105 protein-coding genes, 2 tRNA genes and 1 pseudogene are annotated in these 112406 nt (G+C 67.0%); 83 read left to right on the plus strand and 25 right to left on the minus strand.

All coding sequences use genetic code 11. The features are described 5' to 3' along the window. The first annotated feature begins 109 nt into the window (after window positions 1-109). From VX037_RS15820 to VX037_RS15845, 6 genes are all read left to right on the plus strand, one after another. Window positions 110-565 carry a single-stranded DNA-binding protein gene (locus VX037_RS15820; protein WP_328714897.1) on the plus strand — a complete coding sequence of 152 codons (456 nt, stop codon included), beginning with the start codon at window positions 110-112 and terminating at the stop codon, window positions 563-565. Between the two features lie 181 nt (window positions 566-746). Continuing rightward, window positions 747-2420: an energy-dependent translational throttle protein EttA gene (gene ettA / locus VX037_RS15825; RefSeq protein ID WP_266061255.1), complete on the plus strand. Its 1674-nt coding sequence runs from the start codon at window positions 747-749 to the stop codon at window positions 2418-2420. A gap of 152 nt (window positions 2421-2572) precedes the next feature. Further along, window positions 2573-7402 carry an NAD-glutamate dehydrogenase gene (locus VX037_RS15830; RefSeq protein ID WP_328714898.1) on the plus strand — a complete coding sequence of 1610 codons (4830 nt, stop codon included), beginning with the start codon at window positions 2573-2575 and terminating at the stop codon, window positions 7400-7402. Window positions 7403-7469: 67 nt separating this feature from the next. Beyond that, a complete protein-coding gene (locus VX037_RS15835) occupies window positions 7470-9698 on the plus strand; it encodes a molybdopterin-dependent oxidoreductase (RefSeq protein WP_328714899.1) in 2229 nt (742 codons plus the stop codon). A gap of 131 nt (window positions 9699-9829) precedes the next feature. Beyond that, window positions 9830-10291 (plus strand): acyl-CoA thioesterase, encoded by a 462-nt coding sequence (locus VX037_RS15840; RefSeq protein WP_235722339.1) that lies wholly within the window; start codon window positions 9830-9832, stop codon window positions 10289-10291. Next, the gene (locus tag VX037_RS15845) at window positions 10288-10983 is read left to right on the plus strand and encodes a hypothetical protein (protein WP_328714900.1); all 696 of its coding nucleotides are present in this window, start codon (window positions 10288-10290) and stop codon (window positions 10981-10983) included. Before VX037_RS15840 ends, VX037_RS15845 begins: the two co-directional genes overlap by 4 nt. A gap of 9 nt (window positions 10984-10992) precedes the next feature. On the opposite strand, the gene VX037_RS15850 is transcribed toward VX037_RS15845, so the two are convergent. Further along, window positions 10993-12711, minus strand: a complete 1719-nt coding sequence (locus tag VX037_RS15850) for a glycoside hydrolase family 13 protein (protein WP_442903688.1) — start codon at window positions 12709-12711, stop codon at window positions 10993-10995. A gap of 512 nt (window positions 12712-13223) precedes the next feature. Beyond that, the gene (locus VX037_RS15855; protein ID WP_266061262.1) at window positions 13224-13664 is read right to left on the minus strand and encodes a globin; all 441 of its coding nucleotides are present in this window, start codon (window positions 13662-13664) and stop codon (window positions 13224-13226) included. A 160-nt stretch (window positions 13665-13824) separates the two neighbouring features. Between VX037_RS15855 and VX037_RS15860 the strand changes: the two genes are divergently transcribed. The 3 genes from VX037_RS15860 to VX037_RS15870 all read left to right on the plus strand — a co-directional run bounded on the left by VX037_RS15860 (window position 13825) and on the right by VX037_RS15870 (window position 15363). Continuing rightward, on the plus strand, window positions 13825-14490 hold the full coding sequence (locus VX037_RS15860; RefSeq protein ID WP_442903685.1) for an HNH endonuclease: 666 nt from the start codon (window positions 13825-13827) through the stop codon (window positions 14488-14490). A 140-nt stretch (window positions 14491-14630) separates the two neighbouring features. Further along, window positions 14631-14879: an aa3-type cytochrome oxidase subunit CtaJ gene (ctaJ, locus tag VX037_RS15865; RefSeq protein WP_235722334.1), complete on the plus strand. Its 249-nt coding sequence runs from the start codon at window positions 14631-14633 to the stop codon at window positions 14877-14879. After that, complete coding sequence (locus VX037_RS15870; protein ID WP_266061264.1) at window positions 14866-15363, plus strand: DUF5130 family protein; 498 nt, start codon at window positions 14866-14868, stop codon at window positions 15361-15363. Before ctaJ ends, VX037_RS15870 begins: the two co-directional genes overlap by 14 nt. Before the next feature lie 133 nt (window positions 15364-15496). Here the strand turns inward: VX037_RS15870 and VX037_RS15875 are convergent, their stop codons facing one another. Further along, window positions 15497-16900 (minus strand): cation:dicarboxylate symporter family transporter, encoded by a 1404-nt coding sequence (locus VX037_RS15875; protein WP_328714905.1) that lies wholly within the window; start codon window positions 16898-16900, stop codon window positions 15497-15499. Window positions 16901-17033: 133 nt separating this feature from the next. Between VX037_RS15875 and VX037_RS15880 the strand changes: the two genes are divergently transcribed. Beyond that, a complete protein-coding gene (locus tag VX037_RS15880) occupies window positions 17034-18623 on the plus strand; it encodes a sensor histidine kinase (protein ID WP_442903686.1) in 1590 nt (529 codons plus the stop codon). After that, window positions 18620-19318, plus strand: coding sequence for a response regulator (locus VX037_RS15885; protein WP_328714909.1), 699 nt, complete (start codon window positions 18620-18622; stop codon window positions 19316-19318). Before VX037_RS15880 ends, VX037_RS15885 begins: the two co-directional genes overlap by 4 nt. 36 nt (window positions 19319-19354) lie before the next feature. Here the strand turns inward: VX037_RS15885 and pepN are convergent, their stop codons facing one another. Beyond that, complete coding sequence (pepN, locus tag VX037_RS15890; protein WP_328714911.1) at window positions 19355-21961, minus strand: aminopeptidase N; 2607 nt, start codon at window positions 21959-21961, stop codon at window positions 19355-19357. 120 nt (window positions 21962-22081) lie between these two features. Here pepN and VX037_RS15895 point away from each other — a divergent pair, with 120 nt between their 5' ends. Then, window positions 22082-22714 carry a mycothiol-dependent nitroreductase Rv2466c family protein gene (locus VX037_RS15895; protein ID WP_328714912.1) on the plus strand — a complete coding sequence of 211 codons (633 nt, stop codon included), beginning with the start codon at window positions 22082-22084 and terminating at the stop codon, window positions 22712-22714. A gap of 22 nt (window positions 22715-22736) precedes the next feature. Here the strand turns inward: VX037_RS15895 and VX037_RS15900 are convergent, their stop codons facing one another. Next, window positions 22737-23780, minus strand: a complete 1044-nt coding sequence (locus VX037_RS15900; protein ID WP_328714913.1) for a M48 family metallopeptidase — start codon at window positions 23778-23780, stop codon at window positions 22737-22739. Between the two features lie 22 nt (window positions 23781-23802). On the opposite strand from VX037_RS15900, the gene VX037_RS15905 reads away from it, so the two are divergent. Beyond that, window positions 23803-24279, plus strand: a complete 477-nt coding sequence (locus tag VX037_RS15905; protein ID WP_328714915.1) for a ribose-5-phosphate isomerase — start codon at window positions 23803-23805, stop codon at window positions 24277-24279. Between the two features lie 27 nt (window positions 24280-24306). After that, a complete protein-coding gene (locus VX037_RS15910; RefSeq protein WP_328714916.1) occupies window positions 24307-25125 on the plus strand; it encodes an Fpg/Nei family DNA glycosylase in 819 nt (272 codons plus the stop codon). Between the two features lie 30 nt (window positions 25126-25155). Here the strand turns inward: VX037_RS15910 and VX037_RS15915 are convergent, their stop codons facing one another. Next, on the minus strand, window positions 25156-25290 hold the full coding sequence (locus tag VX037_RS15915; protein ID WP_266061267.1) for a hypothetical protein: 135 nt from the start codon (window positions 25288-25290) through the stop codon (window positions 25156-25158). Between the two features lie 168 nt (window positions 25291-25458). Here VX037_RS15915 and VX037_RS15920 point away from each other — a divergent pair, with 168 nt between their 5' ends. Together VX037_RS15920 and sthA are read left to right on the plus strand one after the other, a co-directional pair. After that, window positions 25459-26394, plus strand: coding sequence for a PE-PPE domain-containing protein (locus tag VX037_RS15920; RefSeq protein ID WP_328714918.1), 936 nt, complete (start codon window positions 25459-25461; stop codon window positions 26392-26394). A gap of 173 nt (window positions 26395-26567) precedes the next feature. Next, window positions 26568-28019 carry a Si-specific NAD(P)(+) transhydrogenase gene (sthA, locus tag VX037_RS15925; protein ID WP_328714920.1) on the plus strand — a complete coding sequence of 484 codons (1452 nt, stop codon included), beginning with the start codon at window positions 26568-26570 and terminating at the stop codon, window positions 28017-28019. A gap of 83 nt (window positions 28020-28102) precedes the next feature. Here sthA and VX037_RS15930 read toward each other — a convergent pair whose 3' ends face one another. From VX037_RS15930 to VX037_RS15945, 4 genes are all read right to left on the minus strand, one after another. Then, entirely contained in the window at window positions 28103-28810 is a 708-nt protein-coding gene (locus VX037_RS15930; protein WP_266061269.1) for a L,D-transpeptidase, read from the minus strand. Between the two features lie 245 nt (window positions 28811-29055). Continuing rightward, the gene (locus tag VX037_RS15935; protein ID WP_328714922.1) at window positions 29056-30324 is read right to left on the minus strand and encodes a lipase family protein; all 1269 of its coding nucleotides are present in this window, start codon (window positions 30322-30324) and stop codon (window positions 29056-29058) included. A gap of 168 nt (window positions 30325-30492) precedes the next feature. Beyond that, window positions 30493-30678 carry a hypothetical protein gene (locus tag VX037_RS15940; protein ID WP_328714924.1) on the minus strand — a complete coding sequence of 62 codons (186 nt, stop codon included), beginning with the start codon at window positions 30676-30678 and terminating at the stop codon, window positions 30493-30495. A gap of 104 nt (window positions 30679-30782) precedes the next feature. After that, window positions 30783-30856: transfer RNA gene (locus tag VX037_RS15945), tRNA-Gly, on the minus strand. Between the two features lie 227 nt (window positions 30857-31083). On the opposite strand from VX037_RS15945, the gene VX037_RS15950 reads away from it, so the two are divergent. The 5 genes from VX037_RS15950 (at window position 31084) to clpX (ending at window position 35886) form a co-directional block, all read left to right on the plus strand. Next, window positions 31084-31157, plus strand: a tRNA-Pro gene (locus VX037_RS15950). A gap of 81 nt (window positions 31158-31238) precedes the next feature. Continuing rightward, entirely contained in the window at window positions 31239-32636 is a 1398-nt protein-coding gene (tig, locus tag VX037_RS15955) for a trigger factor (protein ID WP_328714926.1), read from the plus strand. 266 nt (window positions 32637-32902) lie between these two features. Beyond that, window positions 32903-33514 carry an ATP-dependent Clp protease proteolytic subunit gene (locus tag VX037_RS15960; protein WP_235722324.1) on the plus strand — a complete coding sequence of 204 codons (612 nt, stop codon included), beginning with the start codon at window positions 32903-32905 and terminating at the stop codon, window positions 33512-33514. Window positions 33515-33567: 53 nt separating this feature from the next. Continuing rightward, the gene (locus VX037_RS15965) at window positions 33568-34266 is read left to right on the plus strand and encodes an ATP-dependent Clp protease proteolytic subunit (RefSeq protein WP_235722323.1); all 699 of its coding nucleotides are present in this window, start codon (window positions 33568-33570) and stop codon (window positions 34264-34266) included. A gap of 339 nt (window positions 34267-34605) precedes the next feature. After that, the gene (clpX, locus tag VX037_RS15970) at window positions 34606-35886 is read left to right on the plus strand and encodes an ATP-dependent Clp protease ATP-binding subunit ClpX (RefSeq protein WP_235722322.1); all 1281 of its coding nucleotides are present in this window, start codon (window positions 34606-34608) and stop codon (window positions 35884-35886) included. An 82-nt stretch (window positions 35887-35968) separates the two neighbouring features. Here clpX and VX037_RS15975 read toward each other — a convergent pair whose 3' ends face one another. Continuing rightward, window positions 35969-38290 (minus strand): FdhF/YdeP family oxidoreductase, encoded by a 2322-nt coding sequence (locus tag VX037_RS15975; RefSeq protein ID WP_328714927.1) that lies wholly within the window; start codon window positions 38288-38290, stop codon window positions 35969-35971. Window positions 38291-38337: 47 nt separating this feature from the next. On the opposite strand from VX037_RS15975, the gene mobA reads away from it, so the two are divergent. The 11 genes from mobA to proB all read left to right on the plus strand — a co-directional run bounded on the left by mobA (window position 38338) and on the right by proB (window position 52111). Further along, window positions 38338-38943, plus strand: coding sequence for a molybdenum cofactor guanylyltransferase (mobA, locus tag VX037_RS15980; protein ID WP_235722320.1), 606 nt, complete (start codon window positions 38338-38340; stop codon window positions 38941-38943). A gap of 26 nt (window positions 38944-38969) precedes the next feature. After that, window positions 38970-41618 carry a valine--tRNA ligase gene (locus VX037_RS15985; protein ID WP_235722319.1) on the plus strand — a complete coding sequence of 883 codons (2649 nt, stop codon included), beginning with the start codon at window positions 38970-38972 and terminating at the stop codon, window positions 41616-41618. A gap of 242 nt (window positions 41619-41860) precedes the next feature. Then, the gene (folC, locus tag VX037_RS15990) at window positions 41861-43255 is read left to right on the plus strand and encodes a bifunctional tetrahydrofolate synthase/dihydrofolate synthase (protein ID WP_328714968.1); all 1395 of its coding nucleotides are present in this window, start codon (window positions 41861-41863) and stop codon (window positions 43253-43255) included. Beyond that, window positions 43252-43653 carry a DUF4233 domain-containing protein gene (locus VX037_RS15995; protein ID WP_235722318.1) on the plus strand — a complete coding sequence of 134 codons (402 nt, stop codon included), beginning with the start codon at window positions 43252-43254 and terminating at the stop codon, window positions 43651-43653. Before folC ends, VX037_RS15995 begins: the two co-directional genes overlap by 4 nt. Before the next feature lie 181 nt (window positions 43654-43834). Further along, window positions 43835-44251 (plus strand): hypothetical protein, encoded by a 417-nt coding sequence (locus VX037_RS16000; protein WP_308191656.1) that lies wholly within the window; start codon window positions 43835-43837, stop codon window positions 44249-44251. Between the two features lie 48 nt (window positions 44252-44299). Further along, window positions 44300-44716, plus strand: coding sequence for a nucleoside-diphosphate kinase (gene ndk / locus VX037_RS16005; protein WP_235722317.1), 417 nt, complete (start codon window positions 44300-44302; stop codon window positions 44714-44716). Between the two features lie 379 nt (window positions 44717-45095). Then, a complete protein-coding gene (locus VX037_RS16010; protein WP_328714928.1) occupies window positions 45096-48506 on the plus strand; it encodes a translation initiation factor IF-2 N-terminal domain-containing protein in 3411 nt (1136 codons plus the stop codon). 307 nt (window positions 48507-48813) lie between these two features. Further along, a complete protein-coding gene (rplU, locus tag VX037_RS16015; RefSeq protein WP_235722315.1) occupies window positions 48814-49125 on the plus strand; it encodes a 50S ribosomal protein L21 in 312 nt (103 codons plus the stop codon). 36 nt (window positions 49126-49161) lie between these two features. Then, entirely contained in the window at window positions 49162-49425 is a 264-nt protein-coding gene (gene rpmA, locus VX037_RS16020) for a 50S ribosomal protein L27 (protein WP_235722314.1), read from the plus strand. Window positions 49426-49526: 101 nt separating this feature from the next. Then, window positions 49527-50999 (plus strand): GTPase ObgE, encoded by a 1473-nt coding sequence (gene obgE, locus VX037_RS16025; RefSeq protein WP_328714929.1) that lies wholly within the window; start codon window positions 49527-49529, stop codon window positions 50997-50999. Further along, window positions 50996-52111: a glutamate 5-kinase gene (proB, locus tag VX037_RS16030; RefSeq protein ID WP_328714931.1), complete on the plus strand. Its 1116-nt coding sequence runs from the start codon at window positions 50996-50998 to the stop codon at window positions 52109-52111. The genes obgE and proB overlap by 4 nt, the downstream gene beginning before the upstream one ends. Before the next feature lie 13 nt (window positions 52112-52124). Here proB and VX037_RS16035 read toward each other — a convergent pair whose 3' ends face one another. From VX037_RS16035 to ectA, 4 genes are all read right to left on the minus strand, one after another. Beyond that, entirely contained in the window at window positions 52125-53000 is an 876-nt protein-coding gene (locus VX037_RS16035) for a Sir2 family NAD-dependent protein deacetylase (protein WP_328714933.1), read from the minus strand. 90 nt (window positions 53001-53090) lie between these two features. After that, a complete protein-coding gene (locus VX037_RS16040) occupies window positions 53091-53528 on the minus strand; it encodes an ectoine synthase (protein WP_328714935.1) in 438 nt (145 codons plus the stop codon). After that, window positions 53525-54796 carry a diaminobutyrate--2-oxoglutarate transaminase gene (ectB, locus tag VX037_RS16045; protein ID WP_328714936.1) on the minus strand — a complete coding sequence of 424 codons (1272 nt, stop codon included), beginning with the start codon at window positions 54794-54796 and terminating at the stop codon, window positions 53525-53527. Before ectB ends, VX037_RS16040 begins: the two co-directional genes overlap by 4 nt. Window positions 54797-54955: 159 nt before the next feature. Continuing rightward, the gene (gene ectA, locus VX037_RS16050) at window positions 54956-55483 is read right to left on the minus strand and encodes a diaminobutyrate acetyltransferase (protein WP_235722308.1); all 528 of its coding nucleotides are present in this window, start codon (window positions 55481-55483) and stop codon (window positions 54956-54958) included. 187 nt (window positions 55484-55670) lie between these two features. Between ectA and rsmD the strand changes: the two genes are divergently transcribed. The 29 genes from rsmD to VX037_RS16195 all read left to right on the plus strand — a co-directional run bounded on the left by rsmD (window position 55671) and on the right by VX037_RS16195 (window position 82846). After that, window positions 55671-56297, plus strand: coding sequence for a 16S rRNA (guanine(966)-N(2))-methyltransferase RsmD (gene rsmD / locus VX037_RS16055; protein ID WP_328714938.1), 627 nt, complete (start codon window positions 55671-55673; stop codon window positions 56295-56297). Then, window positions 56278-57387: an NAD(P)H-dependent flavin oxidoreductase gene (locus VX037_RS16060; protein WP_328714939.1), complete on the plus strand. Its 1110-nt coding sequence runs from the start codon at window positions 56278-56280 to the stop codon at window positions 57385-57387. Before rsmD ends, VX037_RS16060 begins: the two co-directional genes overlap by 20 nt. A 44-nt stretch (window positions 57388-57431) precedes the next feature. Further along, window positions 57432-57920 carry a pantetheine-phosphate adenylyltransferase gene (coaD, locus tag VX037_RS16065; protein WP_287015637.1) on the plus strand — a complete coding sequence of 163 codons (489 nt, stop codon included), beginning with the start codon at window positions 57432-57434 and terminating at the stop codon, window positions 57918-57920. A 117-nt stretch (window positions 57921-58037) separates the two neighbouring features. Continuing rightward, window positions 58038-58862: a DivIVA domain-containing protein gene (locus VX037_RS16070; RefSeq protein WP_235722304.1), complete on the plus strand. Its 825-nt coding sequence runs from the start codon at window positions 58038-58040 to the stop codon at window positions 58860-58862. A gap of 68 nt (window positions 58863-58930) precedes the next feature. Then, window positions 58931-59557 carry a YceD family protein gene (locus tag VX037_RS16075; protein WP_287015660.1) on the plus strand — a complete coding sequence of 209 codons (627 nt, stop codon included), beginning with the start codon at window positions 58931-58933 and terminating at the stop codon, window positions 59555-59557. 85 nt (window positions 59558-59642) lie between these two features. Beyond that, window positions 59643-60326 carry a ribonuclease III gene (gene rnc / locus VX037_RS16080; protein WP_235722389.1) on the plus strand — a complete coding sequence of 228 codons (684 nt, stop codon included), beginning with the start codon at window positions 59643-59645 and terminating at the stop codon, window positions 60324-60326. Window positions 60327-60338: 12 nt separating this feature from the next. Further along, on the plus strand, window positions 60339-61205 hold the full coding sequence (gene mutM / locus VX037_RS16085) for a bifunctional DNA-formamidopyrimidine glycosylase/DNA-(apurinic or apyrimidinic site) lyase (protein WP_287015636.1): 867 nt from the start codon (window positions 60339-60341) through the stop codon (window positions 61203-61205). A 102-nt stretch (window positions 61206-61307) separates the two neighbouring features. Then, window positions 61308-61766 (plus strand): OsmC family protein, encoded by a 459-nt coding sequence (locus tag VX037_RS16090; protein ID WP_235722302.1) that lies wholly within the window; start codon window positions 61308-61310, stop codon window positions 61764-61766. Window positions 61767-61771: 5 nt separating this feature from the next. Continuing rightward, on the plus strand, window positions 61772-62062 hold the full coding sequence (locus VX037_RS16095) for an acylphosphatase (protein ID WP_287015635.1): 291 nt from the start codon (window positions 61772-61774) through the stop codon (window positions 62060-62062). Between the two features lie 75 nt (window positions 62063-62137). Beyond that, window positions 62138-65746 carry a chromosome segregation protein SMC gene (gene smc / locus VX037_RS16100; protein ID WP_328714941.1) on the plus strand — a complete coding sequence of 1203 codons (3609 nt, stop codon included), beginning with the start codon at window positions 62138-62140 and terminating at the stop codon, window positions 65744-65746. Between the two features lie 45 nt (window positions 65747-65791). After that, window positions 65792-67399, plus strand: a complete 1608-nt coding sequence (gene ftsY / locus VX037_RS16105) for a signal recognition particle-docking protein FtsY (RefSeq protein WP_328714942.1) — start codon at window positions 65792-65794, stop codon at window positions 67397-67399. Window positions 67400-67617: 218 nt separating this feature from the next. Further along, window positions 67618-68964, plus strand: a complete 1347-nt coding sequence (locus tag VX037_RS16110) for an ammonium transporter (RefSeq protein ID WP_235722298.1) — start codon at window positions 67618-67620, stop codon at window positions 68962-68964. 49 nt (window positions 68965-69013) lie between these two features. Next, window positions 69014-69352 (plus strand): P-II family nitrogen regulator, encoded by a 339-nt coding sequence (locus VX037_RS16115; RefSeq protein WP_004572306.1) that lies wholly within the window; start codon window positions 69014-69016, stop codon window positions 69350-69352. Window positions 69353-69371: 19 nt separating this feature from the next. Continuing rightward, a complete protein-coding gene (locus tag VX037_RS16120; protein ID WP_396572496.1) occupies window positions 69372-71996 on the plus strand; it encodes a [protein-PII] uridylyltransferase in 2625 nt (874 codons plus the stop codon). Window positions 71997-72067: 71 nt separating this feature from the next. Further along, window positions 72068-73645, plus strand: a complete 1578-nt coding sequence (gene ffh / locus VX037_RS16125; RefSeq protein ID WP_287015630.1) for a signal recognition particle protein — start codon at window positions 72068-72070, stop codon at window positions 73643-73645. Window positions 73646-73658: 13 nt separating this feature from the next. After that, window positions 73659-74753 carry an amidohydrolase family protein gene (locus VX037_RS16130; RefSeq protein ID WP_235722295.1) on the plus strand — a complete coding sequence of 365 codons (1095 nt, stop codon included), beginning with the start codon at window positions 73659-73661 and terminating at the stop codon, window positions 74751-74753. 492 nt (window positions 74754-75245) lie between these two features. Beyond that, a complete protein-coding gene (rpsP, locus tag VX037_RS16135) occupies window positions 75246-75737 on the plus strand; it encodes a 30S ribosomal protein S16 (RefSeq protein WP_235722294.1) in 492 nt (163 codons plus the stop codon). Continuing rightward, window positions 75734-75976 carry an RNA-binding protein gene (locus VX037_RS16140; protein WP_235722293.1) on the plus strand — a complete coding sequence of 81 codons (243 nt, stop codon included), beginning with the start codon at window positions 75734-75736 and terminating at the stop codon, window positions 75974-75976. The genes rpsP and VX037_RS16140 overlap by 4 nt, the downstream gene beginning before the upstream one ends. Before the next feature lie 16 nt (window positions 75977-75992). After that, window positions 75993-76514, plus strand: a complete 522-nt coding sequence (gene rimM, locus VX037_RS16145) for a ribosome maturation factor RimM (RefSeq protein WP_235722292.1) — start codon at window positions 75993-75995, stop codon at window positions 76512-76514. 2 nt (window positions 76515-76516) lie between these two features. Beyond that, entirely contained in the window at window positions 76517-77218 is a 702-nt protein-coding gene (trmD, locus tag VX037_RS16150; RefSeq protein ID WP_235722291.1) for a tRNA (guanosine(37)-N1)-methyltransferase TrmD, read from the plus strand. A gap of 94 nt (window positions 77219-77312) precedes the next feature. Then, window positions 77313-77645 (plus strand): YbaB/EbfC family nucleoid-associated protein, encoded by a 333-nt coding sequence (locus VX037_RS16155; protein ID WP_235722290.1) that lies wholly within the window; start codon window positions 77313-77315, stop codon window positions 77643-77645. A gap of 23 nt (window positions 77646-77668) precedes the next feature. Continuing rightward, window positions 77669-78013, plus strand: a complete 345-nt coding sequence (locus VX037_RS16160; RefSeq protein WP_328714943.1) for a hypothetical protein — start codon at window positions 77669-77671, stop codon at window positions 78011-78013. After that, a complete protein-coding gene (locus VX037_RS16165; RefSeq protein WP_328714944.1) occupies window positions 78010-79059 on the plus strand; it encodes a hypothetical protein in 1050 nt (349 codons plus the stop codon). The genes VX037_RS16160 and VX037_RS16165 overlap by 4 nt, the downstream gene beginning before the upstream one ends. After that, window positions 79056-79499 (plus strand): hypothetical protein, encoded by a 444-nt coding sequence (locus tag VX037_RS16170; RefSeq protein ID WP_328714946.1) that lies wholly within the window; start codon window positions 79056-79058, stop codon window positions 79497-79499. The genes VX037_RS16165 and VX037_RS16170 overlap by 4 nt, the downstream gene beginning before the upstream one ends. A gap of 9 nt (window positions 79500-79508) precedes the next feature. Further along, a complete protein-coding gene (locus VX037_RS16175; RefSeq protein ID WP_266063030.1) occupies window positions 79509-80498 on the plus strand; it encodes a hypothetical protein in 990 nt (329 codons plus the stop codon). Window positions 80499-80577: 79 nt separating this feature from the next. Continuing rightward, window positions 80578-80919 carry a 50S ribosomal protein L19 gene (rplS, locus tag VX037_RS16180; protein ID WP_235722285.1) on the plus strand — a complete coding sequence of 114 codons (342 nt, stop codon included), beginning with the start codon at window positions 80578-80580 and terminating at the stop codon, window positions 80917-80919. An 18-nt stretch (window positions 80920-80937) separates the two neighbouring features. Further along, the gene (gene lepB, locus VX037_RS16185) at window positions 80938-81822 is read left to right on the plus strand and encodes a signal peptidase I (RefSeq protein WP_266063029.1); all 885 of its coding nucleotides are present in this window, start codon (window positions 80938-80940) and stop codon (window positions 81820-81822) included. Between the two features lie 30 nt (window positions 81823-81852). After that, on the plus strand, window positions 81853-82545 hold the full coding sequence (locus VX037_RS16190) for a ribonuclease HII (RefSeq protein WP_235722283.1): 693 nt from the start codon (window positions 81853-81855) through the stop codon (window positions 82543-82545). After that, window positions 82535-82846 carry a DUF2469 domain-containing protein gene (locus VX037_RS16195; protein WP_235722282.1) on the plus strand — a complete coding sequence of 104 codons (312 nt, stop codon included), beginning with the start codon at window positions 82535-82537 and terminating at the stop codon, window positions 82844-82846. The genes VX037_RS16190 and VX037_RS16195 overlap by 11 nt, the downstream gene beginning before the upstream one ends. A gap of 61 nt (window positions 82847-82907) precedes the next feature. On the opposite strand, the gene VX037_RS23730 is transcribed toward VX037_RS16195, so the two are convergent. Further along, window positions 82908-83537, minus strand: coding sequence for a DUF3558 family protein (locus VX037_RS23730; protein ID WP_442903687.1), 630 nt, complete (start codon window positions 83535-83537; stop codon window positions 82908-82910). 10 nt (window positions 83538-83547) lie between these two features. After that, window positions 83548-83970 (minus strand): hypothetical protein, encoded by a 423-nt coding sequence (locus VX037_RS16200; RefSeq protein ID WP_328714948.1) that lies wholly within the window; start codon window positions 83968-83970, stop codon window positions 83548-83550. Between the two features lie 160 nt (window positions 83971-84130). Between VX037_RS16200 and VX037_RS16205 the strand changes: the two genes are divergently transcribed. From VX037_RS16205 to dprA, 4 genes are all read left to right on the plus strand, one after another. Beyond that, window positions 84131-85402, plus strand: coding sequence for a hypothetical protein (locus tag VX037_RS16205; RefSeq protein WP_328714950.1), 1272 nt, complete (start codon window positions 84131-84133; stop codon window positions 85400-85402). A gap of 108 nt (window positions 85403-85510) precedes the next feature. Next, a complete protein-coding gene (locus tag VX037_RS16210; protein WP_287015621.1) occupies window positions 85511-85948 on the plus strand; it encodes a YraN family protein in 438 nt (145 codons plus the stop codon). Next, window positions 85945-87480 (plus strand): YifB family Mg chelatase-like AAA ATPase, encoded by a 1536-nt coding sequence (locus tag VX037_RS16215; protein WP_235722278.1) that lies wholly within the window; start codon window positions 85945-85947, stop codon window positions 87478-87480. Before VX037_RS16210 ends, VX037_RS16215 begins: the two co-directional genes overlap by 4 nt. Continuing rightward, window positions 87480-88604: a DNA-processing protein DprA gene (gene dprA, locus VX037_RS16220; RefSeq protein ID WP_328714952.1), complete on the plus strand. Its 1125-nt coding sequence runs from the start codon at window positions 87480-87482 to the stop codon at window positions 88602-88604. The genes VX037_RS16215 and dprA overlap by 1 nt, the downstream gene beginning before the upstream one ends. 31 nt (window positions 88605-88635) lie before the next feature. Here the strand turns inward: dprA and VX037_RS16225 are convergent, their stop codons facing one another. Continuing rightward, a complete protein-coding gene (locus VX037_RS16225; protein ID WP_287015619.1) occupies window positions 88636-89160 on the minus strand; it encodes a TetR/AcrR family transcriptional regulator in 525 nt (174 codons plus the stop codon). Between the two features lie 231 nt (window positions 89161-89391). On the opposite strand from VX037_RS16225, the gene VX037_RS16230 reads away from it, so the two are divergent. Beyond that, window positions 89392-90255, plus strand: a complete 864-nt coding sequence (locus tag VX037_RS16230) for a siderophore-interacting protein (RefSeq protein ID WP_287015618.1) — start codon at window positions 89392-89394, stop codon at window positions 90253-90255. 91 nt (window positions 90256-90346) lie between these two features. Continuing rightward, window positions 90347-91315, plus strand: coding sequence for a tyrosine recombinase XerC (locus VX037_RS16235; protein ID WP_287015617.1), 969 nt, complete (start codon window positions 90347-90349; stop codon window positions 91313-91315). On the opposite strand, the gene VX037_RS16240 is transcribed toward VX037_RS16235, so the two are convergent. Then, window positions 91263-91817, minus strand: coding sequence for a murein hydrolase activator EnvC family protein (locus tag VX037_RS16240; RefSeq protein ID WP_287015616.1), 555 nt, complete (start codon window positions 91815-91817; stop codon window positions 91263-91265). The two genes, VX037_RS16235 and VX037_RS16240, sit on opposite strands and share 53 nt — an antisense overlap. 366 nt (window positions 91818-92183) lie before the next feature. On the opposite strand from VX037_RS16240, the gene rpsB reads away from it, so the two are divergent. Both rpsB and tsf read left to right on the plus strand, forming a co-directional pair. Beyond that, on the plus strand, window positions 92184-93002 hold the full coding sequence (gene rpsB / locus VX037_RS16245) for a 30S ribosomal protein S2 (RefSeq protein ID WP_235722272.1): 819 nt from the start codon (window positions 92184-92186) through the stop codon (window positions 93000-93002). Window positions 93003-93091: 89 nt separating this feature from the next. Further along, window positions 93092-93916: a translation elongation factor Ts gene (gene tsf, locus VX037_RS16250; RefSeq protein ID WP_287015615.1), complete on the plus strand. Its 825-nt coding sequence runs from the start codon at window positions 93092-93094 to the stop codon at window positions 93914-93916. A gap of 27 nt (window positions 93917-93943) precedes the next feature. Here the strand turns inward: tsf and VX037_RS16255 are convergent, their stop codons facing one another. Then, complete coding sequence (locus VX037_RS16255; RefSeq protein ID WP_328714954.1) at window positions 93944-94276, minus strand: hypothetical protein; 333 nt, start codon at window positions 94274-94276, stop codon at window positions 93944-93946. Window positions 94277-94389: 113 nt separating this feature from the next. Between VX037_RS16255 and VX037_RS16260 the strand changes: the two are divergent. From VX037_RS16260 to VX037_RS16280, 5 genes and pseudogenes are all read left to right on the plus strand, one after another. Continuing rightward, a pseudogene (locus VX037_RS16260) lies at window positions 94390-94632 on the plus strand (alpha/beta hydrolase-fold protein); the annotation flags it as partial. Next, a complete protein-coding gene (locus VX037_RS16265; RefSeq protein ID WP_328714955.1) occupies window positions 94629-95573 on the plus strand; it encodes a glucosyl-3-phosphoglycerate synthase in 945 nt (314 codons plus the stop codon). The pseudogene VX037_RS16260 and the gene VX037_RS16265, both read left to right, overlap by 4 nt. 150 nt (window positions 95574-95723) lie before the next feature. Next, window positions 95724-96464, plus strand: coding sequence for a UMP kinase (pyrH, locus tag VX037_RS16270; protein WP_235722268.1), 741 nt, complete (start codon window positions 95724-95726; stop codon window positions 96462-96464). A gap of 54 nt (window positions 96465-96518) precedes the next feature. Then, window positions 96519-97076 carry a ribosome recycling factor gene (gene frr / locus VX037_RS16275; RefSeq protein ID WP_235722267.1) on the plus strand — a complete coding sequence of 186 codons (558 nt, stop codon included), beginning with the start codon at window positions 96519-96521 and terminating at the stop codon, window positions 97074-97076. A gap of 35 nt (window positions 97077-97111) precedes the next feature. Next, a complete protein-coding gene (locus VX037_RS16280) occupies window positions 97112-97984 on the plus strand; it encodes a phosphatidate cytidylyltransferase (RefSeq protein WP_266063046.1) in 873 nt (290 codons plus the stop codon). Between the two features lie 12 nt (window positions 97985-97996). Here VX037_RS16280 and VX037_RS16285 read toward each other — a convergent pair whose 3' ends face one another. Beyond that, a complete protein-coding gene (locus tag VX037_RS16285) occupies window positions 97997-98383 on the minus strand; it encodes a LapA family protein (RefSeq protein WP_235722265.1) in 387 nt (128 codons plus the stop codon). Window positions 98384-98413: 30 nt separating this feature from the next. Here VX037_RS16285 and rlmN point away from each other — a divergent pair, with 30 nt between their 5' ends. After that, entirely contained in the window at window positions 98414-99520 is a 1107-nt protein-coding gene (rlmN, locus tag VX037_RS16290) for a 23S rRNA (adenine(2503)-C(2))-methyltransferase RlmN (RefSeq protein WP_328714956.1), read from the plus strand. A gap of 6 nt (window positions 99521-99526) precedes the next feature. On the opposite strand, the gene VX037_RS16295 is transcribed toward rlmN, so the two are convergent. Further along, window positions 99527-99790 carry a DUF2631 domain-containing protein gene (locus VX037_RS16295; RefSeq protein ID WP_235722263.1) on the minus strand — a complete coding sequence of 88 codons (264 nt, stop codon included), beginning with the start codon at window positions 99788-99790 and terminating at the stop codon, window positions 99527-99529. 150 nt (window positions 99791-99940) lie between these two features. Between VX037_RS16295 and puuE the strand changes: the two genes are divergently transcribed. The 6 genes from puuE to VX037_RS16325 all read left to right on the plus strand — a co-directional run bounded on the left by puuE (window position 99941) and on the right by VX037_RS16325 (window position 107429). After that, a complete protein-coding gene (puuE, locus tag VX037_RS16300) occupies window positions 99941-100897 on the plus strand; it encodes an allantoinase PuuE (RefSeq protein WP_235722262.1) in 957 nt (318 codons plus the stop codon). 64 nt (window positions 100898-100961) lie between these two features. Further along, the gene (dxr, locus tag VX037_RS16305; RefSeq protein WP_287015610.1) at window positions 100962-102137 is read left to right on the plus strand and encodes a 1-deoxy-D-xylulose-5-phosphate reductoisomerase; all 1176 of its coding nucleotides are present in this window, start codon (window positions 100962-100964) and stop codon (window positions 102135-102137) included. After that, the gene (locus tag VX037_RS16310; protein ID WP_287015609.1) at window positions 102134-103363 is read left to right on the plus strand and encodes a M50 family metallopeptidase; all 1230 of its coding nucleotides are present in this window, start codon (window positions 102134-102136) and stop codon (window positions 103361-103363) included. The genes dxr and VX037_RS16310 overlap by 4 nt, the downstream gene beginning before the upstream one ends. A gap of 63 nt (window positions 103364-103426) precedes the next feature. After that, window positions 103427-104611: a flavodoxin-dependent (E)-4-hydroxy-3-methylbut-2-enyl-diphosphate synthase gene (ispG, locus tag VX037_RS16315; RefSeq protein ID WP_235722259.1), complete on the plus strand. Its 1185-nt coding sequence runs from the start codon at window positions 103427-103429 to the stop codon at window positions 104609-104611. 69 nt (window positions 104612-104680) lie between these two features. Further along, on the plus strand, window positions 104681-105517 hold the full coding sequence (locus VX037_RS16320) for a GNAT family N-acetyltransferase (protein WP_328714957.1): 837 nt from the start codon (window positions 104681-104683) through the stop codon (window positions 105515-105517). A 76-nt stretch (window positions 105518-105593) separates the two neighbouring features. Continuing rightward, a complete protein-coding gene (locus tag VX037_RS16325; protein WP_328714958.1) occupies window positions 105594-107429 on the plus strand; it encodes a penicillin-binding transpeptidase domain-containing protein in 1836 nt (611 codons plus the stop codon). A gap of 21 nt (window positions 107430-107450) precedes the next feature. Here VX037_RS16325 and VX037_RS16330 read toward each other — a convergent pair whose 3' ends face one another. From VX037_RS16330 to VX037_RS16340, 3 genes are read right to left on the minus strand one after another with little or no spacing between them, the layout of a single operon-like run. Then, window positions 107451-108230 (minus strand): heme ABC transporter ATP-binding protein, encoded by a 780-nt coding sequence (locus VX037_RS16330; protein WP_328714960.1) that lies wholly within the window; start codon window positions 108228-108230, stop codon window positions 107451-107453. Further along, window positions 108227-109315 carry a FecCD family ABC transporter permease gene (locus VX037_RS16335; RefSeq protein ID WP_328714962.1) on the minus strand — a complete coding sequence of 363 codons (1089 nt, stop codon included), beginning with the start codon at window positions 109313-109315 and terminating at the stop codon, window positions 108227-108229. Before VX037_RS16335 ends, VX037_RS16330 begins: the two co-directional genes overlap by 4 nt. After that, window positions 109312-110340, minus strand: a complete 1029-nt coding sequence (locus VX037_RS16340; RefSeq protein WP_328714969.1) for a heme/hemin ABC transporter substrate-binding protein — start codon at window positions 110338-110340, stop codon at window positions 109312-109314. Before VX037_RS16340 ends, VX037_RS16335 begins: the two co-directional genes overlap by 4 nt. A 146-nt stretch (window positions 110341-110486) precedes the next feature. On the opposite strand from VX037_RS16340, the gene map reads away from it, so the two are divergent. After that, entirely contained in the window at window positions 110487-111350 is an 864-nt protein-coding gene (map, locus tag VX037_RS16345) for a type I methionyl aminopeptidase (RefSeq protein WP_287015603.1), read from the plus strand. Between the two features lie 93 nt (window positions 111351-111443). After that, window positions 111444-112268: an alpha/beta fold hydrolase gene (locus VX037_RS16350; RefSeq protein WP_328714964.1), complete on the plus strand. Its 825-nt coding sequence runs from the start codon at window positions 111444-111446 to the stop codon at window positions 112266-112268. Window positions 112269-112406: the final 138 nt, after the last annotated feature.

Raw genomic sequence — 112406 nt, forward strand, 5'->3', positions numbered from 1 at the left:
AGTAGTTGTCCACAGATGTTGTCGCGGCCCGTTGCGGGGCCACCTCTGGAGAGATGCTGACTGCAGTCACGCGAAGACGTGGCGAGCACCGAACGGAGGAGTCGAGAGCATGTACGAGACCTACACGACTGTCATCGGGACCGTGGTGTCCGATCCACGTCATCGACAGACCACGACAGGGGAGGCGGTGATCTCGTTTCGCGTCGCCTGCAACTCCCGCCGGATCGACAAACGCACCCAGGAATGGATCGACGGGCCGACGCTGTATCTCACGGTGAGCTGCTGGCGGCGACTGCTGACCGGTGTGTCGCAGGCGGTGGCCAAGGGGCGCCCGGTGATCGCGCACGGTCAAATCAAGACCAACGAGTACGTCACCGCGGACGGCGAGCGGCGCGCCGACCTGGAAATGACCGCCACCGCCGTCGGGTTGGACCTGAGCAGGTGTGTGGTGAGTTTCCACGGCGCTCCGGGGCAGGAGCCGACCACCGCCGACACCGCACCACGGCCGGTCGCGACGACCGCCGACGGTGCGATACCCGACGCGGAGACACGCAGAGCGGCCTGACCTGTGACACCGCGGACGCCTCGCGCCCCATGCGTCGCGGGGTGTCCGCGACCGGGGGTCGTCGGCCCACTAGGCTGGGGACAAGTTGTGCCATCCCGCCGACACGGCCGGATCGACCCCGGAGAGTTCTCACCGTGACCGGTTGCGGGACCGATATCTAGGTCTGAAGGAGACGCTGTAAGTGGCTGAGTTCATCTACACCATGAAGAAGGTGCGCAAGGCGCACGGCGACAAGGTCATCCTCGACGACGTCACCATGTCCTTCTACCCGGGCGCCAAGATCGGTGTCGTCGGCCCCAACGGTGCGGGTAAGTCGTCGATCCTCAAGATCATGGCTGGGCTCGATCAGCCGTCGAACGGCGAGGCCTTCCTCGATCCCGACGCGACCGTCGGCATCCTGCTGCAGGAGCCGCCCCTCAACGAGGACAAGACGGTCAAGGAGAACGTCGAGGAGGGGATGGGCGAGATCAAGGTCAAGCTCGACCGCTTCAACGAGATCGCGGAGAAGCTCGCCACTGACTACTCCGACGAGCTCATGGAAGAGATGGGCAAGCTCCAGGAGGACCTTGACAACAACGACGCCTGGGACCTCGATTCGCAGCTCGAGCAGGCGATGGACGCCCTTCGTTGCCCGCCCGGTGACTCGCCGGTCACCCACCTGTCCGGCGGCGAGCGACGCCGCGTGGCGCTGTGCAAGTTGCTGCTGCAGAAGCCTGACCTGCTGCTCCTCGATGAGCCGACCAACCATCTCGACGCCGAGAGTGTGCTGTGGCTCGAGCAGTTCCTCGCGTCCTACCCCGGCGCCGTTCTCGCCGTCACCCACGACCGGTACTTCCTCGACCATGTCGCCGGCTGGATCTGTGAGGTCGACCGCGGCAAGTTGCACCCGTATGAGGGCAACTACTCCACCTACCTCGAGAAGAAGGCCGAGCGCCTCGAGGTGCAGGGCAAGAAGGATCAGAAGCTGCAGCGCCGACTCAAGGAGGAGTTGGCTTGGGTGCGGTCGGGCGCGAAGGCCCGCCAGACCAAGAACAAGGCGCGTCTGGCCCGCTACGAGGAGATGGCCGCCGAGGCGGAGAAGACCCGCAAGCTCGATTTCGAGGAGATCCAGATCCCTACCCCGCCGCGCTTGGGCGACGTGGTGGTGGAGGTCTCCCACCTCGACAAGGGTTTCGACGGGCGGGTACTGATCAAAGACCTGTCGTTCACCCTGCCGCGCAACGGCATCGTCGGCGTGATCGGTCCGAACGGTGTCGGTAAGACCACGCTGTTCAAGACCATCGTCGGACTCGAGGAGCCCGACTCCGGCAACGTCAAGGTCGGCGAGACGGTCAAGCTCAGTTACGTCGACCAGGGTCGCGCCAACATCGATCCGAAGAAGACGGTGTGGGAGGTGGTCTCCGACGGCAACGACTTCATCGAGGTCGGCCAGAACGAGATGCCCTCACGCGCGTACGTGAGTGCGTTCGGCTTCAAGGGGCCCGACCAGCAGAAGCGTTCGGAGGTGCTCTCCGGTGGTGAGCGCAACCGCCTGAACCTGGCACTGACCCTCAAAGAGGGCGGCAACCTGATCCTGCTCGACGAGCCCACCAACGACCTCGACGTGGAAACCCTCGGCTCGCTGGAGAACGCACTCGAACAGTTCCCCGGATGCGCCGTGGTCATCAGCCACGACCGGTGGTTCCTGGACCGCACCTGTACCCACATCCTGGCGTGGGAGGGCAACGTCGAGGAAGGCCAGTGGTTCTGGTTCGAGGGCAACTTCGAGGCCTACGAGGCCAACAAGATCGAACGTCTCGGTGCCGACGCCGCCCGCCCGCACCGGGTCACCCACCGTCGCCTGACCCGCGACTGACCGCTGTGGCCGCGTGTCCGTCCCGGCGGACACGCGGCGGTCCAACGCGGACCCAGACGGCGTCTTGATCACTACGATCGCAGGTGAGGGACACCCCCGGAGATTCCGGGGTTCCTGCCTCTGCAGCGACGGGGTGAGCGCCGGTGACGAACATGACATCGCTTCTACCGCAAGCGATTGCACGCTACTTCAGTTCGTCGTCGGTGCTCGACGACGCGCAGTTGCCCGACCCGGACACCTTTGACGATGACGATGTGGCGCGCGTGCGGCGGCACCTCGAGATCGCCGAACGGCGAGGCGACCGCGAACGACTGGTCGAGGTCGCCGGCACCGAATCCGGCGGAATCGAGATCGTCGTCGTCAACGACGACATGCCGTTGTTGGTGGAGGCCGTGCTGGCCACGGTCGAGGCGCACGACCTGGTGGTCAGTCGGATCGATCATCCGGTGATCCCGGTGGTGCGGTCATCGGACGGAGTGCTCTCGGACTTCGTCGCCGACAATCCCACCGCGGTGGAGTCGTGGATCTTCGTCGTCGCGTTGTCGCGTCAGCCGGATTTCGATGCCGAGGCCCTCCGCGCCGATCTCGTCGAGGTGATCGGCCGCGTCGCCGATGTGGACCGTGACGCGGCCACGATGCGGGCCACCCTCACCCGGTTGGCCGCCGAGTGCGCGACTGCGCCCATCGCCGGTCAGGGTGGCCTGCTCGCCGGGGACCGTCAGGAGTACGCCCGCCTGTTGGAATGGTTCGCCGGAAATCACTTCTTGCCGCTCGGCTATGCGCAGGTACACAGGGACGGAACCGACGTGGGCCCACGGCTCGGTATCTGGCGTACCGACACCGTCGCCGCCGACTTCCCGGTGGCCACGCGTCCGCCGCTGCTCCCGGTCGTCTCCCGGGTGTACCTCGAGACCGGCATCCAACGGTCCGATTTCCCCACCCTGTTGCAGATCCCGGCATTTGGCGACGACGGTGCGCAGGTCGGCGAACATCGTTTCGTCGGCACGTTCACGTCCTCGGGTCTGCATCAGACGGTTCTCGACGTCCCCGTGCTGCGGGCCAAGGTGCAGGGTGTGCTCAGCCGCGCTCAGGTCGACGATGATTCCTATGCCGGCCAGGCGATGCTCGAACTGCTGCAGAACTACCCGATCGTGGAGATGTTCGCGTCCACGGACGCCGAACTCAGCCGACGCATCCACGAGATGCTCGACGCCGGTGCCACCCGTTCGCTTCGGCTGTTCGTCCGTACGGACCCGGGCGGCGGGATGGCGTCGGCGCTGGTGTATCTGCCCCGCGACCGCTACAACACCCAGACCCGACTGACCTTGCAGGCAGAACTGCTGCGGGCGCTCGGCGGCACCGCCATCGAGTACACCGCCCGGGTCAGCGAGATGCCGCTGGCCCTGCTGCAGGTACTCGTGCGCGTGGACGCCGACGTCGTCCGATCGATCGGTTCGGTGGACACCGGCAGCGAGCAGCACCTGCGCATGCAGGCACGCCTGGCCGACATCATCCGGAGCTGGGACGAACGGGTACGCGAACTCGGGCGCAACGCCGCAGAGTCGAATGAGGCGTCGTGGCCGATCGGCGGTGTCGATGCGGTGTTGCGCATGTTGCCGTCGCTCACCGACGACTACAAGGAACAGCGGAATCCGCGCGAGGCCCTGGCCGACCTCGTTCACGTGACGCAGTTGGCGCCGGGTGATGTCACCGTGACCTTGGGGCGGGTCCTCGACGACCTCGACGCCGACGTCGACGTCGACCCGGCAGAGTTGACGTTGGCGGGCGGGGCGGCCGACGGTCGGGATCTGCGGACCAAACGGTGGACCTTCACGCTGTACCTGTGCGATGAGACCGCCACCCTCACCGATGTCCTCCCGGTCCTGCACAGCCTGGGCCTCGACGTCCTCGACGAGCATCCGTATCACCTGATCCGCGGCGACGGATCCTCGTGCTGGGCGTACGAGTTCGGGGTGCGCCTCACCGAGGGCATGACCATCGACATGGGTTCGCTGGCGGACCTGCAGAGTCGGTTCACCGACGCCTTCGAGCAGCTCTGGCGCCGCAACGCCGAGGTCGACGCGATCAACGAGTTGGTCATCCGATGCGGTCTGGACTGGCGCTCGGCGGCGATGCTGCGGGCATACGGCCGCTATCTCCGGCAGTGCGGGTTCTCCTACACCACCACGCATGTCGCCGCGGTTCTCGGTGACCACCCGGCGGTCGCACGCGGGCTCGTCGAGCTGTTCGCCGCATCCTTCGACCCGGATTCGGCCAACGACGATCGCCGCGAGGATGCCCTCGCCACGTTGCGTCGTGAGGTCGGATCCGTGATCAGCCTCGACGCCGACCGGATTCTGTCGGCGTTCGCGGCCGTGGTGACGGCGACCTCACGTACCAACTTCTACGTCTCCGGTGACGACGGCGGACATCAGCCGGTGATGTCGTTCAAACTGCGGCCACGTGACATTCCCCAGGCCCCGCAACCACGGCCCATGCACGAAATCTTCGTCTACTCACCGCGCGTGGAAGGTGTGCACCTACGATTCGGCATGGTGGCGCGTGGCGGGCTGCGTTGGTCGGATCGCCGCGAGGACTTCCGCACCGAGATCCTCGGTCTGGTCAAGGCGCAGGCGGTGAAGAACGCCGTGATCGTGCCGGTCGGCGCCAAGGGCGGTTTCGTGGTGAAACGTCCTCCGGCGGCGACCGACAACCCCACGGCCGACCGGGATGCGTTCCGCGCCGAGGGCATCGCGTGCTATCGCGCGTTCATTGCCGGGTTGCTCGACGTCACCGACAACATCGACCGACAGAGCGGGACGGTTCTGCCCGCCCGATCGGTGGTGCGCCGTGACGGCGACGATCCATACCTGGTGGTGGCCGCCGACAAGGGGACCGCGTCGTTCTCCGACATCGCCAATGATGTGGCCGCCGACTACCGGTTCTGGCTCGGCGACGGCTTCGCATCGGGCGGATCGGCCGGCTACGACCACAAGGAGATGGGGATCACCGCCCGCGGAGCGTGGGAGTCGGTGAAACGCCATTTCCGGGAGATGGGTGTGGACACCCAGTCGCAGGAATTCACCGTCGTCGGTGTGGGCGACATGAGCGGTGATGTCTTCGGCAACGGGATGTTGCTGTCCGAACACATCCGGCTCGTCGCCGCGTTCGACCACCGGCATGTGTTCGTCGACCCCACGCCCGACGCGGCCGTGTCGTTCGGGGAGCGGGCACGACTGTTCGACCTACCGCGCTCCTCGTGGGACGACTACGACCCTGAACTCATCAGTCCGGGAGGCGGAGTATGGTCGCGGCACCAGAAATCCATTCCGGTCAGCGGCGAGATGCGCGAGGCGCTGGGACTCGACGGCGACATCACCGAATTGTCGCCGCCCGAACTCATCCGCACGGTGCTGCTCGCACCGGTCGACCTGTTGTGGAACGGCGGGATCGGCACCTACATCAAGGCGTCGACGGAGTCGGACGCCGAGGTCGGGGACAAGGCGAACGATTCCATCCGGGTGAACGGCGACGAGCTGCGGGTCAAGGTGATCGGGGAGGGCGGCAACCTCGGGGCCACCGAGCGCGGCCGTATCGAGTTCGATCTGTGCGGCGGCCGGGTGAACACCGACGCGATGGACAACTCCGCCGGTGTCGACTGCTCCGACCACGAGGTGAACATCAAGATCCTGCTCGACACCGCGGTGTCGTCGGGCGACCTCGACGCCGGACACCGCAACGAGCTGCTCGACTCGATGACCGGCGAGGTCGCCGATCTGGTTCTCGCCGACAACATCTCGCAGAATTCCGAACTCGGCTTCTGCCGCACCTTCGCGCAGGAACGCGTGGACGTCCACGTCCGCCAACTGGCCGACCTCGCCGACACGCACGACGTCGATCTGCACCTGGAGGCGCTACCCGAACCGGGGGAGCTGCGTAAACGGTTCGCCGGTGAGACCCGGCGCGGGTTGACCTCGCCCGAGCTCGCCACGCTGATGGCGCATGTCAAGCTGGCCACCAAGGCGGATCTGCTCGACACCGACCTGCCCGACAACGACGTGTTCGACCAGCGGCTGGCCCGATACTTCCCGGTGCCGTTGCGTACCGGATTCAGCGGTGGCATCCGCTCCCATCGCCTGCGGCGCGAGATCGTGACGACGACGCTGGTCAACGACGTCGTGGACAAGGCGGGCACCACTCACCTGTTCCGCCTTCGGGAGGGTGCCGGCGCGTCCACCGAGGAAGGGGTGCGTGCCTACGTCGTGGCCAGTGCGGTGTTCGGACTCGACGAGCTGTTCGATCGGGTGCTGCACGCCGCCGCGCCGGTCACCATGATCGACGAGATGACGCTCTACGCGCGGCGCCTGCTGTTCCGGGCGTCGCGCTGGTTGCTCGCCTTCCGGCCGCAGCCGCTGGCGATGGCCGCCGAGATCACCCGCTACCGAGACCGGGTCATCGAGTTGTCGGCGTTGCTGGACAGTTGGATGGGGTCGAGCTCGGCACTCGACGTCGACCGACGGGTGCAGCGCTATCAGGCGTCCGGGGTGGCGCAGGATCTCGCCCACGACGTCGCCATCGGTCTGCACCGCTTCTGTCTGCTCGACATCATCGACGCCGCCGAGATCGCCGACCGTGACCCGGTGGAAGTCGGTGAGGTCTACTTCGGCGTGATGGAACACTTCGGCATCGAGGAACTGTTGACCTCGGTCTCCGATCTCGAATATGGCGACCGCTGGCATGCGTTGGCGCGCTTGGCGCTTCGTGACGATATGCATGGTGCATTGCGTGCCATCACCTTGAAGATCCTGGAGATCGGCGAGCCCGACGAGTCGGCCGGCGAGATGATCGCCGAATGGGAGTCGTCGCAGTCGTCGCGGTTGTCCCGGATGCGCACGATGCTGACCGACATCAATGAGCTCGCCGATCCCGACCTCGCGACGTTGTCGGTCGCCGCTCGTCAGCTGCGCAGCGTGATCCGCTGAGCGCGTTTGCGGAGTGCATTTCGCGCAGGCGAGGCCACGCGACCCGCCGGGCGGTTTATCGTGAGGCATGGGTCGGACCGCGCTGAGAATCTGTCCGTTGTGTGAGGCAACCTGTGGCCTCACGGTGACCGTCGACGACGACGGCCGACTGCGCTCGGCGCGAGGTGACGCCGACGATGTGTTCAGCCACGGCTACATCTGCCCGAAGGGCGCCAGTCTGCCGGAACTCGACAACGACGCCGACCGTCTCAGCCGGCCACTCATCCGCCGCGACGGCGCACTCGTCGAGACGGACTGGGCGCAGGCCCTGCAGGCCGTCGTGGACCGGGTCGGCACGATCCGCGCTGCCCACGGTGCGACGGCGGTGGGTGTGTATCTGGGCAACCCCACCGCGCACACCGTCGCCGGCGCATTGCACGCGCCGATGTTGGCGCGCACGTTGGGCACCACCAATATCTTCAGTGCCAGCACGCTCGATCAGATGCCCAAACAGATCGCGCTGGGATATCTGTTCGGCAATCCGTTCGCGTTCTGTGTGCCCGATCTCGACCGCACCGATCACCTCGTCATCATCGGCGCCAATCCCGTGGTCTCCAACGGAAGTGTCACCACCGCAGCCGATTTCCCCGGGAAACTGACCGCCCTGCGCAAACGCGGTGGGCACCTGACGGTGATCGACCCGGCGCGGACCCGCACGGCGAAACTCGCCGACACCCACATCGCGCCGCGGCCGGGCACCGACGCCGCGCTCCTGTTCGCGGTGGTGCACACACTGTTCGACGAGGACCTCGTCGCCGCCGACCTCGGCGGGATCGCCCAGTACGTCAGCGGTGTGGAGACGCTCGGTGAGCAGGCGCGTGACTTCGCTCCGGAACGGGTCGCCGACCACTGCGGCGTGTCGGCGACCGAGATCCGCGATCTTGCGCGCGGGATCGCCGCGGCTCCCTCGGCGGCCGTCTACGGGCGGATGGGCACCACCACCGTCGAGTTCGGCACCATCACCAGTTGGCTCATCGACGCCGTCAACATTCTCACCGGCAACCTCGACCGGCCGGGAGGCGTGATGTTCCCGACCCCGCCTACCGCCCCGGCCCCCCGCCCGCCCAGACCGGGACGCCCGTTCCGGACGGGGCGTTGGCGCAGCCGGGTGTCGGGCCATCCCGAGGTCGCCGGCGAACTGCCCGCGGCGGCGTTGGCCGAAGAACTCGACTCACCGGGGGACGGTCGCATCCGAGCACTGATCACCATCGGCGGCAACCCGGTGTTGTCTGCGCCGGACGGTGATCGGCTGTCGCGAGCACTCGAGGCCGCCGACCTGGTTGTGTGTGTCGACCCCTACCTCAACGAGACCACTCGGCACGCCGACGTGATCCTCCCGCCGCCACCGCCCTCACGCAGCCCGCACTTCGACTTCCTTCTGAACAACCTCGCGGTGCATGCGACCGCGCGGTACTCACCGCCGGTCTTGCCTACCGACGACGGCCGGCCAGGGGAATCGGAGATCCTGTGCCGGCTGATCCTCGGGTTCAGCGGCGCATCGACCGACGCCGATCCGGCGATGATCGACGAGCAGGTCATCGCGGCCACCCTCGGCAAAGAGGTGACCGATCCGCACTCACCGGTCGCGGGCCGTGACGTCGCCGAGTTGGTCGCCATGCTGCCGGACGCTCCCGGCCACGAACGCCGCTTGGACATGATGTTGCGGCTGGGTGCCTACGGGGACGCGTTCGGTGCCCGCGACGATGGCATCACCCTCGCCGACGTGCTGGCCGCGCCGCACGGGATCGACCTGGGCCCGATGCGCCCGCGACTACCCGGGGTGTTGCGCACCGAATCGGGGACCGTCGAGCTCGCCGCCGACGACCTCGTCGCCGATGTCGAACGGCTGCGCACCGCGCTCGACCGCTCGCCGCAGGGACTGGTGCTGATCGGCCGCCGCAACCTGCGATCCAACAACAGCTGGATGCACAACCTGACCGCGCTGTCCGGCGGCAGCAATCGCTGCACCCTGCACGTACATCCCGACGACGCGAACCGGCTCGGCCTCGACGACATCGCCGTCGTCCGCGGCCCGGGCGGCGAAGTGACGGTGCCCGTGGAACTGAGCGCCGACATCCTGCCGGGAGTCGTGTCCCTGCCGCACGGCTGGGGCCACGACCTCGCCGGTACCCGTTTGTCGGTGGCCGCCGCCGCACCCGGGGCCAACGTGAACCAACTCAACGACGGCAGTCGGATGGACCCGTTGTCGGGGACGGTGACCCTGAACGGGCTGCCCGTGGAGATCGCCCCGGTCTGAACGCTCTCGCTGGGACCTCGCACGAGCGCTGTCGGGGGCGAGGATGCCGGGTGCGTAGGGTTGGGACGCAACCGACCAGGGACTGTCGAGGTCGTCGGAACGCGGTCGGATCACCGTCAGGGAGGAGTCGAGTGCGCTACGAAGACGAAGGAACCACAACCGAGGCCGGCTACGTGGTGCGGGTGCCCGTCCGCTGGTCGGACATGGATGTCTTCGCACACATCAACCACGCACGGATGGTGACGCTGATCGAGGAGGCGCGCATCCCGTGGTTGTTTTACGACGAGCGGCCGACCGCGGCCCTTCGCCACGGATGTGTCGTGTCCGATCTGCATGTTCGCTACCGCGAGCAGGTGCGCCACGACGAGGGGCCGATCGTGGTCACGATGTTCGTCGAGCAACTGCGGGCCGTCGACTTCACCGTCGGCTACGAAGTCCGCCGCGCTACCGATCCGCCCGGCGCCAAGCCCGCGGTCACCGCCACCACCCAATTGGTCGCCTTCGACGTCGATGCACAACGACTGCGTCGCCTGACCGCACCGGAGAAGGACTACTTGGCGTCGTTCCGACGTGATCAGCAGGCGAACCGATGACGGACCACGAGCGTCACATCACGCTCACCGGCGCCGACGACCGGGCCGACGCCATTGCGTTTCTGGGGCGCGCGCTGCGGCTCGACGACGCCGCCGTGGTTCGGATCGCCGCCCGGCCAGACGGGCTGATCGGTCTCTGGGTCACCACGGGTTTCGACGTACTCGCGGGCAGATCGGTGTTCGGTCGGCAACGACCCGACGACCTCGTCTGCGACGCAGCGGCTCTGCGTGACTCGCTGACCACTGCCGCGCCCGGCGAGCATATAGACCCCGGTTTCGGGATGGAGAGCGCGTGGCGTGGGTCGTTGCCGGCGGCCGGCGGGTTCGCCCAACTCGACGATGTCCCCGCCCGAACCGTCGTCGAGTTGTCGCGCGGTGGTGCGCATCTGGCCCGCAACGAAGGCAGCGCCCACGGGCCGGCCACCGGTCTGCTGGACCAGGACGTCCTCGAGGTCTCCGGGTCGGGCACCGAGGGTCGCGCCGCGGTCTCGATGCGCTCGCTGTTCGCGCTGACCGCAATGGGCTTCGTCCGGGACGCCGAGGGCCGCGAGGTGACCGAGACGTCACCGATCGAGCTCATCGATCCAGCTGAACCAGTACGAATTCGCCTGTCGGGCGCATGGATTCGGATCGATGCGCGATACGGGTCGGTCTTCCAGCGTCGCGAACGTCTGTCCATGACGCCCCGGTGAGGCGTCGATTCAGACCAGCCAGGCCGCCGAGTTCGGGGCCAGCTGCCCGTCGATGAGCGGGTAGCTGGTCAACAGGACCTCGCCCGGGGGCAGCCCGACCGGCACGTCGGAGGTGTTGAGTGCACACACCAGGTGACCCACCGAACGCCGGAAGGCCAGACAACCCTCGGGTGCGCCATACCATTCGACCGTGTCGCCGTCGAATTCCGGTCGCTGATACCGCATCTCGATGGCCTGCCGGTACAGCGACAGGGTCGAGCCGACGTCCTCCAACTGCGCTTCGACGGTGAATCGCGTCCACGAGTCGGGGATCGGCAGCCAGGTGTCCGGGTTGCTGCTGAAGCCATAGGGCGGCTCGAAGCCCTCCCACGGCAACGGAACCCGACATGCGTCGCGGCCCCGTTCGGTGTGTCCGGACCGCTCCCACACCGGGTCCTGCAGCGCGTCGTCGGGCAGGTCGGCGTTCGGCAATCCCAACTCGGCCCCGTTGTAGATGAACACCGTGCCCGGCAGTGCCAGTTCCACCAGCAGCATCGCCCGCGCGCGGAGGATGCCCAGATCGACATCCACCGTGGGCGAGTCTGTGTCGCTCGCACCGTCGGGATCGGTGTCGGAGCCGACGGGGGAGAGCCGTCCGTAGCGGGTGACCTCGCGGTCCACATCGTGATTGGACAGGGTCCAGGTGGGTGTTCCGTCCACCGACAGCACCGATTCCAGCGAGTTCTCGATCGCATCGCGGATCGAGGTCGGATCGAACGTCGCCTTGGCGAGACGGAAGTTGAATCCCAGATGCAGCTCGTCCGGTCGTAGATACTCGGCGAAACGCTCGTTGTCGTCCACCCAGATCTCGCCGACATTGGCCGCACCGGGGTAGTCGTCGAGAACGGTCCGGATCTTGCGGTGGATGTCGTGTACCGCATAGTTGTTGAAGCGCGGGTCGTCGTCGGAATTCTGCAGCAGGCCGGCCGACTCGACATCCATGTCCGGCAGATCGGCGGGCTTGGCCATGCCGTGGGCGACGTCGATGCGGAATCCGTCCACGCCCCGATCCAGCCAGAACCGCAACGTCTTCTCCAGGTCGGCGAAGACTTCCGGGTTCTCCCAGTTCAGGTCAGGCTGCTCGGCGGCGAAGATGTGCAGGTACCACTGGCCCGGACTGCCGTCGGGATCTGGCACCCGGGTCCAGGCCGGACCGCCGAACACGCTGTGCCAATTGTTCGGTGGTTCCTCGCCGTCGTCTCCCCGCCCATCGCGGAAGATGTAGCGGGCGCGGGCAGCGCTGCCGCGCTCGGCGGCCAACGCCTCGACAAACCACTCGTGCTGATCGCTGGTGTGATTGGGGACGAGGTCCATCGTCACGCGGATGTCGCGGTCGTGCGCTTCGGTGATCAACTCGTCGAAGAGCGCGATGTCGCCGAAGAGCGGATCGATGTCTCGGGGATCGGACACGTCGTAGCCGTGGTCGGCCATGGGGGAGCGCATGATGGGACTCAGCCAGATCGCATCGATGCCGAGAAGTTCGAGGTAGCCGAGTTTGTCGATGACGCCGGCGAGATCGCCGACGCCGTCGCCGTTCAGATCTGAGAACGACCGCGGGTAGATCTGGTAGAAGATCGCCGACTTCCACCAGGTCGTGTCGGCGGGATCGAGCTGCGTGGCCGCGGACGCGGGTGGCGCGACAACGGCTTCGGTGTCCGGCGCCTCGGGAGCTTCGGTGTCCAGGGACACAGGCTCGTCGTCGGTCGCGGCGTCGTCGACGCCGTCTGACTCCGCCGCGCCGACGGTCGAGTCGGTGTGGTCCTCGTCTGTTGGTGGCTCGTCGGTGTCGGCCACCGCGCTCGACTCCACGGTGGCATGGCCGGTCTCCGCAGCTTCGGATTCGGCCGCTGCGGTGTCGTCTGCCGCCTCGTTCGGTCCCGCAGTGTCGTCGTCGACTTCGGCGGCATCAGCGGTTATCTCATCTGCTGCGGTCTCGTCTGCTGCTGCGGAGGAGTCGAGATCGGAGGCATCGAGATCGGGGCCATCGGAATCCGAAAGCTCGGGGTCCGGGGCTTCGGGATCTGTCGGAGTCGCGGCGGCGGCGTCGGTCTCGCCCTGCGATGCCTGGTCCGCACCGTCTGATTCCGGTGCGGCGGGGCCATCCTTCGATGTCTCGTCGCTCACCGTCGTCATTGTGCCTTACCTGTGTTTTCGGTGAGTCCCCCAGGTGGCGTCGGCGCGTCGTGCCCGCATCCGGCGTGTCACACAGGCGAGTTCATCATGGAATTCGCCGCCATCTCCATGTAATCGACCAGCGCCCGCCGGTGCGCGTCGTCGAGTGTCTCGGCATCGATCGACGCGATTGCGATGTGCATACAACGCAACCACGCATCCCGCTCGATCGGCCCGACCCGGAACGGGTGGTGACGCATACGCAGGCGCGGGTGCCCGCGCTCGTCGGAGTAGGTGCGCGGGCCACCCCAGTACTGCTCGAGGAACATGCGCAGGCGTCGTTCGGCGGGACCGAGGTCCTCCTCGGGGTAGAGCGGCCGCAACACCTCGTCGGCGGCGACCTCTTCGTAGAACCTGGCGGTGAGCTTTCGGAACGTCTCCGCGCCTCCCACCTCCTCATAGAAGGTGCGCTGCGTCGCGGGGGTGCTGGGCTGGATGCCACCGGGGACCTGACTGCTCACGATCCCCATTGTCCTGACCACCCGCGCACTCATCAACACCGATTCGGGTCGGGGAGGTGCGTCATCGGTTGTTCACGTTGCCGACCTGCATGGACACGCAGAATTGTCGTGCAAACGGGTCTGTTCCGTGGTCAACTTGACCTCGTCGGTGTTCAGGTGGGAGACGCGTATGAAGTCCAGGAACGCAACGTCGGTGACCTCGGTAGAAGGCGCCCGGCCGCGTGTCCGCGCTCTCGCGACTGTGCCAGGCGGTCGCGATCTGGATTCCCTTACGCAGGTGGGCTCGCCGATCGCCTCGTCCTCGGCGGGCGCATCGCTGTGGGGTCGGCGCCGTGTGCTGCTGCTCAATGCCACCTACGAGCCGCTCACGGCGGTCTCCTTGCGTCGGGCGATCGTGCTGGTGCTCCGGGAACGTGCCGACGTGGTGCACGCCGACGACAACGGCCTGCTGGTCCATTCGGCCGACCTGTCGGTGCCGGTGCCCTCGGTGATCCGGCTGCGCTCGTTCGTCAAGGTTCCCTACCGGGCCGTCATCCCGATGACCCGCGCCGCACTGATGCATCGGGACCGGTTCCGGTGCGGCTACTGCGCAGCCAAGGCGACGACCATCGACCACGTGGTGCCGCGCAGCCGAGGTGGAGCACATTCGTGGGACAACTGTGTGGCCTGTTGTGCGAGCTGCAACCACCGCAAGGCCGACCATTTGCTCAGCGAATTGGGCTGGAAGCTGCGCACGACGCCATCGGCCCCGAAGGGACGTCACTGGCGGCTGCTCGCCACGATCAAGGACATCGACCCGGTGTGGACGCAGTACATCGACGCCGGCGCCGCCTGATCGGCTCACCCATCTACGACGCGCTGTAGGGGTCGATGCCCGCGGCGTCACCTGGTGGGCTAGATTGATCACACGACCTGCGCCGCAGTGGCTGCAGGCACCGGCAACAGCCCTCAGCATCAACTGATCGAAAGGGTGGCATGGACAACCTGATCGTCGCCATCGGAGTGCCCGTCACGGTCATCTGTGTTCTGTTCGTGATCGGCTGCGTCGTCGCGATGGCCGTCCCGAACGACGTGAAGTATCCGAAGGTGCAGAACTACACCCTCGACCAGCAGTGGGAGCACGAGCCGCTGCTGTTCAGTGCCACCGACATCGAGCCGATGACGTTGGCGCATCATGCAGAAGCGACCGACGCGGACGGAGGTTCGGCCAGTGGCAAGTGGTGAGGTGGTATCCGGACAGCATGGTGACGTCGCCGTCGCCTCGGCAGCGGCGAGTGCGCTGCCGATCGGCACGGTCGTCACCAACGGCGGACGGGTATCGGGCACCCGATACCCGGGACAGGCTCCCACGACGCCGCCGTTCACCCGCGAGGAACTCATCGGGCTAGACGAGGCCCTGAAGGCGGCGAGCGAGAAGGCCTACGTGCGGTTCTCGGTGTTCATCGGCGAGCTGGGCACCGACGCGGTTGCCGACGCCCGGGCCGTCCTGCTGCGCGCGCCGGAACCGGCCAACGGAGCCTTGATCGCGGTCTCGCCCAACAGCCATGATGTGGTAGTCGTGTCGGGCGTCGACGTTGCCGACCGCGTCAACGACCGCGTCGCCCAGCTGGGTGTGACCGCGGCGGTCACCAGCTTCCGACAGGGAGACCTGATCGACGGTCTGATCGCAGCGCTGCGCGTGATGTCCACCGCAGCCGCGGCCTCCTGACCCATCCCGTCAACGGCGGCCCGCTCACCTCGGTGAGCGGGCCGCCGTTGCTATGAGACGGTGCTGGCCGCACCTGCAGGCTCTGGCCGCAGTTTCGGGTCCAAGCCGGAACCGGAAACTGCGGCCGAACTCGTCAGTGCGTAGCGAGGGTGGGGGTGCGTGGGGCGGGCTCGTGGGCCGGCTCGTCATCGACCATGTCGGCTTCATTGAACGGCGCGCGCCCGCTCAGGACGTCCTCGACCCGCACTCGATCAATCGTCGACGTCCAGGAGCCGACGAGGAGTGTGCCCACTGCGTTGCCGGAGAAGTTGGTCACCGCGCGTGCCTCGGACATGAACCGGTCGATGCCGACGATGAGTCCCACACCGTCGAGCATCTCCGGTCGGTGCGCCTGCAGGCCGCCGGCGAGGGTGGCCAGTCCCGCGCCGCTGACCCCGGCCGCGCCCTTCGAAGCGATGATCATGAACGCCAGCAGACCGATCTGTTCGCTCAGTGACAGCGGAGCGCCCATGGCATCGGCGATGAAGATCGACGCCATGGTCAGGTAGATCGCCGTACCGTCGAGGTTGAATGAGTAGCCGGTGGGTACCACGACCCCGACCGTGGTCTTCTCGACGCCCAGGTGCTCCATCTTCGCGATGAGCCGCGGCAGCGCCGACTCCGACGACGAGGTCGCGAAGATCAACAGATATTCGCGGGCCAGGTAGCGGACGAGACGGAAGATGGACACCCCGGCTACGGTCCGCAACATGACGCCGAGCACGCCGAATACGAACACCACGCACGTCAGGTAGAACGCCAACATCAGGATCAGCAGCTGTTGGACTGCCGCCCAGCCGGTCTGGCCGACGACGTTGGCAATTGCCCCGAAGGCACCGACCGGCGCGATCCACAGGATCATCGACAGCACCTTGAACACCAGCTTCTGGAAGTAGGAGACCGCCGTGAGGATGGGTTCGCCGGTGCGCCCCATGGCTTGGATGGCGAAGCCCACCAACAGTGCCACGAACAGCGCCTGCAACACGTTACCCTCGGTGAGCGAGGACAGCATCGAGGTGGGGATGATGCCTTCGATGAAGGTCATCGTGCCCCCCGACTCATGCGCCTTTGCCGCCTGTTCGGCACCCACGCCGGCCGCCGCGGTGATGTCGAGGCCTTCGCCTGGCTGGATCAGGTTGCCGACCCCGAGCCCGATGGCAAGAGCGATCGTCGACATCGCGAGGAAGTAGACGAAGGCCAGGCCGCCGACTTTGCCGACAGTTGCCGCTTTGCGCACCGAACCGATGCCGAGGACGATCGTGCAGAAGATGACCGGTGCGATCATCATCTTGATCAAGCTGACGAACATTGTCCCCAGCACGCCGAGATCTTGGCCCACCTCGGGCCACACCATTCCGACGATCACTCCCGCAACGACGGCGGCGATCACCGCGATATAGAGCCAGTGGGTGCGATCTCGCTTCTTCGGGATCACCGGAAGGTCAGCGGTGTTCGGCTGATCCTCGGGCGCCGGACCCGACCGCGTGCGGAGGTTCATCGGCTGTTCCTTTCGTCGTGCGCGGACGAGCGCGTGGGGAGTGTGGTGTAGAGATTGTTTCCACGACTCGTGACCTGGGTCACGATTGAGTTCATTACGTTCAGCGATGCCGTGTTCGGCCGGAGGACTGCCAGTGAGACGCCTGATACCCCGCACGCTCGCCGGCCAGGCTGTGGCGTGGCTGTTGGCGCTGGTCGCGGTGATCGTGGCCGCGGGTAGTGTGCTGGCCGCCGTCGACGCGCGGATCGACGGGGATCGCGCCGCGCGGCAGGAAGTGACAGCGGTGGCGGTGAGCCTCGCCGACGCACCGTCGACAGCCGCGGCGTTGAACTCCGATGACCCGGCAGCCGTACTGCAGCCTGTCGCCGAACAGGTCCGCGCCGCGACCGGCGTCGCGTTCATCACGATCATGGCGCCCGACGGCACCCGCTATACCCACACCGACCCGCGAATGATCGGCGGCACGTACCTGGGCACGCGTGCCGAGGCACTGCGCGGCGATGTTTTCACCGAAACCTATACGGGCACCCTGGGGCCTTCGATCCGGACGATCGCGCCGGTCCGAGACGCTTCGGCGAACATCGTCGGGCTGGTCGCGGCGGGAATCACCCAGCAGTCGCTGTCGGCGGGGTGGCGGGCGCAGCTGCCTTTGATCATCTCGATCGCGCTGAGCGCCTTGATGACCGCAGGGGTGGGACTGTGGCTGATCCGACGTCGGTTGCTGCGTCAGACCGGCGGGCTGGCACCCGACGAACTGCGTGTGATGTACGAACACCACGACGCCGTGCTGCACGCGATGAGGGAGGGGCTGGTGGTGACCGAGGGCGGACGGCTGGTGCTGGTCAATGACGAGGCGCGGCGGCTGCTCAATCTAGCCGACGGACCGGGCGGGGACCTGACCGCGATGTCCGATCGGCCGGCGTTCCTCGATGGGGCCGTTTCGCCGATGGTCGACGTCTCGTATGTACAGGGAGGCCGGACGCTCGTGGTCAGCCGCTCAGCGGTCCCTGGCGGGCGTGGCTCGTCGGTGGTGACCGTGCGCGACCGGACCGAACTGTCGGAGGCTCTCGGCGAACTGGACTCGATGACGCGCTTCGCCGAAGCCCTGCGATCACAGGCGCACGAGACTGCGAATCGGCTGCACACCATCGTGGCGATGATCGAGATGGGCCGCGCCGACGAGGCGGCGCATCTGGCGACGTCGGAACTGCAGCTGTCCCAACGACTCGTCGACGAGATGACCGACGCAGTCGGCGAACCGGCCCTGGCCGCCCTGCTGCTGGGTAAGACCGCGCAGGCATCCGAGCGCGCGATCTCGCTGGCGCTGACCGAGGATTCCCAATTGCACGACGATGCAACGCAGTTGCTCACTGTCGCCGAGATGATCACCGTGGTCGGCAACCTGATCGACAACGCCCTCGACGCCGTGGACCCGGACGATCCGTGGGTGGAGGTGACGGTACTCGGCGATGCGTCGTCGTTGCGTGTGGTGGTCGCAGACAGCGGGCCGGGTATGGACCCGCAACTGTTCCGGACCGCGCGGGCGCGGGGATACTCGACCAAGGCCGGCGGCGACGCGGCCGGCCGGGGTCTGGGGCTGGCGTTGGTGGCACAGGTCGTGGCTCGGCACGGTGGGTCGCTGACGGCGCAGAACACCTACGGCTCGGTGGTCGAGGTGACGATCGGCGAAGCCGACGAGCGGGCGAACAGGAGGTTGGAATGATCCGGGTGCTCATCGTTGAGGACGAACCACTGATCGCCGACGCTCACCGCGAATATCTCAGCCGCATGGGCGGATTCGAGGTCGTGGCAACCGTCCCGACCGCTCAGGAGGCCCTGCGGTCGGCGCGGTCGGCCGCCGACGACGGCGATCCGGTGCAACTGGTGCTGTTGGACCTGGGCTTGCCCGATGCACAAGGAGTCGATCTGGCGTCGGCGTTGTCGGGAATCCGGCCCGATCCCGACATCATCGCGATCACCGCTGCGCGTGACCTTGCGACGGTGCGCAGTGCGATGGCGCGCGGCGTCCTCCTGTATCTGCTCAAACCGTTCACCTTCGCGGCGTTCCGTGCGAAAGTGCAGCAGTACCTCGACTACCGCGAGGCGTTGGGGGCCGGCGGAGATGCAGTCAGCCAGCGGGAGGTCGACCGAGCGGTGGCCGCATTGCGCACCGCAGATGTACGGGCGACTGCGGCCAAGGGCGCCGCTCCGGGCACCTTCGACGCGATCGGGCGTGCGGTCCGGGACAGCGAGTCCGGTTTGACCGCGTCCGAAGCCGCTGCCGCGCTGGGTAGTTCGCGGGTCACCGCGTGGCGGTATCTGGAGCGGTTGGCCGACGACGGCACAGTGGAACGAATCACCGAGTATGGCAACACCGGCCGCCCTCAGGTGCGCTACCGCTGGCGGTCGCGCACCTGAGGCGGTCGAGTTGACCGGCCCGGTCGGTCACCGGCGTCAGGACGCCGATTCGGCGTCGAATCGGCGCGCCCGAAGCGATCGCGCGACGGTGTCGCGGCCTTCGGAGATCAGCCGTTTGAGGGCGGGAGGATGATCGGCGGCCAGGAACTCGTCGGCGGCCGACAGCGCGGCCTCGTCGATGGCCCAGTGCGGATAGAGCCCGATGACCGCGGTCTGCGCGACCTCGCTGGATCGACGCGCCCAGATGTCGGGGACGGCGGCGAAGTACTTGGCCACGTAATCGGTGAGCAGCTCACCCTGCCCAGGCCGAGCGAAGCCCTCGATCATGGTGCGCGTGTAGATGTTCGACAACGAGTCGTCCTCGGTGGCCTGACGCCATGCCTGCGCCTTGGCCTCGGCGAGCGGGCGCGACGAACGGGCGGCGGCCGCCTGCCGTTGCCCGGTGGCGGTGTTGTCGCGGGCTGCCTCGGCGTCGATCACCGGGGATGACGCCGCGTCGGTGTCGATCGCACCGACGGTCGCCAATGCGCGCACCAACTTCCACCGCATGTCGGTGTCCACCACCAGACCGGCCAGGCCGTGGTCGGCGGGATCGGTCCCGTCGAGGAGGGCGCGCACGACAGGGACCTGATCGTCGTTCAACCGGCCCGCGAGCAGGGTGTTGACGAACGCGAGCTGATGATCGGAGCCATCGCCGGCGCCGCGCGCCAGTTCCAGCAGGCGGGCGCTGAACGCGGGTCGACCCTCCTGCGCGACCCAGCCCGGGTCGGCGTAGGCCTCCAGGGCGCTGGTCGCCTGCATGAGCACGCGCTGCACCACACCGATCTCGGATTCGGCGGCGATGCCGCGCGAGACGAGTTCGATGAAATCGCGCGCGGCCATCTCGGCCTGACGGGTCATCTCCCAGGTGGCCGACCAGACCAGCGTCCGCGGCATGGGGTCGGCGATGTCACCGATCCGCGCGGTGGCCGTGGCCAACGATTCGGGGTCGAGACGGACCGATGCGTAGGTGAGGTCGTCGTCGTTGAGCAACACCAAAGCCCCACGACCGACCCCGATGAGATCGGCGACGTCGGTACGTTCACCCTCGACGTCGAGCTCCGCGCTGGCGGTGCGGGTGAGGGTCCCCGAGCCGTCGTCGTCGTAGACGCCCACCCGCAGACGATGTACGCGGGTTTCGCCGGCCCCGGGTGCGGCCCCGTCCTGGACAATGGTGAAGCGGGTGAACTTCCCGTCGCTGTCGACCTCGAAGTCCGGTCGCATCACGTTGATGCCGGTCGTCTTGAGCCACTGGGTGCCCCAATCGGACAGGTCGCGTCCGGACGACTTCTCCAGCGCGGACAGCAGATCTGCGAAGGTGGCGTTGCCGAACTGGTGCGCGGAGAAGTAGTCACGTAGACCGGCGAGGAAGTCCTCCAGTCCCACATAGGCGACGAGCTGCTTGAGCACCGACGCGCCCTTGGCGTAGGTGATCCCGTCGAAGTTCACCTCGACGGCCGCGATGTCGGGGATATCGGCGGCCACGGGATGTGTCGAGGGCAGCTGGTCCTGCCGGTAGGCCCACGACTTCTCGACGTTGGCGAAGGTGGTCCAGGCGTTGGTGTACTCGGTGGCCTCCGACTGGCATAACACCGACGCGAAGGTGGCGAAGGACTCGTTGAGCCAGAGGTCGTCCCACCAGTCCATGGTGACCAGATCACCGAACCACATGTGCGCCATCTCGTGCAGAACGGTCTCGGCGCGGCGCTCGTAGAGATACTTGGTCACCCGGGAACGGAAGACGTAGTCCTCGAGGAAGGTCACCGCGCCCGCGTTCTCCATGGCGCCCGCGTTGAACTCCGGGACGAACAGCTGATCGTACTTGCCGAACGCATACGGGATGCCGAAGTTCTTGTGGTAGAAGCCGAATCCCTGTTTGGTCTCGGTAAACAGGCGGTCGGCGTCCATGTGCTCGGCGAGCGAGGCGCGGCAGTAGATGCCCAGCGGGATGGTGCCGTGGTCGTCGCTGTAGGTGTCGGTCCATTCCGCGTACGGACCGGCGATCAACGCGACCAGGTAGGTGCTCATCAACGGTGTCTCACGGAACCGATGGATGCGCTCGCCGTTCGGCCCGGTTTCGGCCTGCAGCGTGTTCACCAGTGCCGCATTGGAAATCACCTTCCAGTCCGCCGGCGCGGTGACGGTGATGGTGTAGGTGGCCTTCAGGTCCGGCTGGTCGAAGCAGGCGAACATGCGTTTGGCGTCGGCTGTTTCGAACTGTGAGTACAAGTAGACCGATTCGTCGGTGGGATCGACGAACCGGTGCAGGCCCTCGCCGGTGTTCGAGTACGCGCATTCGGCCACCACGGTCAGGGTGTTCTCGGCCGCCAGCGACGGCAGCCTGATGCCCTCGGATTCATCGAAGTCGGAGACGTCGAGATCGGTGCCGTTGAGGGTCGCCGAGACCAGCTTCGGGGCGACGAGATCGATGAAGCTGTCGGACCCGGCGGTCGCGGTGAACGTCACCGTCGTCACCGATCGGAAGGTCGTCACACCGGGTTTGCCCTGACCATCGGTCAGGTCGAGTTCGATCGCGTAATTGCCGACGTCGACCGTCGCGGCACGATCGCGTGCTTGGTCTCTGGTCAGGTTCGGAGCAGTCACAGTCGGGTTCATCCACCTCTCGAATCGCGGTCCGCTGGCCAGCTTAACGGGAATGATCCGCGAGTCACGTGGTTGCAGTTGGGGAAGTGGTTTGACCTCGGATACCGGAAGGGGAGCTCCATGACGGCAGCGACGCACACAGCAGGAGATAAGCGGGATCGGGTGGACTTCTGGTTCGACCCGTTGTGCCCATGGTGCTGGATCACGTCTCGGTGGATTCTGGAGGCCGAGCAGGTCCGGCCTATTGATGTGAACTTCCATCTCATGAGCCTCGCGGTCCTCAACGAGAACAAGGACATCCCGGACGAGTACCGGGAGAAACTGCAGTCGGCGTGGCGCCCGGTTCGGGTGATCGCGGCAGCGGTCGCGCAGCGGGGGGAGGAGGTCCTCGCCCCGATCTACACGGCGATGGGGACCCGCATCCACAACAAGGGCATCGACGATCTCGATCAGGTGATCGCCGAATCGCTGGCCGAGGTGGGGCTGGACCCGGCGCTGGCCTCGGCGGTGGAGTCCGAGGAGTTCGACGATTACATCCGCACGAGCCATCACGAGGGCATGGACAAGGTCGGCGACGATGTCGGCACGCCCACCATCCACGTCAACGGCACCGCCTTCTTCGGGCCGGTGCTCTCGCGGATTCCGCGTGGCGAGACCGCGGGCACGGTGTGGGACGGCGCGGTTGCGCTCGCCTCGTACCCGCACTTCTTCGAACTCAAGCGCTCCCGCGACGAGTCGCCGCAGTTCGACTGATCGAGGCTTCCGCCCGGGGAGGTCAGAGCTTGGGCGGCATCTGTAGACCGTTCGGCAGCGATCCCGCGGCGACCGCGGCCGGGTGGGGCGGCGGCGCGACGGCGACGACATTGCCGCTGCCCACCCCGCGCACGATGGTGCGCGGGCGGAACAGCATCGCACCCGCCCGGGTGCGGTCACGCAGTGCGGCCGCACGCCAGGTGAGCACCGGGTGGGTCGCCAACGCATTGGTCGCCCAGGTGAAGAAGCCACGTTCCTGTGTGGCGCGATCGGCGAACTGGTCGAAATCCACCGCTGACAGCATGTACTTGCCTGCGGAGAGGACGCCGATGACGCCGGGCGCACCGGCCGGTCGGGTGTAGTAGCCGTAGTTGTCGGCGGTGTACTCCTGCGCCCGGGACAGCGCCGAGCCGACCAACGGGATGTTCATGCCGACGCTGGTGGCGAGTTGGCGCCAATACGACGTGTGTCCGGCGGCGATGTGGCCCACCTCGTGGCCGATGATGAACTCGAGGGCTTGCGGGTCGCGGGCGCGCCCACCCACCTCGAACAGGTCGGAGTACACCACCACGAACCGGCGGAAGCCGTGGCCGGAGGCGAAGGCGTTGATCATGCCGTTGCCCAGCACCACATACGCGTCGGGTACATACTCCAGGCCGTAGCGCGCGGCCGCCTCGACCACCATCCGGTGGCCGTCGGCGAACTGGGTGGGTGTCATCTGCACGCCGTTGACCCGTGGCTGTGCGTAGGTCAGACCGCGGATGAGCAGCAGGACCAACGGAAGCGCCAGCAGGAACAGGAAATAGTCACTGAACGTGCCGAGGACCACCAGCCAGACGATGGCGAGATATCCCACCAGGGTCACGGTGATGACGGCGATCAGCATCGGGATCTCCCACGGATGCAGCCGCGGACGTCCCGCGTAGTGGGCCGGCGGCAGCCAGAATCCGTCACGAGGCGTCTCGCCCGCCGGGATCGGCCGCTGGTCGCCGCCGGACCTGTTGATCTGGCCGGCGGAGGGATCGGCGACGCCGGGAACATTGGGTATCGGCGATTGTGCGTCCACGCGACCAATCTATAGTGACGCCATGCGTGTCTACCTCGGTGCCGACCATGCCGGATTCGAACTGAAGAACCTCATCGCCGACCACCTCCGGTCGGCCGGCCACGAGGTCGTGGACTGCGGGGCGCACGTCTACGACGCGCTCGACGACTATCCGGCCTTCTGCATCGATGCGGCCCGCCGGACCGTCGCCGATCCCTGCAGCCTGGGAATCGTGTTGGGCGGCAGCGGTAACGGCGAGCAGATCGCGGCGAACAAGGTGCCGGGGGCGCGTTGCGCGCTGGCCTGGAGCGTGGAAACCGCGCAACTGGCCCGACAGCACAACAACGCCCAGCTCATCGGCATCGGTGGGCGGATGCACAGCACCGACGAGGCGTTCGCGATCGTGGACGCGTTCGTCGCGACGGCCTGGTCGGAAGAACCTCGCCACCAGCGCCGCATCGACATCCTCGCCGAGTACGAGCGCACCGGCGAGGCGCCTGCGGTGCCCGGCGCCAACTGATTCACCGGCCGCAGCGGAGCAGCCGACATGCCCGAGGGTCATACCCTGCATCGTCTGGCGCGTCGTCAGCAACGAGTGTTCGGCGGTGAGCCGGTGCGGGTGTCCAGTCCTCAAGGCCGATTCGCCGACGGCGCCGCTGTCGTCGACGGCATGGTCTTCGCAAAGGCCGAGGCATGGGGTAAGCATCTGATCCAGCACTATCGCCCGGTCGGCACGACTGGGCGGGCGGGCCGGCGGATGATCCACGTGCACCTGGGGCTGTATGGAAGTTTCACCGAAGCGCCGGCACCTCTGGCTGCTCCGGTGGGGCAGGTGCGGCTGCGCATCGAGGGTCCGCAGGTCGGCACCGATCTGCGTGGCCCGACGGCGTGTGAGTTGTTCACGCCGGCCGACCTCGACGAGTTGATCGCCCGGTTGGGGCCCGATCCGCTCCGCCGAAACGCCGATCCGACACCGATGCTCGCCGCCATCGCACGATCACGCCGGTCCATCGGAGCGCTGCTGATGGACCAGAAGGTGGTCGCCGGAATCGGCAACGTCTACCGCGCGGAGGTGCTGTTCCGGGCCCGGATAAATCCCTACCGCGAGGGGCGGTCGGTACCGGGCGCCGATGTCGCAGCGGTCTGGGACGATCTGGTCGGACTCATGCGAATCGGGGTGCGACGCGGCCGCATCCATGTGGTCCGACGTGAGGACGATCGCGGACCCGGGTCGTATGCACCGGACCGGCCGCGAACCTACGTGTATCGGCGCGCGGGCGAACCGTGTCGGATCTGCGCGACGACCGTGCGGACCGCGGAGTTGGAGGGCCGCAACCTCTACTGGTGTCCGACCTGTCAGATCTGAGGTCTTCCCGAGCGGGAGAAGTGTTGTGGGTCAGCGTAGCTCGGCGCGTTGGGCCATGATCAGCAGCTCATCGCGCTGGGTGCTGCTGCCGACGGCGTGGATGCGGTCATACAGCTTGCGATTGCTGGTGTGAACGAAACGGGCACGAAGACGTGCGATGGACATGCCGGTACAACTTCCTGAATTGACTGTGCTCTCGTGTACCCATTCTCCGTATTACGAATAGGTTAATCAACCTGACCAGGCGTGATGTGCCTTACGGTGTCCCGAGCTCACAGGGGCTCCTCAGTGTCGCTCATGCACTTTCACATCGATGCGCGCCATGATGGGGTCATGAATGGGTTGACCGAATCGATCGACCAGGCCGATCGACATGTGACCCTGTTGGTGGTCGGCGGAACGGGCGAGTCGTTCGCGGGTGACACCCGTACGGAGGTGAGCGGCCTGCTGGCCGGCGTCACCCTCGGGCTCGATGCGCGGTTCCGGTGTCGCTGGGTCGGTTACCCGGCCAGCTACGGTCCGGCCCCCGATCTCGCCGGCATCAGCTATCTGCGCAGTGTCGAGATCGGCGTCGACAATCTGCGCACGGCCCTCATTCGCACGGAGGGCCCCGTTGCCCTCATCGGGTATTCGCAAGGGGCAGTGGTCATTCGACACGCGCTGCGGCAACTCGCCGATGCTGACCACCCGGCGATCGCACGTGTGATCGCGGTGGGCTTCGTGGCCGACCCCCACCAGCCGCCGGGTGCGGTTCCCGGTTGTGCGGGGTGGGGAGTGGCCGGCGGTGGGCCGGAACTTCCGAGCGGGATCGACTACTTCTGGGTCGGCGCGGTCGAGGACATGATCTGTAACGCATCCTCGGACTCTTTCGTTCGCGACATCGCTGACATCACGCCGTCCCTCGCGGTGGGGTACTGGGGTGAATGGTTGTCGCACGTGTGGACAGTCCTGCGACACAACACATTCCAGAACGCCGGCCGCACCTCCCTGGGGCTTCGGCAGATGGTCCGGGACGGGGCGCGGTTGGTCGCGGCTGCACGCGAGGTGCTCGGTTACCTGCCGAACACCCTGCGCTGGGGCACGATCGAGGTGCGCAACCGACGAGGTGGGCGACACACCTCGTATGCACGCGAACCCTATCGTCGGCACTCGCTGACCGATCCGTACACCACCGGATGCGAGGCGCTCGCCGCGTGGTTGCAGGTCTGCGCCACCTTCTCCGAGGTCGGTGAGGCCCACGAGGCCGGTCTCCGCGATCTGGTCGCGTGAGGGCAGACGGGAAACCTGCGCCGGGCGCCATTGCTTCGGTGGTGTTAAATCCCGCCGAACGAGTGGTTTTCGGGTCGTGACCTGAGCGTCGCTGCGCGAGACTGATCGGTGATCAGCAGCGTCGAGGGCCAGGTGTTCCGGCGCGTCGAGCACTCACCGACTGGAGATCAATTGTGGACCACTTCGACGTCGTCGTCATCGGCTCGGGTCCGGCAGGCCAGAAGGCGGCGATCGCGGCCGCGAAACTCGGCAAGCGCGCCGCGATCGTCGAACGACGCCACATGGTGGGTGGGGTGTGCATCAACACCGGCACGATCCCGTCCAAGACCCTGCGGGAAGCGGTGCTGTACCTGTCCGGACTCAACCAGCGAGAACTCTACGGCGAGTCGTACCGATTGAAGTCCGACATCACCGTCGCGGATCTCTCGGCCCGGACGATGCATGTGGTGGGTAAAGAAATCGATGTCATCCAGAACCAGTTGGCCCGCAACTCGGTCGCCATGCTCATCGGTAACGCGTACTTCGTCGACCCGCACGAGATAGCGATCGAGGATGCGACGGGTGATCTCAAGCGGGTCACCGCCGACCACTTCGTCATCGCCGTCGGCACGCGTCCGGCACGTCCGTCCACGGTGGAGTTCGACGGGGTCACCGTCGTGGACTCCGACCAGATCCTGGCCATCGACCGCGTCCCCGGATCGATGGTCGTGGTGGGCGCCGGGGTCATCGGGATCGAGTACGCGTCGATGTTCGCCGCGCTCGGCACCAAGGTGACCGTCATCGAGCGACGACCGACGATGCTGGACTTCTGTGACCGCGAGATCGTCGAGGCGTTGCAGTATCAGTTGCGCGAGCGGGGCGTGACATTTCGGTTCGGCGAGCAGGTGCAGACGGTGGAGAACCACCCCTCGGGCACCCTCACGATCCTGGAGTCGGGCAAGAAGATCCCGGCGGATACGGTCCTCTACTCGGCCGGTCGGCAAGGGGTGTCCGACGAGCTGCGAGTAGAGGCGGCCGGCCTCACCGCCGATGCGCGGGGGCGGTTGAAGGTGGACGAACACTTCCGCACCACCGTCGATCACATCTATGCGGTCGGCGACATCATCGGTTTTCCGGCCCTGGCGGCGACGTCGATGGAGCAGGGGCGGCGGGCCGCCTACCATGCCTTCGACGAACCCGTCGGTGCGACCGATGCCGACCTGCAGCCCATCGGCATCTATGCGATCCCGGAGATCAGCTTCGTCGGTCGTACCGAAGACCAACTGACCACCCAGAACATCCCGTTCGAGGTGGGGGTGGCGAGGTATCGGGAACTGGCCCGCGGTGCGATCATGGGCGATTCGTATGGCCTGCTCAAGCTGCTGGTGCACGCCGAGGACCGGACACTGTTGGGAGTCCACGCCTTCGGCAGCAACGCGGCCGAACTGGTGCACATCGGTCAGACCGTGATGGGCCTGGCCGGTACGGTCGACTACCTGGTCGATGCGGTGTTCAACTATCCGACCCTGGCCGAGGGATACAAAGTGGCCGCCCTGGACGCGGTGAACAAGATGCGTGCGATCGCGCGGGTGCGCTCGGAGGGCCACCGGCTCGATCTGGACGCCGGGTCGCCGCTACCGGACTGACGATGGCCGGCCCGACGACAGCCCACAACATGGGTCAGGCCCGGACGACTGTCCGGGCCTGACCTGTGTTGAGTGCGTTTGTTTCAGCTGCCGGGGATGTAGTCCGGGCCGATGGTTCCGCGGACCACGATCGGGGTGTCACGCGGGATGGTGTCGAACACCCACTTGCCGTTGGCGGTGCTCACGTTGATGCATCCGTGGCTCACATTGCTGCGGCCCTGCTGCTCCACCGACCACGGGGCGGCGTGGATGAAGATGCCGTCCCACGACATGCGGGTGGCGTACTCGACGTAGGTCCGGTAGCCCTCGGCCGAGTCGACCGGAACGCCGTACGTGGACGAATCCATGTACATGTCGCGGTAGCTCTCCTTGGTGTAGTAGACACCGTTGGGAGTCGGATGCTTGTCGGAGCCCATCGAGATCGGCATCGTCTTGACCTGATTGCCGTTGTGCCACCAGGTGATCTGGTGGGTGGCGTCGTCGGCCAGCGCGATCCAACCGGTCGAGGTCTTCACATTCGGGATCGCCGGACCCTTGGGCGTCTCCGGTGTCGACGGCGTCGGTTCCGGAGTCGGGGTGGTGGTCTGCGGCGTCGATGGGGTGCCGGGCATCTGCGGCACACCGGGGATGTTCGGGATCTCCACCGGGGGCAGGCCCGGGATCACGGTGACCGGTGCAGCACCCGCCGTCATCGGCAGCATGAGCATCACGGCAGCGGCGCCGATCACGGCGGCAACCGCACGTCGGGTCGTGCCGCGACGGGCGCGACGAGAAGTCTTCGATGTGAACACTGAGAGACCTTTGCAGTTTGAGTTACTGAAGCGCATCCCCCGGAGCGCGCAACCATCGTTACACAAACGTTGCCTTCGGGCCAAAGCCGAGCAGCGTAACAGTCGTCGAACGATGGACGTTGCGCTGGGTCTGAGGGTGAAGAGCGTGGTGGGCGGGTCGGACGACCCGCTCTGTGTGATCACCATCACGCCTCCTCGGCCGGGTCGCGCGCACGCGGCAACCGAACCAGCGCAGAGTCGGCAGCTCAGCAGGAGCTCGGTGCCGGTACGCCCTGGAAGCGATCCTGCAGATACCGGAACGCCGGAAGCAATCCGATGAGCGCGGCGGACAGGTGATCAGGTGACGGCGTCGACATCCGTTCGACCGGGAGGCCGGCGCGGCAATAGCGGTCAAGGGTGTGGTCGATGGAGGACACCGGGATCAGGGCGTCGGTGGGACTGTGCCACTCGAAGATCGGGGTGCGTGGAATGCCGCGGTAGAGCGACAGGCTGTTCTGTTCGACCACGCGGCGGGCCACAGGGTCATCGAAGATCGCCCGACCGCCGACGGTGACCTGCTGGGCGTCGTGACCGGCGCCGAGTCGCAAGATGTCGTTCGTGCAAGCATTGCGCATACCCAGGTACATCTGTTTGCCCAGCGGTGACAGGTGCTGCCACATCGGGATCTGCTTCGGATACTCGCGGGAGACTCCGATGGCGGCGGCGAAGGCCAGCCCGAACGCGGGATGCGGCGTGCTGTACCCCAGGCCCTCGGCCATCTTGAGCAGATTCATCGGCACCCCGCCGTACGCGGCGCCCGCGATGTCGAGGTCGGGCGCGTAAGTGGGTGCCAGCGCGGCCGCCCACGCGGTGGCCATCCCGCCGCCGGAATAGCCGGCCAGACCGATGGGGCTGTCGGCGGACTTCGCGGGACCGAAGTCTTTCACCGCACGGATGTTGTCCAGCGTGATCTGACCACCGAGCTTCGCGGCCCCGTAGGCGCTGCGTGGTCCGAGATGATCGGGGATCGCCACCGCCCACCCCTGTTGCAGGGCGACGTTGAGGCCGGGGGCCTCCCGGATCGCCAGGTTGGGGTCCTGGGTCCAGAGCGCCTGCGACGGTGCGCACTCCAAGCCGGTCGCATTGATGATGTGCTGAAACGACAGCAGCGGCCCGTCGGCCGTCTTGCGGGTTGGGACCAGGACCGTGGTCACGGCCGCGATGGGCTCTCCCTGACTATCCGACGAGCGGAACGCCAACTGGTAAGTGCGCACATCGAAGAAGCCCGGCGGGTTCGGGCGATCCCGGGTGGCGATGATCTCGCCTGGTGCGAGGGAAGCCAGGTTCGGCGGTGCGTCGTAGAACCGGTCACGCAGCGGCGTCGGTAGGGCGACGTTGTCGGCGGTGGCGTTCGGGGCGCCCGCCAGCAGTCCGATGACGGTGGCGACGATGGCGGCCAGGATCAGAGCGCCACGCAATGCGGACGGCCCGGAGCGGTTGGTGGCACGTCGGTGCCCACCACGTGATTCGGTCATGGATCCCCCCAGGGAAATGCAGTGTCGGTTCTCGACGGACACCGACCCCCTGAGTCCCATCGTCAGTCCATCATCGGCCATCGGCCCGAAAAACCACAACGCCGGGTGCGAACTCGTCAAAGGCGAACCGCACGCGCGCGTATCGCGCGCGTGCCGGCCGCCGACCGGTCAGGCCGGCTGCGGGTGTTCGGTGCGAAGGTGGCGGGCCGGCTCCGAGCATGCCTCGTCCCGGCAGACGATCATCACGTCGACCCTGCTCGGCCCGGCGTCCGACTGCACCACGTCCTTGCGGACGTAGAGGTTGGCTCCGCAGCTCGGACACTTGCGCTGACTCTTGGCGTGGCTGGAAGACATGCCCCAAGCCTACGCCCACAGTGACGTCCATCACAGACGACTCCCGTAGCCGTCTCGCCCGATGGAAGCAAAAGACCGGAGGCCCCATCGGGCCTCCGGTCTGGTGGAGCGGGTGACGGGAATCGAACCCGCGTAGCTAGTTTGGAAGACTAGGGCTCTACCATTGAGCTACACCCGCGTGCCGCGTCACCTGGTGGGATCGCCATCGGCGTCGCGTGCGTCCAAGACTGTACCCAATGCGATGTCCCAACCAGAAATCGCACTCGGCGAGTCGCGTCTTGCCGGGTATCGCCGCGCTGCCGGTGCCCACCCGTTTAGGTGGTCGACAACCCGGCACGTACTATCTTCTGTTGGCCCTGCTCTGCGTCTCGTCGGTCATCGATCGGGCGTGGGGCATCAGGCCACCGGGATGTGGCGCAGCTTGGTAGCGCATCCGCTTTGGGAGCGGAGGGTCGCAGGTTCAAATCCTGTCATCCCGACCGATGTGGTGGCGGCACGCCCGCGACAGATACGCACAGACCAATGACACCGACGCAGAAATGCAGATGTAAGGAGCAGGCGTGAAGAGCACCGTCGAGCAGCTCGGCCCGACCCGGGTGAAGCTCAATGTCGAAGTCCCGTTCGAGGAGCTGTCCGGCGAGTTCGACCGGACCTACCGTTCGCTGGCCCAGCAGATCCGTATCCCGGGCTTTCGTCCGGGCAAGGCGCCCGCCAAGCTGATCGAGGCTCGCGTCGGTCGCGACTCGATCCTCGCCCAGGTGGTCAACGACGCGTTGCCGGGCAAGTACTCGCAGGCCGTGGCAGAGACCGAGACCAAGGCCATCGGCCAGCCCGAGATCGATCTCGCCGAGCTCATCTACGGCAGTCCCATCACGTTCACCGCCGAGGTCGACGTCCGCCCGGAGATCGAGTTGCCGGAATACTCGACCCTCGCGGTCGAGGTCGACACCATCGAGATCGATGACGCCGAGGTCGATGAGCAGGTCGAGGGGCTGCGTGCGCGCTTCGGCACACTCAAGGGTGTCGACCGCGGCGCGCAAGAGGGCGACTTCGTCTCCATCGACCTGGCGGCAACCGTCGACGGCGAGGCCGTCGAGGAAGCTTCCACCGAGGGTCTGTCGCACGAGGTCGGTTCCGGTCAGCTCATCGAGGGCCTCGACGAGGCCCTGGTCGGTGTCAAGGCCGGCGAATCGAAGGAGTTCACCACCACGCTGGTCGCCGGAGACCACTCGGGCGAGCAGGCGCAGGTGACGGTCACCGTGAACTCGGTCAAGGAACGTGAACTGCCCGAACTCGACGACGAGTTCGCCCAGATGGCCAGCGAGTTCGACACCGTCGCCGAGCTGCGCGACAGCCTCGTCGACCGGGTCAAGCAGTCCAAGAAGATGGAGCAGGCGAACGCGATCCGCGACAAGGTCCTCGAGGAGCTGCTCGCCAAGGTCGAGGTCCCGCTGCCCGAGAAGGTCGTCGCAGAAGAGGTCGAGGGTCAGCAGCATCAGATCGTGCACGCACTCGGGCACGACGACGAGCAGGTGGCAAAGTTCCTCGAGGCGCAGGGCAAGACTCGCGAGGAGTGGGACGCCGAGGCCCGCGAGGAGGCTGAGAAGTCGGTGAAGACCCAGCTGCTGCTCGACGCGATCGCCGATCAGCAGGAGACCGAGGTCGATCAGGACGAGCTCACCCAGCAGATCCTGTTCCAGGCCCAGCGCTACGGCATGCAGCCGCAGGAGTTCATTCAGCAACTGCAGAGTGCCGGCCAGGTCGGCGCGGTCTATGCCGACGTGCGCCGCGGCAAGGCGCTCGCCGGAATTGTCTCCGAGGTGACGGTCACCGACACCAGCGGCGCCACCGTGGACACCGACGAGTTCTTCGGTGCGGCCGATGAGGACGATGTCGCTGCAGCGGCGACCGCTGGCGGCGAGAACGAGAACGACGAGAACAAGAACGACGAGAACTGATTCATCGCACGAGTAGTGGGCACAACAGCCGGACCCGGGTCGCCATACCCGGTGGCCGGCTGTTCTGCTCTCAGCGAATAGGGGGCTTGTCGGGACTGTCCCTCCGGCGGCATTGGTTAGTGTCGGTGAGGACCTCGCGATGATGCTTTCGTGAAACCCCTAGGGTCGCCACGGCAGAACAAAGTCATCGCAGACAAGCTGGACCGAGGAAACCGGTGGACGCGGTTTGTGACCGCACGTCACCACGACAGGCAAAGGTAGGAACAGTGAGTGAGCCGACGATCCACACGCCGACCCTGAGTTCGGGAGTGTCCGGGCTGAATCTGACCGATTCGGTGTTCGAACGACTGCTGCGTGAGCGCATCATCTTCCTCGGCACCCAGGTCGACGACGACATCGCCAACCGGCTGTGCGCGCAGATCCTGCTGCTCTCGGCCGAGGATCCGACCCGCGACATCAACCTCTACATCAACTCGCCGGGCGGGTCGGTGACCGCGGGTATGGCCATCTTCGACACCATGCAGCTCGCCGAATGCGATGTCGCCACCTACGCGATGGGTATGGCTGCGTCGATGGGCCAGTTCCTGCTGGCCGCCGGCACTCCGGGCAAACGGCATGCCCTGCCCCATTCGCGGATCATGATGCACCAGCCGTCGGCCGGTATCGGCGGCACCGCGGCCGATATCGCCATCCAGGCCGAGCAGTTCGCGGCCACCAAGAAGGAGATGAACCGGCTCAACGCCGAGTTCACCGGTCAGCCGCTGGAGAAGATCGAGGCCGACTCGGACCGTGACAAGTGGTTCACCGCGCACGAAGCGCTCGAGTACGGACTCGTCGACCACGTGGTCACCCGCGCGGGCTCGGTGACCCCGTCCTGAGCGCCGACCACGCACCGCAAACACGAGGCCACATCTCACCAACGGAGCAGCAGATGACCAACTCCTTCTCGCTCGACCACTTGCCCGCCGACGTCGCCGCCGGCATCCCGTCGTCGGCGCTGGCGATCAAGAGCATCGAGGCGCGCTACATCCTCCCGCAGTTCATCGAGCACACCCCCAACGGACAGCGCCAGTACGACCCGTACGCGAAGTTGTTCGAAGAGCGCATCGTGTTCGTCGGCACCCCGATCGACCAGACCGTCGCCAACGACGTGATGGCGCAACTGCTGGTGCTCGAGTCCCAGGACCCTGACCGCGACATCACGATGTACATCAACTCGCCGGGCGGCAGCGTTCCGGACATGTTGGCGATCTACGACACCATGCAGTACGTCCACTGCGACATCGTGACGGTCTGCCTGGGTGAGGCCGCCTCGGCGGCGGCCATTCTGCTCGCCGGCGGTACACCCGGCAAGCGCGCGGCACTGCCCAATGCCACCGTGCTGATCCACCAGCCACGGACCGGCGGTGCCTACCAGGGTCAGGTGTCAGATCTGGAGATCCAGGCCGCAGAGATCGAGCGCATTCGCAACCGGCTCGACGAGATCTTGTCCCGCCACACCGGGCAGGACAAGGACAAGATTCGCAAGGACACCGACCGCGACAACATCCTGTCGGCGGATCAGGCCAAGGAATACGGCATCGTCGACGAGGTCTTCGAGTATCGCAAGAAGTCGATGAAGAAGGCCTGAGCCTGATCCGGCCCGCACGCACCTCGTCTCGACACGCCGGGTCGAGGTGCGTGCCCAACATGGTCGTCGGCAGTCATCCTGGACGTCTGCGCGGGAGTTCGATCGCCGTGCAGAAGCGGGAAGCCAGATGGCGGCGGCCATGACGCCCAGCACAACCAGATAGCGGACGACGACCGAAACTTCCGACACGACATTTGGCGTTATCGGTCGAAGTTCGAGCGGCGCGCGGGTACCGTCGGGTTATTGGGCGATCCGCATGCCGCACGGTCACCCATGCCCGGCTGCGCACGGTGAAGGTCCGTCGAATCGACCGGAGCAAGAGGAAGGTACGTACACGAGATGGCACGAATCGGAGACGGTGGCGACCTGCTGAAGTGCTCGTTCTGCGGAAAGAGTCAGAAGCAGGTCAAGAAGCTGATCGCCGGCCCCGGCGTGTACATCTGTGACGAGTGCATCGATCTCTGCAACGAGATCATCGAAGAGGAGCTCGCCGAGAACGGCGATGTAAAACTCGACGAGCTGCCCAAGCCGGCCGAGATCCGTGACTTCCTCGAGAACTACGTCATCGGTCAGGACACCGCCAAGCGGACGTTGGCCGTGGCGGTCTACAACCACTACAAGCGGATCCAGGCCGGTGAGAAGAAGGACTCCCGCACCGGTGAGTCGGTGGAGATCGCCAAGTCCAACATCCTGATGCTCGGTCCGACGGGCTGCGGGAAGACCTACCTGGCCCAGACCTTGGCGAAGATGCTGAACGTTCCGTTCGCCATCGCCGACGCGACGGCGCTCACCGAGGCAGGGTATGTCGGCGAGGATGTCGAGAACATCCTGCTCAAGCTGATCCAAGCGGCCGATTACGATGTGAAGCGCGCCGAGACCGGAATCATCTACATCGACGAGGTGGACAAGGTCGCGCGCAAGAGTGAGAACCCGTCGATCACCCGAGATGTCTCGGGTGAGGGTGTGCAGCAGGCGTTGCTGAAGATCCTGGAGGGGACGCAGGCCTCGGTGCCGCCGCAGGGCGGGCGTAAGCATCCGCATCAGGAGTTCATCCAGATCGACACCACCAACGTGTTGTTCATCGTGGCGGGTGCCTTTGCCGGTCTCGAGAAGATCGTGTCCGAACGAATCGGCAAGCGCGGGCTCGGCTTCGGTAACGAGGTGACCAGCCGCGACGAGATCGACACCACCGATCACTTCGCTGAGGTGATGCCGGAGGATCTCATCAAGTTCGGTCTGATCCCGGAGTTCATCGGTCGTCTGCCGATCGTCGCCTCGGTCACCAACCTGGACAAGGACTCCCTTGTCAGCATTCTGTCCGAGCCGAAGAACGCCCTGGTCAAGCAGTACACCAAGCTGTTCGAGATGGACAACGTGGAACTCGAGTTCAGCAAGGATGCGCTCGAAGCCGTCGCCGATCAGGCCATCCACCGCGGTACCGGCGCGCGCGGGCTGCGCGCCATCATGGAAGAGGTGCTGCTTCCGGTGATGTACGACATTCCCAGTCGAGACGACGTGGAGAAGGTCGTCGTGACCGGTGAGACCGTCCGCGACAATGTGCTCCCGACGATTGTCCCGCGCAAGAACAGCCGCGACGAGCGCCGAGACAAGAGCGCCTGACCCGCCTTCTCATCACCGCAACCCCCGGGAGCTCCGATGCCCCGGGGGTTGCGGCGTGTCGCGGGCGGACGCGCCGCGGCGGTCAGTCCGCCGTCCTGCTGGGTTCGAGCCGGATCACCACCGCTTTGGAGACCGGGGTGTTCGATTCCCGCGCGACCGATCCGAGCGGGACCAGGGGATTGGTCTCGGGATAGTAGGCCGCGGCGTTACCCCGCGGGGTGGAGTACGCGATGAGTTCGAAATCGTCGACGCGACGTTCCTCGATGCCGGCCTCGCCCTCGTACTCGGAGATGATGTCGACGCGATCGCCCGCGTGCAGACCTGCGGCCGCGATGTCATCAGGGTGACACATGATGACCCGGCGGTTGCCTTTGATGCCGCGATAGCGATCGTCGTGGCCGTAGATCGTGGTGTTGTACTGATCGTGACTGCGCAGGGTCTGCAGGATCAGTTTTCCCTCCGGTACCCGTACCCAGTCGAGGGGATGCAGCGCGAAGTGCGCGCGGCCGTCCGGGGTGTCGAATTCGCGGCGATCGCGCGGGGGATGGGGTAGCACGAATCCGTCGGAGAGTCGGACGCGGATGTTGAAGTCCTCGAAACCCGGGATGACCCGAGAGATGTGGTCACGGATCAGGTTGTAGTCGCGGCGCAAGTGTTGCCATGGCACCGGGTGATCGGGGCCCAGTGCGGCGGTGGCGAGATCGCAGACGATGCCGACCTCGCTGCGCAGGTGCGCCGACGCCGGTGGCAACGAACCGCGCGACAGGTGTACCACCGACATCGAGTCCTCGACCGACACCTGCTGTGCCACACCGTCGACAAGGTCCTTGTCGGTGCGTCCAAGGGTCGGCAGGATGAGCGCGGCGCGACCGGTGGCCAGGTGGGATTCGTTGAGTTTGGTGCTCACCTGCACCGTGAGTGCACAGCGGGCCAGGGCGGCGCGGGTGAGGTCGGTGTCCGGTGCCGCGGACACGAAATTGCCGCCCATCGCGAAGAACACGCGGACCTCGCCGCGCGCCATCGCGCCGATGGCCGCCACCGTGTCATACCCGTACTCGCGTGGAGAGTCGATGCCGAACTCGGCGTCCTGGGCCGCGAGGAAAGACTCGGGCATCTTCTCGAATATGCCCATCGTGCGATCGCCCTGCACGTTGGAGTGCCCGCGGACTGGGCACAGGCCGGCGCCCGGCTTACCGATCATCCCGCGTAGCAGCAGCACATTGGTGCCCTCGCCGATGGTGGCCACCGAATGCCGGTGCTGGGTCAGGCCCATTGCCCAGCACAGGACGACCCGGTCCGCCGAGGCCACCGCCTCGGCCAGGTCGCGGATCTGTGCGTACGTCAGTCCGGTCGCCGCAAGGATCTCGTCGACATCGACATCGTCGAGCGACCGAAGGTAGTCGTCGACCCCTGTGCAGTGGGCGTCGAGGAAGTCCTGGTCGAAGACGGTGCCCGGGGCGGCCCGCTCGGCGTCGAGCAACAGTCGCGCGACACCGCGGAACAGGGCCATGTCGCCGCCGAGACGGATCTGCAGGAAGTCGTCGGCGAGTTTCACGCCGTGCCCCACGACGCCACCGATCTTCTGCGGATCCTTGAACCGCATCAGACCGGCCTCGGGCAGCGGATTGATGGCGACGATCCGGGCGCCGTTGTGTTTGGCCTTCTCCAATGTCGACAGCATGCGCGGATGGTTGGTGCCGGGATTCTGACCGGCGATGATGATGAGATCGGCCGATTCGATGTCGGGCACGGTGACCGATCCCTTGCCGATGCCGATCGATGCGCCGAGCGCGGAGCCCGAGGACTCGTGGCACATGTTCGAACAATCCGGCAGGTTGTTGGTGCCCAGACTGCGCGCGAAGAGTTGATAGACGAACGCCGCCTCATTGCTGGTCCGGCCGGAGGTGTAGAAGACCGCCTCGTGCGGCGATGACATCGCCGAGAGTTCGTCGGCGATGAGCTGGTTGGCCTGTTCCCAGGACACCGGCCGGTAGTGTGAGTCACCCGGAGCGAGGTACATCGGGTGGGTCAACCGCCCCTGCTGTGACAGCCAGTAGCCCGACCGCTCCCGCAGGTCGTCCACCGAGTGAGCGGCGAAGAACTCCGGGGTCACCCGTCGCCGGGTGGCCTCCTCGGCGACCGCCTTGGCACCGTTCTCGCAGAACTCCGCATGCTTGCGGTGGCCGGGCGTCTCCGGCCAGGCGCACCCGGGACAGTCGAACCCGTTGCGCTGATTGAGTTTCGCCAGCGTGCGCGCCGTGCGGACCGGACCCATCTGCTCGAGCCCCCGCGCCAGAGCCACCGCGACCGCCGGGACCCCGGCCGCATGATCCTTGATCACTCCGGTGTCGGTGTCGACGGGTTCGGTGACGGCGATGTCGGTGGACTGGCTTTGACGGCTCATATTCCCATCTTGCCCCGAGTGGGCCGGACTGTCGGCACACTGGTCCCATGGCGCAAACCGATGAGCAGCGGGTGGCGGGAATCGTGCTGGCAGGCGGCCGTTCCCGACGGATGGGTCGCGACAAGGCGGCCATGGACTGGGCAGGAGAGCCGATGCTGGCGCGCGTGGTCCGGACGGTGGGGCAGCGCTGCGATCCGGTGTTCGTGGTGGCCCCGGAGGAATCCGCGGCCTATCAGGGGCTCCACGGCACCGGCGGCCCCGAGGCGCAGTGGGTCACCGACGAAACGCCGGGCGGCGGGCCGCTCGCCGGTCTTGCGGTGGGGTTGTCCCGGGCGGCCGATGCCGGCGCGGCATGGGCGTTCGTGTGTGCGACGGACATGCCGCTGATCTCCTCGGAGTTGATCGACGAGCTGTTGCGGGGGGTCACCGTGTCGACCCAGGCGGTCATCGCCACCGATGCGCAGCGTGACCACCCCATGGCCGGGCTCTATCGCACCGACGTCGCGCCGGTGATCGCGGAGCTGACCGCGGGAGGTGAACGACGGATGCTCGCCGCGCTCGATGCGTTGACCACTCATCGCGTTGCCGTGGGCAATCCGGAATGGCTCACCAATGTCAACGCTCCCGAAGACCTGCACCGGCTCCATGTCTAGCCTGTGACGTTTCCTAAGATTGTGGGGTGAGCACACCCGATCCGAGCCGCGAGCTACCGAAGTCCTGGGACCCCGCCGAACACGAAGCACAGCTATATCAGGGCTGGGTGGACGCCGGTTACTTCACCGCAGACGCGACCAGCGACCGGCCGGCGTTCTCGATCGTCATCCCGCCGCCGAACGTCAACGGGTCGCTGCACATGGGCCACGCCTACGAGCATGTGCTGATGGACGCGTTGGCGCGTCGCCGCCGCATGCAGGGCTACGAGGTGTTGTGGCTGCCCGGAATGGATCATGCGGCCATCGCGATGCAGACGATGGTGGAGCGCAAGATCGCCGCGGAGGACGGATTGACGCGCGACGACCTCGGTCGCGAGGCATTCATCGATCGCGTCTGGACAGAGAAGGCCGAGATCGGCGGAAACATCGGCACGCAGATGCGGCGTCTCGGTGACGGCGTCGACTGGAGCCGCGAACGCTTCACCATGGACGACGGTCTGTCACGCGCCGTGCAGACAGTGTTCAAGCAGATGTACGACGACGGGCTGATTTACCGCGCCGAGCGGCTCGTGAACTGGTCGCCGGTGCTCAAGACCGCCATCAGCGACATCGAGGTGAGCTACGCCGACGTCGAGGGCGAACTGGTCAGCTTCCGCTACGGCAGCCTCGACGACGACGCGCCACACATCGTGGTCGCCACCACCCGACTCGAGACGATGCTCGGCGACACCGCGATCGCGGTGCACCCCGACGACGAGCGCTACGCCCATCTGATCGGCACCGAACTCGACCACCCGTTCGTCGACCGGCGCATCCCGGTGATTGCCGACGACTACGTCGATCCCGAGTTCGGCAGTGGCGCGGTCAAGATCACTCCCGCACACGACCCCAACGACTTCGCGATCGGGCAACGCCACGACCTCCCGATGCCGACCATCATGGACGACGAGGCGCGCATCGCCGACACCGGAACCGTGTTCGACGGGATGGACCGGTTCGAGGCGCGGGCCAAGGTGCGGGAGGCTCTCGCCGAGCAGGGCCGCATCGTCACCGAGGTCAGGCCGTACCTGCACAGCGTCGGACATTCCGAACGGACCGGCGAGCCCATCGAACCGCGGTTGTCCATGCAGTGGTGGGTGCGCGTCGAGTCCTTGGCCAAGGCGGCAGGCGACGCGGTTCGCAACGGTAACACCGTGATCCACCCGACCTCGATGGAGCCGCGCTGGTTCGGCTGGGTCGACAACATGTACGACTGGTGTATCTCTCGTCAGCTGTGGTGGGGTCACCGCATCCCGATCTTCTACGGCCCCGAGGGGGAGGTCGTCTGTGTGGGGCCCGACGAGCAGGCACCCGACGGCTATGTCCAGGAGACCGACGTCCTCGACACCTGGTTCTCGTCGGGCCTGTGGCCGTTCTCCACCATGGGCTGGCCCGACAACACCGCCGACCTCGAGAAGTTCTATCCCACTTCGGTTCTCGTCACCGGCTACGACATCCTGTTCTTCTGGGTGGCCCGGATGATGATGTTCGGTACCTACGTCGGTGACCGGCTCGGCGACGGCAACGCAGTGCCGTTCCACAACCTGTTCCTGCATGGTCTGGTGCGCGACGAGCACGGCCGCAAGATGTCGAAGTCGAAGGGCAACGGCATCGATCCACTCGACTGGGTGGAGCGCTTCGGCGCCGACGCGTTGCGCTTCACGCTCGCTCGCGGCGCCAACCCGGGTAGCGACATATCGGTCGGCGAGGACCACGCACAGTCCTCGCGCAACTTCGCGACGAAACTGTTCAACGCCACCAAGTTCGCGCTGATGAACGGCGCCACGGTGGCTGAACTACCCGATCGCGCAACGCTGACCGAAGCCGACCGGTGGATTCTGGATCGACTCGAGCAGGTCCGGGCCGAGGCCGATGCCGGTTTCGAGGCATACGAGTTCTCCAAAGCCTGTGAGGCGCTGTATCACTTCGCGTGGGACGAGGTCTGCGACTGGTATCTGGAGTTGGCCAAGGTCCAATATGCGCAGAACGACGACGCACGGTCCGCGTCGACGTCGGTGGTGCTCGGCACTGTGCTCGACAACCTGTTGCGGCTGCTGCACCCGGTGATGCCATTCGTCACCGAGGTGCTGTGGAGGTCGCTGACGGGGCAGGAGTCGGTGGTGATCGCGTCGTGGCCGGCGGCCAGTGGTGTGCCGACCGACGCCCCGGCGGCCCAACACATCGACGACCTGCAACGGCTCATCACCGAGGTTCGGCGCTTCCGCAGCGACCAGGGGCTGCGCCCGGGACAGCGGGTGGCCGCCGAGATCGACGGCCTCGACGCGGCCGCACTCGATTCCTCCCGTGGATATCTGGATTCGCTGGCTCGGCTCGAGCCTGCCGACGACGGTTTCGCGGCCACCGCGACGATCGACGTGCGGTTGTCGTCGGCGACGGTGACCGTCCGGATCGACACGTCCGGGACCGTCGACGTGGCGGCCGAACGTAAACGGCTGACCAAGGACCTCGCCGCCGCGGAGAAGGAACTCGCCTCCACCACTGGCAAACTCGGCAACGAACAATTCCTGGCCAAGGCCCCTGAACAGGTCGTGGCGAAGATCCGGGAACGACAGAAGGTGGCGACCGAGGAAGTCGATCGCCTCGGTGGTGCGCTCGCCGCTTTGGGTGGCGCGTGAGTTCCCGCGACGATCAGGACCACGGCGCCGATGCCGACGACTGGGACGACGATCTGGACCGCGACCACCTCGGTCCCGACGGCCCGGTGTCGCAGGATCTCGGCGCCCTGCTCGACGAGATCGACGCGCGGGATGCCGACGTCGACCCTGCCGATGTCGACCCTGCCGATATCGACCCCGCCGATATCGACCCCGCCGACGACGAGGAGGACGGGGCCGGAGGATCGCGGCGTCCCGCACGCTTGATCGACGACGCCGCGACGCTCGCCGAACTCGCGGAGGTCGAGGCCGAACTCGACACCCGCTGGCCCGAAACCAAGATCGAGCCCTCGCTGACCCGCATCGCGGCTCTGATGGATCTGCTGGGTTCGCCGCAGCACGGCTATCCGGCCATCCACATCGCGGGAACCAACGGCAAGACGTCGGTGGCCCGGATGATCGACGCGCTGCTCATCGCCTTACACCGGCGCACGGGGCGGATCACCAGTCCGCATCTGCAACGCGTCACCGAACGCATCTCCGTCGACGGTGCGCCGATCTCCGCCCGCACCTACATCGACACCTACCGGGAACTCGAGCCGTACATCACGATGGTCGATGATTCGTCCACCGCTGCCGGCGGACCGCGGATGAGCAAGTTCGAGGTGTTGACGGCGATCTCGTATGCCGTCTTCGCCGAGGCGCCGGTGGACGTTGCGGTGGTGGAGACGGGCATGGGCGGTCGATGGGACGCCACGAACGTCGTCGACGCGACTGTGGCCGTCATCACTCCGATAGCGATGGATCATGCCGATTACCTTGGTGACACGCTCAGCGCGATCGCCGGGGAGAAGGCCGGGATCATCAAGAAGGCAGCGGACGATCTGGTGCCCACGGACCCTGTCACCGTGATCGCGCCGCAGGAGCCCGAGGTGATGGACGTCCTGCTGCGTCAGACGGTCGAGACCGGGACCATCGTCGCCCGGCAGGATTCCGAGTTCGCCGTGCTCGAGTCGATCACCGCTGTCGGCGGCCAGTTGCTGCGTCTGCAGGGCCTCGGTGGAGCGTACGACGAAGTGTTCCTACCGTTGCACGGTGCTCACCAGGCGGCCAACGCCGCACTCGCACTTGCTGCGGTCGAGGCCTTCTTCGGGGCGGGCCCGGATCGCCAACTCGACATCGACGCGGTACGGGCCGGTTTCGCGGCGGTGGCGAGCCCGGGCCGGCTGGAACGTGTGCGATCGGCCCCGACGGTGTTCATCGACGCCGCGCACAACCCACACGGCGGCGAGGCGCTGGCGCGGGCGTTGACCGAGGAATTCGACTTTCGACGACTCGTCGGGGTGATCGGCATGCTCGGTGACAAGGATGCGGAAGGATTTCTGGAGGCCATGGAGCCCGTTCTGGACAGCGTGGTGCTCACCAACAACGGTTCGCCGCGCGCACTGGACACCGAGATGCTGGCCGAGATCGCGCTGCCGATCTTCGGTGAGGAGCGGGTGGTGGTGAAGCCGTTCCTGCCCGACGCCGTGGAGACCGCCATCGGACTTGCCGAAGAGCCCGACGGCGAACCGGTCGCCGGTGCCGGCGTCGTGGTCACCGGTTCGGTGGTCACCGCCGGGGCGGCCCGGACGTTGTTCGGCAAGGAGCCCTCATGACCGACCCGGTACGCTTCACGCCGCCGACGACGGACCCGTGGAAGGGGTTGCGCGGGGTGATGGCGGGCACCTTGATCCTCGAGGTGATCGTCCTGGGCCTGGCGTTCCCGATCGTCGCCAATCTCGGGCCGGGCATCACCTGGTTGTCCGGCGGATACCTCGGGGCGGTGGTGGTGGCGCACATCGTCGCAGCCGGTCTGCAGGGCCGATCGTATGCGCTGCGTCTCGATATCGGGTTGCAGATCCTGGTGATCGCAGGAGGGTTCCTGCAGTGGTCGGTGGCCGTGGTGGGCGTGATCTTCCTGTGTGTCTGGGTTTACATCGCCTACGTGAAGCACGACGTCGAGGTTCGGATGGCCAAGGGGATGCTGCCGGGGCAGCAACCGATCGACGAGTGATCTGCCGGGATTTCTGCACCCCGGACCTGCGATTCGGCTCCTGCAACTCCTGTTGCCCGACTGTGACCTGTCGGCTCTCGCCCTGAGGTGGTCGATGCTGTGAGAATGTCGCTGCCGGGGAAGAGCGGCTCGCGCCGCGGCCCCGGACCATCAGGTGACCGTTCATGACGTGAGGAATAGCTTGTCTGTGATCTCCAGCCTTCGCCGCCCCCGGGCCGCCGCCGCGATGGCATTGACCGTGATCGGAACGTCGCTGGGCGCGGGAATCGCCGCCGCCGAGCCGGCTGTGCCGACCGAGGATCTTCCGGTCGCCGGAGCACCGATGACGGTCGGCGAAGGGGAGTACAGCTACCTCGCCACCCACGAGGTCACCTCGCGGGCATCGTCGATGCAGGTGTCCGAGGCGATCGCGGCACTGCCCGTCCCGCAGCAGTACCGTCCGGCCAATCTCGGGCTGGCCGCACAGTTCGACATCGCTCTCACGAGTGCGCTGGCGTCCCCCGGCGGCTGCGTGCAGGTCGTGGTCGATCCGCGTGCTCGGTCCGGGAGCCTGTTCAACTACGGATTCTTCCCGGTGGCGGGCGAATACTGCTCGTGACGGTGGCCATCGCCGACCGGTCTTTCGGCTTCTCGCTATGGTGTGCTCGTGACTGAACGGACTCTGGTACTCATCAAGCCCGACGGCGTGGAGCGGTCGCTGGTCGGCGACATCATCAGCCGGATCGAGCGCAAGGGCCTCTCGCTGGTCGCCCTGGAACTCAAGACGGTCAGCGACGAGGTGGCGCGCGGACACTACGCCGAACATGAGGGCAAACCCTTCTATCCCTCGCTGCTCGAATTCATCACGTCGGGACCGTTGGTCGCCGCGGTCCTCGAGGGGCCGCGCGCGGTTGCCGCCTTCCGGCAGATCGCGGGCGGCACCGATCCGGTCGAGAAGGCCGTCCCGGGAACAATCCGTGGAGACTTTGCGCTGAGCACGCAGAACAATCTGGTGCACGGCTCGGACTCGCCCGAGTCCGCCGAGCGGGAGATCGCCCTGTGGTTTCCTGACCTGGGAGTCTGAGCCGACCTTCGCCTTCTCGTTCCCCGCCACACACGCCGTTGGAGATGCCAAACGTGCGTAGTGTGCGGGGAACGACTCGTCGTGTGGGATACTTGCACAGTTGTGGGCGACACACTTTGCCGTCGACAACCGGATGACGCATCCGGCATCGGACACCCCGATTCGCGCGTCTTCCCCATCGGTGCTGACGATGGCGTGGAAGACGACGGCCGGTTGAGGTCATCGACAACGCAAGGCGCCGCCTCGCGGACCGGGTCTTCCGGTGCGCAGAGAACGCGCGAAGACCACACAACACCGGTCCACAGCCGACCGGGACAGACAGTGAAGCCCTCGCGTGGCCGCGTCAGCCCGACGCGCCCGGGGGCTCTAGGAGATTTGAGTGACCGACAACGGGTCGCCGGCTGACGCGAACGCAGCGTCGGAACCGGTGGAGGAGTTCCCCAGCAGGCTTCGTGTGCATGCGCTCGCCAGAGCGCTGGGCATGACGAGTCGAGAGGTCTTGGCGCACCTCGCCGAGATCGGCATCGAGACACGCAGCCCCCAATCAAGCATCGACCGGGAGACCGCCCAGACGGTCGCCGCGCGTGTGCGTGGCGCGGCCGAGCGGGTCGACGCGCCGGAGCAGGCCGAGACGCAGGTGACACCGCCCGAGGAGGCCGCGGTACCCGCCGAGGAGGCCGCGTCCGCCGAGAGCGCCGGCTCGTCGGTCGAGGCTGCCGAACAGGCCACCACGCTGCAGCCGGCTGCCGATCAGGCGACCCCGGCACAGGCGGTAACCGGGGACGACGAGCCCGCGCTGCCTCGCGAATCCGAGCAGGCTGCCACCCACGAGGAGTCGCCGACCCTGTTCTCGGCGGTCGATCAGACTCAGCACCACCCGGTGCGGCAGACGGCCGAGGACGTCATGGCACAGCCGCTGTTCCTGTCGCCACAGGCTGCGGAGCCGACCCGGCGTCCGACCCGGTCCGGCGAGGACGAGCGGGTCGAATCCGACGAGTCCGGCAGCACCGACGATTCGACCGGCGACAGCGACACATCGGCAGACGGTGAGCGTGGCTCGCGCCGTCGCCGCCGAGGCCGCCGAGGGCGCGGCCGGGGCCGCGGTGATCAGTCCGACAACGGTGCAGACGAGCCGCAGCAGGCGAGCGACGACACGTCCGACGCGACGGACCGGTCCGATGGGGACAACGACTCCGCACGGCCCTCCGGCAAGAAGGGCAAGAAGGGCAAGAAGGGCGACCGGTCCGACGGCGGCAAGTCCGGCAAGGATGGCGCCGACAAGGGCGAATCCGGCAAGCACGAAGACGACAAGGCCGACGCCGACAAGGACTCCACGGGAAAGAAGCGCTCCGAGGAGTCCACCGGAACCGACGAGGGTTCGGTATCCGAGGAAGATTCGTCGGATTCGGACTCGTCGGGCGTCGACGACACCGAGGCGGGGTCGTCGAAGCGTCGTCGTCGCCGCCGCCGTCGCAAGGGCGGGGCCGACGCCGAGGACAGCTCACCGGACGATCCGCCGAACACCGTCGTGCACGAGCGTGAACCCCGCAGCAAGAAGGCACGCGACGAGGTCCAGGGCATTTCCGGTTCGACCCGTCTCGAGGCCAAGCGTCAGCGTCGCCGCGACGGCCGGGACGCCGGCCGTCGCCGTCCGCCCATCCTCAGTGAATCGGAGTTCCTGGCGCGCCGCGAGGCGGTCGACCGGGTGATGGTGGTCCGCGAACGTAGCGCCAACAGTGCGATCACCGGGGCCAACGGTTCCGGCGAAACCGGTCAGGCCGTGCCGATCGAGGACTACACCCAGGTGGCCGTGCTCGAGGACGGTGTCCTCGTCGAACACTTCGTCACCACCGAGACATCGTCATCGATGGTCGGCAACATCTATCTCGGGCGTGTGCAGAACGTGTTGCCCGGTATGGAGGCGGCCTTCGTGGACATCGGGCGCGGTCGCAACGGCGTGCTCTACGCCGGTGAGGTGAACTGGGATGCCGCCGGGCTCGACGGCGGATCGCGCAAGATCGAGCAGGCACTCAAGCCCGGCGACAACGTGCTGGTCCAGGTGAGCAAGGACCCGGTCGGGCACAAGGGAGCCCGGCTCACCACCCAGATCTCGCTGGCGGGTCGCTTCCTGGTCTACGTGCCCGGCGGGTCGTCCACCGGCATCAGCCGCAAGCTGCCCGATGTGGAGCGCAAGCGCCTCAAGAGCATCCTGGGCAAACTGGTTCCCGACGACGCCGGCGTGATCATCCGGACCGCGTCGGAAGGTGTCAGCGCCGACGAACTCGCCGCCGACATCGCGCGTCTGGAAAAGCAGTGGAAGGACATCGATTCCGCGGTCGGCAAGGCGAAGAAGGGTTCGGGGGCCAGCGCGCCACAAGCCCTCTACGAGGAACCCGATCTGCTGGTCCGTGTGGTGCGCGACCTGTTCAACGAGGACTTCAAGAAACTCGTCGTCGAGGGCGGCAAGGCGTGGGACCTCGTCGAGCGGTACATCACGGCGGTGGCACCGGACCTGATGCAGCGCGTCGAGCGCTTCGAGAAGCCGCATGCCGATGCGCCCGACTCGTTTGTGGTGCACCGGATCGACGAACAACTCGCCAAGGCGCTCGACCGTAAGGTGTGGCTGCCGTCGGGCGGCACGTTGATCATCGAGCACACCGAGGCGATGACCGTCGTCGACGTCAACACCGGCAAGTTCACCGGCTCCGGGGGCAACCTGGAGGAGACGGTCACCCGCAACAACCTCGAGGCGGCCGAGGAGATCGTGCGTCAGATGCGGCTGCGCGACATCGGCGGCATGATCATCGTCGACTTCATCGACATGGTCCTCGAATCCAACCGGGATCTGGTGTTGCGGCGGCTGACCGAGGCGCTCGCACGCGACCGGACACGTCACCAGGTATCCGAGGTGACCTCGCTGGGCCTGGTGCAGATGACCCGCAAACGCTTGGGCACCGGGCTGCTCGAGGCGTTCTCGACCCCATGCACCCACTGCGGTGGCCGGGGCATCGTGGTACACGCCAACCCGGTGGAGGCGCGTCCCGACGAGTCGAGCGCCAACGACGGCGGTGGCTCCAAACGTTCACGGCGGAATCGGCGCAAGTCCGAACCGGCGCCTGAGCAGCACAAGCCGGCGCAGAACCCGGCCGAGCACCCGATGTTCCGCGCGATGGCCGCCCATGCCCACGACCACGACCACGACCACGACGTCGAGGGTGCCGACGGTGCGCGGGGCGCCGCCGAGCAGGTGGCGTCCCCCGACGCCGGTCGACGTGACGACACCCGGTCAGCGGACACCCGCGCAGGCGACACCCACGCAGACGACACCCACGCAGACGACGGTGTGGTCGCTGCGACGAGCGACGCGAGCGCGACCGCGCAGTCGGGGAGTGCGACGGCGGCCGACGAGCATGCTGCCGTCGCCAGCGCACCCGCGACCGAGGCGACCCCCACCGACGGAGCGCCGGATGAGACGACCGCGTCGTCCCCGGCAGAACCTGCCGGCGCGGCGTCCGAGCCCAACGAGTCCGATGCCGGTGCCTCCGACGCCGCTGCGTCCGGGCGGCCGCGGCGTCGCCGGCGGGTGGTGCGGCAGGCCGCGGCGCCACCGAAGGCGTCCGAGCCGATCGTGATCTCCGCCGACAACGAGGTCGGCTCGACACCGACACCGACGACGACCTTCGGCCCGACGGATTCGAGTGGTACGGCGGAGGCCGCGGTCGCGGTACGCCGGCGGCCTCGTCGCCGCACGGCCGGACGACCGGCGGGCCCGCCGCCGTCCGAGCAGTAACGTCGAAGGGCGACCAGCAGGTCGGGGCGCCGGTGGTCGAGTTTGACCCGGCACACGGCGTTCCCGTAATCTTGATTGGTCGCCTTCGGCGGAGGGTCTGCGCTGTGCCCGGAACGATCAGGTCCACCTGAATCGCACCGATCAGCCGCGCGGAACCGCCGACAGGCCCTCTGGAGTGATCCACAGTGACCCCGGTTGCATCCGCGGGTTCGCCCGCGGACCGCACCAGGATGACGCACCACCCACCCACCCCGGTGCGCGAACCAGCGCCCAGGGTCCGACAGACGAGTTAAAGAGGACAGCTTCGATGGCAACGTACGCGATCGTCAAGACCGGCGGTAAGCAGTACAAGGTCGCAGAGGGCGACATTGTCAAGGTCGAGAAGATCGACAGCGTGCCCGGTAGCAGCGTGAGCCTGCCGGTGGCACTGGTCGTCGACGGCTCGACCCTCACCACCGATGCGGACAAGCTGGCGAAGATCTCGGTGACCGGCGAGGTCGTCGAGCACGTCAAGGGTCCCAAGATCCGCATCCACAAGTTCAAGAACAAGACCGGCTACCACAAGCGCCAGGGTCACCGTCAGAACCTGACGGTCCTCAAGGTCACCGGTATCAAGTAACTCGATTCCCGCACCTACCTCAGGAGGACTGCAGAGATGGCACACAAGAAGGGCGCGTCCAGCTCGCGCAACGGTCGTGATTCTAACGCCAAGCGCCTCGGCGTGAAGCGTTTCGGTGGCCAGCAGGTCAGCGCCGGCGAGATCCTGGTCCGCCAGCGCGGCACCAAGTTCCACCCGGGCGTCAATGTCGGCCGCGGTGGCGACGACACCCTGTTCGCCCTGGAGACCGGCTCGGTCGAGTTCGGCACCAAGCGCGGCCGCAAGACGGTCAACATCGTCCCGGAGACCGCAGCGGTCTGACCGGTCGAATAACAGCTCTACACAGGGCGGGCAGGGTCATCGCGTACCGCCCGTCCTGTTTGTTTTGAGGCCGAGAGGCTTCGGAGAAAGGGAGTGGCCCGATGTCCCGGTTCGTCGACCGCGTGACCATCCACGTCGCGGCGGGTAACGGCGGTCACGGCTGCTCGTCGGTGCACCGCGAGAAGTTCAAACCGCTCGGTGGTCCCGACGGCGGCAACGGCGGCAACGGCGGGTCGGTGCGACTGGTGGTCGATCCCCAGGTGCACACGCTTCTCGACTTCCACTTCCGTCCGCACGCGAAGGGGTCCAACGGTAAACCCGGGATGGGCGACAACCGTGACGGTGCCACCGGCGACGACCTGGTCCTGAAGGTTCCCGACGGCACGGTGGTCCTGGATGCGGACGGCTCCATCCTTGCCGATCTCGTCGGCGAGGGCACCACCTTCGAAGCCGCCCAGGGCGGCCGCGGCGGATTGGGCAATGCAGCGCTGGCCTCCAAGGCGCGCAAGGCCCCCGGCTTCGCACTGCTGGGTGAAGAAGGGCAGCACCGTGACCTCGTCCTGGAGTTGAAATCCGTCGCCGACGTCGGGCTGGTGGGATTTCCGTCGGCAGGCAAATCCTCGCTGGTTTCGGTGTTGTCGGCGGCCAAGCCGAAGATCGCCGACTACCCGTTCACCACGCTGGCACCGAACCTCGGGGTGGTTCAGGTGGCCGGTGACGTGTTCACCGTCGCCGACGTCCCCGGACTGATCCCCGGTGCGTCCACCGGGCGTGGCCTGGGGCTGGAGTTCCTGCGACACCTGGAGCGGTGTGCGGTGCTGGCGCATGTCGTGGACTGCGCCACCCTGGAACCCGGGCGCGACCCGGTTTCTGACATCGACGCCTTGGAGGCCGAACTCGCGGCCTACCGACCCGCTCTCGACGCCGACCACGGTCTCGGTGACCTGGCATCCCGACCGCGGGTGATCATCCTGAACAAGATCGACATCCCCGACGCCGCGGAACTGGCCGATCTGGTGGAACCCGAACTGGCCACCCGAGGATGGCCCATCTTCCGGATCTCCGCGGTCAGCCACGAGGGTCTCAAGGAGCTGACTTTCGCGCTGGGACGGATGGTCGGGGAGTACCGGGCGAACCAGCCCGCGCCCAAACCTCGTCGACAGGTCATCCGGCCCAAGGCGATCGACGAGGCGGAGTTCAGCGTCGTGCCCGATCCCGAGGTCGATGGCGGATTCATCGTGCGGGGTACCCGCCCCGAACGTTGGATCGCCCAGACCCAGTTCGGCAACGACGAGGCGGTGGGTTATCTGGCCGACCGTCTCAACCGGCTCGGGGTCGAAGACGAGCTGGTGCGCCAGGGTGCGCAGCCCGGGGCGCCGGTCACCATCGGTGACATGACCTTCGACTGGGAGCCGACGACCCCGATGGGTGACGAGGTCCCCATCACCGGCCGTGGGACCGACATCCGCCTCGACCGCAACGAACGGATCGGGGCCGCAGAACGCAAGCAGGCGCGGCGACTTCGGCGCGGTCTGCCCGACGGCGACGAGGATCCCGAACGGGACCACCAGTGAGCGACGTCCGCGAGCACATCGCCCGTGCGCGCAGCATTGTGGTGAAGATCGGGTCGTCGGCGCTCACTGACCTGCATGACGGACTCGACCGCACCCGTCTTGACCGTCTCGCCGACGCGCTGGAGGCGCGGATGCGTGCCGGGTCGGATGTGATCGTGGTGTCCTCGGGTGCCATCGGCGCCGGCATCGCCCCACTCGGGCTCAAGAAGCGGCCCACCGATCTCGCGACCAAACAGGCCGCTGCCAGCGTCGGGCAATTGGCGCTGGCCCACGCGTGGGGCACTTCCTTCCACCGGTACGGCCGCACCGTCGGCCAGGTGCTGTTGACCGCCGACGATGTCTCCAACCGCTCGCATCACGCCAACGCTCAGCGCACGCTGGACCGACTGCGGTCGCTCGGTGCCGTCGCGGTGGTCAACGAGAACGACACCGTGGCGACCGCCGAGATCCGGTTCGGCGACAACGACCGCCTCGCCGCGTTGGTGGCTCATCTCGCGGGTGCCGACGCGCTGGTGTTGCTGTCCGACGTCGACGGCCTCTACGACGGGGATCCGCGCAAGGTCGGTGCCGACGGTAGCCGTGCTCGGCTGATCGCGGAGGTCAACGGACCGGAGGATCTCGACGGGGTCATCGCCGGGTCGGGCGGTGCGCTGGGCACCGGCGGTATGGCCTCCAAGCTCGCGGCTGCGCGACTGTCGGCCGACGCCGGGGTGCCTGTTCTGCTGGCGGCCGCCGATCAGGCAGCGCAGGCGCTGGCCGACGCGTCGGTGGGAACGGTCTTCGCCGCTCGCGACGAGCGGCTGTCGGCGCGGCGGTTCTGGGTGCGCCATGCCGCCGACGCGCGGGGACAGCTCGTGCTCGATGACGGTGCGGTGGCCGCGGTGGCGCGCCGACGCCGATCACTGCTGGCAGCCGGCGTCGTGGGCGTCAACGGACGGTTCTCCGACGGCGACGTGGTGGAGTTGCTCGACACCAGCGGTGTGGTGCGGGCCCGCGGGGTTGCCGCCTACGCCTCCGACGACGTGGCGCTGATGGTCGGTCGTTCCACCGCCGACCTACCGCCAGAGCTTCGTCGGCCGGTGGTACACGCCGACGACCTCGTCGCGGTCTGAGCGCACCGTTGGCTCACGCTGCCAGGGCCGGCAGCACCACCGACGCCAGGTGATCGATCTTCAGGTCGGCGAGTTCGTCGGCGCGGGTCGCGCCGCGGTTCACGATGACGAGGGTCTTGCCGGTGCGACGTGCGTGGCGAGCGAACCGCAGGCCGCTCATCACCGTCAGCGACGACCCGACGACCAGCAGTGCATCGCTGTCGTCCACCATCGAGAATGCTTGCTGCACAGTCGGTTTCGGAACGCTCTCGCCAAAGTAGACGATGTCGGGTTTCACGATGCCGTCGCACCGCGGGCAATCGATCATGGTGAAGTCGCTGGTGTCGTCGATGGCTGCGTCGGCATCCGGTGCGACCTCGATCGCCCCGCGACCACGGATGCGCTCGGTGAATCCGCGGTTGATCTGTTCCAGGTCGTGGGCGAGCTGATGGCGGGAGATCTGCCAGCCGCACTCCAGGCATCGCACGCGGCCATAGCAACCGTGCAACTCCACCACACGTCGGGTGCCGGCCTTCGTGTGCAGCATGTCGACGTTCTGGGTGATCACCCCGGACAGTCGACCCTGCCGTTGCAGATCGGTGAGCGCATGGTGTGCGGTGTTGGGTTGCGCGGCGTCCATGTGTCGCCAGCCGAGATGGTTGCGCGCCCAGTAGTGGCGTCGGAACTCCGGCGACGACAGGAACATCTCCAGCGTCATCGGCGTGCGTTGCGGCGCTCCCGGGCTGCGGTAGTCGGGGATACCGGAGTCGGTGGAGATCCCCGCGCCGGTCAGCGCCACGATCCGCCGGCCTTCGAGCAACGCGCGTGCACGGTCGATCTGTTCGTCGACACCCTCGTCGAGCGGTGTCGGTTCGGCCGGGGACCAGCCGATCTGCAGTCGCGTACGCACCCTGCCCAGGATAGCGGGCTCGACGACGCCACCGGCCCGACAGAACACGAGGTTCTGCCGGGCCGGTGTTTCACCATCGACGAGGGCCGGTCAGTCGGCGGCCACCGCCTCTGGGGAATGTTTCCCGGTCGATTCGGGAACGGCGACCAGCGGGTAGACGCCGTTCTCGTCGTGCACCTCGGTGCCGACAACGGGAGGATTGAAGACGCAGAGCATCCGCATCTGCGTGTCAGCGGTCACCTGATGACGCTCGTGACCGTTGAGCAGGTACATCGTGCCGGGGGCCAGCGGATAGGTCTCGCCGGTCTCCTTGTCGAGCAACGTTCCGGTGCCCTCGACCAGCCACACGGCCTCGATGTGGTTGGCGTAGTGGAAGTTGTTCACCGATCCGGCGTTGATGGTGGTCTCGTGGAAGGAGAACCCGACGCGGTCACCGCCGAGGACGATGCGCTTGGACACCCAGTTGCCCAGCGGATCCTTGACGTCGCGGTCAGTGCCCGTGATTTCTTCTGTGGTACGGATGATCATCCGATCACCTCCTTGACGGAATCAGCAATGATGTCGAGGCCACGGTCCAGGTCCTCGTTCGAAATGGTCAGCGCGGGAAGAAGTTTGACGACCTCATCGGACGGTCCGGAGGTCTCGACCAACAGCCCTGCCTCGAAGGCCGACGCGCTGACCTTGCCGGCGGCGGCGGCTTCTTCGAACACGAGACCCTGCGCCATGCCGCGGCCGCGGGTGGAGATGCCACTGAACTTGTCGCACAGTTCGTTGAAGCGCGTGTGGATGCGGTCACCCTTGGCGTGCACGTCGCGGGTGAGCGCGTCGTCGCTCCAGTAGTGCTCGAGCGTCTTGGCGCCGGTCACGAATGCGGGGTTGTTGCCGCGGAAGGTGCCGTTGTGCTCACCCGGGGTCCAGACGTCGAGGTCGGACCGGAACAGGGTCAGTGCCAGCGGCAAGCCGTAACCGCTGATGGACTTCGACAGCGTGACGATGTCGGGCTTGATGCCGGCGGCCTCGAATGAGAAGAACTCGCCGGTGCGTCCGCAACCCATCTGCACATCGTCGACGATGAGCAGGATGTCGCGGCGCTGGCACAGCTCCGACAGGGCCTGTAGCCACTCGGCGCGGGCGACGTTGATGCCACCCTCGCCCTGGACGGTCTCGACGATCACGGCCGCCGGACGATTGAGCCCACTGCCGGAGTCATCGAGCACCCGCTCGAACCACTGGAAGTCCTCGACGACACCACCGAAGTAGTTGTCGAAGGGCATGGGGGTGGCATGCACGAGCGGGATACCGGCGCCGGCGCGCTTCATCGAGTTGCCGGTCACCGACAGCGATCCCAGGGTCATGCCGTGGAACGCGTTGGTGAAGCTGATGATCGACTCGCGTCCGGTCACCTTGCGGGCGAGCTTCAGTGCTGCCTCGACGGCGTTGGTGCCGGTGGGCCCGGGGAACTGGATCTTGTAGTCCAGTCCGCGCGGCTGCAGGATCTTCCCGTAGAAGGCCTCGATGAACGCACCCTTCGCGACGGTAGCCATGTCGAGTCCGTGGGTGATCCCGTCATCCGAGATGTAGTCCAGCAGAGCCGATTTCATCACCGGGTTGTTGTGGCCGTAGTTCAGCGAACCTGCGCCGGCGAAGAAGTCGAGGTACTGACGACCGGTCTGATCGGTGATGTGAGAACCGCTTGCGCGGGTGAACACCGTCGGCCAGCTACGGCAGTAGCTGCGGACTTCGGACTCGTGCTTGGTGAAGACGGAATCGTCGATTGACTGATCGAGAAGTTGCATGGGTAACTTCCCCCTTTACTTATTGACGATTGAAATTGCGACCTGGTCGCACACGGAGTGCGCCGACATCGCTGATGTCGGCGCAACTGCCGGTGAGATGGTCAAGTGCTCAGTTGTGAAAAGACTCAGTTGTGAATTGAGACGTGTGGACAGGAATGATCAGGGTTCGACGAGCTCGGGCTCGAGGAGGTAGAGATCCTCGGGCTCGTGCGCGTCCGGAAACTGATCGGCGGCAAACAGATCACGACGCTCGAAGCGCAGGCCGCGAGCGTTCGCGACTGATTCGAACAATCGCTGCGATGCGACGTTGTCCGGACTGATCGTGGTGTGCATCGCGACCACACCCGACCGCTGACAGCGGTCGAACAGGCGATGCAGCATGGTGCCGGCGATACCGTGGCCGCGGCAGGAGTCGTCGACGGCGACCTGCCACACCATGAGGGTGGACGGGTCGGTCTGGCGTCGATAGCCGGTGACGAATCCGACCGGGCGCCCATCGACCTCGGCGACGATCGATGTCGAGGAGAAATCATGGCACCACAGGACGTAGGAGTAACTCGAGTTGACGTCGAGAACCTTTGAGTCCGAGGCGATTTCCCACAATCGTTCGCCGTCGTCGGCGGTGGGCTGCCGGTAATCGACAGCAAGGGCAGTGGTTGGGGCCGTACTTGTTTGGAGCGGGCTCATGACGCTTTCGACGTTAACAACGCGGTTACCTGAAGTCACCCGTCCTCAGAAATCGGACACCGAAAGCCCGCATAATCCCCTGCTCAGCCACTGTTTGTGAAGTGCATCACAAACTATTGCACGACCTGGACTTAGATGGGACAAGGGGTGGCTACTCCGCACCAGCCGTACCGCACAATGGTGGACGATGACCAGAATAATTGCGGGTGAACTGCGCGGACGCAGACTGGCGGTACCCGACAGCGGCACCCGGCCGACCTCGGATCGGGTCCGCGAGGCGATCTTCAACATCCTGCTTGCGCGGACCGAACTGGACGACGCATCTGTGGTGGACCTCTACGCCGGCTCCGGTGCGCTGGGGCTGGAGGCGTTGTCGCGCGGCGCGGCGCGCGCCACCTTCGTGGATTCGCGCCGCCGGGCCACCACGGTGATCGCGGCAAACGTCCGCACGTGTGGCGTGGCCGAGCGTGTGTCGGTCATCACCCGATCCGTCTCTGCCCACCTGGCGGCGGGCGGTGGCGGCGACGTGGATGTGGCGTTCCTCGACCCGCCGTACGACCTCGACAACGAGGCCATGTCCGGTGACCTCGCCGCGCTGAGCGCACACTGGATGGTGGTGGGCGGCATCGTGGTCGTCGAACGTGCCGTCCGTGCGCCCCAGACACACTGGCCCGACGAGTTCACAGTGCTGGTGCACAAGAGCTATGGCGACACACGTGTGGAGGTGGCGGTTCTTGACCGATCCGGACGAGAAGAGTGTGGCGGCGCCGGGGGTGGCGGCAAGGAGTGCCGAGATGAGACCGGCGAGCGCTGACCCGGCGATGCGCATCGGTGCGCTGGAGACCGCGCTGCCCATCATCTGTGCACCCATGGCGGGTGGCCCCACCACGCCCGCTCTTGTCGCGGCAGTCGGGCGAGCGGGCGGACTCGGCATGCTCGCGGCGGGCTACCTCACCGCCGAGGCCCTCGAGGATCTGGTGGCCGATGTCGAGTCGCGTGGCCCGTTGCTCTACGGCGTCAATCTCTTCCTCTCCGGGGTCGACCGCTGCGCCGGTCCGGACGGTGCCCGGCAGCGAGGGGCGGTAGAGGCGTATCGCCGGACGTTGGCGGTCGAGGCGAGCCGGCACGGTGTCGACGTGGGCGAACCCCGTTTTACCGACGAGGCGGTCGAGGAGAAGCTCGAGGTGTTGTCCCGACACCATCCGGCTCTGGTGAGTGTCACCTTCGGCGACCCGGAAGCGGCGCTCGTCGAGCGGGTCCACACCGACATCGGTGCGCCGGTCGCGGTCACGGTCACCTCGGTGGCCGAGGCTCGCGCAGCGGTGCTCTCGGGTGCCGACGCGCTCATCGCGCAGGGCATCGAGGCCGGCGGCCATCGTGGTCTGTGGTTCGACGATCCGGCGCTGCCGGCCGGCGGCCCGGCGACACCCACCGCCGAACTCGTCCGGGCGATCTGTGCCGACACGACGGTCGTATCCGCGCAGGTGCCGGTCGTCGCGGCCGGAGGGGTTTCCGATGGCGCCGGAGTCCGGTCGATGCTCGCCCTGGGTGCGGTCGGTGCACAGTTGGGCACCGCCTTCCTGTGCACCGACGAGGCGGGTACGGGTTCGGCGCATCGGCGGGCTCTGCTGGAACAGACCTACCTCGACACGGTCGTGACGCGCGCCTTCTCCGGCCGATCGGCGCGGTCGCTACGTAATGGCTTTGCCGACCGGCATCCGGACGCGCCGGCGGTGTATCCACAGGTCCATCACATGACCAAGCCGATTCGGGCCGCGGCGGCCGCGGCCGGGGTGGCCGACGACATCAACCTGTGGGCCGGTACCGGCTGGCGGTCGGTGGTGGCCGGCCCTACGGCCGAACTGATGGCGCGGCTGGCCGCCGAGTTCCTCGACGCCCCCTGACCGTCGAGGAGTTCGGCCGGTCGGCCCTCGCGTAGATTTCGGTCATGACCTCAGCTGTCTTCCCCGGCTCCTTCGACCCGTTCACCGTCGGTCACCGCTACATCGTCGAGCGTGCCGCCGCCCGCTTCGACTCGCTGGTCGTCACCGTGGTGGTCAACCCGAATAAGAAGGGCATGTTCGACGTCGACGAACGCATCGCCCTGATCCGCGAGGACTGCGCCGATCTGGCCAACGTGCGTGTCGACCGCTGGACCGGCCTGCTGGTCGACTACCTGCGTCGGGAAAACATCGACACGATAGTGAAGGGGCTGCGCTCGGGCACCGACTTCGACTACGAGGTGCCGATGGCGCAGATGAACCGCGAGCTCGCCGACGTCGAGTCCATGTTTCTGCTCACCGATCCGCGCTACGCGCATGTGTCGAGCTCGCTGGTCAAGGAGGTGGCCAAGCTTGGCGGGGACATCACGCCCTTCTTGTCGCCGGCGATCCACGAGCGACTGCAGGCGCGGTTGGCGGGGGAGCAGCGGATCTGACCTAACTGTCCCGCGCGACACGCCCCGTCCGCCTCACCAATCACAGACGCACCATTCGGCACAATAGTCACAGTTGTTTCATGCCAACCGAAGGCGACCAGCCGGATTGGGGTAGCTGTGTACCGGGTTTTTGAAGCGCTCGACGAACTCGCCGCCATCGTCGAGGAAGCGCGAAGCGTCCCGATGACCGCGGGTTGCGTCGTGCCACGAGGGGACGTCCTCGAGCTCATCGACGACATCAAGGACTCGATCCCGGGCGAACTCGACGACGCCCAGGATGTGCTCGATCAGCGCGACTCGCTGGTCGGCAACGCCCGCGAGCACGCCGAGACCGTGATCGGCAAGGCCGACTCGGAGTCCGAGGCGGTGATCGCACATGCACGTGCGGAGGCAGACCGCATCCTGTCCGAAGCGAAGGCCCAGGCCGACCGGATGGTCGACGAGGCCGGCGCGCACGGCCGTCAGATGGTCGAAGAGGCCACCGCCGACGCGCATCGGCTGTCGACGAGTGCGGCACGTGAATTCGAAGCGGTCACCGGTCGCGCCCGGGCAGAGGCCCAGCGCACCATCGACTCCGCGAACAACACCTACGACAAGTCCGTCGCCGACGGCATCGCCGAGCAGCAGCGTCTGGTGTCCGAGGCGGAAGTGGTGGCCGCCGCGAAGTCGGAGGCCGAGCGGATCATCGACGCCGCCCATGCCGAGGCCGACCGGCTCCGCGGGGACTGCGACGTCTACGTCGACGAGAAGCTGGCCCAGTTCGAGGAGATCCTCACCGGCACCCTGCGGTCGGTCAATCGGGGACGGCACCAGTTGCGGACCGGCGCGGGGATGCACGACTACGTCGAATACCCGCGCAGCGTCGACGAACCGCCTGCGCCGCGCGGTGCATCGCAGACCCACGATCGCGTCGACAATCAGGGCTCACCGCTGGCCGTCTGAGCGTAGGGCCGGGACCGTTCGAAGAGTCCGCAGGTCGGGCGTATCGTGCAACTGTGGCAGATCGAGCAATGAGCCGGAGTGTCGCGTCTGACGGGGCGAACTCCGGCGGCAAACAGGCCGACCCGTTCGTGCTCGACGTCCGTTCGCTGGGACGTCGAGCGGGGTCTATGTCGGAGGTGCATCGGACCGTCGTCGCGCCGGAACGCATCGGACTGGACATGATCGCGATTCCCGCCGGTTCCGAGGTCGACCTCGATCTGCGGCTGGAGGCGGTCACCGAGGGCGTGCTGGTCACCGGCACGGTGAGCGGTGAGACCGAAGGTCAGTGCTCACGGTGTCTGGAGCCGGTCGACGGCACCGTCACGGTGTTCCTCACCGAATTGTTCGCCTACCCCGACAGCGAGACCGAACAGACCACCGACGCCGACGACGTGCACCGACTCGTCGATGACCGGCTCGACCTCGAGCAGTCGATCATCGACGCCGTCGCCCTCGAATTGCCCATGTCGCCGTTGTGTTCGGAGGATTGCGAGGGCCTCTGCCCCGAATGCGGCGTCCGACTCGCCGTCGCCGAACCGGGACACGCGCACGAACAGATCGATCCCCGATGGGCGGCGTTGCGTGACAAGTTCGGCGCGCCCGGCGACGCCTCACCGCAGGGCCGGGAGACACCGAAGGACAAAGGTGGTGACTGACCCAGACGTGGCCGGCGACAACGACGTGACCGACCAGACGCCCGCGTCACCACCTGATGATCCGGCGCAGGAACGATTTGCCGATCTGCTCCGGGCGCTGCACGCGCAACTGTCCACCGAACTGTTGGTGTTGGCGCTGACTCACCGTTCCTACGCCTACGAGAACGGCGGGCTACCCACCAACGAGCGCTTGGAATTCCTCGGTGACTCGGTGTTGGGGGTGATCATCACCGAACGGCTCTACCTGCGGTACCCGGATCGATCCGAGGGCGAACTGGCCAAGATCCGGGCCAGCGTGGTCAACATGCACGCGCTCGCCGAAGTGGCCCGTGGGCTCGGCGACGGGGGCCTCGGGCGTCACCTCTACCTCGGGCGTGGTGAGGAACTCACCGGTGGCCGCAACAAAGACAGCATCCTCGCCGACGGCCTCGAGTCGGTCTTCGGTGCGTTGTACCTGGAACACGGTCTCGCCGTGTGCAAGGACATCATTCTCGGATTGTTCGACGAGATCATCGGCCACGCAGGGCATCTCGGCGCCGGTCTGGACTGGAAGACATCGCTGCAGGAGCTCTCGGCGGAGGGTGGCTACGGGCCGCCGCACTATCAGATCACCTCGACCGGTCCCGACCACAACAAAGAGTTCACCGCAGTCGCGGTGGTGGCCGGCGAGAGTCTGGGTGAGGGGAGTGGGCGTACCAAGAAGGAGGCCGAGCAGAAGGCCGCCGCCTTGGCCTGGCAGGCGCTCACCGACCGCGCCGCCGCGAACTGACCGGACCCGGACGTGCCCGAACTTCCTGAAGTGGAGACCGTGCGGCGCGGTCTGGCCGATCACGTCGAGCGCCGAATCATCACGTCGGTCGACGTGCTACACCCGCGGTCGGCCCGACGTCACGTCGGCGGTGGTGCGGACCTGGTCGGGCGGTTGACCGGTACGCGGGTGGCCGGCGTGCATCGCCGCGGAAAGTATCTGTGGCTCGACATGGCCGATTCGGCCGACAGCTTTGCGCTCGTCGTTCACCTCGGCATGAGCGGTCAGATGCTCATCAGCCCAGCCGGTGCCGAGGACCACATTCACCTGCGCATCCGGGCGACACTCGATGACGGCAACGAGCTGCGGTTCGTCGACCAACGCACCTTCGGCGGCTGGCATGTCGACGAATACGTCGACACCCCCGACGAACTCGGTCGGTGGCTGCCGGAATCGATCGCGCACATCGCCCCGGACCCATTCGATCCGACCTTCGATGCCGCCCGAGTGACCGCCGTCATCCGGTCGCGGCACACCGAGATCAAACGGGCCCTGCTGGACCAGACGGTGATCTCCGGCGTCGGCAACATCTACGCCGACGAGGCGTTGTGGCGCAGCCGGGTCCACGGCACCCGGCTGACCGACGGGCTCAGCCGGGCGAAGGTGATCGACCTGCTCGCGTCGGTCAGCGATGTCATGGGTGACGCGCTCGTCGTCGGCGGAACCTCATTCGACTCGCTGTATGTGAACGTCAACGGGGAGTCGGGGTACTTCGAGCGCTCGCTGAACGCCTACGGTCGCGCCGGTGAACCGTGTCGACGATGCGGCGCCATCATGCGGCGCGAGCAGTTCATGAACCGCAGCTCGTACTTCTGTCCGAAGTGTCAACGTAAGCGCTGAGTCTGCCGCCCACTCGACGAGAAGCAGCGCCCAGTCGACGAAGTTCAGCGCCCAGTCGACGAGAATCAGAGCCCAGTCAACGAAAAGCGAACGAAAGCGACCATGAGCACCGATCAACACCTGTCCCAGACCGATGGCAGCACCGCACGCCCCCACACCGAACTCTGGGTGGAACGCACCGGAACGCGCCGCTACACCGGGCGCAGTTCTCGCGGCGCCGAGGTGCTGGTCGGTTCCGAGGACGTCGACGGCGTCTTCACCCCCGGCGAGTTGCTCAAGATCGCGCTCGCCGCATGCACCGGCATGTCGTCGGACCGGCCGCTGTCGCGCCGCCTCGGCGATGACTACGACGCCACGGTCCGCGTGAGCGGCGCCGCCGATCGGGAGAACGAGGTGTATCCCGTCCTCGACGAAGTGCTCGAGATCGACCTGTCCGAACTCGACGCCGACGCAGCGCAACGACTACTGGTGGTGGTCGAGCGGGCGGTCGACGCCGTCTGCACGGTCGGCCGCACCATCAAGGCCGGCGCGACGGTCAATCTGAGTATCGAAACGGACTGAGTGCGATGACCGACAACGCCGACGACCCGGTCCGGCTCACCGCACACGTCCACGGACTGGTGCAGGGTGTGGGCTTCCGGTGGTGGACCCGGTCGCGTGCGCTCGAACTCGGTCTGGTCGGTTACGCCGCCAACCTCGCCGACGGCCGCGTCCTGGTGGTCGCCGAGGGCTCCCGCGCCGACACCGAAGCTCTGCTCGCCGCGTTGCGTTCCGGCGACACACCCGGGTCGGTCGACGTCGTGGTGGAACGAGTCGACCCGCCACGCGGTGACCTGCAGGGTTTCGTCGAGAAATAGCCGCGTGCCGACGACTCTGCACAGGGTGCGCGTGCTGGCGCCGCCACCGCGCGATGGTGAGTATTCTGTACCGTCGTGCACCTCAAGAGCCTGACCCTGAAGGGCTTCAAGTCGTTTGCGTCGTCCACGACGCTGCGCTTCGAGCCCGGCATCACCTGCGTGGTGGGCCCCAACGGGTCGGGCAAATCCAACGTCGTCGACGCCCTGACCTGGGTGATGGGCGAGCAAGGTGCCAAGGCCCTGCGCGGCGGCAAGATGGAAGACGTCATCTTCGCCGGCACCTCCGGTCGTCCGCCCCTGGGGCGTGCCGAGGTGACCCTCACCATCGACAACGCCGATGGGGCCCTGCCCATCGAGTACTCCGAGGTGTCGGTCACCCGGCGCATGTTCCGCGACGGCGCGGGTGAATACGAGATCAACGGCAACTCGTGCCGCCTGATGGACGTGCAGGAACTGCTCAGCGACTCCGGTATCGGCCGCGAGATGCACGTCATCGTCGGACAGGGCCGCCTCGCCGCGATCCTCGAGGCCCGGCCCGAGGAGCGTCGAGCGTTCATAGAGGAGGCCGCCGGCGTCCTCAAACACCGCAAACGCAAAGAGAAGGCGGTCCGCAAACTCGATTCGATGCAGGCCAACCTGGCGCGCCTGACCGACCTGACCGGCGAGCTGCGCCGCCAACTCAAGCCGTTGGGGCGTCAGGCCGAGGTCGCCCGCCGGGCGCAGACGGTGCAGGCCGACCTGCGTGACGCCCGGTTGCGGTTGGCCGCCGACGACCTGGTGACCCGGCGCGCCGAGATGGCCGAACACACCGCGGTGGAGGACGAGGTGCGGGCCCAGCAGGACGAGGTGACCGCACTGCTCGACCGGGCCACCGAGGAACTGGGTGAGCATGAACGTCATCTGGCCGAGGTCGCACCCGCCGCCACGGCGGCCGGCCAGACCTGGTTTCGGTTGTCGGCCCTGGCCGAACGCGTCGACGCCACTTCGCGCGTCGCGGCCGAGCGCACCCGCTATCTCAGCGAACCCGTCGCCACCAGCAGCGGCCCCGATCCCGAGGAACTCGACCGGCAGGCCGAGCAGGCCGCCGCCACGGAGTCCGAGCTCGGTGCGGCGGTGACCGCCGCCGCGGAGTATCTCGAGGCGACGCAGGAGGAACTGGCGCGCCACGAGGAGGCCGCAGCCGAGGCCGAACGCGCCCACATGGCCGCGGTGCGAGCCATCGCCGACCGGCGCGAAGGGCTGGCCCGACTCGAAGGTCAGGTCGACAACCTGCGCACCAGGTCGGAGTCGGTGGATGCCGAGGCGGCCCGATTGACGGCGGCCATCGCCGCGGCCAACGAACGTGCCGAGGCCGCGCAGGCCCGCCAGGACGCCACGGCCACCGTCCTGGGTGAATACGAGGCTGCCGAGCACGGGCTCGATGAACACCACGAACGTTCGGTCACCGCGCTGAATCTGGCCAACGAACGTGTTGCGTCGCTGCAGACCGAGCAGCGCGAGACCGAGCAGCGCATCGCATCGCTCACCGCGCGTATCGAGGCACTCGAACTCGGGTTGGAACGCAACGACGGCGGTGCCTGGCTGCTCGAGCACGCGCCCGACGGCCTGCTCGCGCCGATGTCGGAGCTGCTGACCGTGGACAACGGATACGAGACGGCGATCGCGGGAGCGCTGGGCAACGCGGTCGACGCCATCGCGACCGTGGATGCGCTCGCCGCTGTCAGCGCTCTTGCGGCACTGAAATCCGGCGACGGCGGGCGAGCCTCGCTGATCCTGGGGGGTCTGCCGAGCCTGCGTCCAACCCCCGACATCGAGCTGCCGGCCGGGGCGCGCTGGGCGGCGACGGTCGTGTCGTGTCCGGACTCGATCCGCGGCGCGGTGGAACTGGTGCTGGGGGACACCGTGGTGGTCGCCACCGCAGAGCAGGGCCTCGAGATCGCCCAGCGCCACCGACTGCGCACGGTCACCCGCGACGGCGACCGGATCGGCCCGGGATCGGTGGAAGGCGGGTCGTCGCACCGGCCGTCCACACTCGAGGTGCAGTCGTCGATCGACATCGCCGCCGAGGAATTGGTGGCGGCGCGCCGGCGGTCCGAGGAGATCGAGGCCGCGCTCGACGGCGCGCTCGCCGAGCAGGTTACCCGGCGCGAATCCGCTGAGGAGGCGCTCGCGGCATTGCACGAGTCCGACGCCAACGTCGGCGGCACCTACGAGGAGATGGCGCGGCTGGGTCACGAGATCCGGGTCGCCCACGCGGAGGCCGACCGCCTCACCCGGCAACGCGCCAAGGCCGAAGAAGGCCGCAGCGAGATGGTCGAGAACCTGCGGCAGCTCGAAGAGCGCCTCCGGTATGCCCGCGACGAATCGGAGACCGCGCCGGCCCAGGTGGGGGATGAGGAACCGAGAGCCGCGGCCGCCGAGGCCGTGGCCGCTGCCCGGGCGGCCGAGATGGAATCCCGGCTGCAGCTGCGCACCGCCGAGGAACGGTTGGCCTCGGTGCGTGGACGCGCCGATTCCTTGCGTCGGGCGGCCGTGCGCGAACGCGAGGCGCGGGTGCGGGCCGAACGCCAGGATCGGGCCCGACGTCAGGCAGCAGCCGTCGCCGAGGCCGTCGCGGCCGCGGCGCGCGATGTCTCGGACCGGCTGCAGGTGTCGGTGGCGGCCGCACAGTCCGGCCGGGACGAACTCGAACAGATGCGAATCGAACGCACCGCCGCTGTCGACGACCTGAAAGGCCAGGTCAACGACCTCACCGCGCAGCTCAGCAGCCTCAAGGACGCGGTTCATCGCGACGAGGTGGCCCGCGCGCAGGCGGCGCTGAGGATCGAACAGCTCGAGGAACAGATCCTGGAATCGTTCGCGATCGCACCCGACGATCTCATCGGCGAGTACGGCCCTGAGGTCCCGATGCCTCCGTCCGCCCTCGAGATGCAGGAGTACGAACAAGCCAAGGAACGCGGCGAGTCGGTGGTCGCGCCCGCACCGATGCCCTTCGATCGCAAGGCCCAGGAGGCGCGCGCGAAGAAAGCCCAGAAAGACCTGAACACGCTGGGGAAGGTGAATCCGCTCGCCCTCGAGGAGTTCGCCGCACTCGAAGAGCGCTACAACTTCCTGTCGGCTCAACTCGAGGACGTCAAGGCGGCGCGACGCGACCTGCTCGCGGTGGTCGACGAGGTGGATGCGCGCATCCTGCAGGTGTTCACCGAGGCCTACGCCGATGTGGAACGCGAGTTCACCGAGGTGTTCCGTACCCTGTTCCCCGGCGGTGAGGGACGCCTCGTACTCACCGAACCGGGAGACATGCTGACGACGGGTATCGAAGTGGAAGCACGGCCACCGGGCAAGAAGGTCAAACGTCTGTCGCTGCTGTCCGGCGGCGAGAAGTCGCTGACCGCCGTCGCGATGCTGGTGGCGATCTTTCGCGCCCGGCCCTCGCCCTTCTACGTCATGGACGAGGTGGAGGCGGCCCTCGACGACACCAACCTGCGTCGCCTGATCTCGTTGTTCGAGCAACTGCGCGAGCGCTCGCAGCTGATAGTCATCACCCATCAGAAGCCGACCATGGAGGTCGCCGACGCGCTGTACGGCGTGAGCATGCGTGGCGATGGGATCACCGCGGTGATCTCTCAGCGCCTGCGGGGTGTCGACATCCCGGTGAGTCAACAAACCCAGGCGCCCGGATAGTCGCGGCGTCCACCCGACCGACAACCAACGGAAAGCGAATCGCCAGTGAACACCCCCATCATCATCGGCATCGTCATCGCCGTCATCGTGCTCATCGCGCTCGTCGCGGGCGGGGTGGCGGTGTCGCGACGCCGGCGGATCTCGCTGTCGGACGACACCGGATCGCAGGGTGCGGTCGACGGCACGACCCGTCAGGTCGACAAATCGGGCGGATACAAGGCCGGGTCGGGATTCAGCTTCAGCCAGGGTGGCGCAGGCGGGGTCGGGCTCGCCGAGCCGCCGGAGCCGACGACGCCCGCAGCACCCACCGCACCTGCCGAACCGGCCACGCCTGCCGAACCGGCCACACCGGTGCCGCCGACCGAACGGACCGAGGTCGATGGACAGCCGGGCGTCGGTGACGACGCATCGGTTCCTCGCGATTCCGCGCAGCGTGGCATCCAGGACGTCGCACTGCCCGGTATCGACGACTCGGCTCCCGACGAAGCAGTCGTCGAGGACGCCGCTGTGGAGACCTCCGGGGTGGCGGAAGCACCGGGGGACACCCCCGCGGCGACCGAGTCCACCGAGACTGCCGGGAGCGTCGAGGTTCCCGAGTCCCCGGCGGAACTGTTCGAGGCACCTGCGCCCGATGCCGCCGGCGCGCCCGACACCATCCCCGTCGAGACCGAACCCGACAGCGCGCCCGAGGTGGAGGCGGGGCTCGCGCCCGGCCCGGCCCCGGTCGAGGAGATCGCGCCCACCGCCGGACGCCTCGGACGACTACGTGGCCGGCTCTCGCGGTCGCAAGGCGCCATCGGCAAGAGCATGCTCGGACTGCTCGGTGCCGGCGACCTCGACGAGGACAGCTGGGAGGAGATCGAGGACACGCTGCTGATGGCCGACCTCGGCACCACCGCGACGATGGCCGTCGTCGAGCGTCTGCGCACCGAACTCGCCGCCAACAACGTGCGCACCGCCGACGAGGCGCGCGCGACACTGCGCCGGGTCCTTGTCGACCAGCTCTGGCCCGAACTCGATCGATCGGTGCGGGCGCTGCCGCATGCGGGTGGACCGGCCGTCATCCTCGTCGTCGGGGTCAACGGCACCGGCAAGACCACCACCACCGGCAAACTCGCCCGAGTGCTCGTGGCCGACGGCCGCCGGGTGCTGCTCGGCGCCGCCGACACCTTCCGCGCCGCGGCCGCCGACCAGCTGCAGACCTGGGGTGAGCGGGTCGGTGCCGACGTCGTGCGCGGCAAGGAACAGGCCGATCCGGCGTCGGTGGCCTTCGACGCCGTCGCCAAGGGCATCGACACCGGCGTCGACGTGGTCATGATCGACACCGCCGGTCGACTGCACACCAAGACCGGGCTGATGGACGAACTCGGCAAGGTCAAGCGCGTCGTCGAGAAGAAGGCGCCGGTCGACGAGGTGTTGCTGGTGCTCGACGCGACCGTCGGGCAGAACGGGCTCACCCAAGCCCGGGTGTTCGCCGAGGTGGTCGACATCTCGGGCGTGGTGTTGACCAAACTCGACGGCACCGCAAAGGGGGGCATCGTCTTCCACGTCCAGGAGGAGCTCGGTGTGCCGGTGAAACTGGTCGGCCTCGGCGAGGGCGCCGACGACCTCGCGCCGTTCGAGCCGGAGGCCTTCGTCGACGCTTTGCTGTAGTCACAGTCGCGATCCGACAACACAAAAGCGGCGTCGGACATCCTTCGGCGAGGCTGAGAAGCAGCTGAAGCGCGACCAGGGCCGTTACGCGCACGAAATATAAAACGTTCACGGGTTCACACGCCCGAAACCTCAGGGCACCACAGCTGAAACCGTCTGCCGACAGAGTCTCTGTGCAGGCGTCGAGCCGTCGGCGCACTTGAGGGAGGTTTCACAAAGTGGTTTTGGCACTGCCAGAAGAAGTTTTTGGCGAAGTCAACCCCGGTGATACGGCGTGGATGCTCGCCGCAGCGGGTTTGGTGTTGCTGATGACGCCCGGACTCGCCTTTTTCTACGGGGGGCTGGCTCGGGGCAAGTCTGTCCTGAACATGATGATGATGTCGTTCGGCTCGCTGGCCACGGTCAGCGTGGTCTACGTGTTGTGGGGATTCTCGATGTCGTTCTCCGACGGCATCACCGGCAACAGTGACATCGCCGGCATCTTCGCCAATCCGTTCGCGCTGTTCGGTTCCGACCAACTGACGGCCACCGCGGGTACCGAGGACGCGACGACGTACGTGACCGCCGGAATGAGCATCCCGGCCATCGTGTTCCTGGGCTTCCAGCTGACCTTCGCGGTCATCACCGTCGCCCTGATCAGCGGCGCGCTCGCCGAACGCGTGAAGTTCTCGACCTGGCTGATCTTCACCGTGCTCTGGTCGACGATCGTCTACTTCCCGCTCTCGCACATGGTGTGGGGCGGTCTCGTCGGGGGCGGCGGCATCATGGGCGGCGGCGAAGACGGTTTCGCTGCTTGGATGTTCGGCAGCACCGACGGTGAGGCCAACGTGGCGCCGATCGACTTCGCCGGTGGCACCGTGGTTCACATCAACGCCGGTATGGCCGCGTTGGTCCTGGCCCTGATCGTCGGCGCTCGCTCCGGCTTCGGCCGTACCGCCTACCGTCCGCACAACATCCCGTTCGTGATGCTCGGCGCAGCGCTGCTGTGGTTCGGCTGGTTCGGCTTCAACGCCGGTTCGGAACTGGCCGCCGACATGACCGCCGGCCTGGTGTGGGTCAACACGACCGCCGCCACCGCCGCAGCGATCATCGGCTGGCTTGCGGTGGAAATCATCCGCGACAAGCACGCCACCAGCGTGGGCGCCGCGTCCGGTATCGTCGCCGGTCTGGTCGCGATCACCCCGGCCTGTGGCTCGCTGACCCCGGTCGGCTCGCTGATCCTCGGCGTCATCGCCGGTGCACTGGCGGCCCTCGCCATCGGTCTGAAGAACAAGTTCGGCTACGACGACTCGCTCGACGTGGTCGGCGTGCACCTCGTCGCCGGCCTGTGGGGCACCGTCGGTGTGGGCCTGCTCGCCAAGGACGTCGGCCTGTTCTGGGGCGGCGACTACAAGCAGGTCGTCGTGCAGATCGTCATCGCGGCCTTCGCGCTCGTCTTCACCGGTGTCCTCACCACTATCATCGCCCTCGCGCTCAAACCACTCGGCTGGAAGATCGGCCAGGAGGACGAGCACAACGGCATCGACGAGGCAGAACATGCGGAGACGGCCTATGAACTGGCATGAATCCCTGCACTTTCGCCTATACGCTGATTCCTGTGGAGAGGGATAACTGATGAAGCTGATCACCGCAATCGTGAAGCCGTTCACGCTCGAGGACGTCAAAGCAGGACTCGAGCAGGCCGGAATCCTGGGTATGACCGTCAGTGAGGTCCAGGGATACGGCCGCCAGAAGGGCCACACCGAGGTCTATCGCGGCGCCGAGTACTCGGTGGACTTCGTTCCCAAGGTCCGCGTCGAGGTGGTCGTGGACGACGCCGCCGTCGACAAGGTCGTCGACGTGATCGTCGAGGCGGCGCGCACGGGCAAGATCGGGGACGGAAAGGTGTGGGTCTCGCCGGTCGAATCGGTTGTCCGAGTTCGGACCGGGGAGCGCGGCGGCGACGCGCTCTGATCCGGGGCAACCCGCCCCTTTGAAAAAGACTCACGACCCCGCGTCTGACGACTCAGGCGCGGGGTCGTGTCCATCACGAAGGAAGTGTAAGAACTCCGTGGCAGCAACAGATCTCGCGGCGACCCGTCGGCAACTCCTGCAGTCGGGGCAGGCGGGCAAGCTCGACGCCCCCGGCCTGCGACAGGTGCTTGTCGATCTCCACGAGTTCTGGCTGACCAGCAAGGGAGCCGAGCTCGGTGTGCGCCCACAGAGTGGGTATGCCATCGTCGCCGTCGGCGGACTCGGCCGCGGAGAGCTGTTGCCCTTCTCCGATCTCGATCTGATCCTGCTGCACGACGGAATGCCGCACGACGAGGTCGCCGAGGTGGCCGACGGGCTCTGGTATCCGTTGTGGGACGCCAACATTGCGCTCGACCACAGTGTGCGAACGGTGCCACAGGCGTTGCAGGTGGCGGCCGAAGACGTCAGCGCCGCAATGGGGTTGCTCGAGGCCCGGCACATCGCCGGCGATGAGGACCTGTCCAATCTGTTGATCAGTGGGGTCCGCCAGCAGTGGCGCACCGAGATCCGCGATCGGTTCCCGGCCGTGGTGTCACATGCGCAGGACCGGTGGCGACGAGCCGGTGACATCGCGCACCGCGCGGAGCCCGACCTGAAGAACGGCCGGGGCGGTCTGCGTGATGTGCAACTGCTGGGGGCGCTGGCGATCGCCCAACTCACCGACGGCATGGCCAGTCTGCGCCCGGATTCGCCGGGCGCAGGGCCGCAGGTGGCGTATGCGCGTTTGCTGGACATCCGCACCGAGCTGCACCGCATTGCCGGACGACCGCGCGAACAGGTGCGTGCCCAGGATGCCGACGAGATCGGTGCGGCGCTGCGGATCGGTGACCGTTTCGATCTCGCCCGGGTGATCAGCGATGCCGCCCGCACCATCAGCTACTCCATCGACGTCGGTTTGCGCACCGCGGGTAACGCTTTGCCGCGCCGTGGATTGGCGAAACTACGGCGGTCGCCGATACGACGGCCCCTGGACGAAGGGGTGGTGGAGCACAACGGGGAAATCGTGTTGGCGCGCAACGCGATCCCGAGTAAAGACCCCGGTCTGATCCTGCGTGTCGCGTCGGCATCGGCGCGCACGGGTCTGCCGATCAGCGCGTCGACACTGAGCCGACTGGCCGACTACGCGCCGGAACTGCGTGAACCGTGGCCGGCCGAAGCACTCAGCGATCTGCTGGTGTTGCTCGGTGCCGGACACCACATGGTCGACCCGATCGAGGCCCTCGACCGCACCGGGTTGTGGGGTCGATTGCTGCCCGAATGGGGTGCGGTCCGAGACCTTCCCCCGCGGGATGCGATTCACACCTGGACCGTCGACCGGCATCTGGTGGAGACGGCCGCCCATGCCGGGTCGATGACCACGCGGGTGTCGCGGCCCGATCTGCTGGTGCTCGGTGCGCTACTGCACGACATCGGCAAGGGCCGCGGGGCCGACCACAGCATCGTCGGCGCCGACCTCGCGATCCAGATCGGTAACCGGTTCGGGCTGTGGCCGCAGGATGTCACGGTGCTCTCGGAGATGGTGCGACATCACCTGCTGCTCCCGAGCATCGCCACCCGACGTGATCTGGACGACCCGGCCACCGCCGAATTCGTGGCGGAGACACTCGGATACAACCGGGCGCTGCTCGAATTGCTGTCCGCGTTGGCCGAGGCCGACTCGCTGGCCACCGGCCCCGGTGTGTGGGGGGAGTGGAAGGCGTCGTTGATCAACGACCTCGTTCGTCGGGCGTTTCGCCTCATCGACGGTGACGAACTCGCCCGCCCCGATGCGCTCACCTCCGAACAGATCGCTCTCGCCGAGGCGGGCGGCTTCTCGGTCGACATCGAGCAGGCCGACGGACCGCACACCTTCCGCATCACGATGGTCGCCCCGGATGCGACGGGCCTGCTGTCGAAGATGGCCGGCGTGTTGAGTCTGAACGGGTTGCGGTCGCACTCGGCGACCGTGCAGAGCCATGCGGGCAGCGCGGTCAACACCTTCGTGGTGGTGCCGCTGTTCGGCAGTCCACCCGAGGCCGGGCTGATCCGTCAACAACTGATGGCGGCGGTGGACGGCAAGATCGATGTGCTGGCCCGTCTCGACGCCCGCGAGACCGAGTCGCCGATCCCGACGATCGGTTCGGTGTCGGCACCGGGCGCCGCGACGTCGGCCGGCAGCACCGATCCGGCCGTCGACGGTGCCGGGCACCCCAAGAACGCGGTGCCCGCATTGTTCGCCGTCGCGCCGCCGCGGGTGCTGTGGGTGCACCACGATGCCGAGGCGACGGGACCCGATCCGGGCCCCGATCCCGGCGAGGTGATCCTCGAGCTGCGCACCGACGACAGACTGGGGTTGTTGAGTCGGGTCAGCTCGGTCATCGAACGCCACGGCGCGCAGGTCCGCTGGGCCAAGGTCACCACGTTGGGCAGCACCGTGGTCGACACGTTCTGCCTGCACCTCGCCGATGACGGCGAAGCCGCCCGCACCGCCCTCGCCGACGACGTGCTCGCCGTGTGCCCACCGCCCCAACCGCGTTCCGACGACGACGGAAACGGTCCCGACGCCTATGGTGGTACCGCCCGGTCCGGGGTGCCCATCAGCTGACGCGCGACCGCCAGGCAAAGAGTCGGGGCCACACCCGGAGTGCCGCATGACGAGCATGGAAGACTAGAAGAATGTTCGATTCGCTTTCCGATCGGTTGGGCAGTGCGCTCAAGGACCTGCGCGGCAAAGGACGGCTGTCCGACGCCGACATCGACCGCACCTGCCGGGAGATCCGGCTGGCGTTGCTGGAGGCCGACGTCTCGCTGCCGGTGGTGCGCGGTTTCATCGCGAAGGTCAAGGAACGTGCCAAGGGCGCGGAGGTGTCCGGAGCGCTGAATCCGGCGCAGCAGGTCGTCAAGATCGTCAACGACGAACTCGTCGGCATCCTCGGTGGGGAGACCCGTCGGATCGAATATGCGAAGAAGCCGCCGACGGTGATCATGCTCGCCGGCCTGCAGGGTGCCGGTAAGACCACGTTGGCCGGCAAGCTCGGCAACTGGCTCAAGAAGCAGGGGCATCAGCCGTTGCTGGTGGCCTGCGACCTGCAGCGGCCCGGGGCGGTCTCGCAGCTGCAGATCGTCGGCGAACGTGCCGGCGTCAAAGTGTTCGCACCGGACCCCGGTACCAGCATCGGACAGACCGGTGAGCTGGGCACGGTCAGTTCCGGTGATCCTGTCGCGGTGGCTCGTGATGGTGTGGCCGAGGCGACGGCGCAGCACTACGACGTGGTCGTCATCGACACCGCAGGTCGACTCGGTATCGACGAGGAGCTGATGCGGCAGGCCTCCGACATCCGGGAGGCCACCGAACCCGACGAGGTCCTGTTCGTCGTCGACGCCATGATCGGTCAGGACGCCGTCAGCACCGCCGAGGCATTCCAGGACGGCGTCGGCTTCACCGGCGTGGTGCTCACCAAACTCGACGGCGACGCCCGCGGCGGTGCGGCGCTGTCGGTGCGCGAGGTCACCGGGCGCCCGATCATGTTCGCGTCGTCGGGGGAGAAGCTCGACGACTTCGACGTCTTCCACCCCGACCGGATGGCCAGTCGCATCCTGGGCATGGGCGATGTGCTGTCGCTCATCGAGCAGGCCGAACAGCACTGGGATGCCCAGCAGGCCGAGGCCGCGGCCGCCAAGATCACCCAGGGTGAACTCACCCTCGAGGACTTCCTCGACCAGATGCTGATGATCCGCAAAATGGGGCCGATCGGCAACATCTTGGGCATGTTGCCGGGCGCCGGGCAGATGAAGGACGCGCTCTCACAGGTCGACGACAAGCAGCTCGATCGGGTGCAGGCGATCATCCGCAGTATGACGCCTGCCGAGCGCGACAACCCGAAGATCATCAACGCCTCCCGGCGGCTGCGCATCGCCAATGGCTCCGGCGTCACGGTCAGCGAGGTCAACCAACTCGTGGACCGCTTCTTCGAGGCCCGCAAGATGATGGCGCAGATGTCCGGCCGGATGGGAATGGGCGTCGGTGGCGGCCGTAAGAACAACCGCAAGAAGGGCAAGGGCAAGAAGGGCAAGGGCAAGAGTCGGGGGCCCACACCGCCGAAGGTGCGGGGTGGATTCCCCGGGATGGCCGGGATGCCCGGGATGCCGGGCGGGTTCCCCGATCTGTCCAACATGCCGGCGGGTCTCGACGAACTGCCGCCGGGGCTCGAAGGCATCGACGTCTCACAGTTCCAGAACCCGAAGAAGAAGTGACGAGGCCGCCGACGTGACCGAAGCCGTGCCCGACCGCGACATTCGTCACTACCGCGGCATCGACCCGTTCACCGATGAACAGATCGACCTGTGGGTCGTCGACGGGTTCATCACCCGGGAGCCGGTGCGCGGCGCCGAGACGGCTGCCGACGGTGGCTGGATCATCCCGGGTCTGGTGGATGCGCACAACCATGTCGGCATCGCACCGGGACTCGGCGTGACCATCGAGCAGGCCCGCCGGTATGCGCATGCCGACGTGCGGGCGGGCACCCTGCTGATCCGCGAGGTCGGTTCCCCGCTGGACACCCATCCGCTCGATGGTGACTCGAGTTGCCCCCGGTTCATCCGGTCCGGCAAGCACATCGCTCGGCCCAAGCGGTACCTGCGCGACTACGGTGTGGACCTCGAGAACCCCGACGATCTGGCCGCCGAGGTCACCCGGCAGGCCCGCGACGGCGACGGCTGGGTCAAGCTGGTCGGCGACTGGATCGACCGGGAGGTCGGCGACCTCGCCCCGCTGTGGACCAGAGCGCAACTCGACGCCGCCGTCGCCGCGGCCCACGCCGAGGGCGCGCGCATCACGGCGCATGTGTTCGGGGCCGATGCCCTGCCCGATCTGATCGCCGCCGGTGTGGACTGCATCGAGCACGGTACGGGGCTGACCACCGATCTGATGGATGCGATGGTGGAGCGATCGATCGCGTTGGTCCCGACGCTGATCCAGGTGGAGAACTTTCCGGGTATCGCCGACGGCGCCGACCGGTTTCCCACCTACCAGGCCAACATGCGCAAGCTCTACGACAATGCCGGTGCGGTGTTCGCCGCCGCGCGAGAGGCGGGTGTCGCGATGTTCGCGGGCACCGACGCCGGCGGCTTCGTCGAGCACGGTCGGATCGTCGACGAGATCGACGCGATGGCCGCGGTCGGCTTCGGTGCGCGCGATGCGTTGTACGCGGCATCGGTCGCGCCTCGACGCTGGTTGGGTGCTGGGGTGCTCGAAGAAGGCGACCCGGCCGACTTCCTGGTGCTCGCCGAGGATCCCCGCGTCGACCTGACCACGCTGCGACGGCCCACCGAGATCGTTTGCTCGGGGCTAACTGTCCACTAGCGGTAGCTCACAGCAATCGCAGGTCGCAGCCTTTGGTGTGACGTATTCGTGTGAGGTAATGCACTCGGTGTGAGCTGGTGGTGCTAACTTACCGGCTGGTAAAGTAATCGCTGCGCAGCAGGGTTCGCGACGCCGGAGCCCGCATTCGGTTCGACGGTTCGGGTAACGGTCGGGGGAGGCCGCCGAGTCGACCGAGGTGCGAAAAAGCTCAGCGATCGTTTGCGTGACATGTGGTTACCTTCAGCGGGGTGGGTAACCACATGTCGGACCCCACCGACAGACTCCACCGCTACCCCGTGAATCGCACCCGTGTCAGTGGTGCGGCTTTGGCCCGTGATTTCCGATCCGGCCCGCTCATCTGGCAGAATTGCACGTCGGTTCGCCGGAACCGGTTACGTACCGACCGGCGGTCACACCGAAACAGAACGCAAAACCGGGTCCGTCGCTCCGGGCGGGCCGCTGAATTGCGCAGTGACCACTGAAAGAGAAGACATGGCTGTCAAGATCAAGCTCACGCGGCTCGGCAAGATCCGCAACCCGCAATACCGCATCGTCGTCGCCGACTCTCGGACCCGCCGCAACGGCCGGGCGATCGAGACCATCGGCAAGTACCACCCGAAGGAAGAGCCGAGCCTGATCGAGGTCGACTCCGAGCGCGCCCAGTACTGGCTCGGCGTCGGCGCCCAGCCGACCGAACCGGTCGAGGCCATCCTCAAGGTCACCGGTGATTGGCAGAAGTTCAAGGGCCTGCCGGGCGCCGAGGGCACCCTGAAGACCAAGGAGCCGAAGGCGTCGAAGCTGGATCTGTTCAACGCTGCGCTCGCCGCCGCGGACAGCGAGCCGGTCGCCGATGCCACCACTCCCAAGAAGAAGGCCGCCAAGAAGGCCGACGCCGACACCGCGGCCGCAGAGGCGCGCCCGGCCGAGGCGCCTGCCGACCAGGCTCCGGCCGACCAGGTCCCGGCCGCTCAGGGTGACGCGTGAGCGCTGTCGTCGCCGACGCGGTCGAGCATCTCGTCCGTGGCATCGTTGCCAACCCTGACGACGTCCGTGTCGAAATGATCACCGGGCGTCGTGGCCGGCTGGTCGAGGTACACGTCAATCCCGAGGATCTCGGCAAGGTGATCGGCCGCAATGGTCGCACCGCTACCGCCCTGCGCACTCTCGTCGGCGGCATCGGTGGCCGCGGGATGCGTGTGGACATCGTCGACACCGACCGCTGATCGACACTTCTGCGCGATGGATCTCGTGATCGGCCGCGTGGCCAAATCGCACGGAGTGCGCGGCGAGATCGTCGTCGACATCCGCACCGATGATCCGACGGCACGATTCGCTCCCGGCACTGTTCTGCGTGGACTGCTGTCGCGCGGGGGTGGCGAGCAGAATTTCACCGTGACAGCCGCCCGGCACCATGCCGGGCGGCTGTTGCTGTCGGTGGCGGAGGCATCCGACCGCACTGCTGCCGATGCGCTGCGCGGGGTGCTGTTCGTGATCGACAGTTCCGAGGTCGATTCCGGGGATGATCCCGATGAGTTCTACGACCACGAGATCGAGGGCTTGCCCGTCACGACCGTCGACGGCGTCGAGGTCGGTGTGCTCGCCTCCGTCCTGCACCTGCCGGGCAGCGATGTGCTAGCCGTGCGGACTCCGGACGATCGCGAGGTGCTGGTGCCCTTCGTCCGCGAGATCGTGCCGTCGGTGACGACGGACGGCATCACGATCGATCCGCCGCCGGGCCTGATCGACGACCCCGAAGGATGACGATGCGGATCGACGTCGTCTCCATTTTCCCCGACTACCTCGACCCGTTGCGCGTTGCGCTACTGGGCAAGGCCATCGAGGCCGGCCGTATCAGTGTCGATGTGCACGACCTGCGTGAATGGACCCACGACGTCCACCGCAGTGTCGATGATTCGCCGTACGGCGGCGGTCCCGGCATGGTGATGAAGCCGCAGGTGTGGGGACCGTGTCTCGACGACGTGTGCCCCGACGCCGCGCTGCTGGTGGTGCCGACACCGGCCGGCGTGCCCTTCACCCAGGACACGGCCGAGCGTTGGAGTCGCGAACGCCACCTCGTGTTCGCCTGCGGGCGCTATGAGGGTATCGACCAACGGGTCTTTGCCGACGCGGCCCGCCGGGTGCGCGTCGAAGAGGTGTCGCTGGGGGATTTCGTTCTGATCGGCGGTGAGGTGGCGGCCATGGCGATGATCGAGGCCACCGTCCGGCTGCTCGACGGAGTGCTGGGCAATCCTCGTTCGCACCAAGAGGATTCGTTTTCCGACGGTCTACTCGAAGGCCCGAGCTACACCCGGCCGGTGTCGTGGCGTGGCCTGGATGTCCCCGAGGTGCTGCTCAGCGGGGACCACGCCAAAGTGGCGGCGTGGCGTCGCGAACAGGCGCTCGAACGCACCCGGGAACGGCGTCCCGACCTGCTGCCCGCCGAGGACGGAACCGACGGCCGGTGAGGCGCCGGACGGTCGACACACGGCGCAGAGTGCGACGGCGGTTCTCGCCCCGTCGATGCTGCCGATACGATCGATCGCACCGGGGAGGGGGCTCATGTCTGATCGATGGTCGGCCATGCTCGACGAACTCGAACGTCAGCGTGCCGAGTTGAGCCGTGTGAGCGAGGCGGTCGCACGGGTGACGGCGCACGCGACGAGCGCCGACAAGTTGGTGTCGGTCACCGTCGACGCCCGCGGGCTGTTGGTGGATCTGAGCATCGATCCGCGCGCCATGCGTCGGTACCGGGCCGAGCAATTGTCGGCGCAGATCACCTCGCTCGTCAGTGAGGCCGACCAGCGTCTGCACGATCAGCGGAACCAGATCCTGTCCGCGGCCGTCCAACCATCACCGGGCTATGCCGAGATCGGCGAGGATCGTCGGCGATGAATGCGACAGACGGGGGAGCAGACATGACCGAGGCAACGGCCGCGGGATTCGGCGGTAACCGGCTTCACGCCGACCTCACGGAGCTGACCGAGTTGGCCGAGCAGGTGGGTGCTGTCCACCGGGACGTCGACCGTCTGCTGGATGAGCTCGATGCGGTGCTCGGGGATGCCGATGCCGCGATCGGCGTCGACGAGGGCGCACGGGCGTTTCGCTCCGGCTTCGCACCGCGGGCCCACGAGATCCGGGGGGCGGCCGCATCGGCGGCCGCCGAGCTGGAACGTCACCGAAATCTGATCCGCCGCGGCATCGGTGAACTCGACGCCGCCGATCACGATGTCGCGCTGAGGCTCACCAAGGAATCCCGGTGACCGTCGGGGTCGTAGCGCTCCCGGTACCGCCGGAGATCCGGGCGCTGGCCGACGAACTCGCCCCCGGTCGGTGGCCGACCGCCGACGTGGCGACGCTGTACGAGTCCGCAGCACGCTGCCGCCGGTTGGCAACCCGGCTCGCCGCCGTCGTGGCCGAACTGGATGCAGCCCATCGGCGAGGCTCGGGCGGGTCCGGACAGTTCCGGGAAGGGCTCGACGCGGGGTATCGGCACATCGTGGCCTCCTCGGACTCCGCGCTCGCCCGCACCGCCGAGCGCCTGCAGTCTGCCGCCGACTCGCTGGAGCGTTACGCGAAAGCCGCGGTCGCCACGCACAACGACATGACGGTGATCGCATCGATCGCCGATCGTGAACGGTTGCGCGGGGACCTGATGGCGTCACTCGGCGACGATTCCGCGCGGGTGGTGGCGGCCGGTGCCGGGCGGATGGCGCTGACCGCCGCGGGCGACGATTACACCGACCAGGCGACCGATGCCGGCCGTCACGATGGGGATCACCCGCCCGCCGCCACCAGCGGCATGATGCCGTTCTCCGCGCTGGGGCCGATCGCCGCCGGCGCCGGGGTGCTCGCGGGGTCACACGCCACCGCGGCCGGCGCCGAGTCCTCGGAGATGAGCGTGACCGATGCCGAATGGTTGCAGCGACGCGCAGCGGCACTGCAATCGGCGCTACCGGCGTCGGTGACCGGTTGGGTTCGGATGGCGGTCGGCGTCGGCCGCGGTCCCGACGGAGCCCGCACACTCGTCGTCGGTACTGACGAGTGCTATCCCTACGAGCGCGACGGCGTCGGCATCGGCGCGGCCGAGACCCTGGTCGGTGACGGGCAGGCCGCCGAGCTCGCCATCGTCGACCACATGGCCCGCCACGGCATCCGGTGCCAGGCGATCGCCGCCGCGACCCCCATGGACGCTGCGACCGTGGCGTCCATGGCCGACACGGACACCCAACTGTTCGCACCAGACGCGCACGGCTCCGACGACGTCGGATCGGACTTCGCCGACGATTCGCAGCTGGACCAACCGTGAGTCACCGCGTCGACCGCCTGGACGCGGGACTCGCCGACCTGGTGGATCGCGTCGGAGCCGACGACCTCTCACCGTGCTTGTATTCTCTGGCCATCACGGTGATGTCGGCCGTCGATACGGGCGACGACGCCGAGGTGACCGCGGCTCTCACCGAACTCAAGGAACGCGGGTCGGTGGCGCCGAGCAGTGCGCTCCAGATCAACAGCCTGCTCTCGCAGTACGAGCAACGTGCCTTCGCCGCACGGCGGCGAGGGGACCAGGCGGCGCGGGAGCGAGCGTTCTTCCAGGCGCGGGCGCTCAACTGCGTCGCGCACGTGATCGGTGCGGATCGGGGTGGTCGACCCGCTCGTGATCGGCTGCGCGATGCCACCTACGAGGCGGCTGTGGCCTGCCGCGGTCCGGCCGCCGTGCGCAGCGTGCTGATCCGCTATGCGGGCTAGCCTGGGCATGTGCACGATTGGCTCACCCGAGGGGCCTCGGACTGGCTGAACCACGACATCATCGATCGTGGGCGGCTGCCCCTGCTGGTGTTCTTCTTCGGGCTGATCGTCGGGTTCGTGGGGATTCGGATCAGTGTTCGCCTGATCCGCGCCGACGTGCGGTGGTGGTTCTCGAACGTGACCGCCGGCGATACCCACATCCATCACATGGTGTTCGGTGTGGTGTTGACATTGCTGTCGGGGCTCGGACTGATCGCGTTCGCAGTCAGTGGCGATCAAGCGGTGATGACGGTGTTGGCGGGGCTGTTCGGTGTCGGCGCCGCCCTGATCCTCGACGAGTTCGCACTGATCTTTTATCTGCGCGATGTGTACTGGTCACACGAGGGACGCACATCGGTCGACGCGGTCTTCATCGCGCTGGCCGCGACCGGCATGATCCTGCTGGGCTTCCGGCCCTTGGATCTCTATTTCGATGCTCTCGATGATCTGCGGGTCGGTCGAACCGCCGTCGTCGACGTCGCGGCGGCCACGCTGAATCTCGCGTTGGCGGCGCTCGTCGTTCTCAAGGGAAAGGTGTGGACCGGGGTCATCGGGGTGTTCGCCTGGCCGCTGCTGATCGTCGGGGTGTTGCGCCTGGCGCGACCGACCTCGCCGTGGGCGCGTTGGCGGTATCTGTCGCGGCCCCGCAAACTCGAGCGGGCCATTGCCCGCGAACGCACCTTGCGCCGACCGTTTGTCCGAGCCAAGATCCTGGTGCAGGATCTCATCGCCGGCACGCCCGATGTGCTGCCACACGTGCGCGCGGCCACCGAAGACCGGTTGAATCAGACAGTTCATCCGGCACCGCCGCCACCGGCGATTTCGCCCCACCGGGGTATCTCTGGCACAATAGTCGGGTTGCCTGGAGACGATGTCTCGACTCGGAGGAGAGCTCCGGACGGACCTGATCCGGGCGCACCCAACGACTCGGAGCACGAACCGGTCGAACCTCACAGATGATTCCCGACCTGTCGGGGGTACATGTGCGGGGCCGCCAGGTTCCTCTGTTCAGCGCATACGCCAGATTGGATCAACCACGATGAACACCCTCGACTTCCTCGACAAGCAGTCGCTCCGCGACGACATCCCCGAATTCGGCCCCGGCGACACCCTTGACGTCCACGTCAAGGTCATCGAGGGCTCCAAGGAACGTGTCCAGGTGTTCAAGGGTGTCGTGATCCGTCGCCAGGGTGGCGGCGTTCGCGAGACCTTCACCGTGCGCAAGGTGTCCTTCGGCGTCGGTGTTGAGCGCACCTTCCCGGTGCACAGCCCGAACCTGGCCAAGATCGACGTCGTCACCCGCGGTGACGTCCGTCGCGCCAAGCTGTACTACCTGCGCGATCTGCGCGGCAAGGCAGCCAAGATCAAGGAAAAGCGCTGACCCGTCTACCCTGACGACGTGGCCGACTCTCACTCCGCCGGTAACGAACCCGACCCCGGTGCGCAGCGGTCGTCTGCCGATTCGTCCTCGCGTCCTGAGGACTACGGCTGGGATGACGACGGCGAGCACCCCGACGAGCGTCCGTGGCGCAGCAAGAAGGACAAGCCGGAGAAGCGTGGCTCGCTTCTGCGCGAAGCCGTCATCATCATCGGCTGTGTGTTGCTGTTGACCTGGTTGCTGCAGACCTTCGTCGGACGGCAGTACGTGATTCCGTCGGAATCGATGGAACCGACGTTGCATGGCTGTACGGGGTGCACCAACGACCGGATCGTCATCGACAAGCTGTCGTATCGCTTCGGCGAGCCGGAACCCGGTGACGTGGTGGTGTTCAAGGCTCCGACCGAATCCTGGGACGGGGCGTGGCTCTCGCCGCGGTCGGACAACGCGGTGGTGCACAAGATCCAGGACGGACTGTCGTGGTTCGGCTTCGCGCCGCCGGACGAGAACAACCTCGTCAAGCGGGTGATCGCCACCGGCGGGCAGACCGTCGAGTGCCGCAACTCCGACAACGTGGGTGTCACCGTCGACGGTAAGCCACTCGACGAGCCCTACGTAGACAAGTCGCTGCAGGCCCAAGACGTGGCGGCCGGCAACGAATTCGCGGCGAATCCGAACGGTCAGCCCAATGCGTGCTTCGGGCCGGATTTCGGTCCCGTCAAGGTGCCCGATGGCAACGTGTGGGTGATGGGCGACAACCGCGCGAACTCGGCGGACTCCCGGTTCCACATGGAGGACGAGTACCAGGGCACGGTGCCGGTCAGTGACATTCGCGGCAAGGTGCAGTTCATCATCTATCCCTTCTCGAGGATCGGTGGTGTGTCCTCGGACAACCCGCAGTCATGAGAGCTGACCTGTGATGTGGGAGCCCGACCGATGAGCCGGTGGCCGCCGAGATTCCCGATCCGACGGGCAGCGAGTCTGCGTACCTACGAGTTCGCGCTGCACCGCAACGGGCTCGGCCCTGTCGCGGGGGTCGATGAGGCAGGCCGCGGCGCCTGTGCCGGGCCGCTGGTGGTCGCCGCGTGTGTACTCAAGCCCACGCAGTTGGCCTCGCTCGCCGATCTCGACGACTCCAAGCGACTGACCGAGGCCACGCGCGAGCAGCTCTACAAAGCGGTCACGAAGTACGCGTTGAGTTGGCATGCGGTGGTGATCCCCGCGGCCGAGATCGACCGCATCGGCATCCATGTCGCCAACATCGAGGGCATGCGGCGGGCCATCGCCGGCCTGGATGTGACCCCGGGTTATGTGTTGTCCGACGGTTTCGTCGTGCCAGGACTGACCGTTCCGTCGCTGCCGGTGATCGGCGGGGACGGTGCCGCCGCCTGCATCGCCGCCGCGAGCATCATCGCGAAGGTGACGCGCGACCGGCTGATGGTGGCGATGGATCAGGACCTGCCCGGCTACGATTTCGCCGTCCACAAGGGCTACAGCACCGCACATCACATGGCCTGCCTCGACCGCCACGGGCCGTCGCAGCAACACCGAATGTCCTACCGGAATGTCGCCTCCCGCGTGACCTCCGACCCCGACCCGACCACGATAGGCTTGACGAATGAGTGCTGAGGATCTCGAGAAGTACGAAACCGAGATGGAACTCTCCTTGTATCGGGAGTACAAGGACATCGTCGGACAGTTCACCTATGTGGTCGAGACCGAACGGCGCTTCTACCTCGCCAACTCCGTAGACCTGGTCCCGCGCAACACCGAGGGTGAGATCTACTTCGAGCTCCGCATGTCCGACGCTTGGGTCTGGGACATGTACCGCCCCGCCCGCTTCGTCAAGCAGGTCCGCGTCATCACCTTCAAGGACGTCAACATCGAGGAACTCGAGAAGCCCGAACTCCGCCTCCCCGACGAACCGTGACCTCCCCGGCGACTGAGTAGAACGTGCTGTTTTCCGGTACGTTCACCTCACTCGGATCGGGCTACTCCGGGATTTTGTCGATGGTTGCTTTGGTGAGATCGATTGCGCGTTGGCAGATTTCGGTGAGTGGGGGTTTGGGGAGACCGGCATAACCCACCCCGGTGACGACCCCGGAATCCAGGGACTGCACGTACGTGAAGCATTGCCCAGAGTTCAAGGAGGCAACTCCCACGCTACGTGTATCAACTTCTTGGTTCTCAAGCCAATTGAATGTCGGGTTCAAACTCTTATAGTCGGCGAGGCCGTCGTAATCTGCCACCATTTGGTAGGCAGACCATGACCACTCCTCGGCGTCAATGTATCGCCATTCGCACCCTCTCAGCGTTTGCCCGTCGACTTTGGCGGCGTCCTTTACCGAATTAAGGTCTAAGCCTAGTTCCGCGGCCGTACCTCGATCCATTGCCGTGCACGGCTCATAGGGCGAGCCGTCGTTTGAGGAGTTCCATCGCTTCGGCATTCTGTTTACGAACGGGAGGGGGAGACCATCTGAGTCCGTCTGTCGAACGTATGACCCAGTGGGGTTAGTCGAATCCACAGGGGCAGATTCTGGTGTCAGATCTCTGGGCTGTGAGCAGCTGGCTGTCAATGCGGCAAGTGCAACTAGCGCTGCAAACCATCCACGGTTTCCCATTCGCGATGGTCTACCTTTTCTCTGCAAAATTGCCCGCCGACGAGCGGTCCTGTGATTCGAGGGTTTCTGCTGCTTCTGCGCACTTCTGTGCGAGTTTCATCAGTTCGCTAATTTGCAGGTCTATCGCGGCAGCCCATCCAGCGTCACTTGTGATACTCGATCTGAGGCGGTCCCTCAGGAATCCGCCTTCTTGGCAGTCTCGCCCGAAGTAGTTTGCTGCAGCGATCTGCGACACGGTATTGAGGCAGTCGCGAAGCTTCTCCGCCGCATCCTCCGCCGCCTTCGCCCTCGCCTCCCACATCCCCTTCTCGGAAAGCACGCCGATGCCATCAACTGCCTGCCCCCAGTCCCTCTGATCCGGCGCACGCGTGATCTCGGGCATCGCGACACAGGGTTCCAGGACATAGTCGGACGCCTTTTGTCCGCCGCTCACGGTTTCCTCCCCACGTTGGTTTGGACGCACAGACCCCCGATGTGGTTCCAAGCGTCAACGCTTGCGAGCGGTGTGGCGTGATCCGCTCCAAGTGTCTGTAGCATAGCGGGCCAGATCCGGTGGCACGGATGTCCGTGGGTCGAGTCGGGACGGAGGGGCGATGACGGGGGCGGTCGGGGGCGGCAATACCAATTGGTTTGTCGCGATTCAGCAGATCTTGTCGCGTCTGGAGTCAATGGGTCCCGAGTCCGCGGCTGCCGACGCCCAAGCGCTGGCCCAGGCCATCTCCGCAGCTCACGAGGCGGCGCAACACCTCTACCGGTTCGGCGGTGACGGCCTGCAGGGGGTCGCGGCGAGCTCCAGCGAGGACGCGGCTCGGCAGATCTCCAGCGACATCGTGTCCGCGGCGGCGAACGCCCAGCCTGGCATCGACGCGCTCGTGAACGCCCAGTCGGTCTTGCTGGCCTCGCAGGCCCAGCGTGGGTCGCTGATGGAACTTCAGGGCGAGCTCCTGAACCCGTTGGGCGACGCATTCGGCGCCATGACGAGGGCGGGGCTGTTGATGACCGAAACCTACAACGGTCCGATGAGTTCGGCCGGCGATGGCCTGGGTCTGGCCGGCATTACCGGAGCCGACGGTCTACTGGCCGGAACAGGTGCCGGGGGATCGGCTGGCGGGGCCGGTAGCAGCGGTGGCCCCAGCGCAGCGGCGCGGTCCTCGGCGGCCGCAGCCACCGATCTGGGTGACTACGGTTCGCAGTCTGCGAAGCAACCGACGGCCCCGCCGAGCGGCGGTACCTCCACCGATCCCGTGCCACAGGCAGACTCGGCGAAAGCCGGCGACTCCCCGCTGTCCCTCGGCGAGGGCAGTGGCAACGGCGGCGGCGGGGGAGATGGGCCCGACAGCTTGACCCGTGGCGGACTTGGCAGCCCCGACTCGTCGAGCAGCACGGTGTCACCGTCCGCGATGATGATGCCCGGCAGTGCGGCCGCCGGCGCGGGTGGTGCAAAACTCGCGGGCAGTGGGGGCGCGGGAGGTTCTTCGGCCGGCGGGTCCAGCGGCTCGAGCGGAGCGAATCCCGCGGCACTGTCTCGCCGCTTGTCGGCCGCAATGCCCACAGCTGCGCCCACGTCGGGCACCTCCGCGACGACGACGCCGGTCGGTGCCGGTCCGAGCCGAGCGGGTGCGGCTCCGATGGGCGCACCCCATGGCGGCGGCCGCGGCCGCGGGCCCAACAACACCGAGCACAAATCCGCACACTATCTGCACACCACCGACAACGGTGCCGAAATCGTCGGCACCCTGCCACTGGTGGGCCCCCCGGTCATCGGCGATTGGGCACCACCACAACCGATCACGCCGGCCACCTCCGACGATGCCGCGTCGTCGTCCGAACCCGACGACAACCCGGACCGAGACCTCAAGCTCTGACCCGTGCCACCCCCGGACCGGCTGTCCACAGGGGTGCTCTGTCCACAGATCTGCATCGCGCATCGTCGTACAGGCTTATTCGCGGCCTCACCCGACGATGCTGCTCTCATGAGCGAGAACCCATCCCGGCCGTCCGATCCACCGTCTGCTCGGAACTCATCGCGGACTCGACCGAGCACAGCCGAGATCGGCCGGTGCGGTGAGGATCTGGCCGCCGACTTCGTGGTGGAACTCGGTTGGCGAGTACTGGATCGCAACTGGCGTAACCGTTTCGGGGAACTCGACATCATCGCTGCCGACACCGATGAACTGGTGGTGGTCGAGGTCAAGACACGGGCCTCACGGGTCTTCGACGATCCGGTCGCCGCGGTCACACCGCTCAAGTTCGCACGCATGCGCCGCCTGGCCCGAGAATGGCTCGCCGGCAACCGCGACCGCTGGTGGTCACGTATCCGGTTCGACATCATCAGCGTGCAACTCGACCCGCACGAACCGTTGGCGCTCGACCGCGCGAGGGTGCGCCACCACCGGGGAGTGTTCGAATGACCGACGACCCGCGCCTGACGACCGGGCTGGGTTCGATCCAGTCGGTGGGGCTCAACGCCTTCGAAGCCAATCAGATCGAGATCCAGGCCAACGTCGGACACGGCTTGCCCGGCTTCGTCGTCAACGGCAAGGTCGACGCATCGTTGCGAGAGGCCAAGGACCGGGTGCGCGCCGCGATCAGCAACAGCGGGCTGAAGTTCCCCGATCTCAAGGTGACGGTATCGCTCGCACCGGCCGACCTCCCAAAAGCCGGGTCCTCGTTCGATCTTGGTATGGCACTGGCGATCCTGGCCGCGACCAAGCAGGTCACGGTCTCGCGCACCGCACGCACGGTGTTCCTCGGAGAACTCGGACTCGACGGCGGGCTCCGACCGGTCCGAGGCGTGCTGCCTGCGCTCAAACACGCCCGCGATCACGGTTTCACCCATGCGGTCGTGCCGATGTCCAACGTCGCAGAGGCGACGTTGGTGACCGACCTGGAGATCGGCGGCGCGGAGAACCTCACAGAAGTGGTGCGATGGCTGGCCGGCGAGACGGTCCTCGACACGGTGACCGACAGTGAATCCCTCCCGCCGCCGATCGAGTATCACGACATGTCCGAGGTGGTGGGTCAGTCCGAGGCGCGCCACGCGCTCGAGATCGCCGCGGCGGGAGCGCATCACGTGTTGATGACCGGGCCGCCTGGCATCGGTAAGACGATGTTGGCGCGACGCCTGCCGGGGATACTCCCGCCGCTCGGATCCGAGGAATCGCTGGAGGTGACCGCCATTCACAGCATCGCCGGTACCCTACGTGCGGGTCGCCCGTTGGTGACCGAGCCACCGTTCATCGCCCCACACCACACCACCTCCACCACGGCGCTGCTCGGCGGTGGTACCGGGATGGCCAGGCCGGGTGCAGTATCCCGGGCGCACCGAGGAGTGCTGTTCCTCGACGAATGTGCCGAGATGGGGCCGAAAGTGTTGGACGCCTTGCGCCAACCGCTCGAAGAAGGGGAGGTCCGGGTCTCGCGACGCGACGGGGTGGCCACCTACCCGGCGCGGTTTCAGCTGATCATGGCCGCCAACCCGTGCCCGTGCGCCCCGGCGCACGACATCGACTGCATCTGCTCGGCGGTTGCCAGGCGACGCTACCTGGGGAAGCTGTCCGGACCGCTGATGGACCGCGTCGACATACGGGTAAGGATGGACCCGCCAGGCAATACGGCATTGATGTCGGACGCCGAGGAATCCAGTACCGCCGTCCGGGACCGTGTGGCGGCCGCTCGTCGTGCGGCGCTGGATCGGTGGGGATGTCACGGGTGGCTGACCAATGCCGAAGTTCCCGGTTCGGCTCTGCGGCAGCGTTTTCGGCTGTCACCGGCGGCTCTGCGTCCGATCGAGTTGTTCTTACGGGACGGACGAGTGACCGCGCGCGGCGCCGACCGGGCCATCCGGTTGGCCTGGACGCTGGGAGACCTGAAAGGGCTGACGCAGCCGGGCGAGACGGAGGTCGCCGAGGCATTGCTCTATCGCGACCGTGGTGGGTGCTGATGACCGACGACACCGAACTGCGTGCCTGGGCCTACCTCGCCCGGGTTGTCGAGCCACCCAACGCTGCGCTGCTGTCGCTGTGCGATGAGCTCGGTCCAATCGAGACGGCTGCCGCCATCCGTGCACGTTCGGTGCCGCACGGCCACGACGAGGTCCTGACGGCGACGGCTGCCCGAGCCGACACCGATCTGGCGGCGCAGGATCTGGACGTTGCCGCGCGGATCGGTGCCCGATTGGTGACCCGAGACGACCCGGAGTGGCCCGCCTGGCCCTTGTTGGCGCTCGGTCAGGCCGACACCGCATCTCGTGGCGGCGAACCCCTCGCCTTGTGGGTTCGCGGCACCTCCCGTCTCGACGAGGTGGCGTCCACCGGCATCGCGCCGATCGGGTCGCGGGCGGCCTCACGCTACGGCGAACAGGTCACCTCGACGTTTGCGGGCGGGCTGGTCGCGGAGAACTGGGCGGTGGTCTCGGGTGGGGCCTTCGGCGTCGACGGCGCGGCGCATCGCGCGGCGGTGGCCTCGGGCGGCCAGACAATGGCCGTGATGGCCTGCGGAATCGACCGCGACTACCCGGCAGGACATGCTCGACTCTTCGACCAGATCGCCGAGAACGGGCTCGTGCTCTCCGAGTATCCGCCGGGCACCACAGCTGCGAAACATCGGTTCCTCACCCGCAATCGGCTGGTCGCGGCGATGTCGAAAGCTGTGGTGGTGGTTGAGGCAGGTCGACGGTCGGGTGCTGCTAACACCGCGGCCTGGGCGCGCAAACTCGGTCGTCCGCTCGGCGCGGTCCCGGGGCCCGTCACCTCGGCCACGTCGGTCGGATGTCATCAGCTGATCGCCGACGGGCTCGCCGCGCTGGTCATCGACCCGCAGGCGGTGATCGCGCTGGCTGCCCCGGATGGCAGTGGGGACATGGGGCGAGGTCCGGTGCGGTCCACCGACGCGTTGTCGCCGGAAGCCAAGCGGGTGCATGACGCGATACCCGCACGCGGGTCGGTGACGATCGAAGAGATCGCCTTCTCGGCGGGCCTCGAGACCGCCCGGGTCAGGTCGGCGCTGGCTCACATGGATGTCAGCGGTCATGTCGTCAACGTCGACGGTGCGTGGCGGCTGGCATGACCAGACACCCGACGGCGAGTTGCTGCTCGTCCTATCTACGGATCAGCATCTCGACGAAGATGCGTTTGTCGTCCTCGGTGGGCGCCTCGACTCGTTCGCCGCCCTGCATGTAGCCGATCCCGACGTACACGAGCGCGGTGGCGCGCGCGTGCGCGTCCAACGGCGAGAAACCCAGCTCCACGAAAGCGTCCTGTGCGACATCGAATGTCGTGTGATCGAGCGCCACCACCGCCGCCTGGAGCTCGGGGTCGGTCTCGGCCCACGCACGTACCGCTGCCTCCACCGAACGGCGGCGGGTATTGCTGACCAGGTCGCCCATCGACTGGATTCGCTCGACCGGCGGCAACTCCTGCAGATTGGCGAGCGTCCGCCGGGCCGCTTCCTCGATCCCACGGCAATGATCTGACAGCGCCGTCATCAACGCCGAGATGTCGGTGAAATGCCAGTAGAAGCTGCCCTTGGTGACCCCGAGCCGGTCGCACAGACGGGAGATCTTGATGGCACCGACACCGTCACTCATCAGCACCTGCATCGCCGCGTCGAGCCAATCGTCCACAGTGAGGCGGGACCCTCGTCTGGGTGACGACGACTCCGGCATGACTTCCCTCGCTCGGACTGGTGAGACAGATATTCAACGACCTGAAGTCCAAGATTAGATCACCACCGTCGCCGGTGCGGGCGCGGTGCAGGTCGCTGGGCAGCTCGGTGCCAACGGGACGTCGCCCGACGTCCCGTTCTGGTTAGGTTTACCTAATAGGGCGTACTGTGGTCGCGGAGAGGAGGCTTCATGGCCAAGAATCTGAACGTGATGACGGTGCTACGTCGCGAGCAGCTGACCCCGCACATCGTCCGGCTGTATCTCGGTGGCAACGGTTTCGACGACTTCGTCCCAGCGGGGGAGCCGGCGAGCTGGGACACCGACATGTACATCAAGCTCGCCTTCGGGCCCGACGGTGAGCCGTACCGCGGACGCGACTTCGACCGCAAGATGATCCGACTGCTGCCTTCGCGCGAGCAACCGGTGCTGCGGACTTACACGGTCCGGTCGATCGACCTCGCGGCGCGCGAGATCGCGGTCGACTTCGTCGTACACGGCGACGAGGGTATCGCCGGCCCGTGGGCAGCGCGGGTCGTGGCCGGCACCACCATCCACTTCCTCGGCCCGGGTAGCGGCTACCGGCCGCGCGGCGACGCCCCGTGGCACCTGTTGGCCGCCGACGAGGCGGGTCTGCCCGCAGTGGCCGCTGCCCTCGAAGCGCTGCCGGCGGACGCGATCGCAAAGGTCTTCGTCGAGGTCGCCGGACCCGAGGACGAGATCGAGCTGACCGCCCCGCCCGGGGCCGACATCGTCTGGGTGCATCGAGGTGGCGCGGCCGGTGAGGTCGCAGACGAACGGGCCGGCGACAACGCACCGCTGATCAGCGCGGTCCGCGACGCGGACTGGCTCGACGGGGAACCGCAGGTGTTCATCCACGGTGAGGCCCAGGCAGTGATGCACAACCTTCGCGCCTACGTCCGCAAGGAACGTGGCGTGAGTGCGGCCAACGCGTCGATCTCCGGGTACTGGCGCCGGGGCCGCACAGAAGAGGGTTTCCGGGAGTGGAAATCGGAACTACGGGCCGCAGAGGAAGCGGCCGGCGCGCCTGCCTGAACGCCTGCAGCTCGCCGCGTCGGCGGCCACGATCCGGCAACGACCCGCGTGGCCGGTTGCGCCCGGCCCGCCAAGCCGCTTGGGTCGGACCATGACCGACCGGTCCAACACCCGAAAGTCGTCGTCCACTGTGGATGGCCACGGGCTCCTCGACGACTTCACCACCCATCTCCGTTACGAGAAGGGACTCAGCGAGCACACCGTTCGCGCCTACGTCGGTGATGCTCGGGGCCTGGTGGCCTTCGCGGGTGCGCGCGGAGTTGCGATCACCGCGATGGATCTGGCGTTGTTGCGCGGTTGGCTCGCCGACCACACCCGCCGCGGCGCGGCCCGGACCACTGTTGCGCGTCAGGTCTCCTCGGCAAAGGCATTCTGCGCGTGGGCCGTTCGTGAAGGAGTGCTGGAGCACGACCCGGCGACCCGATTGCAGGCCCCCAAAGCACACCGGACGTTGCCGACCGTGCTGGGTCAGGACCAGGCCGCGGCCGCCGTGTCGGCGGTCGGCACCGTGACCGGCGGTGACGCTGCCGACGGCGAGACCGATCCTGTGCACATCGCCGTCGCCCTGCGCGACGCAGTCATCCTGGAGTTGCTCTACGCCAGCGGCATCCGAGTCGGTGAGCTGTGCGGACTCGACCTCGGCGATGTGGACACCGATCGGCGAGTGCTGCGGGTCATCGGCAAAGGCGACAAGCAACGATCGGTGCCCTACGGCGATCCCGCCGCCCGGGCGTTGCACCTATGGCTGCGTGACGGACGCGCGACGCTGGCGACCACGCGATCCGGCGATGCACTGCTGCTCGGCGTCAAGGGTGGGCGCCTCGACCAGCGGATGGCCCGTAGCGTGGTGCACCGCGCGGTGCAGGCTGCCGGAGTGCCCGACATCGGCCCGCACGGTCTGCGGCACAGCGCCGCCACGCATCTGCTCGAGGGCGGAGCGGATTTGCGGGTCGTGCAAGAACTTCTCGGCCACTCGTCGCTGGCGACCACCCAGATCTACACCCACGTCAGCGTGGAACGCCTGCGGGCCGTGCATCGCCAAGCCCACCCGAGAGCCTGACATCGTCCGGTTCGACCGGCTTGAGTCGTACCCGGACGGCGCCGAGCAACGCCATCGGGTTCAGGTACACCGCCGCGCGACCGCTGCCGCGCCGTGCACCCCAATGCAGACAGGCCACTGCCGGGCACCCCACATGACCCGCCACCACCACTCCGATCACCGTGCCGTGACGCACCGACTGACCTTCGCGCACCGACGCCCGGACCGGCTCGTAGGTGGTGATCAGGTCGTCGGTGTGCCGGATCGAAACGACCGGGCGTCCGGCGACCTCCCCGGCGAACCGGACACGGCCGTCACCGGCCGCGCGTACCGCGGCGCCAGGAGTTGCCGTGAGGTCCACCCCGCGATGCCCGGGAAGCCACCGTTGCTCCGGTGGATCGAAGCCGCGCACCACCTCTGGCGAGGGGATCGGTGCGACAAAGCGGGTGGCGTCACCGAATGCGATCGCGGGCAGCAGCCACAGCAGCAGGGTGACCACGCAGAGCTCGCCGATGGCGGTCATCAGCACGCGCAGCGTGGGTGACCATCGACCTCGGAATCGCGAAGACAGGGGCGCCATGTCTTTCAGACGCACGAGCGCGCCGGTTGGCTCCCGTGGATGTGCGAGACGCCGGTCACGGGGGCGGCTGCCGGGTTTTGGTTTTCTGCAGCTGACCGGCGTAAACTCGCTCACGCACCTCATCGCAGATCGATGAGGTGACTTCGCGCGCCTGCGAAGCGGCCGCCGTCACCTGTGACGACGCGGTCCACGCCGCCGGGTGGGCGGTCTCGGAGCGGTTCCGCCGCCGCCGGGTCCACCACGGTTGCAGGCGCCAGGGTCGGCATCAACCGGTGTCGACATCAACTGCACACAAAGGATAGTGACGACATGGCTGTCGTGACCATGAAGCAGCTGCTGGACAGCGGCGCACACTTCGGGCATCAGACCCGCCGTTGGAACCCGAAGATGAAGCGGTTCATCTTCACCGACCGCAACGGCATCTACATCATCGACCTGCAGCAGACGCTGACCTACATCGACAAGGCGTACGAGTTCGTCAAGGAGACCGTCGCCCACGGTGGCACCGTGCTGTTCGTCGGCACCAAGAAGCAGGCGCAGGAGTCGATCGCCGCAGAGGCGACCCGCGTCGGGATGCCGTACGTCAACCAGCGCTGGCTCGGTGGCATGCTCACCAACTTTTCGACCGTCCACAAGCGCCTGCAGCGCCTGAAGGAACTCGAGACCATGGAGCAGACCGGTGGTTTCGAAGGTCGCACCAAGAAGGAAATCCTCATGCTCACGCGTGAGAAGAACAAGCTCGAGCGCACCCTCGGTGGTATCCGAGATATGGCCAAGGTGCCGTCTGCCGTTTGGGTGGTGGACACCAACAAGGAGCACATTGCTGTCGGTGAGGCACGCAAGCTCAACATCCCGGTCATCGCGATCCTCGACACCAACTGCGATCCCGATCTCGTGGACTACCCGATCCCGGGCAACGACGACGCGATCCGCAGTGCCGCACTGCTGACCCGTGTGGTCGCCTCGGCCGTTGCCGAGGGCGTGCAGGCCCGCGCCGGCCAGTCGTCGGATGACTCCAAGCCGGAGGCGGGCGGCGGCGAGCCGTTGGCCGAGTGGGAGCAGGAGCTGCTCACCCAGGCCACCGCTCCCGCGGGTGGCGAAGCCGGTACCGCACCGGCCGCCCAGTAACCGGTCGCATCACCTCACCCGGTCCTGATGCCGGTCGGGTCGCGACCCGACCGGCATCGACACACTCTCTCTAAGGAGGCTCGCCAACGATGGCGAACTACACCGCAGCCGATGTGAAGCGTCTCCGCGAGCTCACCGGCTCAGGAATGCTGGACTGCAAGAACGCGCTGGCCAACAATGACGGCGACTTCGACAAGGCCGTCGAGGAGCTGCGCATCAAGGGTGCCAAGGACGTCGGCAAGCGCGCCGAGCGCTCCACCGCCGAGGGCCTCGTGGCCGCCAAGGACGGCGCCCTGGTGGAGATCAACTCCGAGACCGACTTCGTGGCGAAGAATGCCGAGTTCCAAGAACTCGCCGACAAGATCGTCGCCGTCGCCGCGTCGGCGAAGACCACCGACCTCGACTCGCTGAAGGCCGCGAAGCTCGACGACGGCACCGTCGACGACGCCGTGCAGGCCCTCTCGGCGAAGATCGGTGAGAAGCTCGAACTGCGTCGCGTCGCCTACTACGACGGACCGGTCGCGGTGTACCTGCACAAGCGTGCTTCCGACCTGCCGCCCGCCGTGGGTGTGCTGGTGTCCTACACCGGTGAGGGCGACGACGCGGCCGAGGCTGCGCGTGGCGCCGCCATGCAGGTCGCCGCGCTGCGGGCCAAGTACGCCACCCGCGACGAGGTCCCCGCCGACATCGTGGAGAACGAGCGTCGTATCGCAGAGCAGACCGCGAAGGAAGAGGGCAAGCCCGAGCAGGCACTGCCGAAAATCGTCGAAGGCCGCGTCAACGGTTTCTACAAGGACGTCGTGCTGCTCGACCAGCCGTCGGTGCAGGACTCCAAGAAGACCGTCAAGGCTCTCCTCGACGAGGCCGGCGTGACCGTCAACGGTTTCACCCGCTTCGAGGTCGGCCAGGCCTGAGCCGGTCGCAGATCGCAGAACCCCGCGTCACTTACCAGTGGCGCGGGGTTCGTGGTGTGTGGCCCCGGTTCTGATACCCCGACCCGATCGGGGTCGACGTCGCAGGCCCAGGGTTCCCGACAGAATCGCGATCAGCACGCAGGCACCCGCCAGTACCCACAGGGTCGCGACGAATGCGCCCACGAAGCTGTGTGCGGCGACGGTGCGAGTGGCGTGGTGCAGCTGCGGGCCGGCTTGTGCGGCGATTGTGGCCGCCATACCGGTGGTGTCCCCGCCGCCGGGTTGGCAGCCCGCGGCCGGCCGTTCGGGATGGGCCGAGGTGAGTTGTGCCGAGGCGCAGTCGGCGAAGCGTTGGGTCACCGGCTCGGCGGAAGATGGGTTCGACCGGGCTGTCGCGCAACTCGGCGGTCAGCTGGGTACGCGCCGATGACACCGCCGTCTCGGCCTGCGAGGCGACCTGACCGAAGAAGAACTATGACACCCTCGACGGACCGGGCATCGACGGAGACGGAATGAAGCTGTTCGATCAGCTCGCGGTGGGCGCCGTGATCGAGACGGCGACCGTGCAGTGCACTCGCAACCTCCAGCAACGCATGCGTGCCCTCGGCGTGTCGGCCACCTTCCACCTCTATGCCGGTGGCACGCATTCCTGGCCGTACTGGCAGGACGAACTCCACCGGGCCTGGCCGCAATTCGAGGAGGCGTTGGCGGGATGACGATCGCGGGGATGCAGGATTCGGCCACCTGGTTGGAGACCAACACCTGGGATCGCCTGCCTTGGAGCGTCGACGAGCTCATCGACCGCAAGGACGGTCGGACGGTGTCGGTGGTGCTGCCCGCGCTCGACGAGGAGGCCACGGTCGCGTCGGTGGTCGCGAGCATCACGCCTCTGCTCGGCGGACTCGTCGACGAGATCGTGGTCGTCGACTCGGGGTCGTCGGACAACACCATGGCGCGCGCGGCGGCCGCCGGTGCACGTGTCGAAACCCGGCAGTCGGCTCTCCCGGATGTCCCGGTGCTCGACGGGAAGGGTGAGGTCTTGTGGCGGTCGTTGGCCACCACCTGTGGCGACCTGGTGGTGTTTGTCGACAGCGACCTCGTCTCGCCGGACCCCGGGTACGTCCCTCGTCTGGTCGCGCCGCTGCTGATGGTGCCCGAACTGCATCTCGTCAAGGGCTACTACCGTCGGCCGCTGCTGAGCGCGGCAGGTGTCGATCCCGCCGGAGGCGGTCGGGTCACCGAGCTCGTGGTACGGCCGTTGCTCGCCGCGCTGCGGCCCGAGCTTGGCGCGCTGATCCAGCCGCTGGCCGGGGAGTACGCCGGCACACGTGAACTGTTGACCTCGATCCCGTTTGCAGCCGGGTACGGGGTGGAGATCGGCATCATCCTCGACACGGTGGAGCAATTCGGCATCGACGCCATCGGTCAGATCGACCTCGGCACCCGCATCCATCGCAACCGCCCCCTGCACGAACTCGGGCCGATGGCTCGACAGATCGTCGCGACGCTGCTCGCTCGCGTCGGTGTCGAGGATTCGGGAAGTGCCCTGACCCAGTTCGTGATGGCCGACGGCAGTCATACCATCCGTCGGTCGTGTCCGGTCCTCGACGACCGGCCACCCATGCGGACCGTCCTGGCCGCCGTCGGCAGTCGCTGACGCCGCGCCGCCTCCACCCCGCAGCCCGCCACCGAACAGCAGGTCGGGGTCCTTCGGTGCCCTTGTGAACGGTTTGTGACGCCGCATGTCATCGAACACCTCACGCCGGGACGTACGATATTCACCGAATCGACCAGTGGAGGAAGTTGGATGAGCGAAACCCCGGCCCCGCACGAGTCCGAGCGTCACGGCTTCACCCGGGTGCTCCTCAAGCTCGGCGGTGAGATGTTCGGAGGTGGCGGAGTCGGACTCGACCCCGATGTCGTCGGTACTGTCGCCGACCAGATCGCCGAAGTCGTCGGATCGGGTGTGCAGGTCGCGGTCGTGATCGGCGGCGGAAACTTCTTCCGCGGTGCCGAACTGCAGCAACGTGGCCTCGACCGCGCCCGCTCGGACTACATGGGCATGCTCGGCACAGTGATGAACTGTCTCGCGCTGCAGGATTTCCTGGAGAAGCGGGGCGTCTCCACGCGTGTGCAGACCGCGATCACGATGGGGCAGGTGGCCGAACCCTATCTGCCGCTTCGGGCGCAGCGACACCTCGAGAAGGGGCGGGTGGTGATCTTCGGTGCCGGCATGGGGATGCCGTACTTCTCCACCGACACCACCGCCGCGCAGCGTGCCCTGGAGATCAAGGCCGAGGTGGTGCTGATGGCCAAGGGGGTCGACGGGGTCTTCGACGCCGACCCGCGCACGGTGCCCGACGCGAAACTGTTCACCGAGATCACCCACCGCGAGGTGCTGGACAAAGAGCTCAAGGTCGCCGACGCGACCGCGTTCAGTCTCTGTATGGACAACAAAATGCCGATCCTGGTGTTCAATTTGCTCGAGCAGGGCAACATCGCCCGGGCCGTCGCGGGCGAACGGATCGGCACCCTGGTCGCCACCTGATCGACCCCACACTCATCCCACACGCACACCGCACCGAGTAGATATAGGACGACGATGATCGACGATGCGCTCCTGGACGCCGAAGAGAAAATGGAGAAGGCGGTCAGTGTCGCCAAAGACGACATGGGCTCCATCCGTACCGGTCGCGCCAACCCGGCGATGTTCAACAAGGTCCACATCGAGTACTACGGCGCTCTCACGCCGATCACCCAGGTGGCAGGCATCAACACCCCCGAGGCGCGCCTGGTGGTGATCAAGCCCTATGAGGCCTCGACCCTGCGGGACATCGAAACCGCCATCCGCAACTCCGATCTCGGTGTGAACCCGACCAATGACGGCAACGTCATCCGGGTGGCGATCCCGCAGCTCACCGAGGATCGTCGCAAGGAGCTGGTGAAGCAGGCCAAGAGCAAGGGCGAAGACGCCAAGGTCGCGATCCGCAACGTGCGCCGCAAGGCCGTCGACGAGCTCAAACGCATCCAGAAGGATGGCGAGGCCGGCGAGGACGAGGTGAACCGCGCGGAGAAGGAACTCGACAAGACGACCGCCGGTTACGTCACCCAGGTCGACGAACTCGTGAAGCACAAAGAGAACGAATTGCTCGAGGTGTGAGCACCGACCGCCCCCACGCATCGTCACCGCAGCCGATGGCCACCGAATCGACCGAGAGCCCGGAGACCCCGGACGCGCCGAAGACCACGAAGTCGCGCGCCGGACGCAATCTCCCGGCTGCGCTCGCGGTCGGATTCTCGCTCGGTATCTCGATCATCCTGATCCTGATCTTCGCGCCGAAGATCTGGTACGGGGTGGTGGCGGTCGCATTCGCGATCGCCACATGGGAGGTCTTCAAGCGACTGCGCGACGGTGGCTATCAGATTGCGTTCTGGCCACTGGTCATCGGCGGGCAGGTCATCATCTGGTCCGGGTGGCCCTGGGGTCCCACCGGTGTCCTGACCGCCTTCGTCGCGACCGTGCTGGTGCTGATGGTCTGGATGCTGCTGGCGCAAGGAATTCACCACGCGCCGGAGAATTATCTGCGCAACCTCGCCGCCAGCGTGTTCATCCTCGCCTGGCTGCCGCTGCTGGCATCCTTCGGTGCGCAGTTGGTGGTCCAGGATCATGGCGCCGCGCGGGTGGCGACCCTGATGGTGGTGGTGGTCTGCTCCGACGTCGGTGGCTACGGCTTCGGTGTGCTGTTCGGCAAACATCCGATGGCGCCGGCGATCAGCCCGAAGAAGAGCTGGGAAGGCCTGGTCGGGTCGTTCCTGGTGGGCACGGGCGGAGCGGTGTGTTGCGGGGTGTTCCTGCTCGACGCCCACTGGTGGGTCGGCATGATCCTGGGGCCGGTATTGGTGGTCTGCGCCACCCTGGGGGACCTGGTCGAATCTCAGGTCAAGCGCGACCTGGGAATCAAGGACATGGGTACGCTGTTGCCCGGCCACGGCGGCATCATGGATCGTCTCGATTCGCTGCTGCCGTCGGCCTTCATCGTCTGGGCGGTGTTGACGGCGTTGCTGTGAGCAGCGCCGTCGTCAGCGTTTGGCCTTTTTCAACGCCCGGCTGAGCTGCAGCATGCGGAGCCCGCCCGCGAACGCCACGATCAACGCACCGGCGATGGCGGCGATCAGCAGACTCACCCCGAGCGGCAGGTTGACCTCCCAGAAGATCAGCATGATCGTCTGGCTCTCCAGGTTCTGCAGGATGAAGATGAGCAGCAGGATGGTGATCACAGCGCCGATCACCAGACCGTAGAACGTCGCCCGAGTCCGGGTGTGCTCCACCTTCTTGATCTTGGTGCGCAGCTCATCGCGCTCGGCCAACAGCGCCTGATGCTCGCCGTCGGGCTCCGGCGTGGTGGGATGCTCGATCGGCTCGCCCGCGCCGACGGGCCGGTGCGGCTGCGGATCCGGTGTCGTCATACAGCCATCATGACATGCGACAATAACGGTATGACGTCATTGCCGCTCGTGTTCGACGCGCCCAAGCGCGGGCGTCCGCCCACCCACTTCGCCGACCTGGACACCGCAGGCCGGGTGACCGCGCTCTCCGCACTCGGTCTACCGAAGTTCCGCGCAAATCAGTTGGCCCGGCAGTACTTCGGCCGACTCAACGGTGATGTGGCCGAAATGACCGATCTGCCGTCGGCGGCCCGCGATGCCGTCGGGCAAAACCTCTTCCCGCCGCTGCTGTCGCCGGTGCGCCACATCGCCTGCGACGACGGCGACACCCGCAAGACGTTATGGCGACTGCACGACGGCACTTTGCTCGAGAGCGTGCTGATGCGCTACTCCGATCGCAACACACTGTGCATCTCGAGTCAGGCCGGTTGCGGCATGGCATGCCCGTTCTGCGCGACCGGACAGGGCGGTCTGGACCGCAATCTGTCGACCGCCGAGATTGTCGACCAGGTGCGTGCGGCAGCGCGCGCATTGCGCGACGGGGAGTTCGGGGAACCGGGCCGGCTGTCGAACGTCGTCTTCATGGGTATGGGGGAGCCGCTGGCAAACTACAAGCGCGTGGTCAGTGCGGTGCGGCAGATCACCTCGCCGGTGCCCGACGGACTCGGGATCTCCGCGCGATCGGTCACCGTCTCCACGGTCGGACTGGCCCCGTCGATCCGACGCCTGGCCGACGAGGGGTTGGCGGTGACGCTCGCGGTGTCTCTGCACACACCCGACGACGAACTGCGCGACACGCTGGTGCCGGTCAACAACCGATGGTCGGTGGCCGAGGTGCTGGACGCGGCCCGCTACTACGCCGACACCACCGGCCGTCGTGTCTCGATCGAGTACGCCCTGATCCGCGACGTCAACGATCAGCCGTGGCGAGCGGACATGCTGGGGGAGAAGTTGCGTCGGGCACTGGGATCGCTGGTCCACGTGAATCTGATCCCGTTGAATCCCACACCGGGGTCCGAATGGGATGCGAGCCCGAAGCCGGTGGAGCGCGGATTCGTCAGGCGGGTACGGGAACAGGGTGTGTCGTGCACCGTCCGGGACACCCGCGGCCAGGAGATCGCCGCGGCCTGCGGCCAGTTGGCCGCCGAAGAACGCTGACCGGCGTCAGTTCTTCCAACGACCGCGGCTGGTCCAGATCGGCTTGAGTAGGAAGAACGCGAGAACGGCGGCGAATGCGGCGAGGTAGATGTCCTCGACGTGGCCCGTGTGGTTACCGATGAACATCGCCAGCAGGGCGAACACGCAGAACCATCCGGCGATCATGAACGTCTTGCGGGCTTGTCCGTGCCACCCGAAGCGGGCCGACGGCGCATCCGCGGGCTCGCGAACCCAGCCGGTGTCGATCTGCTCAACCTCGGTGCTTGCCACGGTGGCTCCTCACTGTGCGTGCCGGTCGCTGCGTGCCGGCGGTCAGAAGTCTGACGACCGGTAGTAGTACGCGACAAGCATAACGGTAGGGCGCCGGTGGCGGCGCGGCGCCACCACGCGCAGACCCCGTCGGGGTGAAACAATGCCGCCATGTCCGACACCCCGCACCGAAAGCTGGCCGACTACCGCGGCGAGAACTACCCCCGCGACATGATCGGTTACGGTGCCGCACCGCCGGATCCGCAGTGGCCGGGCGGCGCGAAGATCGCGGTGCAGTTCGTCCTCAACTACGAGGAGGGCTCGGAGAACAACGTCCTCGAGAACGATCGGGCCAGCGAGACATTCCTCTCGGAGATGATCGGTGCGCAGGCATTCCCGAACCGGCACATGAGCATGGAGTCGCTCTACGAGTACGGATCGCGGGCCGGCGTGTGGCGCATCCTACGCACCTTCGGACGGCGTCAGTTGCCGCTGACGATCTTCGCGGTCGCCCAGGCGATGGCCCGTAACCCCGACGCCGCCGCCGCATTCGTCGAACGCGGCGACGAGATCGCCTGTCACGGGTACCGATGGCTCAGTTATCAGCTCGTCGACACCCACATCGAACGCGAGCACATGCAGGCGGGTATCGAGCTGTTGACCGAGATCACCGGCCAACGACCGCTGGGCTGGTACACCGGCCGCGATTCGCCCAACACCCGCCAGCTCGTCGTCGAGCAAGGCGGATTCGTCTACGACTCCGACAGCTATGCCGACGATCTGCCCTACTGGGTGAAGGTGCGTCGCGGCGAGCGGCTCGTCGACCACCTGGTGGTGCCCTACACCTTGGACACCAACGACATGCGATTCGCCTCACCGGGCGGTTTCCCGTCGGGCGAGCAGTTCTTCACCCACCTGCGAGATGCCTTCGACGTCCTTTACCGCGAAGGCGTCGAGGGCGCACCCAAGATGCTGTCGGTCGGGTTGCACTGTCGTCTCGTCGGTCGTCCGGCTCGCCTCGCCGCCCTCGAACGTTTCCTCGATCACATCCAGTCACACGAAGGCGTCTGGATCCCCCGGCGCATCGACATCGCCGAGCACTGGCGGTCGGTGCATCCACCGAGCTGACCCCGGCGGCGGACCCACTCCGCGGGATTTGGGGCACAGTCGATCGAAGCGGGACAATGGCCCGGTGACGACGCGCGTACTCATCCTCGGCTCGACCGGCTCTATCGGCGTCCAAGCCCTCGAGGTGATCGCCGAGCATCCCGAGCGATTCCAGGTCGTGGGACTCGGCGCCGGGGGCGGCAACCTCGATCTCCTGCGTGAGCAGGCCCGCGCATTCGGGGTCTCTGCGGATCGGTTGGCCGTCGCGGACCCGGCTGCCGCGCGGAGCCTGTCCGACGACCTCGGCTCGACGGTGTTGGGTGGCGCCGAGGCGATGTGCGACCTCATCGCCTCGGTGGACTCCGACGTGGTGCTCAACGCCGTGGTGGGCTCGATCGGGCTTCGACCCAGCCTGGCTGCGCTGCGGACCGGGGCCCGCCTCGCGTTGGCCAACAAGGAGTCGCTGGTCGCCGGCGGATCGCTGGTCCTCGATGCGGCGGCACCCGGGCAGATCGTCCCCGTCGACTCCGAGCACTCGGCCATCGCCCAGTGCCTGCGTGGCGGCACCGCCGCGGAGGTCGACCGCCTCGTGCTCACCGCTTCGGGTGGTCCTTTTTTCGGCTGGACACGGGAAGCCCTCCTCGACGTGACCCCGGAGCAGGCCGGTCACCATCCCACCTGGTCGATGGGTCCGATGATCACCCTCAATTCTGCGACCCTGGTCAACAAGGCACTCGAGGTCATCGAGGCGCACCTGCTGTTCGGCGTCGACTACGACCGCATCGACGTCACCGTGCACCGACAGTCGATCGTGCATTCGATGGTGACCTTCGTCGACGGAGCGACCATCGCAAAGGCGTCACCGCCGTCGATGAAACTGCCGATCGCGCTCGCCCTGGGGTGGCCCGACCGGGTGCCCGGCTCGTCGTCGGCGTGCGATTTCTCCACCGCATCCGCCTGGACCTTCGAACCCGTCGACAACGCCGTCTTCCCGGCCATCGACCTGGCGCGGGCGGCCGGGCAGGGGGGCGGCTCGCTGACCGCGGTCTACAACGCCGCGAACGAAGCGGCCGCGGCGGGTTTCTTCGCCGGCGCGATCCGGTTCCCGCGCATCGTCGAGATCATCGGTGAGGTGCTCGGCGAGGCAGATCAGTGGCGTGCGCAGCCAGGTACTGTGGAGGACGTCTTGGCCGCCGACCAGTGGGCACGCGCACAGGCATCGCGTCTGGTCACGGCATATTCGGATGGAGTGAATCAGTGAGTTTCGCCCTGGGCGTGGTGCTGTTCGCCGCGGCGCTGCTGTTGTCGGTGGCCTGGCACGAATGCGGCCACATGTGGGCGGCGCAGGCGACCGGCATGAAGGTGCGCCGCTACTTTGTCGGCTTCGGACCCACAGTCTGGTCGACGCGCAAGGGGGAGACCGAGTACGGGATCAAGGCGCTGCCACTCGGCGGCTTCTGTGACATCGCCGGGATGACGCCATACGACGAGATCGCCGACGAGGACCGGCCACGCGCCATGTATCTGCAGAAGCCGTGGAAGCGGCTCGTCGTGCTGTTCGCCGGGCCGGCCCAGAATTTCATCCTCGGCTTCGCCCTGGTGATCGTGGTCGGCGCGATCTGGGGCCTGCCGAACATCAGCCAGGACCCGGTGCCGGCGACCGTCTCGCAGGTGACCTGCGTGCCCGGCCAGACCACCTACTCGGCCGATGCCGAACCCATCTCGACGCCCTGCTCGGGTACGGGACCGGCCGGCGCTGCAGGGATGCAACCCGGCGACACCATCGTGGCGGTCAACGGTCAGTCCGTCTCCGACTACTCCGAGGTGTCGACGCTCATCACCGACGCGTCGGGGCCGGTCGCCCTCACGGTGGACCGCGCTGGTCAACAGATCGATCTCACCTTGACGCCGCAACCGTCGACCGTCGTGATCAACCAGACCGACGGGACCACCACCACCGAGCAGACCCGCAAGGTCGGCATCACGTTCTCGCCGCCGCCCGCGATCACCCAGTACGACGGTCTCGCCATCGTCCCGGGAGCGTTTGTCTTCACCGGCGACCTGTTCGTGGCCACCTGGGACGCCCTGCTGTCGCTGCCGTCGAAGGTCAGTGCACTGTGGACCGCGGTGACCGGCGGCGAACGCGCGGCCGACACACCCGTCAGTGTCTATGGTGCGTCGGTGATGGGTGGACAGGCCGCCGAACGCGGCGCCTGGAGCCTGTTCCTGATGCTGCTGATCAGCATCAATTTCTTCCTCGGCTTGTTCAACCTGGTGCCGCTACTACCGTTGGACGGCGGACACATGGCCATCGTCGGCTACGAGAAAGCTCGCAACACCGTGCGCGGCTGGTTCGGCCGCGCTGCCGCCGGGCCGGTCGACTACCTGAAATTGATGCCGATCACCTACGCGGTCGTCGTCGTCATGGGTGGATTCATGGTGTTGACACTGACCGCCGACATCATCAACCCCATCAAGATCTTCTGACCACACCCGTATGACCCACGACCACAGCCCCATCAAGATCTCCTTACAGACGAGGTGAACGAGATGAACGCCCCCACATCGTCCGACCCGATTCAAGTCGGGCTCGGCATGCCCGCCCCACCGCCGCCGGTGCTGGCCCCGCGCCGCACGACGCGCCAGATCCAGGTCGGTTCGGTCGGCGTCGGCAGCGACCACCCGATCTCGGTGCAGTCGATGACCACCACCAAGACCCACGACATCAACGCGACCCTGCAACAGATCGCCGAACTCACCGCCTCCGGCTGTGACATCGTGCGCGTCGCGTGCCCACGCCCCGAGGACGCCGAAGCGCTGCCGATCATCGCCAAGAAATCGAAGATCCCGGTGATCGCCGATATCCACTTCCAGCCGAAGTACATCTTCGCGGCGATCGACGCCGGTTGCGCGGCCGTGCGCGTCAATCCCGGCAACATCAAGGAATTCGACGGCCGCGTCAAAGAGGTCGCGCAGGCCGCCGGCGCCGCCGGCATCCCCATCCGCATCGGTGTCAACGCCGGCTCGCTGGACAAACGCATCATGCAGAAGTACGGCAAGGCGACTCCCGAGGCACTCGTCGAGTCCGCGCTCTGGGAAGCCGGGCTCTTCGAGGAGCACGGTTTCGGCGACATCAAGATCTCGGTAAAGCACAATGACCCGGTGATCATGGTGGAGGCCTACCGACAGCTCGCCGCGCAGTGCGACTATCCGCTGCATCTCGGAGTGACCGAGGCCGGACCCGCATTCCAGGGCACCATCAAGTCGTCGGTGGCCTTCGGGGCGCTGCTCGCCGAGGGGATCGGCGACACCATCCGGGTCTCGTTGTCGGCGCCGCCCGCCGAGGAGATCAAGGTGGGCGACGCGATCCTGCAGTCGCTCAACCTTCGTCCGCGCAAGCTCGAGATCGTGTCGTGTCCGTCGTGCGGGCGCGCCCAGGTCGACGTGTACAAGCTCGCCGACGAGGTGACCGCCGGCCTCGAGGGTATGGAGGTGCCGCTGCGGGTGGCCGTCATGGGTTGCGTCGTGAACGGGCCGGGCGAGGCCCGTGAGGCCGATCTCGGTGTCGCGTCGGGCAACGGCAAGGGACAGATCTTCGTGAAGGGTGAGGTCATCAAGACCGTGCCGGAGGCGCAGATCGTGGAGACGTTGATCGAAGAAGCGCTGCGGATCGCGGGTGAGTCAGGCGACACTGGTGACAGGGAAGCGGGTTCACCGGTCGTCACGGTCAGCTGATCACGACGTCGATGACCGTCGGCCGCGTCGCGGTCTGCATCCCGCCCGAGAACGGCAGAGGGAGCGGTGGTGCTGAAGCTACTGGGTGATCGCCCGCTGGGCGCACGCGATGCGCCGGTGGTGGAGCATGTGCTGTCGTCGGATCCGGTGGCGATGTGCATGGTTGCGGCCCGGTTCGAGTCGCACGGCATCAACCCGCGCCTGTTGGGCGGAGAATTGTGGACCGTCGACGATCCGACCAGCTCATTGTGCTTTTCCGGGGCCAACCTCATCCCTCTGGTCGGGTCCACCGACTCGATGGAGGCGTTCGCCGACCGCGCGGCCGCCGCGCCGCGCGTGTGTTCGTCGATCGTCGGACGGGCCGAGATGGTGCAGGCCTTCTGGGATCGGATCGGCGCATGCTGGGGTCCGGCGCGGGAGGTGCGCGACTCGCAACCGCTGATGGCGTTGACGGACGCGCCCGCCGTGGCGCCCGATCCGCTGGTTCGCCTGGTCACCCTCGACGATCTCGACGCCTACCTACCGGCTGCGATCGACATGTTCATCGGCGAGGTGGGGGTGGACCCGTGCGCCGGCGACGGAGGCCGGTCCTATCGCCGCCGCCTGGCCTCGCTGATCACCGCGCAACGGGTGTTCGCCCGATTCGATCGCGGTGAGGTCGTGTTCAAGGCCGAGATCGGTTCGCTGTCCCGTCGGGTCGGCCAGATCCAGGGCGTCTGGGTGGCGCCGCACCGGCGCGGCGAGGGGCTCGGCGCGGCCGGTACCGCCGCCGTCGCCGCCGCGGTGATGGCCTTCGGTCGTACCCCGAGCCTGTACGTCAACAGCTTCAACCTTCCCGCGCGAGAGGTGTACCGGCAGATCGGTTTCCGCGAAGTCGGCACCTTCGCGACCATCCTCGTCGACTGAATCCGCCGACGGCAGTCGGCGAATCCACCGCGTGGCGCACCGGATTTCGACTCGTCCGCCCATATGATCGACACCGATGTTGCGGATGAGACGACGAGTAGTCAGTGTGGCGTGTGTGTCGCTGAGTGCTGCGCTGACGCTCGGGGTGGCCGGTTGCGCCACCGCCGACGACGGTCCGCGGCAGGCGGTCGAGCGTTTCCTCGCTGCATACGGCGCCCGCGACATCGCCGCAGCCGCCGCCCTCACCGACAACCCGCAGGCCGCACGCGACGACCTCGACGCCGCGTGGGACGGTCTGGCCGCGGAGAACCTCACCGCGAGCACCGGCAAAGCGCGAGTGACCGGCGACATCGCCGACATCGACGTCACCTACCACTGGGATCTGCCGAGCGACCGCGAGTGGAGTTATCCCGCCCGGGTCAAACTCGCCCGCAGCGATGCTGGGTGGTCGGTGCGCTGGACCTCCACCGACATCCACCCGGACCTCGGTGCCAACCAACGGCTTTCGTTGCGACTGTTGCAGGCCCCGCGGGCGACCGTCAACGAGTCCGATGGGTCGGAGGTGATGGTCAACGGCACGGTCATCGGGATCAACTTCGACGCCGCCGAGGCGGCGGCGCACGGGTCGGTCGCCGATTCGGTGACCCGCCTGGTGTCGGCACTGCGGCCCTCTGCGCCGTCGCTGTCGGCGCAGAAGATCGCCGAGGAGTCCACGGCCAGTGGCGAGCCGTACCCGATCACTCGGCTGTCGGAACGCGATTTCGATCGCCTGCGCGATCAACTCGCCATCCCAGGCGTCGTTCACAACGAACAGGCCGAACTGGTCGCGAAGAACCCGGGTTTCGCCCCGGCACTGCTCACCGAGGTGAAGAAGGTCGTTGACAGTGAGGTCGAAGGTCGGGTCGGATGGCGTGTCGTCACCGTCAACCCCAACGGCCTCGACGCCGACGTCCTCGCCGATCACGCCCCGGAACCCGCGCCGGCGATCTCGCTCAGCCTGTCGCGGCGCGTGCAGAACGCCGCGCAGCGGGCGGTGGACGCCACCAACCGCTTCCAGGTCGCCATGGTGGTTCTCCAGCCGTCCACCGGCCGGGTTCTGGCCGTCGCGCAGAACAAGGCGGCCGACCGGGACGGGCCGATCGCCACCACCGGTCTGTACCCGCCCGGATCGACCTTCAAGATGGTCACCGCGGCCTCGGCCATCAGCCGCGATCTCGCACATCCCGGTTCGATGGTGCCGTGTCCGGGTGAGATCGAGATCGGTCCGCGCCGAATCCCGAACTACAACGGCTTCTCGCTGGGCACCGTCTCGATGCTGAAAGCCTTCGCCAGTTCCTGCAACACCACTTTCGCCTTCCTGGCCAGCAAGATGGGCCCATCAGATCTCGCGCACACCGCGGCGGCGATGGGAATCGGCCAGCACTACGACATCGCCGGTCTCGACGTGGTGTCCGGGTCGGTGCCGATCGCTCCGGAACTGGTCGCGCGAACCGAGGATGGCTTCGGTCAGGGCAAGGTCCTGGTCAGTCCGTTCGGGTTGGCCACGGTCGCAGCGACCGTGGCCAACAACGGCACCGCGCCGGTCCCACAGCTTATCCTGGGCAAACGGACCACGGTGGAAGGTCCGCAACCGACGCTCGACCCGAAAGTGGTCGAAGAACTACGCCCGATGATGCGCGCTGTGGTCACCCAGGGCACGGCGACGGTCATCGACGGCGAGGGCGAAGTGCTCGGCAAGACCGGTGAGGCCGAGTTCGCCGGCGGTTCGCATGCCTGGTTCGCCGGCTACCGCGGAGATCTGGCGTTCGCCACCCTCGTGGTGCGCGGTGGCGACTCCAACAACGCCGTGGGCGTGACGCGCGACTTCTTCGCCGGACTGCCACCGGGATACGCGGTCGGCGCGCGGTCCTGACCGGCCAAGCGGGCAGGCCGGTCAGGTCCGGCGCGGCACGATGATCGGCTGTCCCGACTCGGGATGATCCCAGATCTCCACCGGATGGTCGTAGGTGTCCGACAGCAACTGCGCGGTCATCACCTCGCGGGTCGGTCCATCGGCCAACAGATGGCCGTCCTTCATCAAGGCGACGCGATCGGCGTAGGCGGCCGCCAGCGAGAGGTCGTGCACCACCAGCACGACGGCGCAGCCGTCGTCGCGGGCGGCCCGCAGGATGTCGAGGACGGTCTCCTGGTGGTGGATGTCGAGCGCGGCGGTCGGTTCGTCGAGCAGCATCACCGGTGTCTGCTGGGCCAGCGCCCGCGCGATCGACACCCGGGCCTGCTGGCCGCCGGACAACTGCGCGAACGGGCGATAGGTGATGTCGTGCAGATCGCACGCGCGGATCGCGTCGTCGATGATCTCAGGTGACCGGCGTGCGGCGTCGGTACGCAGCCAGGGGAAGCGACCCATTTCGATGACCTCGATCACCGAGAAGGGGGTGTCGGTGCGATTGTGCTGGGTAACGAACGACCGCATGCGGGCAAGTTCCCGAGCAGAGACCTTCGCGATCGGCCGGTCGTCGATGTGGACGGTGCCGCGGTCGGGGGTGCGTAAACCGGCCAGCACCGACAACAATGTCGACTTGCCGCAGCCGTTGGGCCCGACGAGCGCGTGCAGCGAGCCGGGTTCGACTCGTAGTGAGACGTCGCGCACCACATCGCGATCCCCCAGGGTGACGGTGATGTGCTCGGCTACGACACCGCCCGACCCGGTCACCAGCCCGCCCCCGCCCGTCGGCTACGCCGCAGCAGCAGGAAGAACACCGGTCCACCGATGAGTGAGGTGAACATCCCCAACGGGAGGTCGGCGTCGCCGAGCATTGTGCGGGCCGCCAGGTCGGCGGCCGTGATCACCAGCGCGCCCCCGACCACGCTGGCAGGTAGCAGGATCGCATGGCGTGGACCCACGATGAGCCGCAGCACGTGCGGCACCACCAAGCCGACGAACATGATGATCCCGGAGAAGGCGACCGCAGCGCCGGTCAGGATGGAGACGAGCACGATCACCTGACGGCGGACGACCTCGACGTTGACCCCCAACGACGCGGCCTGGATCTCGCCGAGGGCCAGCAGGTCGAGCTTGTGCACCAGGACCAGTGACGCAGCGAGCGCCGCGATGATCAGCGGAGCGGCCACCCACACCTCATCCCAGGTGGTGCCGGCCAGCGAACCCAGTTGCCAGAACACGATCTGTTCGCGTGCGGCCGTGGACGCCACGAAGGTCAGATAGGCGATGATGCCGAGGGTGAAGGCGTTCACCGCGATCCCGGTGAGCACCAACATGATCGCGGACGTGGAGCCGTCGCGCAGGGACAGTACGTACACCGACGCGGCGGTGAACAGAGCGAACACGAAGGCCGCACCGGCCAACGCCCAGTCGTTGGTGGCCCCGCCGCCGAGCACGATCATCAGACATGCGCCGACGGCCGCGCCCGACGACACCCCGATGATGCCCGGTTCGGCGAGCGGGTTGGCCAGCACACCCTGCAGCAGGCAGCCGCCGGCACCGAGCGCGGCGCCCACCAACAGGCCCAACACGATCCGCGGGAACCGGACGTTCCATAATGCGGCCTCACCGTTGGGGTGCGACGGCAGGGGACCGATCTCGAGGTGGAAATGGTGGGCGAGGCTGCCGAGCACCTCGATCGGTGGGACACCCACCCGGCCCATACCGGCCGAGAGCACGATGAGTGCCGCGGTCGACACGAGCAGGACCGCGAGGACGACGATGTTTCGGGTGCGATGGCGGTTGCGGTGGCCGGCCGCGACCGGCGTCACCCGTTCGGACGTGGGGGCACTCATGCGTAGATCGCCTCAGCCAGGGCGCCGAGTACCTTGCCGGCGTCGGGGCCGAACGCCAGGATCTCGGTTTCGTCCATCTGTACGATGCGCCGGTTGCGCCCCGCATCTGTCTCGGCGATACCGGGCAACTCCAGAACTCCATCGAGCCCACCGACGGTGTCGGCGCCCTGCGTCATCACCAGCAACACGTTCGGGTCCGCCTCGATCATCGCCTCGGCGCTGATCGCGGTGAATGCCCCGCTGAGGTCGGCCTCGCGGCCGGCATCGCGCCCGCCGAGGTTCTCGATCAGGTCGTCGGCACCGGATCCCGGTCCCGCCAGCAGGATCAGATTGCGGCCTCGGATGTAGACGAAGGCCATCACCGGGTCCCCGGACGGGGACGGGACGAGATCCCGTGCCGCGGCGACCTCGCGGTCGGTGCGGGCCACCAGCTGCTCACCCTGCACGGGCACACCGAGCGCGTCGGCGACCGAACGCATCAGGGAGTCGTTGGCGTCGAGGCTTCGGGTACCGGGGAACACGACGACCGGGATGCCGGAGTCGCGGACCTGATCGACGGCCGCCGCGGGCACGGTGTTCTCGTCGACGAGTACGACGGTGGGCGACAGCGCCAGGACCGCCTCGGCGTTGAGGCTGTGCCCGCGGTTGGTGACCACCGGTAGGTCCACCGCGCTCGGAAACGCCGTCGACGTGTCGCGCCCGACCACGTTCGGACCCAAACCGAGCGAGAACACGATGTTGCCGAGAGTGCCGTTGATGTCGACGGCGATGATCCGGTCGACATCGGCGACCGTGACCGGCCCGTGTCCCGTGGAGTCGACGGTGACCGGCAGCGTCGGGGTCGGATCGGTCGCGATCGGCGTCACGTCGGTGGCGGGTAGCTCCGCGGTCTGCGGCCCGTCGGCCAAGTGCGCGGTGGGCGCCACCGACGCGGTCGGCTGCTCGATGGGTTCCACGAAACATGCGGACAGGGTTCCGATGATGAGCACGACGAGCACCGCGAGCGCCGGACGCACCGTACCGATCCTGCTCACCCGCTCACCTGCGCCACGATTCCTCCCACCGCCCGACTTGGTCGGCGCTTCATCTGCCCTTAGTCTCACCTTAGTTCGCCTCGCACTCGCGACCCACGCCGACTCCGGCGTGAAACCGGACTCGATAAGCTGGCACCATGACCGTTCGCGCCGCCCTGCGTCCCGGCACCCTCTCGCCGACGCGTCCCGTCCCCGATTCCATCGAACGGCCGGAGTACGCGTGGCGGGACACCGTCAATGAAGGACACGAACCGTGGGTGCAGACCCCGGAGACCATCGAGAAGATGCGGGTGGCCGGCCGGATCGCAGCCAACGCGCTCGCCGAGGCGGGCAGGGCGGTGGCGCCCGGGGTCACCACCGATGAACTCGATCGGATTGCGCACGAGTACATGGTCGATCACGGCGCGTATCCGTCGACCCTGGGCTACAAAGGGTTTCCCAAGTCGTGCTGCACCTCGCTGAACGAGGTCATCTGTCACGGCATCCCGGACTCGACCGTGATCGCCGATGGGGACATCGTCAACATCGATGTCACCGCCTACATCGACGGGGTGCACGGCGACACCAACGCCACCTTTCTGGCCGGTGACGTGTCCGCCGAGGCCGCCGATCTGGTCGACCGGACCCGGATCGCCACCGAACGGGCCATCAAGGCGGTGAAACCGGGACGCGAACTGAACGTCATCGGGCGTGTGATCGAGGCCTATGCCAACCGCTTCGGGTACACCGTGGTCCGCGACTTCACCGGCCACGGCATCGGTGAGACATTTCACAATGGTCTGGTGATCCTGCACTACGACCAGCCCAACGTCGACACGGTCATCGAGCCGGGCATGGTGTTCACCATCGAACCGATGATCAACCTCGGTGGGCTCGGCTATGAGATCTGGGACGATGGCTGGACCGTCGTGACCACCGACAAGAGGTGGACGGCCCAGTTCGAACACACCCTGGTGGTGACCGAGGACGGCGCAGAGATCCTCACGCTGCCCGATCACTGAGCCGCGCGTCGTCGGCCCTCGGGTGTCGGCTCAGCGGTGGACGGTGTGTGCGGCGGCCGACCACGCCCACGAGTCGTCGCCTATCCTGAGCGCGTGGACACGCAACACCGCGCCGTTCAGGTCGGCGAGCACACTTTCGACACCCGGATCAGTGGCCCCGAAGACGGAAAATGGGTGCTGCTGCTGCACGGATTCCCGGTCAACAGTTCCTGCTACGACACCGTCGTTCCCCGCCTGCACGAGAGTGGTCTGCGCACAATCGTTTTCGATCAGCGCGGGTACAGCCCCGGCGCTCGCCCGGACGGGGTGGACGCCTACCGACTGGAACTGCTCGTCGGTGACGCGATCGGCCTGCTCGACGCGCTCGGTGTCCAGTACTCGATGCTGGTCGGTCACGACTGGGGCGGCATCGTCGCCTGGCACCTGGCGGCCAAGCACCCGGACCGATTCACCGGCCTGGTGGCTGCGAGCACCGGACACCCGTCTGCGATGCGCGACGCCCTGGAGTCCTCGGACCAGCGTGAACGTTCGCGCTACATCAAGGATTTCATCGCAGACGACGCCGAGGGCAAGCTGCTCGCCGACGACGGGGCCGCACTGCGCGCCGCCGGGGTGACTGTCGAGGAACTCGCTCCGCTCACCGAACCGGGCGCTCTGACCGGACCGCTGAATTGGTACCGCGCCAATTTCACCGGCGACATCGCGGCCACTCTGGCGTGCCCGCCGGTCGAGATCCCTACGACCATGGTCTGGGGTGACGCCGACGATGCGCTCGGCCGTGAACAGGCGCAACTCAGCGGACGCTACGCGTACTCCGACTTCCGTTTCTGCGAGCTGCCCGGGGTTGACCACTGGGTTCCGCAGCACGCCGCTGCCGCACTGGCCTCGGAGATCGCGCTGCGCTCCACGGTGTTCTGATTCACCCGCGGTTTCGCGACACCTTGTTTCCCGTTCGCGACACCTGGTGTCCGCGGGTGTCCGCGGGACACTAGCCTCGATCTTTCACGTGGCCGGCGTTTGTGGTGGTCAGCGGGTCAGCGTGGGGTGAGCAGGGGC

This window comes from Gordonia sp. Z-3 (genome assembly GCF_036233855.1).
In the GTDB taxonomy this organism is placed as follows: domain Bacteria; phylum Actinomycetota; class Actinomycetes; order Mycobacteriales; family Mycobacteriaceae; genus Gordonia; species Gordonia tangerina.

Bases quoted from the DNA above. Each gene is read 5' to 3' on its own strand.
- VX037_RS23730 (WP_442903687.1), bottom strand. From the start codon at position 83,537: ATGGGAAACCGTGGATGGTTTGCAGCGCTAGTTGCACTTGCCGCATTG.
- VX037_RS15860 (WP_442903685.1), top strand. From the start codon at position 13,825: ATGAAGTCCAGGAACGCAACGTCGGTGACCTCGGTAGAAGGCGCCCGG.
- frr (WP_235722267.1), top strand. From the start codon at position 96,519: ATGATCGACGATGCGCTCCTGGACGCCGAAGAGAAAATGGAGAAGGCG.
- VX037_RS16160 (WP_328714943.1), top strand. From the start codon at position 77,669: ATGACCGAGGCAACGGCCGCGGGATTCGGCGGTAACCGGCTTCACGCC.
- VX037_RS16215 (WP_235722278.1), top strand. From the start codon at position 85,945: ATGACCGACGACCCGCGCCTGACGACCGGGCTGGGTTCGATCCAGTCG.
- VX037_RS16095 (WP_287015635.1), top strand. From the start codon at position 61,772: ATGACCGACAACGCCGACGACCCGGTCCGGCTCACCGCACACGTCCAC.
- map (WP_287015603.1), top strand. From the start codon at position 110,487: ATGACCGTTCGCGCCGCCCTGCGTCCCGGCACCCTCTCGCCGACGCGT.
- rsmD (WP_328714938.1), top strand. From the start codon at position 55,671: ATGACCAGAATAATTGCGGGTGAACTGCGCGGACGCAGACTGGCGGTA.
- VX037_RS15935 (WP_328714922.1), bottom strand. From the start codon at position 30,324: ATGACCGAATCACGTGGTGGGCACCGACGTGCCACCAACCGCTCCGGG.
- ectA (WP_235722308.1), bottom strand. From the start codon at position 55,483: ATGAGCCCGCTCCAAACAAGTACGGCCCCAACCACTGCCCTTGCTGTC.
- VX037_RS16190 (WP_235722283.1), top strand. From the start codon at position 81,853: ATGAGCCGGTGGCCGCCGAGATTCCCGATCCGACGGGCAGCGAGTCTG.
- trmD (WP_235722291.1), top strand. From the start codon at position 76,517: ATGCGGATCGACGTCGTCTCCATTTTCCCCGACTACCTCGACCCGTTG.
- mobA (WP_235722320.1), top strand. From the start codon at position 38,338: ATGGCGCAAACCGATGAGCAGCGGGTGGCGGGAATCGTGCTGGCAGGC.
- VX037_RS16040 (WP_328714935.1), bottom strand. From the start codon at position 53,528: ATGATCATCCGTACCACAGAAGAAATCACGGGCACTGACCGCGACGTC.
- VX037_RS16325 (WP_328714958.1), top strand. From the start codon at position 105,594: ATGTTGCGGATGAGACGACGAGTAGTCAGTGTGGCGTGTGTGTCGCTG.
- VX037_RS15940 (WP_328714924.1), bottom strand. From the start codon at position 30,678: ATGTCTTCCAGCCACGCCAAGAGTCAGCGCAAGTGTCCGAGCTGCGGA.
- VX037_RS15845 (WP_328714900.1), top strand. From the start codon at position 10,288: ATGACGGACCACGAGCGTCACATCACGCTCACCGGCGCCGACGACCGG.
- VX037_RS16235 (WP_287015617.1), top strand. From the start codon at position 90,347: ATGACCGACCGGTCCAACACCCGAAAGTCGTCGTCCACTGTGGATGGC.
- rpmA (WP_235722314.1), top strand. From the start codon at position 49,162: ATGGCACACAAGAAGGGCGCGTCCAGCTCGCGCAACGGTCGTGATTCT.
- VX037_RS15905 (WP_328714915.1), top strand. From the start codon at position 23,803: ATGCGTGTCTACCTCGGTGCCGACCATGCCGGATTCGAACTGAAGAAC.
- rplU (WP_235722315.1), top strand. From the start codon at position 48,814: ATGGCAACGTACGCGATCGTCAAGACCGGCGGTAAGCAGTACAAGGTC.
- VX037_RS16210 (WP_287015621.1), top strand. From the start codon at position 85,511: ATGAGCGAGAACCCATCCCGGCCGTCCGATCCACCGTCTGCTCGGAAC.
- VX037_RS15830 (WP_328714898.1), top strand. From the start codon at position 2,573: ATGACATCGCTTCTACCGCAAGCGATTGCACGCTACTTCAGTTCGTCG.
- VX037_RS16090 (WP_235722302.1), top strand. From the start codon at position 61,308: ATGAGCACCGATCAACACCTGTCCCAGACCGATGGCAGCACCGCACGC.
- obgE (WP_328714929.1), top strand. From the start codon at position 49,527: ATGTCCCGGTTCGTCGACCGCGTGACCATCCACGTCGCGGCGGGTAAC.
- tsf (WP_287015615.1), top strand. From the start codon at position 93,092: ATGGCGAACTACACCGCAGCCGATGTGAAGCGTCTCCGCGAGCTCACC.
- rplS (WP_235722285.1), top strand. From the start codon at position 80,578: ATGAACACCCTCGACTTCCTCGACAAGCAGTCGCTCCGCGACGACATC.
- rlmN (WP_328714956.1), top strand. From the start codon at position 98,414: ATGACGTCATTGCCGCTCGTGTTCGACGCGCCCAAGCGCGGGCGTCCG.
- VX037_RS15995 (WP_235722318.1), top strand. From the start codon at position 43,252: ATGACCGACCCGGTACGCTTCACGCCGCCGACGACGGACCCGTGGAAG.
- VX037_RS15895 (WP_328714912.1), top strand. From the start codon at position 22,082: ATGACGGCAGCGACGCACACAGCAGGAGATAAGCGGGATCGGGTGGAC.
- VX037_RS16230 (WP_287015618.1), top strand. From the start codon at position 89,392: ATGGCCAAGAATCTGAACGTGATGACGGTGCTACGTCGCGAGCAGCTG.
- VX037_RS15875 (WP_328714905.1), bottom strand. From the start codon at position 16,900: ATGAACCTCCGCACGCGGTCGGGTCCGGCGCCCGAGGATCAGCCGAAC.
- rimM (WP_235722292.1), top strand. From the start codon at position 75,993: ATGGATCTCGTGATCGGCCGCGTGGCCAAATCGCACGGAGTGCGCGGC.
- VX037_RS16115 (WP_004572306.1), top strand. From the start codon at position 69,014: ATGAAGCTGATCACCGCAATCGTGAAGCCGTTCACGCTCGAGGACGTC.
- VX037_RS15910 (WP_328714916.1), top strand. From the start codon at position 24,307: ATGCCCGAGGGTCATACCCTGCATCGTCTGGCGCGTCGTCAGCAACGA.
- VX037_RS16265 (WP_328714955.1), top strand. From the start codon at position 94,629: ATGACGATCGCGGGGATGCAGGATTCGGCCACCTGGTTGGAGACCAAC.
- clpX (WP_235722322.1), top strand. From the start codon at position 34,606: ATGGCACGAATCGGAGACGGTGGCGACCTGCTGAAGTGCTCGTTCTGC.
- VX037_RS16060 (WP_328714939.1), top strand. From the start codon at position 56,278: ATGAGACCGGCGAGCGCTGACCCGGCGATGCGCATCGGTGCGCTGGAG.
- VX037_RS15915 (WP_266061267.1), bottom strand. From the start codon at position 25,290: ATGTCCATCGCACGTCTTCGTGCCCGTTTCGTTCACACCAGCAATCGC.
- ctaJ (WP_235722334.1), top strand. From the start codon at position 14,631: ATGGACAACCTGATCGTCGCCATCGGAGTGCCCGTCACGGTCATCTGT.
- VX037_RS16075 (WP_287015660.1), top strand. From the start codon at position 58,931: ATGAGCCGGAGTGTCGCGTCTGACGGGGCGAACTCCGGCGGCAAACAG.
- VX037_RS16335 (WP_328714962.1), bottom strand. From the start codon at position 109,315: ATGAGTGCCCCCACGTCCGAACGGGTGACGCCGGTCGCGGCCGGCCAC.
- puuE (WP_235722262.1), top strand. From the start codon at position 99,941: ATGTCCGACACCCCGCACCGAAAGCTGGCCGACTACCGCGGCGAGAAC.
- VX037_RS15835 (WP_328714899.1), top strand. From the start codon at position 7,470: ATGGGTCGGACCGCGCTGAGAATCTGTCCGTTGTGTGAGGCAACCTGT.
- VX037_RS16205 (WP_328714950.1), top strand. From the start codon at position 84,131: ATGACGGGGGCGGTCGGGGGCGGCAATACCAATTGGTTTGTCGCGATT.
- ffh (WP_287015630.1), top strand. From the start codon at position 72,068: ATGTTCGATTCGCTTTCCGATCGGTTGGGCAGTGCGCTCAAGGACCTG.
- rpsP (WP_235722294.1), top strand. From the start codon at position 75,246: ATGGCTGTCAAGATCAAGCTCACGCGGCTCGGCAAGATCCGCAACCCG.
- dprA (WP_328714952.1), top strand. From the start codon at position 87,480: ATGACCGACGACACCGAACTGCGTGCCTGGGCCTACCTCGCCCGGGTT.
- VX037_RS16195 (WP_235722282.1), top strand. From the start codon at position 82,535: ATGAGTGCTGAGGATCTCGAGAAGTACGAAACCGAGATGGAACTCTCC.
- VX037_RS16240 (WP_287015616.1), bottom strand. From the start codon at position 91,817: ATGACCGCCATCGGCGAGCTCTGCGTGGTCACCCTGCTGCTGTGGCTG.
- rpsB (WP_235722272.1), top strand. From the start codon at position 92,184: ATGGCTGTCGTGACCATGAAGCAGCTGCTGGACAGCGGCGCACACTTC.
- VX037_RS15820 (WP_328714897.1), top strand. From the start codon at position 110: ATGTACGAGACCTACACGACTGTCATCGGGACCGTGGTGTCCGATCCA.
- VX037_RS16280 (WP_266063046.1), top strand. From the start codon at position 97,112: ATGGCCACCGAATCGACCGAGAGCCCGGAGACCCCGGACGCGCCGAAG.
- VX037_RS15975 (WP_328714927.1), bottom strand. From the start codon at position 38,290: ATGAGCCGTCAAAGCCAGTCCACCGACATCGCCGTCACCGAACCCGTC.
- VX037_RS16155 (WP_235722290.1), top strand. From the start codon at position 77,313: ATGTCTGATCGATGGTCGGCCATGCTCGACGAACTCGAACGTCAGCGT.
- VX037_RS15855 (WP_266061262.1), bottom strand. From the start codon at position 13,664: ATGGGGATCGTGAGCAGTCAGGTCCCCGGTGGCATCCAGCCCAGCACC.
- coaD (WP_287015637.1), top strand. From the start codon at position 57,432: ATGACCTCAGCTGTCTTCCCCGGCTCCTTCGACCCGTTCACCGTCGGT.
- VX037_RS16285 (WP_235722265.1), bottom strand. From the start codon at position 98,383: ATGACGACACCGGATCCGCAGCCGCACCGGCCCGTCGGCGCGGGCGAG.
- ispG (WP_235722259.1), top strand. From the start codon at position 103,427: ATGAACGCCCCCACATCGTCCGACCCGATTCAAGTCGGGCTCGGCATG.
- VX037_RS15885 (WP_328714909.1), top strand. From the start codon at position 18,620: ATGATCCGGGTGCTCATCGTTGAGGACGAACCACTGATCGCCGACGCT.
- VX037_RS15920 (WP_328714918.1), top strand. From the start codon at position 25,459: ATGAATGGGTTGACCGAATCGATCGACCAGGCCGATCGACATGTGACC.
- ectB (WP_328714936.1), bottom strand. From the start codon at position 54,796: ATGCAACTTCTCGATCAGTCAATCGACGATTCCGTCTTCACCAAGCAC.
- pyrH (WP_235722268.1), top strand. From the start codon at position 95,724: ATGAGCGAAACCCCGGCCCCGCACGAGTCCGAGCGTCACGGCTTCACC.
- VX037_RS15965 (WP_235722323.1), top strand. From the start codon at position 33,568: ATGACCAACTCCTTCTCGCTCGACCACTTGCCCGCCGACGTCGCCGCC.